This window comes from Alteromonas sp. H02 (assembly GCF_059682525.1).
Window position 1 is genome coordinate 1,613,284 of the sequence record NZ_CM185021.1, and the last position, 115,343, is coordinate 1,728,626.

The window sequence follows — 115,343 nt, forward strand, 5'->3', positions numbered from 1 at the left end:
CTGAAGCTGCAAGTCAATGCCGATAAAAGCGCGGTAGCCCGGCCATGGGAACGTAAGTTCTTAGGCTATAGTTTTACCTGGCACAAAGAGAGCCGGGTGAAAATAGCTGCGCAAAGTGTAAATCGTTTCAAGGATAAAATCCGCGAAATGACCACCGGGCATTGTTCACGCTCAGTCAGTGAAACGATTAAAGCATTAACCCCAGTGCTTCGAGGTTGGATAAGCTACTTCCGCCTGACAAAAGTCAAAGGCGTGCTGGAGGAACTGGACGGTTGGATACGACGAAAACTCCGCTGTTTGCTATGGCGGCAATGGAAACGCGTATACACCCGGGTCAGAAACTTAATGAAGGCAGGCATTGACGAGAATCGGGCATGGTGGTCATCGACCAACCAACGAGGCGCATGGTGGAATGCGGGGGCTAGCCACATGAACCAAGCCTTCAGGAAAGGGTGGTTCGATAAAATGGGGCTGGTGTCACTGCTGGATTGTCACCGACAGTTCCAGTGTTAATATGAACCGCCGTGGTACGGAACCGTATGCCCGGTGGTGTGAGAGGACGGGAGTTGTAAAACTCCCTCCTACTCGATCAGCCCTAAACCACCTACTTCAGTAGGTGGTTATCATGCATGGTAGGGCTTTGCCCGTATACCTACCCATGTTAAATCTCCCTTTGATTTTTAGCGAAGTCAAAAAGGAAATTAACATGAGTAGATACGAGCAAGCATCGCATGTGTTCTGGCGATGTCAATATCACATAGTTTGGACGCCGAAGTATCGGTTTAGGGTTTTGAAGAATAAATTAGGCAAAGATGTTTACAGGTGTATTCACGTGTATTGCCAGCAACTCGGCTGCATAGTAGTGGAGTTGAATGTACAGATTGACCATGTCCATCTGGTAGTAAAAATTCCTCCAAAGTTATCCATATCGAATTTAATGGGAGCTTTAAAAGGAAAAATAGCATTGAAGCTATTTAGCAAATATCCGCATTTGAGAAAGAATAAGATGTGGGGCAACCACTTTTGGCAAAGAGGCTACTTCGTTGACTCAGTTGGGATAAACGAAGAGATCATAAGACGGTATGTTCGTCACCAAGAGAAGGTTGAAAGACAAGAGCAAGCTCAGCTAGCCCTTGAATAGAAGGCCCCCTTTTAGGGGGTTAACGCAAAGCCACCTTCTTTAGAAGGTGGATTCTTTACCTGTAGAGGATTAATCGAGGTTAGGGGACAGGCCTTGTCCGAGGTAATTAATTCGCTGCGCGGCAACGTAACAGACGAGCTTAACGCCCATGGCATACAACAGCGTCAGAATAGAAACCGCAAATGCCGGCCCGATAATGGCTACGTCTTCAATGTGCGAACCCATGGCAACCCAGCCCAGCAGGGTCATCAGAGCACCCAGCCATAAGCAGGAAGTGCCCAGCACATCAAATACCATGACGCTGCTTTTCACCTGCCTTAGCGAGTCCACATGGCCAGAAAACAGGCACGAAAAAGCTTGTTTAACGTTACCAGGAGTGCTCACTGCCAGGGTAAACACCAATGCGGGGGGCAGGGTAAGAATAAGAGACGGCACGTCGAAAAACATGCTCGCTCCGCCAGATAGTTCCATAGCAAAAATGGTTAATGCGGCAAAAAATAACACGCTGAATGCAAACATAATAAGCGCCTTTTGGGTTTGATTAAAATAGTGGAATGAGGTTAACAATGCCTGGCGCCAGTACCATATCTGGCAGGCCTGTTTACTCTGATTAAATTGAATTTGCTGAAACTCCTCCTCGAGGTCGCCCAGCAAGGGTTCTTTAAGATCCGCAGGAAGCACTTTTTCCAGCAAGGCCTCAGCGATACGTGGTGGTGAGCATTTGTTCACTGCTTCACCCCAACAAAACTCAGTTTTACATCGCGCCACATGGCGTCGAGCGACTGGCGGGTTTCCTGTAGCGCCCGTTTACCTTCTGCTGTTATCTCAAAGTATTTTTTTGCGCGCCCGCCACGCTCTGCTGTGGCTTCACCCATCGCCGAACGGATCAGACCTTTATCCTCAAGCCGCGTCAGGGTGGTATAAAGTGCGCCGATACTGACATCCCGCTGAATCACATCGAGCAGTATCTGACGAATGGTAGTGCCATAAGCCTGTTCTCCCAGGCGTAAAATGGCGAGTAACACAAATTGTTCAAACTCACCTAAAAATCGAGATTTAGCCATACAGGCCCCTGATATAGTTTGTACTACAAAGTAAAAGAAACTGAGGGCATTGTAATTTATTCTACAAAGTAAAACTAATAAAGTTTTATACGCTCGTATTAACAGACAGTCAAAAAGGCGCTGATTTGGTTAAATCGGGTCGGGTTTAATCGTTAACGGGCCTGCAGGAATCTTTAAATCTCGCCGGAATTCCAAAAAATATCAGCAAACTACAGCAATTTGTCCTATCCTAGGAATAACTCTCTTTTGTATTTTCTTTAACCAGATCTGCCTCACCTGAGTGATGGCAGGCTAACGGTTAAATGACTTCGTTTTTTTGAAATAGGATTGTCTTGCGTAGTCAAAAAAGCCTTCAACAAAAACATCGCCCTGTCTGGCTATTTTTAGGCGTATTTACCGTGCTCGTCTCTGTTACCCTGGTAGCTGATTTTCTGGCCAGCAAGTGGCAACGGGAAGAGCAGGTTAACCGTGTTAGTCAAAAGCTTGGAATGCTTCGTTCCAATCTGGAATTTGAGCTCTACACCAATATCGAACTTATCCGCGGTGCTGCGGCGTATATCTCACTGAACCCTGAAATTGATCAGGCGGGTTTTAGCCGCTACATGAGCCGTTTGTTAGAGCAGCGCAACAATATCATTAATATCGCCGGGGCTCGTGGTTTTGTGGTGAACCTGATTTACCCGGTTGCCGGTAACGAAAAAGCGATAGGCCTCGATTACCGGGTTAACGAAGAGCAGCGGGAGTCGGCAATCACTGCCGCGGATACCGGTTCGCCGGTACTGGATGGACCGGTCAATCTGGTTCAGGGAGGTATAGGTTTTATTGCTCGTTTACCGGTCATCAATGATAACGGTGTGTGGGGGATCATTTCGGTAGTGCTGGATTATCGCGGTGTGCTGAGTGACGCTGGCTTTATCGGTGATACCGAGCTTGATCTGCTTATTAAAGGTCGTAATGAGTTTGGTAACCTGGCCGATATTTACGACAGCCATGATGGCACCTCAATGGTTAATCCGGTGCAGTTATCCATCCAGTTACCTTACGGTGAATTGCACCTTTTTGCGCAACCTGCTGAAGGCTGGGTCACATTTCATTTTCACCCTTTGTTCTGGGTTCTTGCGTTCATTATTAACGCGATTGCCTTTTATATCATTCAACTGAGATATAATAACCTATTGCTGGAAGAGGAAAAAATAGAGGCCTTAACCACTTCAGAAGAAAAATTTCGGCAATTTTTCTCAGCTCACGCCGTGGTCATGCTAATAGTCGATGATAACGGCAACATTGTTGATGCCAACGATGCTGCCCTCAAATACTATGGTTACAGTGCTCAGCAGTTCGCTAATATGACCGTGTTTGATTTACAGGCGCTGGAAAACACATCGGTTAAGTCGAAGGTTAAACAGGCATTGTTGCAGCGCTCGACTACTTTTAATGTAAAACATCGTCTGGCATCGGGAGAAGTGCGGGATGTGGAGGTCTTTAATACTCCGGTTGACAGTGCCGGCCAGCGCTTGCTGTATTCACTGGTCATTGATATCACCGAACAACTGGAATATCAAAAGCGCTGGGAATTGAGTCAGCAGGTCTTTAATCACAGTCTGGAAGGGATTGTGGTAACCGATGTTGAATACAAAATCGTCTCGGTTAACCCGGCATTTTCTGACATCACCGGTTACTCGGAGTCGGAGGTCCTTGGGCGTTCTCCTTTCTTCCTGGGGGAAGGCATAATGGAAGAAGAATTTAGATTATAAGAAATATTAACGCTATGTACTACCCAGATTATAAGAAATATTAACGCTATGTACTACCCACTGTGTCAGCTGTATTTAAGGCCAGTTGCACGTGTGTCAAATGGGTACTTTTCAGGAATCAGTGAAGTAGTTGTCATCAAGATAGACGCAATATAACTGGTCTTTGGTACTGAAATCCGCAATGAGATATGTGAAAGCCCTTACCTCAACATGTTGCATGTTCAAGTGATGGTCTGTTTTTTGTGCTTCATGCGCCAAAATCGAAGTCGCGTTGAATGATGTAGTCACTGAATGAGGCTGTGGCTGGTGGAGCTCGAAGTGGCGGCATTAGAGAATCGTTTTTTGCTTCAAGAAGAGTCTGCTTGTCAAGGTGCGCCAAAATCTTATGGATAACAGCCGGATCCGTAATACAAGTAATAATTTTGACGTTGGTTTTTTCACAAGCCTCACAGACTGTGATGTCAATATTGAATACTCTTTTTAACCTTTGTGCCCACGACATGCTTCGCGCATGGTATGGTTTATCTGAATCTTTCAGATGCTCTGCTAAGCGAGGGCTATTCTTACCGCGTTGTGAAGCCGTTACCTCGGCACGCACCTTAGCATTGGGAGCAAACACGCCATAAAACCTCGTAAGGTTTAGCCTCGGCACTGGCACCAGTGCCGCGAGCTTGCCTATGAAATCCAAGGGAGTAAAAAAGACATGTGTGGTACCGTCTTGATAGGGAGTTTTCAGTTGATATCTTACTTTTCCTGAATCGGTTAGACTCAATCGTTGCTCGCTTAACGCTGGCCTTGAGATATATCTGCATAGCCTTTCCAGTTTGTCAGTTTGATGGCTGTCTGCAAACACCCCAGCGTGTAAGCTAAAACCGTTTATTTGAGCTAATTGACCGTAATGTTGTTCGTCTTTGGCAGGTAAGGTTTGCAAGGCAAAGACTTTTTTGCCTGTATCTGGTCCTACAGCAATGCGGTAATTGACAGAGGCTGCTTGCAAGGGCAGTAAACTATCTTCGTCATCCATGGGTAAATCGAGAAATGTGTTGTCCATATCCCGTTGAACGAGCCCGGCCTTCTCCAAGTAGGTCGCGATGCGATGGCTAATGACATTCACGAGGGTTTCCATATCATTGTGGTTTGGTGCTTTAACGCACTTGAATTTGGACTGTCCACACTCCTGAGTGATAACGCCTTCCAAAAAGAGCATGTGAAAGTGAATATTGAGATTCAGTGCACTACCAAATCGCTGAATGTAAGTCACCGCTCCTGTGTTTGCTTGCTTCTTAAGATACCCAGCCCGATGCACAATATCGCAAGAAATAGCACGATGAATGATTTGCATGATTTTACTTAAGTGTTTGGGATACCTAGCTAGAAGTAGACGAAGCGGGATGGGTAAACACAATACCCATTGGCGTACAGGGTAACCGTGAAGAACATCTTCAACTAACAACTTGGCACTTTCTGCCATCCTTCTTGCACCGCAACTTGGGCAAAATCCCCTGCGTTTGCAGCTGAACGCCAGCAGTTTCTCATGCTTGCAGTCGTCACAAACTACACGCAAAAAACCATGCTCAAGCCGACCACACCTAAGAAACTCTTCAAACTCTTTTACCACATGAAGTGGTAACGACTTCCCTTTTTGTGAAAGCTGCTTCTGAAATTCTGGGTAGTGGCGTTCGACCAATTGATACAGTAACGTCTGCTCTGGACGATGTCGTTTATAGGTATGAGAGTGAGTTACTAGCAATGGCGCCTTTATCTTGAATTGGCATCACAGTGTGTATATGATTTTAATGTAAATCTACTGATCAATAGGGTGGGAAATTTATAGTCTCAAGGTCCGAAAAACGTACTTTGCCGCCCCTCCAGCTTTCTTGACTGGCACAAATAGACAAGAGGACTAAACCGCTCCGCGGTAGTTGTGCCGCCCCCACCTCATTAATTATATTCTGATCTCGTTCCCCGCTTCTAAGCTGAAGGAAGGGCAATGTCGCCCTGAATTCACTCAGGAGTGAAACTATGAGTTACTTTGAAGGATCCAACCCCATACGCCAACGCATGATTGAAGATATGACCATGCGTAGGCTCAGTCCTAAAACACAAATAGGCTACATCAGAGGCGTGAAGAAACTCGCTACCTTTTTGAAACGCTCGCCAGAGGATGCTACGGCTGAAGAATTGCGCCAATTCCAACTCGCATTGGCCGAGCAAGGTACATCTAACATCACCATCAATGCCACGTTATCGGGTTTAACGTTCTTATTTCATAAGTCCTTGAATCGACCTGATGTGATGCTCAAAGTCAGCACCGTGCCGGTGCCAAGGAAGTTGCCGACGGTATTGAGTAAAGAGGAAGTCAAGCAACTGATTGATGCCACACATAGCATCAAATACAAAGCTGCCTTCTCGGTCGCTTATGGGGCGGGGTTGCGGATTGGTGAAGTGGCGATGTTGAAAGTGACGGATATCGACAGTTCTCGCATGCTATTGCGCGTTGAGTAAGGTAAAGGGAAGAAAGACAGAATGGCAATGTTATCGCCGATGCTGTTGAGTACACTTCGCCAATGGTACAAACATGCCAAAGCGCATCACTTAATGCTACCGGGTGGGTGGTTGTTCCCAGGGCAAAATCCGTTAAACCCACTTGGCACCCGTCAACTCAGTCGTGCGTGTCAATCTGCGTGTCTGGATGCAGGACTGAATAAAAAAGTCTCCATGCACACCTTACGGCACAGTTTCGCCACGCACTTACTGGAAGATAAAGTCGATATTCGCATCATCCAAACGCTGTTGTGGCATAGTAAACTGGAAACCACTGCGCTGTATGCACAAGTCGCCAGTAAACTCTTGCGAGAGGTGGTGAGTCCGTTAGATACACTGGCATTGTGAGCGTGATGTTATGTCGAGTTGTTCACGGCCACCGCTTGAGGTGGCGGATGTGTTTCGTCTGTCTGGTACGCAGTATAAAAGCGCTCAGCATAGGCATTTAAGCTTAGCGCAACTGAAAGTGATGTCAGCCATTGAGCGTTGTCGAAGTGCCCAGTTAGGTGCTCATCACCTGCACTGTGAACACTGTCATACCGATGCCATCGCATATAACTCCTGCCGTAATCGTCACTGTCCGAAATGCCAGGGTTCAAGTGCCAAACGCTGGTTTGCAGCCAGAGAGCAGCAGTTGTTACCCGTAGAGTACTACCATGTGGTGTTTACCTTACCTGGTGAGGTAGCACAACTGGCCTTTTACAATAAAGCACAGATGTATCAGCTGTTGTTTAAAGCCGCATCACAAACGTTGCTGACCATTGCCGGTGATACGCGACACTTAGGCGCTGAGGTTGGCACCACTATGGTGTTGCATACGTGGGGCTCCTCGATGATGCATCATCCTCATGTGCATTGCATTGTGTCCGGTGGCGGGCTGGATAACGCTAAACAATGGAAAGCGTGTAAAAAGGGCTTCTTCTTGCCGGTCAGAGTGTTATCACGCTTGTTCCGCCGTTTGTATATGCAAGGCGTACGTGAGTTATACGAATCGACGCAGTTACTGTGCTTCGGGGAGTTGACGCAGACCAGTGGCTTTGAACACGCCGGGCACTTTATGGCATGGTGCAAACAGCAACAATCCATGGAATGGGTGGTGTATGCCAAACCGCCGTTTGCAGGACCACAAGCGGTGCTGAAGTACCTGTCGCGTTATACGCATCGTGTAGCGATTGCGAATCGCCGACTACAATCCGTTGATGAAACACATGTCTCGTTCACCTATAAGGATTACCGGCGCAAAGGAAACAACATGCACCGGACGATGCAACTGACGTGTGACGAGTTCATGCGTCGATTCTTATTGCATGTCTTACCAACCGGGTTTCATCGTATCCGGCATTATGGGTTACTGGCCAGTAAAGCCAAACTCAATATGGCCAGACAAGCCCTGCACGTAGCTCCGCCGCCAGACATCAAAAAGACGGCCAATGAATCGGAGACAGACTCAGCACCCTTCGTGTGCAGGCAATGTCAATCACCGATGAAGGTGTCGGCGCTCAGGCTACCTGCATACTTACCAAGAGCGCCCCCTAAATAGGCAGAGTGCTTAAGGAGATAAAAAAGCGCCTTTACTGGTGAGGATGATGCTTTACCTGAAACGCTATAAACCCCATGACAATGAATAGAATGAGACAACCGAGCTGAATAAAAACGTGAAAATCAGATGCAAATAGAAACAAAGCACCACTGGAAACACGTGATCTTGGCGATCATCCTCTACAGCAGACTCATATCCACCATCGAAATCCCCATAGCCAAACCACAGGGGTAACATCCCGCGGTTTCGTCCACCGAAGATTATCTGATATCTGCCCGAGCGTAGGACATCAAGGTGGATCTGAATGGAGGGCAGATAACTGATAACCTAAACAATTTGTGCCAGTCAAGAAAGCTGGAGGGGCGGCAAAGTACGTAAAGCGGAAGTTGAAACACTGGACATTGCGCGTCGCAATGAGCGGCTACTGAATTACGTCTATTTATTCTTCTGATATGTGCAATCACCCTTTCAAACATTTTTCATGGTATGGTCGAGCACCGTGAAATTTTAACGTTAATCACTACCAGGTTATTACACAGGATGTCGTAAATGAAGTTAGTTCATAGCTTAGTTGTTTTTGGCTTTGCTACATTATTGGTAGCCTGTTCTGATAGCCCTCAACAATCTGACCCTGACTTCAGACCTAAACATAGAGTTGCACACTTTTCCCCTGAGAGTAGTCCACTTGTTTTAATAGACGAAGCCCATAATAACTTTTTGACGTTGAGCGGCAGATATAAGCCATTCGCGCAAGTTCTAAAAAGTGACGGGTTCAGGGTCGATTCGAACGATAAACCAATTACAGAAAATCAGCTAAAGCAAGTGGATATTTTAGTAATTGCAAACGCGCTTGACAGAAAGCGACAGGACTGGCTTCCACCTTATGGAGATGCGTTTGATGACAATGAAGTTGAAGTGCTCAAGAGCTGGATATCGAACGGTGGTTCACTTTTTTTAGTTGCTGATCACACACCGTTTCCCAAAGCTATAGATAATCTGGCACTTGCACTTGGTTTTCAATTCATCAATGGACATGTTGGAAACGCAACCTTTAGCAAAGTGAATCATTCGCTCACCGAACACGCTACAACTTACAATAAAGAAATTTCGCAAAATATAGATGAAAAATCACAGCCTCTTTTTCTGCAAAGTATTAATAATGTATCACCAGATATACTACAGGTAAGATCGTTTGGTGGCTCAGCATTTAAAGCTCCCGAAAAAGCAATATCTCTACTGAAATTAGGGAACGGTATCACTGCTACAGAACCCAAAATACCGTTTCAAGTTAACGCGGATACACCAAAGCTTCCAATGTCAGGATGGAGTCAAGGTGCTGTTTTAGAGCTAGGCAAAGGACGTGTAGCAGTTTTTTCTGAAGGCATGATGTTCTCTTCGCAATTAGTTAAAAGTACAGGCAAAACTATGGGGTTACGCTCTGTTGGTGCGGAACAAAATGAAGAGTTTTTACTGAACATAATGCGCTGGCTAGCTGACTCGCAAGACTGATAATTGACTAGCTGTACGAAAGCTACCATCAATATAGTTGCGGTAGCTCTCATCAAGTCAATATAGTATTTCTTCATATCAGAGCCAGAACTTGATACCTGCAACAAAAGCAGTATCACGAGTACTTTGCCCATTTAACTTCGCAAAGTCGGCTGTATTACCAAATTTATTTGTCCACTCAACGCCAACATAGGGAGCAAACTGGCGGGTAAACTCATAACGAACCCGAAAACCAATAGCACTGCTAGACAAGCCACTACCAAGGTTATTTTGGACGTCATCCTTACCGTAAAGCGTCAACTCTGCTCGTGGTTGAACAATTAACTTTTGAGTAAGTAATAGCTCATACTCAGCTTCGATCGAAAATGCACTATTACCTTGCTCTCCTAAATACGCAGTCATATCAATTTCAAACCAGTAGGGGGCTAGACCTTGTAAACCAAAAGCTAGCCATTTGCGGTTTTCACCTTCGTTATTGTAATCAAGTCGAATACCGACTTGTGTATCCCAATAAGCAGATATTGCGTGGCCCCATAGAAAATCTGTTTGGTTCTCCTCTAAATTACCTTCGCTAAAATCTCCTTCAGTTTTGATGACTAATCTATCAAAAGTAGTGCCATACCATGCCTGAAAGTCAAAAACACCTGCGTTTGTTTGCTCATTATATTCAAGACGATTCCCTAGTAGCGCGTAAAATGAATGCTCATCTGCCAAAGTCAGTCGTTTGTCGCTACTGAGTGCATAAGGGCCTTCAGTCAAAGTTGTACCTGCTGCATAAGCATGGGGGTCTCTAGCATCTTTAGGTGCATCTCCACCTTGTGCTTGCATTTTAGAATCACCCATCTCAGTCATCTCATCTTTTGCAGATACAGATACGCTTATAAGGGGCAAACCTATTAATAATAGTCTTAACGTATTGGTTAGTATTAATTTTTTCATGATACAACTACCTCTCTAAACATACCTGCATCCATGTGGAATAATAAATGGCAATGCCATGCCCAGCGACCTACGTCATGAGGTGTTGTTAAAAAACTAATTCTTTGCGCTGGTTGTACAGGGATAGTATGGCGACGAACCTGTACATCACCTTTTTCATTCTCCAAATCGCTCCACATACCATGCAGGTGCATGGGATGTGTCATCATTGTATCGTTTTGTAAAATAACTCTTAAACGTTGATTATGCTTCATGTGAACTGGCGTGCTTTTTCCAAATTCCAAGCCATCAAATGACCAGCTATAACGCTCCATGTTTCCAGTTAAATGTAATTCAATTTCAGCCTCTGGCTCTTGCTGGTTTGTAATTCCCTCAAGAGAATGTAAATCTGCAAGTGTTAAAACACGGCGTCCATTTTTACGTAAACCTATACCGGGATCATCAAGGTTTGTTCTAGGCATATCAACACGCATATCAACAGAAGCTCCATACTCTGTTTTTGCATGACGCACTTTAGTGCTAGCAACAGCTAATGGGTTTTTAGTCATTCCATGTTTACTATGATCCATTGCCATCGCTCCATGACCCATTGCACTATGATCCATTTTATTAGAATTCATGCCCGACATACCTGCCGTATCAGCCATTGTAGAATGCACACTATCATGGGTCATATTGCCCATCATATCTGTCATCGTTAACCACTCAACGGGGTCTAAAGAAGGTACTGGTGCATCAACGTTAGGTGCCATTGATAAAGTACCTTTAGCATAACCTGAGCGATCCATGCTTTGTGCAAAAATCGTATATGCATCATTTTTTGGCTCGACAAGTACATCATAAGTTTCACCGGGACCAAATCTAAATTCATCTACTGTCACAGGTTCAACATTTTGTCCATCAGCTTGTACAACTGTTAACTTCAGCTCAGGTATTCTTACATCAAAAAACGTATTGCTAGAACCGTTAATAAATCTAAGCCTAACCTTTTCGCCAGCTTTAAACATTCCACGCCAGTTTGTCAAAGGCGCACAACCATTCATTAAAAAAGTCATTGCAGATGCTGATAAGTCTGCAAGATCTGTAGGGTTCATTCTCATTTTATTCCACATTTCCCGGCGTTGTAGCGCATTTGAAACGCTGCTATTTGAAATGTCATCAAAAAACTCTGGAACAGTAGGTTGATTAAAGTTAAATACATCGCTCTGTACTTTTAACTTGCGAAACAAATCCATTGGGTCATCATCAGTCCAATCAGACAATTGGATGACATGCTCATTGTCAGCACTAATAATATCCTTTTCTCTTGGCTCAATAATTAATGCGCCGTACATACCTGTCATTTCTTGAAAGCCACTGTGTGAGTGATACCAATATGTGCCGCTTTGTTGCAGCTTAAATTTATAAACAAAGGTTTCACCCGGCATTATACCTTTAAAGCTAATACCCGGTACGCCATCCATTTGATACGGAAGAATGATCCCATGCCAATGAATTGAACTCGGCACTGATAATTTATTAGTTACCCTGATAGTAACGTCATCACCTTCTCTGAGGCGCAAGGTAGGAGCTGGTATTGAGCCATTGATTGTTGTAGCCATTCTTACAACACCTGTGAAGTTTACGGGTGACTCATCTATCACTAAATCTATTACTTCTCCACTTAGTTCGGGCGCAGTACCTGTTGAAGTTCCAGCAATCAAAGATGAAGCTGCATGAAGAACACTTGGAAAAGCAGCTAATACACCGCCAGCAATTACACCTTGTACAAAGCGTCTACGTGGCGTAGAAACTTGATGTAATGGACTTTTAATTCTCATTTTGTACTCCGTTATTTAACCAATAAGTTAATGTGACCAATGAATGTGCTTAATCTTCCATTCACCATTTTGTTTTTCCAGCACCATCGTTTCCATGCCTTGATAATCGCGTTCAACACCTTTATGAGTACCTGTAGTTTGACTACGCGACGCAGAGATAGCGGTATTTCCAAGTATCGTCACTTGATGTTCAAGTGTGTCGCTCTTCATCGCTGCTAAATACTTCATATCCGACAACATATGATGATGAGCATATTCATCAGCGCTCCTTTCAACGCGGCCTCCCTCGAAAATGGTGACATCATCCGCTAACTGCGCTCTAGCCTGTTTTTGATTGCCAGTTTCAAGTGCTTGATGAAATGCCAAAACAACTTTTGCGGCAGGGGTATCTATACCTTTAAACAAACCTTTGTCTTTGTTCTTATCACCATGAGCGTTTGCTGCGAAACTAAACGTCATTAATAAAACGAGTAATATATTTATTGTTTTCATTTTCATTCTCTCTTTTAGGTTTTAATTTGCAGGGCCAACAACACTAGTAAGCCCAGCCGTTACAGATAAAATGGCAAAAGCTACTACCATTTCTATCGAGATAGATTTAGATAAAGCCTCTCTGCCTTGACTATTTTTAAGTTGTGGAACGAGTATTAGTTTATGTTTAGCAGCAAGTGCCAAAATAGACACTACAAGGGCCAATTTAAACAACAGTGTTTGTCCGTAACTTGAGCTTATTAGTGCATCAAGACTTCCGACCAATTGAATCACGAGCCAGAGGCCTGCTACCAACAATAGGCTCAATGTAAAACTTGCTTGTTTGCCAAAGCTTTCCATCAGCAAATGAAGTTCTGCATAACTTAGCTGATGGCAAGCCTGTTTTAGTGGCAATAACGCCCCAAACCACCATGCCATAACGAGCACATGCAAAATAAGCAAGCCTTTTTCAATTGTGCCTAACTCAGAAATATGACCCAGTAACGTGAATGAGTATGCAAGGATTAATAAACTCAACATTAAAGCGCTTTGTTTTAAGTACGAGTTCACAGCGAGTTTGAACCTTAAAGCTAAAGCGATTATTGCGGTAACTAGCCCAAGCGCTCGAAGCAAAGCTCCAGTGCCGACAGAGGAGTCCCACATAATAGCCAATATATCAGCGTCTATCGCCCCCTGAATTCCCTCTTCTGCCATTGCACCAGTACTGGCAAAGAACCAAGTAATATTAGCGATCAAAGCCATAACTATATAAGTTCTTGTCCACGTTAAATTCGCTATTACAGCATTAGTATGAGATTCATTATTCTCAAATATTTGCCTGAAAAATGTATAACCTGCAATACAGGCAAAGCCGACGTAAAATACAATTTTTGACAGTACAATGACTGTATTCCAGATATACATTTCCATATCAATCACACCGCCTATTTTAGTGAACCATAAAGCCGAAGCTATGTTTCATTTTATGACCATCGTTACCTAAGAAGGTTACATCCACAGCATAGTTTGCAGGAGCTAATTTAGGTAGTTTCCATGTAAATTTGCTAGTAGCGACTTTAGAAGGCTCGAATCCAAATTTAAATTCTTCGCCTTGTTTATTGGCCAATGAAACTTTTACAACCCGTACCTCTTTGGTGAACACCAAAGTTAACTCTTCTGGAGGATTCATTAGCATTGCATTATCAGCAGGCACACTTTTTTCAAGATGCACATGCGCAAATACCGCACTACTAAAAACGACACTGATTACGGTTAAAAATTTAATTAGTTTTTTCATATTTACCTCTATTTTAGTTTATTGAAATTGCTATTTATGGTTTCTTAACTTCGCTAAGCATTACTTTTTAGCTCCGCCTTAGAAAGCTCCTTGTTAAAGGCGTTTAATTCTGGCTTTTTAACGATTGAGTAAATTACTGGGAGCACAATAAGAGTGAGTAGCACAGCACTTGTCATTCCGCCTACCATAGGTGCAGCAATACGACTCATAATCTCCGAACCTGTTCCTGTACCATATAAAATGGGCATCAAGCCGATAATGATTGTTGCAACTGTCATCATTACTGGACGAACTCGTAAGCCTGCACCGTGCAATAATGCATCTTGATATGCATCATCAGAGATAGGTTCAGCTCGCTCTTCAGCTTTTTCCTTAAGCTCAGCAAGTGCCTGATTGAGATAGACCAACATTATCACACCAATCTCAACCGCTACCCCAGCTAGAGCAATAAAGCCCACGCCAACAGCCACAGAGAAGTTAAACCCTTCCAGATACATCAACCATAAGCCACCAATCATCGCTCTCGTAACAGTGGAAATTTCGTGGACTCAATTTGTAACTGGTCTTTCTTGATCTCTAGACTGTCGCCTCTCGGAAACATTTGAGAGACGCCAACCTTTAGCTGAGTCATTCCTTCCTGATCTAAATCCCAAGTATCTGTTGGTAAATTCATTATCCCTAGCGATACTTTCGGATCAGGCAAAGTACCTGAAGCAATACTTCTATTTTCAACTGCACTTTGTTTCAACCGGCTACCATGAAGCCAAGGATCATTTTGCTGAGCTAAGGTGATAGCTTATTCAAGCGACACTACTTTCTCAGCTTGAGCTGAGAATACAGATAAGCCGAGTATTAATGCAGTTGAAAGTGAAGTAAGGTTTGAAGAGTTCAATTTCATTAGAATTGCTCCTCGTATGTTTTAACTTTTGCATAGACTTTGCTCGTTCCATCTTTAAATAGAATTAACACGTTGTATGGCATAAAGCGGTCATCGACTTCCATACCGGGAGAGCCAACTGGCATTGCTGGAACTGAAAGCCCAATCGCATTGGGATGTTCTTCTGATAAGAACTGCTGAATAAATTTAGCAGGTATATGACCTTCAAAGGCAAATCCATTTCTACTCACTGCCGTGTGGCATGAACGGTAATTAGGTTTGATACCATACTTAGTTTTGATGTTGCCGATGTTTCGGAAATCTTTGGAATGCGCAACGATCCCTTTGTCTTCAATATGAGTTATCCATTTTTTACAACACCCACAAGTAGGGGTTTTATAAACGATTAACTCCAAAGATGTTACGTCGTTATTGTGTGCATGGTTATGTTCGTTGGCGTTTGCAAACGCAGGTGAAAGCAGCATTACTACTGCTATTTTTAAATACTTATTGATCATTTTTGCCCCCAGACATCGCTGGAAAATATCTATAGCGCTACGACGCTATATTGACTAACAGAAAAATTAATTACATGTGCGCGAAATTTGGACGCACTAATCCTGTATTAGGCAAAAATTGGTGGACGATAAAGGGAAGTGGAAATTGAATGAGGTTGTTTAGATTGCAGAGCAGCTACAGATTCACTGAATATTTGAATATCTGTCGAGTCAATACTGGAATTTAGGACTGTCGTAGATGAGCAAGCATTTGCAGGACAAATACATTCAACGTCACAACAATCTTCTGATTGACCATTACTGCTTTTATTCATATCACCATGATCCATGTTCATGTTCATGTTCATGTGTGATTCGTGAGAACCTGATGACATTTCGCAAGACATAGCAGAATACGCAAATGCTTGCCCTACAAAGGCAACCAGCATAAGCGTTATTACTAAGACTCTTGAAAATGCTTTAGACATAAAATTCTCATAAAAATATACATGGCCTATGCTAATACAAATTTTCGAATAAGTAAATTGATGTCATGTAAACATTTATGAGTATAAGAAATATTAGAGTATAAGAAATATTAACGCTATGTACTACCCACTGTGTCAGCTGTATTTAAGGCCAGTTGCACGTGTGTCAAATGGGTACTTTTCAGGAATCAGTGAAGTAGTTGTCATCAAGATAGACGCAATATAACTGGTCTTTGGTACTGAAATCCGCAATGAGATATGTGAAAGCCCTTACCTCAACATGTTGCATGTTCAAGTGATGGTCTGTTTTTTGTGCTTCATGCGCCAAAATCGAAGTCGCGTTGAATGATGTAGTCACTGAATGAGGCTGTGGCTGGTGGAGCTCGAAGTGGCGGCATTAGAGAATCGTTTTTTGCTTCAAGAAGAGTCTGCTTGTCAAGGTGCGCCAAAATCTTATGGATAACAGCCGGATCCGTAATACAAGTAATAATTTTGACGTTGGTTTTTTCACAAGCCTCACAGACTGTGATGTCAATATTGAATACTCTTTTTAACCTTTGTGCCCACGACATGCTTCGCGCATGGTATGGTTTATCTGAATCTTTCAGATGCTCTGCTAAGCGAGGGCTATTCTTACCGCGTTGTGAAGCCGTTACCTCGGCACGCACCTTAGCATTGGGAGCAAACACGCCATAAAACCTCGTAAGGTTTAGCCTCGGCACTGGCACCAGTGCCGCGAGCTTGCCTATGAAATCCAAGGGAGTAAAAAAGACATGTGTGGTACCGTCTTGATAGGGAGTTTTCAGTTGATATCTTACTTTTCCTGAATCGGTTAGACTCAATCGTTGCTCGCTTAACGCTGGCCTTGAGATATATCTGCATAGCCTTTCCAGTTTGTCAGTTTGATGGCTGTCTGCAAACACCCCAGCGTGTAAGCTAAAACCGTTTATTTGAGCTAATTGACCGTAATGTTGTTCGTCTTTGGCAGGTAAGGTTTGCAAGGCAAAGACTTTTTTGCCTGTATCTGGTCCTACAGCAATGCGGTAATTGACAGAGGCTGCTTGCAAGGGCAGTAAACTATCTTCGTCATCCATGGGTAAATCGAGAAATGTGTTGTCCATATCCCGTTGAACGAGCCCGGCCTTCTCCAAGTAGGTCGCGATGCGATGGCTAATGACATTCACGAGGGTTTCCATATCATTGTGGTTTGGTGCTTTAACGCACTTGAATTTGGACTGTCCACACTCCTGAGTGATAACGCCTTCCAAAAAGAGCATGTGAAAGTGAATATTGAGATTCAGTGCACTACCAAATCGCTGAATGTAAGTCACCGCTCCTGTGTTTGCTTGCTTCTTAAGATACCCAGCCCGATGCACAATATCGCAAGAAATAGCACGATGAATGATTTGCATGATTTTACTTAAGTGTTTGGGATACCTAGCTAGAAGTAGACGAAGCGGGATGGGTAAACTCAATACCCATTGGCGTACAGGGTAACCGTGAAGAACATCTTCAACTAACAACTTGGCACTTTCTGCCATCCTTCTTGCACCGCAACTTGGGCAAAATCCCCTGCGTTTGCAGCTGAACGCCAGCAGTTTCTCATGCTTGCAGTCGTCACAAACTACACGCAAAAAACCATGCTCAAGCCGACCACACCTAAGAAACTCTTCAAACTCTTTTACCACATGAAGTGGTAACGACTTCCCTTTTTGTGAAAGCTGCTTCTGAAATTCTGGGTAGTGGCGTTCGACCAATTGATACAGTAACGTCTGCTCTGGACGATGTCGTTTATAGGTATGAGAGTGAGTTACTAGCAATGGCGCCTTTATCTTGAATTGGCATCACAGTGTGTATATGATTTTAATGTAAATCTACTGATCAATAGGGTGGGAAATTTATAGTCTCAAGGTCCGAAAAACGTACAGAGCAGCCCGAGAGGCCTCATACCAGGATGTCCGGTTTTGACCAATACATGTACCGACATAGCCGTTCCAGTTTCTCAGATTCGTGGCTGTCAGCAAACTCCCTAACAAGTAAGCTAAAACCGCCTATTTGAGCTAAATGACCATAGTTATCATCGTCTTTTTCGGGCAAGGTTTGCAAGGCAAGTACTATTTTGTCCTTATCTGGCCCTACAGCAATACGGCAACTGATTGAAGCTGATTGCAAGGGCAATAAACAATCTTCATCATCCATGGGTAAATCGAGAAACGTGTTATCCATATCACCTGTCCTCTCTTGTTTACCGAAAACTGAATTGCGGATTAACCAAATTGCCCAAGCTTAGCCCCGTATTCCTGTATATAGATGTAAATAACCGGCATTGCTTGCCGGTTATACTCGTCCTTTTGTAAAGCTAGCACATACTTGTACTTCTTACCTTACAACCGCGCGCGGGTCATCCCTATAAGTGCACTTTCCAACGTTTTCATTTCTTCACTGTCGCAAGCATATCGTTGCATAGTCGTTGCGACGCCTCGCAGGTTGTCACTCATTGTGAATAAAGACTTTTGTGCGTCTGCGGAAATCATACCAGACGCGCCATAAATATTTGCCAGCGCATCAACGTTATTAGCATTGGTCCCTTCACCTAATTGCTTGAATATATCGGCATGTCGCCTGGCAATCGTATAGTGGTAGGTTTGAGTGTAGGTATTGCGGTATACCTCTTCCCCCATAACGGTTCGAGTTATATCATCCCATACTTCAGTACGCGTAAATTCGACGGGGTTGGGGCCTAAGCATTTGGCTGCCAGGTGCTCATATGACACGATAAAAAATCCGGTCATTGCCGTACTCATGCTAATACCCTTTAAACTATCCCGCATTTCTTGCTTTATGGCCTGTGGATCACTCTGCCTGCCCATAAAAAGTGATGTTAGTTCAATGACACCGGAATTAAGTAACGGCTCTGTTGCTTCAACCATCGCCCGCTCGAATTTTTTATCTTCCTCGGCAATAATTTGCATGTCATTTCGGTACAGTGCATTGATATACACGGCTCCATCATCGTCCGCTTCTAACGGGCCATCCCCTACCCGCTTTCGGTAGGCGATAAGTTCAAGTTCTGCCATGCGGCACTGCTTGGCACCGTTAACCACTTGCCAGGTAGAGGAGTGCTGTTTGTCTGGCCGGATAAGTTTGATACACCCTTGCCGCTGCTGTCTTGTTGTCCTGCTGTAGTAACATGAGTGCTTTTAATTTTAAGGCATCCGAGTGAAAAGGCGCATTTGCCAGTACGGTATCCAGCTGAATTAACGCTGCCTCGTCATTTTTATCAATTAACAATTGATAAACCAAGGTCAGGCTTTTGAATGGAGACGCAGTATTAAAAGTACGTATTTCTTTAATTAATGCCTGTGCTTTATCTTTTTTATCCAGACGCATATAGGCCTGTAATTTATAAAAGGCTATTTGAGTCGCCTGCTCGGTTGTCAGCCCTGCATGTTTATGGGATAAGTTAGTTAATGCCACATCGGCCCCGGTCTTTTGATAAGCCACGGATAGCAGAGGCACCACCTCATTCACAGGGTAGCCACTGTCCATGGCCCTGTGTAACTCTTTTTCCGCACTTTCAAATTTATTGTTGGCCAAATGGACTTTACCGAGTAAAAACCTGGCTTCGGCATTGTCCGGCGATGCCTTAATGGCATTCTTTAACGCTATACTTGCCGAAGCAAAATCATTTTGTGATAAATGCTGTTTTGCCGAGGATAAATAATCCTGGGTTGATTGCTGTGAGCACCCCATAAAGACCAGGATAAAAAAGACCAGGTAGCTTCTATTCATGATGTAGTTCCGTTAACCCCTGAAAAAAGTAAAAATAATTGGAAAAGGTACTGCGTTCAAGAACAAATATGTTAAATTCTATCATAGGCATCGGCCCATAATATGGCTTTTTGATAGTAACTAGCGAGTTGTTTATAATTTAAGCCTATTTTTTGCGCTTCATTTTCGGTTCGGTACCACTCTCCCGCCTCATACAAACGTATCGTGGCGATCAAAATTCCCAAAGCAGTATCAGAGCTTTCCGCCAGCGCATCGGCAATATCATCACTTAAGGCAAGAGACTCCAGAATAGAGCCCATGCTTTGATCCAAAATGGCATCAAGTAATGAAAACAGGCCGACCAGAAAGGCTTCATCCGCAAGGGCAGCAAAGGCCCTGCTGGCCGCCAGCTCACAAAATTTAGCCCGGATAATAGCAGTTCGTATAAGCTCCTTGGGTTTTTTGTCGGCCAGCATGGCGGTTGTGATCAGGGCAATAAACTTCCGGGTTTTTTCATCTCCCAAATAAACCAAAGCCTGTTTGATGGAACAAATTTCCTGGCTAATGGGAATAATGCCCGAATTAATAAAACGTAACAGCTTATAGGAAAGACCAACGTCATGCTCAAAATATGAGGTCAATGCCTTGACATTAAGGGGAATTTTCATCACTTCCTGATACAGTTCGATCAATACCAGTTTATTGCCCTCAACATCTCTCTTTTCCTGCATTTCGGGCTTGCAGAAAAAATACCCCTGGAAAAAATTAAAGCCCATTTCTTTGGCCTGCTCAAATTCTTCCTGTGTTTCCACCTTTTCGGCCAGCAATTTAATTTTTTTTCGCTTTTTCAAGGAAGCTATCAGAGGGGCCACCTTGGACAAGGGGGTTTCCATCAGATCTATTTTTATCAATCTGCACAGGTTAAAAAAACGCGCCCATTCCGGCTGATAAATAAAGTCGTCCAGTGCCAGATGATATCCCTGGTGATATAGCTTACGACAGGCATTAAAAACCTCATCCGAAGGCTCGACCGTTTCCAGAATTTCCACCATCACCTGCTTATTGGGTAATAATAACGGCAACTCCTGTAATAAAGATTGCTGGCAAAAATTGATCAATGCAGGTTTACCATAGGTAATGGGCATCAGGCCATCATTGAGGTGAGTACGCATGATCAACTTTGCAGTGGCCTCGTGGGGATCGACCTTGGGAAAAAAATTCTCGGCGCTGTCACGAAAAAGCAACTCATAAGCCACAACATGGCTTTTGCGGTTAAAGATGGCCTGGCGGGCGGTATAAACATTCATGATCTATTTAACAATCCATATTAATGAGAAGGTGACGAAATGGAACAGCGACTCTTTAAGCTAGAATGTTGGTTACTTCATACTATGTACTTAAGCATAGCTCAAAATATCAAAGCCAGGACGAGTTGAACTTTCGAGGGTAAATCTTGTTCGCAATAAAGCTGAAAGATAGGGTCTGCTCATCAAAAAGGGGGCATTGCCCATTTAAATTGGCAGCTGAATAGTGAACTGGCTGCCTTGTTCACTACTGTTCAACAATATGTCCCCGCCATGCGAGTGGGCGACAGCCCTGGAGTAGCTTAATCCCAGGCCGCAGCCATCAAGCGTGCGACTTTGATCACAACGAAAAAAACGGTCAAACACTCGCGCTTGATCCCCTTCAGGAATGCCAATGCCTGTGTCCGATACGCTAATTTCAATCTGCTGACAATCTCTGCTTAATTCCACAACCACCTTTCCTTCGGCCTGTGTATATTTTATGGCGTTATCTATCAGGTTTGCCAGCATGCGCTGTAAGCTTTGGGCCTCCCCCTGGATATAACAGTCTGTTGCCAGACGACAAAGCAGGCTGATGTCTTTTTGCTCGGCCATAATTTCAAAAAGTTCGCAGGCATCCTGTACCAGTCCTGAAACATTTACCTGTGTTTTAGGCGCTTGTAAAACACCGGCTTCAGCCTCTGCGACATCCAGGGAAGAGTTAATGATCTGCAATAGCCGGTCACATTCTTCAATGGTATCGGACGCTGCGGTTTTAAAAACCTGGGGAGTATTTTCATTGGATAAGACCGACTCTGATATCATTCGAATACGCGCCAAAGGGCTGCGTAAATCGTGGGCGATATTATCTGTCATTTCCTTCATTTCGGATATTAAAAGCCATATTCTGTCGAGCATGGCATTAAAGGTATCAACCAGCTGACTAATTTCACTGCCTTGTGAAAGAACGGATACCCGTCGCTGTAAATTGCCCTTTTCAATTGCACTGGCGATCCGGCTGACCTCTTTTATCCCTTTGACGGAACGCCCGGCTACCACCCAACTCACCATTGACGCAAACGGAATGGCCATTAACAACATGGCAATAAAAACCTGTGACAATAATTCCATAAGCTCTTGGGTATCTTCTGTCGACTCACCAAAATACAACACGAGTCCAGGCGCGATTAAGCCATAAGCCGCTTTAACCTCGACCTCCTCCTCAGGCATTACCATGGCCTGAAAAATAACTTGCTCGCTAGAAATGACTCGTTTAACCCAGTCACGGCTATCTGGCAGAAATGCCCAATAAGAGAGATCCGAGCTATACATTCGCTCACCCTGCTGATTAAACAACTGAAAAAAAATTCTTTCTTCTTCTCCTGACTTCATTAGGTCCCGGTTAATTTCCTGTTTAACCCCTGCCAGCCCGGCTTTTTGATATAGGGTGCGAAACTCTCCGATATCTTCGATCAGATCCTGCTCCATATCATGGTCAAGCGCTTTGCTGAGTAAAAAATAAGAAGCATTAAAGGTAATAGTTATCAAGATGATGACAACCAGGGTGTACCAAAAGGTCAGCCTGAATGCCAGTGTATTGGGTAATAGCTTCATTTTATTTTTTAACGGTCATTTTGCTTTTTTAAGGGTATAGCCCAGGCCACGTATGGTATGGATCAAGGGAAAGGCAAAGTTTTTATCTACTTTTTCTCTTAATTTGCTGATACGGGCTTCCACTATGTTGGTCTGGGGATCAAAATTGTAGTTCCACACACGCTCCATGATCATGGTTTTTGACACTATATTGCCGGCGTTGCGCATCAGGTATGCTAACAACGCAAACTCTTTGGGTTGAAGTTCAATGTCTTTGCCTTCACGGGTGACGGTTCGAGAAAGTAAATCGAGCGATAAATCATGCATGGTTAAGCTGCTGGCTTCAACTGAACTATTAGCACGCCGTAACTGTGCCTGAATGCGTGCCAGCAGTTCACTAAAGGAAAAAGGCTTGATCAAGTAATCGTCACCACCGCTTTGCAGGCCCCTTACGCGATCGTCAATGGAGCGTTTGGCGCTGAGGATAATGACAGGTGTCTCAATTTTATGCTGGCGCATCCTTTCTATAATCGATAAACCATCAAGGCCCGGCAACATGATATCGAGAATGGCCAAATCATATCCGTCATTCAGCGCCCGGTCCAACCCGTCTTGACCGTTTGCGACGTGATCGATACAAAAACCCGCTTCCCTTAATCCTTTAACAATAAAGTCCGCGATCATCTGGTCATCTTCAATCAGCAATATTCTCATTTAGTTTGTTTCCAACAAAACAGTTTATAACTCTATTGAAAGGATCAATGACATTCCGACAGCATCTTCAAAATTGAAATTGCTCTCAATGGTTCCTGTGCTATCGAGAAAAGCCATCTGCCTGTTAAAGTTCTTATGAATGGAAAGCGAGAGATAACCCTCATGGCCCCACTCATAGGCAAACCTTGCGCCAACCCTTTGATATTCATCTTCAAGATATCCTCCCTGCATACCCGTGACCGGGCTATCATCAGCCAGCCTGATAGTATTGGTGCCACTGTCATTGTAAAACAGGGTTGTCGAAAACGCATTGGAAAAATGATATGTCAGGCGAGACTCTGGAAATTCACTGCTTATTTCAAGTTCTCCAGACCAACCTTCCTTACTGTGATCATTCCAGGTAACTTCTAAATCCACGCCAAACTCACCACCATCTGCATCCAGGTATTCATAGTTAGTGTTTAATACAAAGCTCCAGCTATCAGACGGTTCATAACCAATATCCAGGCCGACTTCATATTCATTCGAGCCCGCCGTTTGTTTTTCATAAGATGATTCGGCTTCAACATAATAAACCAGCTCCCAGCGATCATTGATTTCCTGTTCGTATTCCAAGCCAAGTTGCAGGGTAGTAAAACTGCTCCAGGGGTCAGTGCCTATACCATTGATAAATGGCAGTGCTTCAGGCTTGGTCCATTGGTAGTTCCAACGCTCGAAACCAAAAGTAAAGCCCCAATTATTTTGCTCGTATTCTGCTTCTATCAGTACTCCCGATGTTTTTACTGAGCCGTCTCCGGTACTAGATAAGGAATCCCCGACACTGGTATATTCTATTTCAATATTTCTTTCAGGCACCGAGCTATCATGACGGCCGCGACGATCATTGGGATCGGCAAACGCAGTGATTGGTAATACAGCAATAGCGGGGAGCAAAAGCAAACTTTTTTCAAAAATTGGGCGCATCGTTCATGGTCTCCTGTTATACCTAAATGGCTTGACTCATTTTTTGAAATATCAGTGTATAACCCCTAGATAACCTGAATATCACCTGAAGATTACCAAATGGTGATGTAATGTTATTTGGCTTGGCACCAGGACAATACGCAATGAGGGGAAATGAGTATAAGAAATATTAACGCTATGTACTACCCACTGTGTCAGCTGTATTTAAGGCCAGTTGCACGTGTGTCAAATGGGTACTTTTCAGGAATCAGTGAAGTAGTTGTCATCAAGATAGACGCAATATAACTGGTCTTTGGTACTGAAATCCGCAATGAGATATGTGAAAGCCCTTACCTCAACATGTTGCATGTTCAAGTGATGGTCTGTTTTTTGTGCTTCATGCGCCAAAATCGAAGTCGCGTTGAATGATGTAGTCACTGAATGAGGCTGTGGCTGGTGGAGCTCGAAGTGGCGGCATTAGAGAATCGTTTTTTGCTTCAAGAAGAGTCTGCTTGTCAAGGTGCGCCAAAATCTTATGGATAACAGCCGGATCCGTAATACAAGTAATAATTTTGACGTTGGTTTTTTCACAAGCCTCACAGACTGTGATGTCAATATTGAATACTCTTTTTAACCTTTGTGCCCACGACATGCTTCGCGCATGGTATGGTTTATCTGAATCTTTCAGATGCTCTGCTAAGCGAGGGCTATTCTTACCGCGTTGTGAAGCCGTTACCTCGGCACGCACCTTAGCATTGGGAGCAAACACGCCATAAAACCTCGTAAGGTTTAGCCTCGGCACTGGCACCAGTGCCGCGAGCTTGCCTATGAAATCCAAGGGAGTAAAAAAGACATGTGTGGTACCGTCTTGATAGGGAGTTTTCAGTTGATATCTTACTTTTCCTGAATCGGTTAGACTCAATCGTTGCTCGCTTAACGCTGGCCTTGAGATATATCTGCATAGCCTTTCCAGTTTGTCAGTTTGATGGCTGTCTGCAAACACCCCAGCGTGTAAGCTAAAACCGTTTATTTGAGCTAATTGACCGTAATGTTGTTCGTCTTTGGCAGGTAAGGTTTGCAAGGCAAAGACTTTTTTGCCTGTATCTGGTCCTACAGCAATGCGGTAATTGACAGAGGCTGCTTGCAAGGGCAGTAAACTATCTTCGTCATCCATGGGTAAATCGAGAAATGTGTTGTCCATATCCCGTTGAACGAGCCCGGCCTTCTCCAAGTAGGTCGCGATGCGATGGCTAATGACATTCACGAGGGTTTCCATATCATTGTGGTTTGGTGCTTTAACGCACTTGAATTTGGACTGTCCACACTCCTGAGTGATAACGCCTTCCAAAAAGAGCATGTGAAAGTGAATATTGAGATTCAGTGCACTACCAAATCGCTGAATGTAAGTCACCGCTCCTGTGTTTGCTTGCTTCTTAAGATACCCAGCCCGATGCACAATATCGCAAGAAATAGCACGATGAATGATTTGCATGATTTTACTTAAGTGTTTGGGATACCTAGCTAGAAGTAGACGAAGCGGGATGGGTAAACTCAATACCCATTGGCGTACAGGGTAACCGTGAAGAACATCTTCAACTAACAACTTGGCACTTTCTGCCATCCTTCTTGCACCGCAACTTGGGCAAAATCCCCTGCGTTTGCAGCTGAACGCCAGCAGTTTCTCATGCTTGCAGTCGTCACAAACTACACGCAAAAAACCATGCTCAAGCCGACCACACCTAAGAAACTCTTCAAACTCTTTTACCACATGAAGTGGTAACGACTTCCCTTTTTGTGAAAGCTGCTTCTGAAATTCTGGGTAGTGGCGTTCGACCAATTGATACAGTAACGTCTGCTCTGGACGATGTCGTTTATAGGTATGAGAGTGAGTTACTAGCAATGGCGCCTTTATCTTGAATTGGCATCACAGTGTGTATATGATTTTAATGTAAATCTACTGATCAATAGGGTGGGAAATTTATAGTCTCAAGGTCCGAAAAACGTACAGAGCAGCCCGAGAGGCCTCATACCAGGATGTCCGGTTTTGACCAATACATGTACCGACATAGCCGTTCCAGTTTCTCAGATTCGTGGCTGTCAGCAAACTCCCTAACAAGTAAGCTAAAACCGCCTATTTGAGCTAAATGACCATAGTTATCATCGTCTTTTTCGGGCAAGGTTTGCAAAAGCATAGCAGTAATGGCGCAAGGGCAAACTAATTTCTATACAGCACGGTTTGCTCTGCTCGTTTTTGCTTTACTTATTTTATTTTGATTTGCCTATTCTACCTATTCACCAAACCTGCACTAGTAGGAAATGGCAGCGCCGTAGCGAAAAGCGTACAATACTGCCGCCGAAAAATCGGCTATAATGTGAAGTGCAAGCCATGAGAAAATAGTCTAAACCGCCGTGGTTGTCAGGCATTATTTGTAAATGAAATCCTTAATGAGTACAGAGTCATAATATGATGGATGGGCTTGGCATTATCCATATGAATGGTCGGATCTACGATCCAACCTTGGGTAGGTTTTTGCAGGCTGATCCGTTTATTCAGGCACCGTTAAACTCGCAGAATTATAATCGTTATTCATACGTGCTGAATAACCCGATGAGTTATACCGATCCGAGTGGGTATTTCTTTAAAAAACTTAAGAAGTTTGTGAAGAAATACTGGAAAGTAGCAGTTGCAATAGCCGTCTCAGTTGTAACTTATGGCGCAGCATCAGGTTGGGCCGCAGGTTGGGGAATGACTCAAGGGTTTACCATGAGCGTTTTAGGCACCACCCAAACCTTTGTAACAGGGCTTTCCGTTGGAGGGGCCATTACCGCAGGAGCCATAGCAGGAGCGGCAGGTGGTTTTGTTGCAGGAGCGCTTAATACAGGAAGCCTAACTGGAGCATTGCGTGGAGCATTTACAGGCTCAATTGCTGGTGCAGCGGGAGGCTACGCTAACTTCGGTAGCGTAAGTGGCTGGGGTGATGCAGCGAAACGAGTTGCTGTGGCTGCGGCAGGCGGTTGTGGAGCTGGTAAAGCTTCAGGTGGCTCTTGTAGTAAAGGTGCGAGAACTGCTGCAATGGTTCAAGCATTGACAATGGGTGCAAGTGAACTTTATAAGCGAGTTAGCACAAAAACTAGCAAAGTAACAGGACAGCCATACAATGAATCAGGTGAACCACATATGTGGCAGGAAGGTCGCCCAGATGTTGGTAAGCAACTTGATGAAGATACTATGAGACAGCTTGCAAATGGGACTTTAAAGAAAGCTCCATTAAGTTCAGATCAATCTGGTTTTATGCAGACTGCTGCAAAAGGCCCTTACATGGACGCGTTTGCTGAATTTCATGATGGCTTGCATGATTATAGTTTCATACCTGATGATCAGTTTTCACTAATTGCAACTATGCCACCTTCTTACGCTATAACAATTGCTGCGGCAGCTAGACCATACTCGCATTATTATTATCTAGATTTACTCAATGAGAGGAGAAAGTAATGAAAAGTTTCGCTTTAGTAATCTTAAGTGTCTTTTGGTTAACTTTTATGAGTGGGTGTGTTGCTACTTCAGGTCATGAGGATTTTGTGGGCTTGAAGGATAGTGTCGTTGGGTTAGAAATGAAGGATAGAAAAACTTATAAATATTCGAATTCAGGTCAACTAATCAGGGGGGATTATGTCAAGTCAGGCCAAGGACTTACAGAAATAACCAAAGATAATGAAGGGAATTATATTTACCATATTTTTGTGCAGGAAGTCTTGGAAAACACTAGAACTGAACGTGAGTGGATTGGTAAATGTTTAATCTATTACGTTGTAGACTCAAATACTTACATTATTAAAGGTTGGGGCTTTGATAAAGGTGGTAATCCTTTAAGCTGTAGAACTTGGCCTTAAATTTAGGTAGATTTTTTCCTTTTGGGAGCAACCTAAGCCAAGCAAAGAAAGCCAGCGGGAGCTGGTTTTCTTTTATCTGCTAATTCTGTTCGGAATGCCCTGCTAATATTATTTGGATCGGATGCTAAAGCTGGTTGGATTGACGGCTAAAAGTGAGTGGATTTTGCAACTGTAGAGTCCATTGAAATTAGCAGGTGATCCATTCTTTATTAGCGTTGATCCGATCTTTTTTAGCAACCCAAAAATCAAAAATAAACTTCACCAAATTTATGCTTTTTAGGACGGGATTTATTAAGCGCTTTGAGTAGCCACTTTAATCCTTGGTCGCTATCTGGTAGCTTCCATTTTTCGTGGTGAAAGGCTTCTGCTATTTCATGAATAATAAGTGGTTTGTTACCGCGATGTTTCCAATAAAAGAACTCTCTAGCTGTGGTATAACGATCAATTATCATCAAATCTTCAGCCATCATTTCATTCTTCTGCTCTATCCAGAGCATATGTGCAACAACTTCTACTGAATCAGGCCAAGGCGATTGCCTAGCTAAAATAGGTCGATGCTGGAAGATATTATCATAAATGTATGTGTAAAGTTCAGGTAAAAAGCTATTAGGGCAAAATCGCGACAAGAAATTAAAGAACACATTATATAAATGGGTTTCAATATCATCGTTTATTATTACAAGTTCAGTAAACTGCCGAAAAAGTGCTATTAAGGCAGCTACAGCGTGGTCATCCCCTATCCTGATGAGCTTATTTAATGGTTTGTTATCTTCAAGCATTCGCTCATCTAATAGTCTGGGGTTATCGATATAATCGAATGCTATTGCTGCAACCTTTTCATTTAAATTGTTATAAAACGTATGCCACTGGGTTTCATCTCGCTTGGTTAACGTTAACGCTTGCCAAAAAGGCGAATGGTATGCTTTAAGCCCACTAGGACAATGTTCGGCAATGCGGCTGATTGGAGTATAAGAAATATTAACGCTATGTACTACCCACTGTGTCAGCTGTATTTAAGGCCAGTTGCACGTGTGTCAAATGGGTACTTTTCAGGAATCAGTGAAGTAGTTGTCATCAAGATAGACGCAATATAACTGGTCTTTGGTACTGAAATCCGCAATGAGATATGTGAAAGCCCTTACCTCAACATGTTGCATGTTCAAGTGATGGTCTGTTTTTTGTGCTTCATGCGCCAAAATCGAAGTCGCGTTGAATGATGTAGTCACTGAATGAGGCTGTGGCTGGTGGAGCTCGAAGTGGCGGCATTAGAGAATCGTTTTTTGCTTCAAGAAGAGTCTGCTTGTCAAGGTGCGCCAAAATCTTATGGATAACAGCCGGATCCGTAATACAAGTAATAATTTTGACGTTGGTTTTTTCACAAGCCTCACAGACTGTGATGTCAATATTGAATACTCTTTTTAACCTTTGTGCCCACGACATGCTTCGCGCATGGTATGGTTTATCTGAATCTTTCAGATGCTCTGCTAAGCGAGGGCTATTCTTACCGCGTTGTGAAGCCGTTACCTCGGCACGCACCTTAGCATTGGGAGCAAACACGCCATAAAACCTCGTAAGGTTTAGCCTCGGCACTGGCACCAGTGCCGCGAGCTTGCCTATGAAATCCAAGGGAGTAAAAAAGACATGTGTGGTACCGTCTTGATAGGGAGTTTTCAGTTGATATCTTACTTTTCCTGAATCGGTTAGACTCAATCGTTGCTCGCTTAACGCTGGCCTTGAGATATATCTGCATAGCCTTTCCAGTTTGTCAGTTTGATGGCTGTCTGCAAACACCCCAGCGTGTAAGCTAAAACCGTTTATTTGAGCTAATTGACCGTAATGTTGTTCGTCTTTGGCAGGTAAGGTTTGCAAGGCAAAGACTTTTTTGCCTGTATCTGGTCCTACAGCAATGCGGTAATTGACAGAGGCTGCTTGCAAGGGCAGTAAACTATCTTCGTCATCCATGGGTAAATCGAGAAATGTGTTGTCCATATCCCGTTGAACGAGCCCGGCCTTCTCCAAGTAGGTCGCGATGCGATGGCTAATGACATTCACGAGGGTTTCCATATCATTGTGGTTTGGTGCTTTAACGCACTTGAATTTGGACTGTCCACACTCCTGAGTGATAACGCCTTCCAAAAAGAGCATGTGAAAGTGAATATTGAGATTCAGTGCACTACCAAATCGCTGAATGTAAGTCACCGCTCCTGTGTTTGCTTGCTTCTTAAGATACCCAGCCCGATGCACAATATCGCAAGAAATAGCACGATGAATGATTTGCATGATTTTACTTAAGTGTTTGGGATACCTAGCTAGAAGTAGACGAAGCGGGATGGGTAAACTCAATACCCATTGGCGTACAGGGTAACCGTGAAGAACATCTTCAACTAACAACTTGGCACTTTCTGCCATCCTTCTTGCACCGCAACTTGGGCAAAATCCCCTGCGTTTGCAGCTGAACGCCAGCAGTTTCTCATGCTTGCAGTCGTCACAAACTACACGCAAAAAACCATGCTCAAGCCGACCACACCTAAGAAACTCTTCAAACTCTTTTACCACATGAAGTGGTAACGACTTCCCTTTTTGTGAAAGCTGCTTCTGAAATTCTGGGTAGTGGCGTTCGACCAATTGATACAGTAACGTCTGCTCTGGACGATGTCGTTTATAGGTATGAGAGTGAGTTACTAGCAATGGCGCCTTTATCTTGAATTGGCATCACAGTGTGTATATGATTTTAATGTAAATCTACTGATCAATAGGGTGGGAAATTTATAGTCTCAAGGTCCGAAAAACGTACAATGCAGCCCCTCATACTTTAGCTTCCAACCAACTGAGCCTTTTCATTGCCTTGGCAGAAAAGCTGATTTCCAACCTTAGAATGCAAATAGCCAAATAAAGGACGACGGCACTACCCACGTCATCTTTGAGCCGCTGGATTTCATTGCCAAGCTGGCGGCACTGGTGCCGAAACCCCGAGTGAACCTGACCCGGTTCCATGGCGTATTTGCCCCCAACAGCAAACACCGTGTTGATGTGACGCCAGCCAAACGCGGCAAAGGATGCGCCCGTAAGAAAATCGAAGACAAAACCCCGGAACAGCACCACCAGGCCATGACCTGGGCACAGCGCCTGAAACGGGTATTCAACATTGATGTCTCGGTGTGCCCAAAGTGTGGCGGTAAGACTAAAGTGATCGCCAGCATTGAGGATCAGGCGGTCATCGACAGGATATTGGGTCACCTCATGAAGAAAGGCGCATTACCGTCACCCCCCGAGTTGCTGCCGGCAACGCGGGCCTCACCAGATACAGGTTGGTTTGCATAGCGCTGGGTTTTCACACTTCTCTCCACGGCACAGCAACAGAAGGACAGGCCGCCTGGCGGCCTGTTGCCTGAACCCGGCTGGAAGGCTGGGAAGGCAGTGGGAGAGGGCGGTTTCAGCCAGAAATCCAGGGGGTTGTATAGAAAGAGGCAGGAAGGACGAGTATTTCAGGCATATCCAGGCTCAAGTTTTCTGCCTTGATATACATGGGTGATAGCGGTTATTCTCCTTATACCTGATACACTGGGATTAATGTATCCGCAGAGCAATATCCAGATAGAACAGCGAATTGATGATAACGTGAATTGCCCGATAGATCGCGAGGACATGATGGAACTGCTGGGTAACCTGCTGGATAATGCCTGTAAATGGGCGCAGCATAAAGTGCGAATAACGGTGAGCAGTGATCAGCAGTTGAACATAAGCGTTGAGGACGATGGGCCGGGAATTGCTGCGGATCAGGTGCATGAATTGTCCCGCAGAGGCAGAAGGCTGGATGAAAGCGTGGAAGGCCATGGTTTCGGCCTGGCGATTGCCAGTGATACTGTTAGCGAATACCAGGGCCAGATGCGTTTTTCTAAATCGACTGAGCTGGGTGGTTTAAATGTTGATATTGTCCTGCCCTTAAGGCATAATTCATTAGAATCAGAAAAATAAAAATCACCTGTCGAGTAGATAGGCATACTATCAATTTAGCAAAAGGTCATAATGGATATACACAAGCGTCGTCAATATGTACAGAAAACTTTCGATACAGTCGCAGATGCCTATGATCATCCGGCGCTATCCTGGTTTGATAAAACCGCGAGAGTGATCAATGAAGCGGCGGATATTCAGCAAAACCAGAGGGTACTGGATATCGCCTGCGGAACAGGTAAAGTCACCACCGAACTTGCCAGGCATCAGCACCAGCCCAGGGTGACAGCGGTTGATCTATCCGCCGGCATGCTGGCACAGGCCAAAAAGAAAGCGGAGCAGTACCAGCTGGATAATATAGATTTTCAGCAGATGGCTTTTGAAGACATGGCCTTCGGCGAAACATTTGATACAGCGGTCTGCAGCTTTGGTATATTCTTTGTCAATGAAATGGAAGCGGCGCTGGCACAGTTTGCCAGGCAGGTAAAACCCGGCGGGCGAATTATTCTAAGCACCTTTGCCGAGGGTTCGTTTTCGCCTTTCAGCGATGCTTTTATGCGACTCTATGGCGAATTCGGTTTTGATGTGCCAATCCCCGGCTGGTTACGCCTGTGTTCAAATGCGCATATAAACCAGCTGTTTGCTGATGCCGGGCTGAACCAGCCGCAATGCAGGCAGTATGATTTCGGTTATGAAATCAGCAGCACAGATCAATGGTGGGATATTGTCTGGAATGGGGGCTATCGTGGAATGATTGAGTCGCTGGATGATGAGCAGAAAGAAGCATTCAGAAAACAGCACCTGGCTGAAGTGGCCGAGCTGATAGACAATAACCAGAACTACCTAAAGGTGGATGTGATTGTGTCGACAGGGCAGAAGGCATGAGGCTGGCTGTCGGATAGCGCTGCATTCGTTTCCCGTGTCGAATAATTACCGATCATTCACAAGAAGTTTTATGACCTGATTGGAGTATAAGAAATATTAACGCTATGTACTACCCACTGTGTCAGCTGTATTTAAGGCCAGTTGCACGTGTGTCAAATGGGTACTTTTCAGGAATCAGTGAAGTAGTTGTCATCAAGATAGACGCAATATAACTGGTCTTTGGTACTGAAATCCGCAATGAGATATGTGAAAGCCCTTACCTCAACATGTTGCATGTTCAAGTGATGGTCTGTTTTTTGTGCTTCATGCGCCAAAATCGAAGTCGCGTTGAATGATGTAGTCACTGAATGAGGCTGTGGCTGGTGGAGCTCGAAGTGGCGGCATTAGAGAATCGTTTTTTGCTTCAAGAAGAGTCTGCTTGTCAAGGTGCGCCAAAATCTTATGGATAACAGCCGGATCCGTAATACAAGTAATAATTTTGACGTTGGTTTTTTCACAAGCCTCACAGACTGTGATGTCAATATTGAATACTCTTTTTAACCTTTGTGCCCACGACATGCTTCGCGCATGGTATGGTTTATCTGAATCTTTCAGATGCTCTGCTAAGCGAGGGCTATTCTTACCGCGTTGTGAAGCCGTTACCTCGGCACGCACCTTAGCATTGGGAGCAAACACGCCATAAAACCTCGTAAGGTTTAGCCTCGGCACTGGCACCAGTGCCGCGAGCTTGCCTATGAAATCCAAGGGAGTAAAAAAGACATGTGTGGTACCGTCTTGATAGGGAGTTTTCAGTTGATATCTTACTTTTCCTGAATCGGTTAGACTCAATCGTTGCTCGCTTAACGCTGGCCTTGAGATATATCTGCATAGCCTTTCCAGTTTGTCAGTTTGATGGCTGTCTGCAAACACCCCAGCGTGTAAGCTAAAACCGTTTATTTGAGCTAATTGACCGTAATGTTGTTCGTCTTTGGCAGGTAAGGTTTGCAAGGCAAAGACTTTTTTGCCTGTATCTGGTCCTACAGCAATGCGGTAATTGACAGAGGCTGCTTGCAAGGGCAGTAAACTATCTTCGTCATCCATGGGTAAATCGAGAAATGTGTTGTCCATATCCCGTTGAACGAGCCCGGCCTTCTCCAAGTAGGTCGCGATGCGATGGCTAATGACATTCACGAGGGTTTCCATATCATTGTGGTTTGGTGCTTTAACGCACTTGAATTTGGACTGTCCACACTCCTGAGTGATAACGCCTTCCAAAAAGAGCATGTGAAAGTGAATATTGAGATTCAGTGCACTACCAAATCGCTGAATGTAAGTCACCGCTCCTGTGTTTGCTTGCTTCTTAAGATACCCAGCCCGATGCACAATATCGCAAGAAATAGCACGATGAATGATTTGCATGATTTTACTTAAGTGTTTGGGATACCTAGCTAGAAGTAGACGAAGCGGGATGGGTAAACTCAATACCCATTGGCGTACAGGGTAACCGTGAAGAACATCTTCAACTAACAACTTGGCACTTTCTGCCATCCTTCTTGCACCGCAACTTGGGCAAAATCCCCTGCGTTTGCAGCTGAACGCCAGCAGTTTCTCATGCTTGCAGTCGTCACAAACTACACGCAAAAAACCATGCTCAAGCCGACCACACCTAAGAAACTCTTCAAACTCTTTTACCACATGAAGTGGTAACGACTTCCCTTTTTGTGAAAGCTGCTTCTGAAATTCTGGGTAGTGGCGTTCGACCAATTGATACAGTAACGTCTGCTCTGGACGATGTCGTTTATAGGTATGAGATTGAGTTACTAGCAATGGCGCCTTTATCTTGAATTGGCATCACAGTGTGTATATGATTTTAATGTAAATCTACTGATCAATAGGGTGGGAAATTTATAGTCTCAAGGTCCGAAAAACGTACAATGCAGCCCCTCATACTTTAGCTTCCAACCAACTGAGCCTTTTCATTGCCTTGGCAGAAAAGCTGATTTCCAACCTTAGAATGCAAATAGCCAAATAAAGGCGCGGTTTTTATTGTCGCGGCTACCAATCGGCTGGATAAACTTGATGAAGCATTATTACGTTCAGGAAGGCTTGATCTTCATGTCCATGTTCCTTTCCTGGATAAAAATGCCCGGCGCTGGTTTATCGAAAAGTTCTTGCAGTACGACGTTTACGAAGAGGCTATAGATGTTGATTTAATCGTATCACTAACGGCTGGTATGAGCGGTGCAGATTTAGAGAAGGTTCATCGGGAGACAGTGCTTCAGGCTCTAAGTAAGAATACTGGCAAAATTGGTCAAAGTACGTTACTGGAAGAAATTAATATTCTTAAATATGGCGCTAAACGGACACTTGATAAGTGCGCAAAAATGCTGGCAGAAACCGCCTTTCATGAGGCTGGTCATGCGGTTATCTCAAAAGTTCTGGTCATGACTTAACCGGCGTCATTGCGGTATCGCAGGATGCCGCGAGTGCGTTACAAACCATTACAGGCTTACCCGACGCGCGGCATAGGCGGCATCAACATAGGCTTCTGCCTGACCCTTATCGTTAGCATAAAGCACTCCTACGTTCCAAGGTTCCACCTCCAAACTCTTAGGAAAGGCAAAAGGCACATCATAATGTGCAGCCCAGCGCTTTAAGTCGGCCAGCATAATTTTAATTTTAGCTGGCACATCCCTATTCGACGGGCCATAGTTACCAGCTGCTATTTTTGCCTGTGGAATATCCATCGGCAAATAGTTCACCGATAAACCGTACTTTCTGGCTAATTCTGGTAACTGTGTATGAGCCAAATAACTGAATGGACTCATCATGTCAAAGTAAAAATCTATGGAGTCTTGCACCTTAAGCCCCTACTTACTCGGCAGCGGGAATACAAACATTTCCGTCTTCTATGGTGACCGGATAGGTCTTAACGGGAATTTGGCATGGAAATGATGTTGGCTCACCTGTCTTAATGGAAAACGCACCACCATGGAAAGGACACTCAACCTCGTCACCATCCTGATATCCGTCTGTCAACATGGCCATACCATGCGTACATAGATTGTCGGTCACATAGTACTCACCCTCAAAAACATAGACAGCTAAAGCGGGAAAACCATCTGGCGTTACCGCAACAGGTGCCTCGTCTTTAACTTCGTCTGTTTTACATAATATTATCTTACTCATAATTTTGCTCTTTTATAAATGTTAAAAATAATGCTCTTAGCCTCGGGGGCTATCATACTCAATAATGATAGAAAACCGTAGACCGATTATCTGATATTAATAAAAACGGTCATAGTGAATTTGATCGAAAGGAACTTTATACTCCATCATTAGCATCCGCGTTAGGGCGTCTGTCATAGGAGGCGGGCCACAGAAATAAAATTCATGCTCGGGTAATTTATCACCCAACGTTTTTCCCAACAACTCATGAATAAAGCCAACGTCTCCAGTCCAACCCTCTGCTTCGGCGGCATCAACATCGGATACTGCATTGAAATTCTTTACTCGAGCTTTTAAATCGGCATCTGCCTCGATCAATGCAGGCGGGCAAATGTCTTTTGGCGTACGCCCCCCGTAGAACAAATAAATGTTTCTATCGCTCAATCTAGGATCTTTTGCAGCGGCTTTAATAATTGACATTTCAGGGGATAAACCTGAACCACCACCAACACAAACAATGTCTCTTGGAATTTCTGGTTTTAAATAAGCTAAACCGTATGGCCCATCAATCACTATTTCTGCACCCACCTGATAGTCATCGAATAAGGTCGTGGTCGCACTACCGCCAGGCATTTTTTTAATAATAAAACGCCATTCGCCTTCTTCATTGGGTAGATTACACATTGAATAACCACGTGACCCCCTAATGCCCGGAAAATCTAATAATGCAAATTGCCCTGCTAGGAAATGGGCCGGGTGTTCCGTTTTAAAACAGAACTCTGCCATATCATCCGTCAGTTTATTTATTTCAAATAAAACCGCTTTAGATTTGATTGGCTTATGAACAGGCGCTGCCTCAGGGTTTAAACGTACTTTTATTTCGCAATCTTCCGTAGGGATACATTGGCAGCTTAATTTCCGCCCTTTTTTAATATCGCGAGGCGATAGCCCTGGTGCATCTTCCCAAATGTTGTCTACATTACCCTCTAGCACTTCCACTTTACAGGCGCCGCAACCGCCCGAGTTACACTCATAGGGCATTCCAAGACCCGCGCGTAGCGCCGCACGCAAAATAGTATCCCCTTCTTCACATTCAAACTCAAATTCCTGATCACTGATTTTTACGTTAAAACTCGTCATGCGGCTCCTCTTACTTCAAATACGTTAATTTATGTTAAAAGGTTATTATATTACCCTCAAACAAACAAGTTGTGTTTAAAGTCAACTTTAAGGCGAGAAATTCAATGAGCACACCCTTTTATAGTCAACAAACGTTCGATTTTTTACAACAACTCTCTGAGAACAATAACAGAGTCTGGTTCAACGAACGAAAATCACAGTATGAAGAATTTGTGCGTCTCCCTTCACTTGATTTTATTGACGCCATGGAACCCAATATTAAAAACCTGTCCAGTCACTTTACTGCTGTTGCAAAAAAAACGGGTGGGTCGTTAATGCGCGTTTACCGAGATGCTCGCTTCAGTAATGATAAAACGCCCTATAAAACAAATATTGGTATTCAATTTAGGCATCTCGCTGGAAAAGACGTCCATGCGCCCGGGTTCTATCTACACATCTCCCCCAATGACTGTTTTGTGGGCGCTGGAATTTGGCGACCCGACGGCAAATCGCTGAATCAAATTAGAGAAATGATCAGTGACAGTCCAAATGCATGGAAAAGCATCACCCACCATAAAACGTTCCGACGCTATTACAAATTTACAGGGGATTCGCTAAAAACCTACCCAAGAGGCTACGCTAAAAACCACCCTATGATTCAGGACTTAAAGCGCAAAGACTTTATTGCCATCCACCCCCTGAGCCATGATCAGATTTTATCGCCAAACCTTGTGAAAACTATTCATCACCGTTTCAATGTAGCCAGTGAGCTGATGGATTACCTGTGCAACGCGCTTGAATTGCCTTATTAAATTTATAAACCTAATTTTTCAGCAACAAAATCCGCATCCTTATCACCTCGACCAGAAAGATTAACCAGAATACTTTTTGTTGACTCCATGGTTTTGGCTTTTTTCATGGCATACGCCACCGCATGTGCACTTTCTAATGCCGGGATAATACCCTCTACTCTCGACAACGTCATAAAAGCATCGAGGCAGTCTTCATCATCTATCGCAACGTATTCAGCTCGCCCTAAGTCTTTTAACAAGCAATGCTGAGGACCAACGCCTGGGTAATCTAATCCTGACGCAATGGAATAGACCGGCAAGGGCTCTCCAGACTCATCCTGCAAGTTATAACACTCAAAACCATGTAAAGCGCCTTTAACGCCCTGACTGATTATAAGAAATATTAACGCTATGTACTACCCACTGTGTCAGCTGTATTTAAGGCCAGTTGCACGTGTGTCAAATGGGTACTTTTCAGGAATCAGTGAAGTAGTTGTCATCAAGATAGACGCAATATAACTGGTCTTTGGTACTGAAATCCGCAATGAGATATGTGAAAGCCCTTACCTCAACATGTTGCATGTTCAAGTGATGGTCTGTTTTTTGTGCTTCATGCGCCAAAATCGAAGTCGCGTTGAATGATGTAGTCACTGAATGAGGCTGTGGCTGGTGGAGCTCGAAGTGGCGGCATTAGAGAATCGTTTTTTGCTTCAAGAAGAGTCTGCTTGTCAAGGTGCGCCAAAATCTTATGGATAACAGCCGGATCCGTAATACAAGTAATAATTTTGACGTTGGTTTTTTCACAAGCCTCACAGACTGTGATGTCAATATTGAATACTCTTTTTAACCTTTGTGCCCACGACATGCTTCGCGCATGGTATGGTTTATCTGAATCTTTCAGATGCTCTGCTAAGCGAGGGCTATTCTTACCGCGTTGTGAAGCCGTTACCTCGGCACGCACCTTAGCATTGGGAGCAAACACGCCATAAAACCTCGTAAGGTTTAGCCTCGGCACTGGCACCAGTGCCGCGAGCTTGCCTATGAAATCCAAGGGAGTAAAAAAGACATGTGTGGTACCGTCTTGATAGGGAGTTTTCAGTTGATATCTTACTTTTCCTGAATCGGTTAGACTCAATCGTTGCTCGCTTAACGCTGGCCTTGAGATATATCTGCATAGCCTTTCCAGTTTGTCAGTTTGATGGCTGTCTGCAAACACCCCAGCGTGTAAGCTAAAACCGTTTATTTGAGCTAATTGACCGTAATGTTGTTCGTCTTTGGCAGGTAAGGTTTGCAAGGCAAAGACTTTTTTGCCTGTATCTGGTCCTACAGCAATGCGGTAATTGACAGAGGCTGCTTGCAAGGGCAGTAAACTATCTTCGTCATCCATGGGTAAATCGAGAAATGTGTTGTCCATATCCCGTTGAACGAGCCCGGCCTTCTCCAAGTAGGTCGCGATGCGATGGCTAATGACATTCACGAGGGTTTCCATATCATTGTGGTTTGGTGCTTTAACGCACTTGAATTTGGACTGTCCACACTCCTGAGTGATAACGCCTTCCAAAAAGAGCATGTGAAAGTGAATATTGAGATTCAGTGCACTACCAAATCGCTGAATGTAAGTCACCGCTCCTGTGTTTGCTTGCTTCTTAAGATACCCAGCCCGATGCACAATATCGCAAGAAATAGCACGATGAATGATTTGCATGATTTTACTTAAGTGTTTGGGATACCTAGCTAGAAGTAGACGAAGCGGGATGGGTAAACACAATACCCATTGGCGTACAGGGTAACCGTGAAGAACATCTTCAACTAACAACTTGGCACTTTCTGCCATCCTTCTTGCACCGCAACTTGGGCAAAATCCCCTGCGTTTGCAGCTGAACGCCAGCAGTTTCTCATGCTTGCAGTCGTCACAAACTACACGCAAAAAACCATGCTCAAGCCGACCACACCTAAGAAACTCTTCAAACTCTTTTACCACATGAAGTGGTAACGACTTCCCTTTTTGTGAAAGCTGCTTCTGAAATTCTGGGTAGTGGCGTTCGACCAATTGATACAGTAACGTCTGCTCTGGACGATGTCGTTTATAGGTATGAGAGTGAGTTACTAGCAATGGCGCCTTTATCTTGAATTGGCATCACAGTGTGTATATGATTTTAATGTAAATCTACTGATCAATAGGGTGGGAAATTTATAGTCTCAAGGTCCGAAAAACGTACAATGCAGCCCCTCATACTTTAGCTTCCAACCAACTGAGCCTTTTCATTGCCTTGGCAGAAAAGCTGATTTCCAACCTTAGAATGCAAATAGCCAAATAAAGGCGCGGTTTTTATTGTCGCGGCTACCAATCGGCTGGATAAACTTGATGAAGCATTATTACGTTCAGGAAGGCTTGATCTTCATGTCCATGTTCCTTTCCTGGATAAAAATGCCCGGCGCTGGTTTATCGAAAAGTTCTTGCAGTACGACGTTTACGAAGAGGCTATAGATGTTGATTTAATCGTATCACTAACGGCTGGTATGAGCGGTGCAGATTTAGAGAAGGTTCATCGGGAGACAGTGCTTCAGGCTCTAAGTAAGAATACTGGCAAAATTGGTCAAAGTACGTTACTGGAAGAAATTAATATTCTTAAATATGGCGCTAAACGGACACTTGATAAGTGCGCAAAAATGCTGGCAGAAACCGCCTTTCATGAGGCTGGTCATGCGGTTATCTCAAAAGTTCTGATGCCAGAGAGAATAATTGAACAAATAAGTATTGTGCCCAGAGAACAAGCTTTAGGAATGGTGGCCTACAACAGGGAACAAGAAATTGATTACACGAAAGCTTTTTGGTTCTCGCAGACATGTGTAGCGTTAGCTGGTCGAGCGGCCCAGGTAAAACAGTTCGGAGATGAAGGATTAGATACCGGTGCCAGCAGTGATTTGAGGCAGGCCATGTGGTCTGCCTGGAATCCTGTTGCCAAATACGGAATGCATCCCGATAGTTACAACTTAGACACCACTGTGTTACATGAATGGAGCCGTGAAGTTCACTTCAAATCTCAGACTGAAAAGTTAGTCAAAGAGTGGCTGGAGGAAGCAACCCTGAAAACTGATCAATTAGTTGACCAATACTGGGAGCAAATAAGCAAAGTTGCACAAGCCTTACTGGAAAAAGAAGTCTTATCAGAAGAGCAGTTTACATCGTTAATAGACTAGAACAGTAAAAGTGGAACAAGTTCTATTTTTTGAGGCTTTGATAAACCGATATCCAATCATCAACGCTCACTTTGCTGACCAGATGCCATTACTAAAAACCGATGATTTCGACTTTTGGGAGTATTATAAAAAAGCCACCGCAGAAATGCTTACCGATGACCACGACACAATATCTACAAACGACACTCTCTCAATCACAGATAAGCGTCAAGAGCTGAAAGATTGGCAGTCTACCAAAGAAAACTTTGATGCACTGTTTGACCATGAAAAGTTCGAAAAGCTGCGCAAAGAAGATAAATTTAGGCTTAGCCACGAAGCCTTATTGTCAGCCTTATTTATAAAGCAATATTCTGAAGAGCCAGTATTCAATCTACCTTTTCAACTTATTACAGCATTAACTGAAATTGATGAACAGTTAACCATCTGGCGTTATCGGCACGCCATGATGGTACAACGAATGCTGGGTACCAAAATTGGTACCGGTGGGTCTTCTGGCCATCACTATTTAAAACGCACTACTGAGTCTAATCGCATATTTCTCGATTTTTTCAACATGGCTACTTTTTTGTTGCCAAAATCGGCCTTGCCCGAATTACCGAATGCCATAAAACGAAAGCTTGGATTTTATTTGAATACGATAAGCTAAGACTCGAGAGTCTACTTTTTTAACTGTATAAGGCTTTTTCTCTCTTTCGATGACGCTGCGATGTGGTTAATTTTTATGCTTTAGTATAAAAAACAGCCATACATTAAGAAAAATGTAATAAAAGAGTATTTTGTACGCAAGGCTTTACAATTCGTGACTTTATTCAAAAAAAAATTGAACTTTTCAGCAAACACTTGTACCACTGCGTATTGACCCCCAGTCGTTTTTTGTATTATATAGAGGCTGGGCGAAAGCCTTACAAAAATATTCGCAAAAGCGAAAAAAAAAGGCTATGTTCGGATTAACTGTTGTTGAATCGAAAAGAGCCTGTTTTCGTTAAGGTTTTCTGGATTATCCATAAACCTGAACCAACCCAGGTAGTGTTCCAAGTATTTTGTGGCTACTCCGTGAAACCGTTTTATCCACGCTTTCAGACGGCTGTGATAGGCGTTAACATTTTGAATGTGAAAGACTTTATCTATCACCTTAATTCCTCCTGCCACATCTAAGCGCTTGTGTATTAAATCATTTTTCTCAGAAAGAGCTATGTAGGGCTTATAGCCATCACTACACAACACACTGTCTTTCTCTAATTTTCCTGCTAGCTCCTGATGCAAAGCTTCCGATGTAACACTTGGCACAACGGCTTCATACGTACTCTTAGCTCGGTCTCTGACCGTTAAAACTGGCACCCAATCATCCTTTGAACGTCCTCGTTTTTTCGCTTTCACCCCTCTTTTACGGGGCTGACGAGTCATCCGTTTTGAGCCTTTCTCTGAGTAGGGAAAAAGTGTTTCGTCTGCCTCGATAATGCCTTCTAATTTGCTCGCTTTCAGTGCTGATGGTAGCGCCAAGAATCGGTGCCGCCACCTGAACGATGTTTCAAGGTGGAGGCCACATTCTTCGGCACATTTACGCAATGGCTTACTGTCCAGCATACAGCGAATATATTCTAACCAAAGCTCTTTGTACCTCAGTCGAGCTAGCGGTGTCGCCGTTGTCGCTACAAAGGTTTTGCCGCAGTTCTTGCAGCGATAACGCTGCATCTTGTTTACCTTGCCGTGCCGATTGATCAGTGAGCTATGGCAGTGCGGACATTCAGGGTTTTCAACCATCCGCTCCTCAAGCTCTGTTATCAACTGTGAGACGCTATCAGTGCCTTTCAGCAGCTTCTCAACATAACGGGTTTGACTATCTGTTAAGTGTTCTAACTCGGCTATAAGCTTTGTAAATTGTGCTGGGATCATGATCAACCCTCAATAACTGTATTCATATACAGTATAGCAACAATTTAGCAGAACATAGCCAAAAAAAAACACACAGACAAAAATACTAGGTCCAGGGAGACTTACATGTTTAAAAATTCTAAGTTGGCTACGTCAGTAAAGTTAGCTTGCGTATTTGGTTCTGCACTCGCGGTTTCAGCAAGTAATCTTGCATTGGCACAAGAGGCTACGGCGGACGCCAAGTCTGCAGAAGAAGCGGTAGAAAAAATTCAAGTTACGGGTTCTCGTATTGCACGTGCCGAGCTTTCAACACCGGCTCCGATCGTGTCGATAGGAGCTGAGCAGTTAGCAAGGTTTGATACGCCTGATTTAGGTAGTATTCTTGCAGAACTTCCAGCGGTGGGGGCAGGATCGACGCTAATTGGTAATAACAATAGTAATGCTAATGCCGGTCTAAGTTCACCAAACCTTAGAAACTTAGGTGTGAATAGAACACTGACTCTTGTTAATGGAAAGCGCCATGTAGCGGGCGCGCCAGGCTCATCTGCAGTCGATACAGGTACTATCCCCGTTTCACTTATTAAAAACGTAGAGGTAGTTACTGGTGGTGCTTCAGCAGTTTATGGTTCTGATGCAATTGCCGGCGTAATTAACTTGGTTTTGCGTGATGATTATGAAGGCTTTGAAGTCAATGCTCAGGGGAGCACAGACACAAACGGAATTGGCGCAGAGAGCTTCCGCTACAACTTCCTTGCCGGTGCAAATACTGACGACGGACGTGGTAACGTAACTTTCTTCGTAGAGAACCAGCGTATTTCAGAGGTTCTTCAGCCTGAACTACAACAATCTCGTGCTTTTGGCACTGTAATCAATCCAGATGACACCGCTGAAGACGATGGTATTGCCGATAGACTTACTGTCCCGTTTGTCGGTTCTGAATTTATAAATAACTTCACGGTATTGAACCCTTTCGGTGGTGGTCCTCGAATTACTTTCAATCCAGACGGTTCTCCAGTTGATCAGGTATCACGAGATCTTACCAATAGCTTTGCTTTTGGTAATTTTTCTGAACGTTTTGATACGGTGTTTTTCGGAGAAGATTTTGTTAACTTCACTCCAAAACAAGATCGAGTAACCGTAGCGTCAACGTTCAAATACGATATTAACGACAACCCCCCTGTGTCAGGATAGTTGTCGCCTCAGTTTTTCATAGCATTAAACAGGAGGCGGAAGTTAGGTATGAGTGAGACATTATCCAGAAGAACATAAAAAGGCAGTGGTTAGTAAGTTGATTGAAAGCGGTTTATCATTACGCCAGTTCGCACAAAGAGAAGGTGTTAGCCTGTCTACTTTGTATGGTTGGCGGGATAAGTATACAGAGGCCGATTTCAGTTTGACGAAAAGTAATACGCCAGAGAATTGGACAGCAGAGCAGAAGTTTTCTGCCGTGATAGAGACTGCTGCCATGTCGGAAGTTGAGGTAAGTGAATATTGCCGGAAAAAGGGTCTCTTCCCGGAGCAACTTCAGCAATGGAAACATAGCTGTATCTCTGGTAATCAATCCGAGACGGATAAGCGTAAACAGCAGGCCCAGGAACGTAAAGCGGATAAGAAGCGCATTAAAGAGCTGGAGAGAGAGCTAAAGCGAAAAGACGCAGCGTTAGCCGAAACTGCTGCGCTTCTGGTGCTCAGAAAAAAGTTAAATGCCTACTGGGGGGAAGACGAGGACAATTAACCACGTTCTCAGATAGGCAATACTATGTTTCACTGATTGATGAAGCCGTTAGCGCGGGGGCCAGAAAGCACAAAGCCTGTGACATCATCGGCTTATCCCTGCGCACGTTACAACGCTGGCGTGACGCGGATGGGATTTGTGCAGATATGCGCCAGGAGGCGGTCAGGCCGACGCCTGCTAATAAGTTAACTAAGGTAGAACAACAAGCCATTTTGGATATCTGCAATGAAGAGCGGTTTGCCAGTCTGCCGCCCAGTCAGATTGTGCCCATGTTGGCCGATGAGGGAGTTTATCTGGGTTCGGAATCGAGCTTTTACCGTATACTGAAAGCCAATAATCAGCTTACCCACAGAGGCAAAGCAAAACCCAAAGGTACACTGGCAAAACCTGATGGATTTACGGCTACGGGACCCTGTGAAGTGTGGACCTGGGATATATCGTACTGCCCCTCTACAGTTATTGGTCGGTTCTTTTATCTGTACATGATAATGGATATCTTTAGCCGTAAAGTCGTGGGATGGGAAGTGTATGATTGCGAGTCTGGTGAGCATGCCGCTAACCTATTAGAACGCACGCTATGGTCTGAGAAATGCGTGAATGAAGAGATAATCTTACATTCTGATAATGGCAGTCCGATGAAGAGCCTGACCATGCAAGCTAAGATGATTGAAATGGGCGTTATCGGCTCACGCAGCCGTCCCGGAGTCAGTAATGATAATCCCTATTCAGAATCTCTGTTCCGCACAGTCAAATACTGCCATAGATGGCCGAGTGAAGGCTTTAAGTCACTGGAAGAAGCGCGAGCCTGGGTGCGAGATTTTGTCCGCTGGTATAACACCGAACATCGCCACAGCCGCATAAAATTCGTTACCCCGGAGCAGCGACACAAAGGAGAAGACCAACAGATACTGGCAGAGCGCGCTGAGTTATATGCCAAGGCAAAAGTGAAGAATCCGAGTCGTTGGTCTGGTGAGGCCAGAAACTGGGATAAGATCGGAAGCGTGGAGTTAAATCCGGAGAATAAAAAAGAAGCAGCTTAACTGCTCAGGCGACAACTACCTTGAAAAACGCCGCAACGTTCGCGTTTATGGTGATATCAAATATGTAGATACGGACATCGAGCAACAATTCCAGCCTTCATTCAGATTTGGTAATATCACTATCGATGTAGAGGACAATGCGTTCCTGGATTCTGTAACTAGACAACGATTGCTTGATGGTGGTCAGACTGTCGTAAGCGCGGCTCGCTTCTTCACTGATATTGGTAACCGTTCAGCATCTAACGACCGTTCACTTTTTAGAGTGGTAACTGGTGTCGATGGCTTTTTTGATGTAGGTGAAACTACGTTCGATTACGATGTTTCTTACAACTATGGTCAAACAGACAATACTCGTCGCACTTTAAACGATTTAATTCCGTCTAACTTTGTGGCGGCTGTAGACTCTGTTATAGACCCTAACACTGGATTACCAGCATGTCGTAGTCAGGTTCCATCAGCGCAGGGAGAAGGTTATGAGGACCCAGCTCTAGTTAATGGTGGTAATTGTGCTCCGTTTAACCCATTTGGATTTAATCAAGGTTCTGACGCAGCGAAAGACTTCATTTCTGGCAATGTGACTCGTGAAGACAGTATTTCACAAGAAGTGTTCCTTGCTCAGTTCTCATTTGATACATCCGCGTTTCTCGAACTACAAGGCGGCGCAATTGGTGTTGCATTTGGTTATGAGAACAGAACGGAAACGTCTGAAACAACGACAGATGAATTCACTAAAGCAGGTTTCTTCTTAGGCGCAGCAACGCCAGATGAAGAAGGTAGTTTTGATGTTGACGAGTTCTTTATGGAAGTTCGTCTTCCAATTTTGGCCGACTTGGAATTTGCTAAAGAGTTGTCAATAGATGCTGCATTCAGAACAGCGGATTACTCTCATGCTGGATCGGCTGACGCTTGGCAGGTAGGTCTTGTTTATGCTCCGTTTGATGACATCAGAGTACGCGCTCAGTTGGGTGAAGCAGTAAGAGCGCCGAACGTGAGTGAAGCATTCAGTCCTCAGTCACCTGGTTTTGCTAATATAAATGATCCTTGTGATGCTGATAACATTTCAGAAGATCCAGATAGAGCTGCAAACTGTGCCGCATTGGGTATACCTGAGGGGTTCCAAGCTAACGATAACGTGAGCATAGATATCATTTCTGGTGGTAACCCAGACCTAGATTCTGAAACAGCGAAAAGCTTCACATATGGCGTAGTTTACACACCGACGTTCCTTGAGAATTTCTCAGTTACAGTTGATTACTATGACATAGAAGTTGAAGATGCCATTACCTTTATCCAGCCGCAAGACATTCTAGACCCACGGCTAGCGCATTTTAATCCCAGATTCTAAAAGGGTTGAGCGGTAATCATCATCCAGCGCAGCCATTTTCCTTTTGGCTTTCATACTCGCTGTTTTTGTTTCATCTTGTTTAAATAAGGCCATGGCTATTTTTCGCATGACATTGAAGACCAGTGCGCCGTGTCCTTTACGGATCCTTGACTCGTCTTCTCTGAACGTCATATCCAACACCCAATGCATACTCTCGACTTGCCAATGGCTGCGTACACAATTTAAAGCTTGCTCTGCATTTAAACCCAGAGAGCTCACGTACCAGCGTGTTTCAACGCTATCAGTGTTTGTCGATTTTTCATGTATTTTTGATGTCACTTGAATAACGCTTTTTAGGCCGCTCCATTGATACTGTTTAGTTAGCCAGTTTTTCTGGATGAGTAGTTGCTGACAGGTTCTGGTTTCAATGCGCCCATGGCCTGCATTGATTTCTGTATGCGTCGAGTACACCTCGTCTGATAAGCCCTCCCGCACACTTTTATGCCACCACGCCGCCAGCTCTGCCTGCATACCTGAGTGATTGCCTTTAAGTGCCAAAATGTAATCGGCTTTTTGCTTCACAATTTGCAAGGCTATTTCACGCTGACATCCCATGGCATCCAAGGTAATAATACTGTTTTCTATTTCCAACATGCTCAGCAATTCAGGAATGGCAGTGATTTCATTGGTTTTGTTATCGACGGCCACTTGCCCGAGCACGAGTTGATGCTGACAACTCCAGGCGCTGACCGCATGCAGCGCGTTGTTTCTCTCTTTGGTGGAAAACGAACGACGGGCGGTTTTACCGTCAATCGCAATCACACCACACCCTGTTTCTTCAATAAGCGAGGATATCCACGCTTGAAAGGCTTTCTCGATTTCAGCGGGTTTTAATCGGCAAATCACCCGTGCAATGGTATCGTGACGTGGGATCCCTGCTTCAAAGGGCCGGTATTTGCGTAGCCAGTCAAGTTTGATATGACCAAACTGCTCAATGTCTTCCCAGCCTTCACTGCCTGACATTACCGCACTTATCGCCAGTAACAAGATGTCGAGTAAGTTATGTTTTTTACAGCGTTCAATACGCGGATCAGAAATGGGGGCAAAATGTTTCAGGAAAGTCGGGCTCATCAAAGTGACCAAGTAAGTGATTAGACCTCGATCTGATCGTCACTTAGGCTAAAAGTTCAATTTATAATGATCTTGCCGTGATTCTAGACCTTTGTGTTGACGGTTCTGCAGGACTAGACGCTGCATTTTGCGGCCAGATTACTCGTGATCCAGCAACTAACGACGTAGATCTTGTGACGTCTGGTTTTGCAAACGCAGGTGCGAGAACTTCACGCGGTGTCGACTTCCAGGTTAGATATTTGACTGATCTAGCCGACTTAGGTCTGGACCTTCCAGGCGAAGTTAGATTCAACGTATTTGGTACAAGAAACCTTGAACTTAACTTGTTTGCTTTCCAAGACCGTCCAAATGAAGCAAATGCTGAAGCTGGCGAAGTAGGTGATTCACGTGACCAGCTAAACACAAGCGTTGACTACAACGTAGGGGATTGGAACTTCAACTGGTCTAGTCGTTTTCTTGAAAGAGCTGCACGCTTTGATGTAACACCTGAGGCATTGGGTGGGGCTGGTTCTACAGAAGATTTGGATATTCCTTTTGTGGGGTCAATTTGGACTCATGACCTCGGCGTTCGTTATAACGTAAGTGATGATACATCTGTGTTTGTTAACATGCGTAACGTGTTTGATAAGGTACCTCCTGGTTACACATTTAACCCACTTTATGATTTAGTAGGTCGTAGGGTTACTGCAAGTGTCCGTATGAGCTTCTAATAAACATAGTTAGTAACAAAGATAACTATCTGAACTAAAACGACAAAGCCTGCTTAAATGCAGGCTTTTTTATTGTGTGGTGCGCCGGGCATGGCGCGTAGTGCTTTAGCACTGTTCGACTCACTGTGGTGGTGAGTTGATGACTTGGAGGTGGAAGTCCTCTGCACACCCGGCAAGGGGAAGTGCTAGCCGAACGGCAAGGGTGTTCATCGTGAGGTGAAATCTGAAGGAAGCCGAAGGCAAAATGCTGGCCTGACGAACAGGAAGCGGTTTAGGCGTTGTTGCAGGGTGAGGTGGCCATTATCACTAAAGCCCAATACTTGCACGGAATGCAGCAACGTAGAGCCGACAGGCATAAGCAGGAAGGTCGCGCGAATTACCCCGGGAGGTCTGATATTCTGCTATAGAGCTACTGACATCGCGAGGTGTCGGGATGGAATATCAGAAGTCAGCAGACGCCGTAGTAGTGCTATGAAACCGATAGCACGAAGGGCTGAACCTGTCACGAGCGGCAAGTCACGCGTGCTCTCGCGTTATCGGGACACAAGGCAATGAAGAATCATTGCTCCGGGACAAATATACAAGAAGGGTCGGAAACCTGGGCGGTGTTTGCGGAGTTCTAAACGATAAAGCGGCGACACGATGAACGAAACAGACTCAGGTATTGACTATGGTCAATACAGACAGGAACCGCCGTGGTACGGAACCGTATGCCCGGTGGTGTGAGATGTATGGACTCCCTTCCCTGAAAGGGGTACGGTCTTAATTGTCAAATTAGCCAAAGGGGTCCATACATGATTAAGAATACAATTATTGCAATTGACCTTGCAAAGCATTCCTTTCAGGTTTGCAAGTTCAACAGTGACGGAAAAATTGATTATAACAAAGCAATGAGTCGTAAAGCATTGATAGCACTTCTGGGAAACCATGTGTCAGCGTTAGTGGCAATGGAAGCCTGTGGTGGCTCGAATTACTGGGCGCGTTTAGCGAGGCGGCATGGTCATCAAGTAAAAATCATTCAGCCTCGCGCAGTAAAAGGGCTGCAATTAAAGCAAAAAACAGATAAAAATGACGCCTACGCTATCGGTATTGCGGCTCAATTACCTCATATAAACTCTTGTGGCATCATGGAGGAAGATGAACAGGGTCTTCAGGCCCTGGAGCGGGTGCGAATGCTGCAGTTGGAGCAAAGGACGGCGTTGGCAAACCAGATACGAGGACTGTTGACGGAATTCGGGATTGTGATAGCAAAGGGGTTAAATCATTTAGTCACTGCGCTGCCTGACATTTTAGAAGATGCAGAAAACGGCTTGCCGATGAATTATCGTCAGGCTTTGGCTGCGCAGTCACAAATGTTACAACTCTATACGACTCAAATAGAAAGTTATGACAGGCTCATAGCAGAACACACGCGGCATAATCCTGTTTGCCAGAAATTAAGTAAACTCGAAGGCGTAGGCCCTTTGATTGCTTTGGGGTTAACCGTTCGATTGGGAAATGCGACAGAGTTCAATACAGGCCGGGATGCATCAGCATGCATAGGTTTGACACCGAAGCAGCATTCGACCGGCGGTAAAGAGCGATTGGGACATATTTCTAAAAACTGTGCAGATAAAAGATTGCGAAGTTTGCTCTATCAGGGAGCAATGTCGGTAGTGAATAAAGCAGTATCCAGAGAGCCTAAGACTGTGAAAGAGCAGTGGCTGAAGGCGTTAGTTGACCGAAGGGGAAAGAAGGTTGCTGCCATCGCGTTAGCAAATAAAACGGTGAGAACCGCTGTTGCTCTAATAAAGAATAATGACGATTACAATCCGATACTGTTAGCAGCCTAAGAGTTAGTAAATCAACAAATTGCGAAAATAAATGGTAAGACCAACCAGCAGAATTCAGCCAGTCCTCTCAAGTGACTAAACACTGTGTGTGAGAATTGAACTGTTGGTGCGTATACATCGAAGGGCAGGAGTAGCTCTCCATTTAAAGCCCGTATATAAGAGCGCATCTACTACTAATTTTTCAAAAGATGTTGATTACTTCAGGGAGTCCATATAAGAGGACGGGAGTTGCGAAACTCCCTCCTACTCGATCAGAAACTCGCTTCTACATCTTTTATTCTTGCAAGTGAGAAATTAAAGGTCTGTATGCTTCATTTGAGCCTTAGTTGATCTTAAGTGTGGCAAAACGCTAAGTTCTCGGAAATATAAGCTGTTGCGCAGAACAGAACAAGAAGGAAGAAAATTAGCTTACGTATTTAACTTGTCGCCAGAATGGCATCCAGACTGGGGCGGATTGGTGCAATTATTTAATGAAGATGGTACTACCACTGAAAGTTGGACTCCGAATTTTAATACCCTAAGCATATTCACAGTAGAAAATATTCACAGCGTAACTTATCTCATGCCGTTCGCTAAAAAACCACGATATGCTCTTACGGGCTGGTTTGGTAAACGATAACGCAACAATTTTAAAACAAAATACGCGTGAAACTTTAAATGGGTAAGTAACAAAACTAAAGTACGAGGTTGTACGTTCCGAGGTGTCTGTTTTTTGTTCAGGCAGCGCGCCATTTCCTTGCTAGCCGTGTAGTGTTGCTTGACTAACCCTTACATTCCATGTGAGTATAATAGGTTCGTGGTACTGGTTAGCGCCACAGGTACCACATTTTTGAAACAACATTGTAAAAATTTAATACGCCCCTTGCCCGAATATTTTCCTATCGGCGAGGATTCAAATAAGAAATTTGGTTGGGAACTATGTCCAAAATGAGCAAGAGAACTCTTATTGCTTCTACTGTTATGGGTGCATTCGCACTAACAGGTAGCGCAGTCTCTGCAGATACGCTTGAAGATCTTCACAGAGAAGAAGCGAAAATTCATGCGGCTGCGGCGAAATCGCAAGAAAAAATCAACACGTTGTTTGGCCAACGAGGCGATTCATCGGCCAATAGAGACTAAAAATATTGGCCGATGAAAGCGCCGCGGTTTCGCTTCGCTACCGCCTGCATAAATGCACTAAAGCGCTGTGCGTTTCCATTACTTCGGCTAAAGCCTACGCCGTGTATACGAATAACAGGCTGTCCATTGGCACCCTGGTTAGCTTGGGTAATCTGACTTACAATCTGATCTAAATTCGGCCTTTGATAATCATCACCAAACACGTAAAGACTCACGCGCCCCTTGGTGTTTTTATACAGCTTGATGGCTTTAAGGATCCCCGCTTCAGGCTGACTCGCCCCTCCTTTAAAGCTCTTCATTTGGCTCATTGCGGTATCTCTCATTGTTTGTCTGTCATCTAGCCATTGCCCAGCTCTACTGGAAAACATAAAGCTTCCGTCAGCAGACATAATCTGAAAACCTTTCATTTTAGGATGGTTTTTTAAAATGTCGTTTACGATGGTGATCACGCGATTCCAACCACTGCCAGAGGACATGGAACCCGAGTTATCGATAGCAAAAATAACGTATTCAGCATCGGTGGGAATTCCACCAACATCATCGTCAGGCGTATCTGTCGGATTCGGCGTATTTAACATAGCGGTCGCTTGGCGTATTTCGTTACGCAGCGACGAAGCTTTGTCTTTTAGTTGATTAATGGTTTGTTGTGCGCGTGGTATCGATGAGTCTAAATTGTCTTTCTGTTCCGTGACGGAAGCGGTTTTGCTTTGTGCTGCTTTCAGTTCTTGTAGCTTATCTGACAGTGCGCCTTTGAGCGTTTCCACATCAACTTGAGCCTGTAATACCTGATCAATAAGAACACTTACGTTACTAGGGCCACGCTCAGTGTCTTCAGTGCCGTTTTTCGCCAGAAGCACCAGCATGACTACGGCGCCGAAAGCACAGGAGATTATGTCGAGAAAGGCAATGTTGAATACCTCAACGGGGGCTCGTTGAATTTTGCGCATTAAGGCCACTCCGGAGCAGGTGATAGGAAAGTGCCGCTTGTTGCGCGGGTCCATTCCCAGTACATAGGTGAAGCAAAAGGATCGCCCTCAATGGGCAGCAAAATTACATTGTAATGCACGCCTTTCTTAGCGCGCTTAACGGTTTCAACAAATAAGGTCTTACGGCAATCTGATGAAATTGACTTTTTACTACTAATGAAGCTTTTGCAGCTCATAGGTAGTCCGTCACCCAAGGTAGGAAGGCCATCGGTGACAATATACACATCGGTGATGTTCGGATTGGCCTTAAATAAAATGCTTAAGCCTTCTTGAAGGTTTGTTCCTCCATTGGGGACGACGGCACCGAGGTCTTTAACTATGGCATTCATCGAGCCGCTGACTTTGGCACTATTTACATCACGAAGGCCTAATGTGGTAGCGGTGTCTGAAAAAGTCACTACGGTGACTTTTGACTCTAAAGGGACACGCGCGAGCATCCATTGAGCTACCCGTTTCGTGCGTATCCACTTTGGCGTAGAGACCTTCTGGCTATCACTCAACGCCAACTTGCCTAAAATATCCACCAAGTTGTCGCCCATCATTGACGCACTTTTGTCAATTAGCAGGCCTATTTCCGGGCCTTCTATTTTCATGCCAGTGATGTAGTTCTGTTCGCCGGTACCTTGCATTTGAATGTTGGCTGACTTTTCTACTTCTTTAGACAATGCGGCTAGCTGGTTTTCAAGATCAGCCACTACTGCCATTTCAGTAGACATATCTTGCAGTAGTTTTGACTGGTCTTGCGATGTATCTGCTTGCGCTTGTTGAGCATCGTCTTGCTTCGCTGACTCAAGGGCAATTTTATCGTTTAACTCGTCAATCGACTTTTTGAGTTTTTGTTGTTCTTGCTCTGCGGCGGCGAGTTCCAGCTCTAATTTTTCTTTCTCTTCAGTTGGTGTAGGTGTAAACGCTTTAAAGTCGACCAGAATGAAAATAAGAATAACCGCGCCAAGGCCACAGGCCATAACGTCTAAAAACGCCAGGTTAAATCCGTCTTCGGCTTTACGCACTTTAGGCATTACTGTCTCGCCTAATTAGTTGTGAAGGTGTGACAGAAGGTGGTGTTCACAAGACTCTTGTGTGCGAATTACCATAGTGTCTTGGCGACCATTTAACAGGTGCATTAACAACATTAGAATAAGCGATATAAAAAGGGCGACGAGCGTAGAGTTGAACGCAACGCCTAGCGAAGCCGTCATTCCCGCGATATCACCATCTAGGGCTGCGTCTGCTTGCGCAAGGGCTGCGCCAATACCGCGAACAGTGCCAACGAAACCAATCGAAGGGATAGCCCAAATAATGTAGCGAATCACGTTATTACCACTTTCAAGCTGAGCAGCAATATTTTCTACCGAAGCGTGGATTGCATCGGCAGCATGCTGCACGTTCTGGGTGTTTTTAAAGCGTCTAATGCAGTTTATCCACGTGCTGTATGCGGGGGTGTCGCTATAAGATGAAGACGAAAGCTCATCTAACGCTTTATCTACATTTAGTGGCGTATCTTTGTTGTGCTCAGGCAGTAAATCTCGTGAGTAAATCTCTTCTTCGTCCAGCAGCTTCCAAAGCTTGTAAACCATTAGGAAAATGCAAAACAGCATCAGCGAGATACAAACCTGTTGCTCGATATCTTTAAGAATAACCCAGAAAGAGGATAGGGACGCTGTGCCAGCCGTTGCCATGACTTTTTCGGCTGCGGGGCGAATGACACCGGCAAATAGGAAATGTACCAAGGCAAATATAAATAGAAAGACCCCGCCACTTACAAGAAAGCTGGGGTTCATTGACAACGTATTCTCTTTATTCATCATCATTCCTTGATAGTTAAATGTTAGTTGGAAAGTCTTGCGGCGAATCTAACGATACAAAGTACGCACTTGCCGTGCCCGCAATGGCCAACAATACTGCAGCAATGATCAGTTTCTTTTTCATATTAATTCTCGTATCTCGCTATGCGAAAGCCTATATCGTCAGCAGGTTCAGTCTCACCGCTGCGCGCGCTTGCGCGAACATTTTTAAGCCGACCCGTTTGAAACGACGCGCCTTTTACTACGTGTTTACCTTGTCCAACAGGGCCTAGGTAGTCGTCAAAAGTACCAGACTGGTTTGATGGTGAATTCTGGTAAACATCGTGGACCCACTCACGCACATTGCCATCTAAATCGTAGAATCCACCACGTTCAGCTTTGAACGAACCAACAGGGGCTTTGTCGGCAAATCCGTCATCGTAGTCTTTTAAAATGAAGGTCTGTTTCCCACTTAGCGACGCATCAGCGAAATTGCCTTGCTTATCGCGAAGCCTAAACTGATTACCCCAAACAAAGGTTGTTGGTGATGCTCGGCGATTCATTTTTGCAACGAATTCCCACTCGGCTTCCGTAGGTAAACGATAGCCGTTCGAGGTTTTATCAATACCAGTTACTCTGCCATTTTGAACAACATAAAACGGTGTTAAACCTTCCTTCTCGCTTAGCCAATTTGTAAACGCAACCGCATCACTCCACGAAACATTCGTGATCGGTAGCTTGCTGCTAGCGCCTTTCCCTGCGAACGCGGCGAACTGCGCCTGAGTAATCTCGTGATTAGACATCCAGAATTTACGCGAAAAAGATACGTCTCTTTGTGTTTCATTGCGCTGGCGATCCTTTTCGTTTGCAGGAGAGCCCATAGTGAAGGCTTTGGGTGTAACAAGCGAAAGTTGAATACCCAGTGTATTTGCAAAAAGCGGCTTACCTTCACGCCGTCTTGCTTCAAACTCTGTAAGCATATCAGCGTGTACTTTCACCGGCTTGTTTGCACTAGGTGTAATAGTCTTGGTAACACTGCGATATCCTTCACGTTCGAATGTTACTGTGTGCGGTAAAGCTTGAAGCGTTAAATTAAGCGGCGTTTGACCATTAGACGAACCGTCGATGAAAACTTTTGCACTTAACGACGCGCTTATATTCACTTGTCCTCGCTCTTCTTGAAGGTTGAAGGTAAGCGCTTTGTTCTCGCCGGGAGCTAGCGTGATCCGCTGGCTTTGTGAAATAAATCCGGTTTTTTCATACTTGACGATATGTGGCGTATTCGCATCCACACGAGATCTTGTATCAGTCGGTTTATTATTTACTGTAAGTACGCCGCCCTGAGGGTCTGTCGAAACTGTTATCTGTGCTTGAAGGGGTTGAAGGTTATAGTTTCTTGTCGGGTTAGGGCGTTGGCTAGTGACTTCAATAGTGTCTTCCAATGGCTCTAGCCCTGACTTCGTCACGACAATTTCGTACTTACCGCCATTCATATTAATAGAAAGTGGCGTGACACCCATATCTTTACCGTCAAGGGAGACATTGGCACCAGAAGGGCTTGAGTTTATGCTAATTGCGCCCTTAACTGGAGAAAGTGAAATAACTTGTTCAATTTCCTGCGCGATATCTGCATCAAATTGGATCTCACCCGTTTCATAATGCGGATGACTGGCGCTCGCTCTGTAGCTGCCCTTTTTTAATTCCGTTACGTAGGTTCTCGATACCGCTACTTTCTCAGCGTTTAAATGCCAGGTTATTTCACTCAACGAAGGGGAGGTTGATAGGGTGACTTTTGCCGGTAAAGGAACGAGCGTAACATTAATAGTGCTTGGCGAGTTGTCGTTAATAACAACCGTGGCATCTTGATATTTTGGGGCCGAAACCTGGACTTCAGCATGGCTACCAAACACGTAAAGCTTGTCACTAATGAACATCGCACTACCACTTAAAACAGCAAATTGCGGATTTTGTGCTGCACGTTCTGGAGAAACTGCAAAGGCATAACCTTTGGTAAGAAACAGCCAGCCAAAATAAACAACGAGAACGGCGGCCAGTCCTATTAATGAAGCTATAGCAACGCCCTTTCTTCGCTTCTTTCCTTTGGCAATGGCGTCATCAATACTGCTCACTAGATAGGTCCTTATACTTTTTCAGTACATACAACATGTACTGATAGGTTGGTGTCTGACGGTGAAACTACAATCTCTTGAATGGTTGAGCGATAACCCTCGCGGCTCCCTTCAATGCGATATGTACCAGGTTTCAGCTGAATGGTTTTTGTTTTTACTTCCCCCACGAGACCTACTCCAAGTACTTTAATATAGGTATCGTTATCCGACGTTATCGTTACGGAACGGGGCTGATTGATATTGTCGATCACTTGCTCAAGCGAAGATATTTGGGCACGCAGTTTTGCGCTTTTTTCTGCATGTGAACCTGCTCGCGCAATGTCTTTAAGGGCTAGATTTCTGACGTTGTTATCCGATAAACGTTCTGGCCGCCTTTGGTAAGCGCTCAAGCTTTTTTCTGCATCGAGTATAGCTTCGGCATTTTGTTTGGCCTCAAGTAAAGCAGGGCTGGCTGGAAAGTTAGCGAGGCCTTTATTAGCTAGCAGCTTTACGGTTTGCCATTCATCTGCGCTGACAAACAAGGCGACTTGATTTTCAATTTTCTGCTGCTCTTGTGAAGCAATTAAAGACGCGAGCTTTTTACTAATGGTGGCAAGCTCAGTGCTTGAAGCTTTTAGGCTTTTGGCGTCATTGAGGAATTCTGCCGCAGCAGGGTAGTCACCTTGCTCGATAGCTCGATTTGCCTGAGCTAGCAGCGTATCAAATCGGCTGTCTTGCAATTGCCGGTTAATAGCATCAAGTGCTTGCTGTGCGTCCTTACGGGCAGGATCTAACTGTACTATTTTTGCGTACGCTTCGCGCTGTTTGCTGATGTTGTTTTCGACCTTACCAATGCGTGCCTGCTCGTAGGCGTCTTGCACCTCGTCAAATACATCAATGCGTTGCTGCAAAATGTTGGCTTTTTCGAAATCAGGGTTTATCGTTAACGACGTTTTGTTTAGGTTAAACGCACTTGAAACATTTCCGTTATTGAAGGCAAGGAGGGCGTCTTCATAAGGTTGAGTGTAGGCGTTTTCGTAGTCAGTATTTATTGTGTTAACTGAGCTCTTTATATCATCCAGTGCATTCATAACTGCGCCGTAGTTGGATGCGCCATATTCATTAAACGCGGTATTCAACTTGCGCTCAACTTCACTCGCTTTTTCTAGGAACATCTGGGAGTGCGAAACGCGACTAACCAAGTCGTTTACACTTTGTTTTGACTCACTAAGCGCCATTTGAAGGGCTTTTCGTTCTTCTTCATTAACTTCCACAGCGGGTGTAGCTTTTGCGGTTTGGGGGACTGCTGTTGTGTCATCCGTGGCGTCCGTAACGTTCGATGTGACAGTAGGCATATATGAGATAAGGAGCACGCCTGCAACGCCTATCAACATGACCAGTGAAAAACCGAGCAGTGACTTTTTTATGAGTGCCTTTTTCTTTGCTCTGCTTTGCTCTATTTGTTGCTCAACGCTTGGCATGCATAACCCTTTACTCTCTAACTTAACAATAGAATAGATATCTTATTTAATGGTTTTGATAACACCAACGACTGGGCTTATAGCGCAGTCATTGGTGTGGATTCCATGTCATAGATATCTTTAAGGCGAGCGCGAAGCTGGTAGTATTGTTCGCTTGCTGTGCCTTGAAGCTCAATTCGTTGATTGTCTATTTCAACAATTTGATCGGCTACCTGAATATCAAGGTTTTGCCCCATTTCATCGAATAGATCCCGTTGGGCGTGAAGCTCTTTGTTAGTTTTGATTGCTTCACTCAGTGTGCCAATTGCGGCAATACCAGCACCTGCAGCGGCTACTTGACCAGCCGTTGAGCTAGAGTTAGAACCTAAAAGCACTGAAGCGACTGCGAATAACCCTGCCGTGACTTGTTGTGTGGTGCGCTCTGATTCGAGTTCTCTGATTTTCTTGGCTTCAGGAAGTGTCTCTTTCTGGTACTTACGGTATGGCTCTTCAGTGGTTACCCAAAAAGAATCATAGGTTTCTTGAAGGCTATCAATAAATTGTTCATCTTTTGCCTGTATGGCGCGCACGCGACGAAGCATTGGATCGCTATCTGAAGGCGCACTTACTAGCTCAATCTCACCTCTTCTGCCTTGAGTAAGGTATTGGCTAAACGACTCAGGGCTATACATTTGTGCGTAGCGCAGGTCTGACACCATTTGCACTTCTTGCTTGTAGGTATCGGATTTCTTTATAAGCAAATCATAAACGAATTTTGCAATTTGCTCGAAAACTGGGCCGTTAGGGTTTTCGCCGCGAGACATGGCATCGCGATACCAGCCTTCACTTACGCGGTATTCAAATTCTTCTTCCCCCCACACTGTGTTTTTAGCGTCCATCACTTTCACGCCAATTTCTACAGTTTCAGTATCTGAGTAATTAATTTTGCCCAGCACGTATACATCGGCAAGTGCAGAAGCATCTGGCGTTACGTTAATGCTGCCGAAAGATTTGGTTTCACCTAGGGCTTCTTTCGTCGCTATCGCAAAGCGGTTAGCTTCTAAGCGACGGACTTGAGGCCAAATCCCTTCCTCTTCTATTTCATCGTAATCGATAGTGCCATCTCGTTCTGTAGGAAAGCCCGGGTCAAATACAGGTATGGCAACATCCATGTAAATTTCGGAGTTGTAGTTGTAGGTATTTTTTTGTGCGCCTAATGCCTGACCGCCCCCTGGGCCTACCATAGATGGTCCTACACTGGTGACATTAGTCTGCGTTGAGCCACATCCGCCCAAGAGTATAAACGATGCTGTTGCGACCACGGTAAACAGGGCCTTGGGTTTAAATGATGACATATCCTTTCCTTCCTCTGATTTTTTAATTACAACCGTATTGCTCTTTTAATGCTTGGAAATGTGCCTTTTCAGACTCAGTTGTTGCTCCTTGCAAGCCGGCAATTACGGCGTCACATACCGCTGAACTTCCACCTTTCGCTTGTCCTCCAACAGACTGTTTTGAAGGATCTGAACTTGAAGTGGTTGTTTGTGTATTCGTCGATGATTCCTGAGACTCAGTGCTGCTTTGTGAGCTAGACTGCCCAGCGCCTGCCCCCGAAGATGATGTGCTCGAGGTATTACCCGCGCCAGCGCCTTGCCCTGTACCTTGACCCGCCGCGCTAGCTACGCTTTGTGCGCTCGATTGCGCCGCTGCGTTCATGCATTCTTCGCTTTGGTTTAGTGCGCCAAATAAGGAGTCGTCTAGCGCTTGTATTTTTTCCGCTTCTGTCATCGTAGATAGGTCTTGTTCGCCAAAATCGAGAACGGCGCAATCTTGATAATAGGTAGGGGCTTCGCTCGTTTGAGCGCCGGCTGAAGCAAAAATGAGAGCGTTAAGCAGTAATGCTAGTGGCAAATAATACTGCATGGCGAATAAGTCCTTTTAATCTGATTTGGGGTGGTTCATATATTACCCTCCATCCTTACAGCAGTTATACCACTCTTTTACTTAAGACTAAACTCAGTTTTAAACATGCACAGGTAAGTTTTCATATTCAGAAAATAAAAAGCCGACGAAACAGGAAGCTTTCGTCGGCTTTAGCGTTGGGTTAATTAAGGCCTACTAGTTTATGTTATTTATTACTACAGGCCTTTGGACGCAGAATTAATGCTCCCAATGATAGTGGTGCGCTTTCGCTTCCACATCATCTGCCGTTTGTTGCGGCATAAAGGTGGCATTGTCTTGCTCAAAGAAAAACGGTTTGCGTTTTTTCTTACTGCCCACTTCGTTCATGGTGGCCGACTCGTATACGCGTCCATTTAGTACAGTGTACTCTACGAATTCACTCTTTCTAATGTCGTTAAGCACGTCGCCATCAATCACTACAAGGTCAGCAAGTTTACCTTTTTCGATACTGCCAATATCTTTGCCCATACCTAGATGTTTCGCGCCATCAATAGTACCGCCGCGTAGCGCTTCCCAAGGCGTGAAGCCGCCTTGTTCCATGATCCACAGCTCCCAGTGAGCAGCTAAGCCTTCACGCTGTCCGTGAGCGCCAATATGTACACTGACCCCATTATCTCGAAGCTCTTTGGCGTAGCTTGCAACGTTTTGGTGGTTGTACTGATTTTCTGGCGCAGTAGGTCTGCGGATCGCACGGCTATCTAGAATAGTCGACGGGGTATAGCGAAGAAGACGCGGGTTCTTCCACACTTCAGTTTTGTCGTACCAGTACTCTTCACCCATCATGCCGCCGTAGGACACAACAAAGGTCGGCGTATAGCCAAACTCTGTGGCTTTCCATAGTTGAGTGACGTCGCTGTAGCCTTTTTCCACAGGAATGCTGTGCTCAAGACCCGTATGGCCATCTACCAACATAGTCAGATTCTGCTGAAGCTTACCGCCTCCGAGTATAAGAAATATTAACGCTATGTACTACCCACTGTGTCAGCTGTATTTAAGGCCAGTTGCACGTGTGTCAAATGGGTACTTTTCAGGAATCAGTGAAGTAGTTGTCATCAAGATAGACGCAATATAACTGGTCTTTGGTACTGAAATCCGCAATGAGATATGTGAAAGCCCTTACCTCAACATGTTGCATGTTCAAGTGATGGTCTGTTTTTTGTGCTTCATGCGCCAAAATCGAAGTCGCGTTGAATGATGTAGTCACTGAATGAGGCTGTGGCTGGTGGAGCTCGAAGTGGCGGCATTAGAGAATCGTTTTTTGCTTCAAGAAGAGTCTGCTTGTCAAGGTGCGCCAAAATCTTATGGATAACAGCCGGATCCGTAATACAAGTAATAATTTTGACGTTGGTTTTTTCACAAGCCTCACAGACTGTGATGTCAATATTGAATACTCTTTTTAACCTTTGTGCCCACGACATGCTTCGCGCATGGTATGGTTTATCTGAATCTTTCAGATGCTCTGCTAAGCGAGGGCTATTCTTACCGCGTTGTGAAGCCGTTACCTCGGCACGCACCTTAGCATTGGGAGCAAACACGCCATAAAACCTCGTAAGGTTTAGCCTCGGCACTGGCACCAGTGCCGCGAGCTTGCCTATGAAATCCAAGGGAGTAAAAAAGACATGTGTGGTACCGTCTTGATAGGGAGTTTTCAGTTGATATCTTACTTTTCCTGAATCGGTTAGACTCAATCGTTGCTCGCTTAACGCTGGCCTTGAGATATATCTGCATAGCCTTTCCAGTTTGTCAGTTTGATGGCTGTCTGCAAACACCCCAGCGTGTAAGCTAAAACCGTTTATTTGAGCTAATTGACCGTAATGTTGTTCGTCTTTGGCAGGTAAGGTTTGCAAGGCAAAGACTTTTTTGCCTGTATCTGGTCCTACAGCAATGCGGTAATTGACAGAGGCTGCTTGCAAGGGCAGTAAACTATCTTCGTCATCCATGGGTAAATCGAGAAATGTGTTGTCCATATCCCGTTGAACGAGCCCGGCCTTCTCCAAGTAGGTCGCGATGCGATGGCTAATGACATTCACGAGGGTTTCCATATCATTGTGGTTTGGTGCTTTAACGCACTTGAATTTGGACTGTCCACACTCCTGAGTGATAACGCCTTCCAAAAAGAGCATGTGAAAGTGAATATTGAGATTCAGTGCACTACCAAATCGCTGAATGTAAGTCACCGCTCCTGTGTTTGCTTGCTTCTTAAGATACCCAGCCCGATGCACAATATCGCAAGAAATAGCACGATGAATGATTTGCATGATTTTACTTAAGTGTTTGGGATACCTAGCTAGAAGTAGACGAAGCGGGATGGGTAAACACAATACCCATTGGCGTACAGGGTAACCGTGAAGAACATCTTCAACTAACAACTTGGCACTTTCTGCCATCCTTCTTGCACCGCAACTTGGGCAAAATCCCCTGCGTTTGCAGCTGAACGCCAGCAGTTTCTCATGCTTGCAGTCGTCACAAACTACACGCAAAAAACCATGCTCAAGCCGACCACACCTAAGAAACTCTTCAAACTCTTTTACCACATGAAGTGGTAACGACTTCCCTTTTTGTGAAAGCTGCTTCTGAAATTCTGGGTAGTGGCGTTCGACCAATTGATACAGTAACGTCTGCTCTGGACGATGTCGTTTATAGGTATGAGAGTGAGTTACTAGCAATGGCGCCTTTATCTTGAATTGGCATCACAGTGTGTATATGATTTTAATGTAAATCTACTGATCAATAGGGTGGGAAATTTATAGTCTCAAGGTCCGAAAAACGTACAATGCAGCCCCTCATACTTTAGCTTCCAACCAACTGAGCCTTTTCATTGCCTTGGTAGAAAAGCTGATTTCCAACCTTAGAATGCAAATAGCCAAATAAAGGCGCGGTTTTTATTGTCGCGGCTACCAATCGGCTGGATAAACTTGATGAAGCATTATTACGTTCAGGAAGGCTTGATCTTCATGTCCATGTTCCTTTCCTGGATAAAAATGCCCGGCGCTGGTTTATCGAAAAGTTCTTGCAGTACGACGTTTACGAAGAGGCTATAGATGTTGATTTAATCGTATCACTAACGGCTGGTATGAGCGGTGCAGATTTAGAGAAGGTTCATCGGGAGACAGTGCTTCAGGCTCTAAGTAAGAATACTGGCAAAATTGGTCAAAGTACGTTACTGGAAGAAATTAATATTCTTAAATATGGCGCTAAACGGACACTTGATAAGTGCGCAAAAATGCTGGCAGAAACCGCCTTTCATGAGGCTGGCCATGCTGTTATCTCAAAAGTTTTGATGCCAGAGAGAATAATTGAACAAATAAGTATTGTGCCCAGAGAACAAGCCTTAGGTATGGTGGCCTATAGTAGGGAACAAGATGTTGATTATACAAAAGCTTTTTGGTTCTCGCAGACATGTGTAGCCCTAGCTGGTCGAGCTGCCCAGGTAAAACAATTCGGGGATGAAGGCTTAGATACTGGTGCCATTAGTGATTTGAAGCAGGCCATGTGGTCTGCCTGGAATCCTATTGCAAGGTACGGAATGCATCCCGATAGTTACAACTTAGACACCACTGTGTTACATGAATGGAGCGGAGACGTTTACTTTCAATCTCAGACTGAAAAATTAATCAAAGAGTGGCTGGATGAAGCAACCCTGAAAACTGATCAATTAGTTGACCAATACTGGGAGCAAATAAGCAAGGTTGCACAAGCTTTACTGGAAGAAGAAGTGTTATCAGAAGCGCAATTTAAGTCGTTAATAGAGTAGAACAGTAAAAGTGGAACAAGTTCTATTTTTTGAGGCTTTGATAAACCGATATCCAATCATCAACGCTCACTTTGCTGACCAACTCGCCAATTAAGTTGTAGGGAATGTGTTTGGGGTTTTTAAAACGGATACAACTTTTACCCATATCCAGCTTAGTAGGTACCGCTTCGGCGTAACGGACCCGAAACCAGCTTTCGAGCTCAGGCATTGCATAAATGCCCATATGATAAAAGCCATAATGGCTTTTCTGTGCCGCCAGGTTCATAAAGGGTAATGGCAATTCTGGGTTGCAAAGTTGAATCAGGTGATTTTAGGCGGGACTTATTTTATCGCTTAAATGTGTACCCTATTACCATTCCCTGTTTAAAAGAAAGGCAGGGAGATATCCCTTTATTAATTGAGAGTTTCATTGATCAATATAAAGTTAAATATCATAAAGAAGTAAAGGGGGTCACTGATCATGCCATGGTCCAACTAGAGCGGTACGAATGGCCAGGAAATATTCGTGAGCTTGAAAATGTCATAGAGCGGGGTGTTTTGCTTTGCGAAAATGGGGGTTATATTGAGTTAGAACATTTGTTTGCGATGATGAATATTGATGAGAAATCTGAGGCAACAGTCAGTGAGCGTGGTCAGTTGAAACCATTAAAAAAAGGTATTCATAAGCAATTTGTTGATATGTTTTTTGAAACTCAAAATAATTTGTTTGAAATTGAAGAAACGATTCTTAAAGAGGCCGTTAAAAGGTCAAACGGTAATTTGTCTGCTGCGGCTAGAAAGTTAGGGGTGACTCGTCCTCAATTAGCGTACAGGCTTGGCAAAATTGAAGAAGACAAATAATGACTTGGCGGCTGGCGTTTTATTTTAGTGTTTTACTTGTTGATCTCGATATTGTTGAGGGGTCACGCCGAACCACCGCTTGAAACTACGCCTAAAGTTTGCTGGGTCACTGTACCTGGAACCCAGGTGCTTAATACTGTCAATACAAAACTTAGCATCAACAAGGGGCCTGAGGCCTTTTTTAAGGCGGACATTTACGCCTTAGGAGTTTCGACTGCTCTGCGCAATAAAGTAGAGATAGTTCGATTATAGGGCGCGTCTTTTCCTAACTTTTCACAACCTTTAATAACGACACCACAAATTTCTTCAATTTCTAAGGGTCGGCCTTTTTCACGATCCACCAACATAGAAGGTTTGATTGAATCAAAGGTCGAAATTAGTTCAAGCATTTCTTCTAAATCATCATTTGATAATTCAACGCCCTGTGATTTCGCAGCCAACACCGCTTCACTCATTGCGCCTCTGATCAAGGGCTGCAAATCTTCCCTGGGCGTCGCATCACCTGTTTCAATTTCTAACAAGGCACATAACGGGTTTAACCCATTGTTAATAATCAATTTCCGCCAGAGTTCTTTGTTGATATCTTTCGACATCTCCGTTGGAATTTTTGCCGCATTAAAACAACGAGCTATCGCCCCAATTTTTTCTTCCATTTCAGATGAAACAGTCTGATGATTGGGCCATTGGCCTAGAATAACCTGTGCAGGCCCTATTGATTCAACAACTCCTGGCTCAATGATATGGGCCCCTATCCGACGAGCAATCCCCCCTAATACTACATGACGGGGTAAGGCCTCACTTAATTGCTGTTCATTATCCACACCATTTTGCAATGACAACACAAGAGGAGCCTGACTTTTTGGAAACGACTGCAACCAATTTTTAAGTTGCTCTGCCAGGGCACCCGTTTGCATTCCTTTTAAACAAACAATCACCACATCGACCTGATCAGGGTTTGTCTCATTCAGCCAAGCCTCAAGGCTCAAGGCATCAACCGCTTGATGAAAGTCCAGCTCTGCATGCTTAACCTCTAAACCCTTCGTTTGCATGGCTTTTAGGTGAGCACCACGAGCTACCAGGGTGACGTCTTCCCCTGCCTGGATTAATCTGGCGGCGTAGTAACAGCCTATACCGCCAGCGCCAATGATCGCAAACTTCACGTCTTATGACCCAACATGACTATTCAGCTTCGGCGAAGAAATCTAAAACCAATTCATTAAAACGTGCGTTTTGTTCAATTTGCGTCCAGTGCCCACATTTGCCAAACATATGTAATTGAGAATTTGGCAACAAATCAAACAAAGTCTTTGATGTAATAGGCGGCACGATTATGTCTTCACGGCCATGAATCATCAAGGTTTCATGCTGAATGTTTTTAATATCTTCTGGCGCACTGGCTAATGCCTCAACCCAGCGTTGACGGGGCGCAGGAAACATTTTACTAAAGGACTCCTGAAACCCAGGTTGCACACTTGCTTTATAACGAAGTTCCGCTAACTCATCCGTCACCAAAGTGCGGTCATAGGCAAATAAATCCATCATTTTACGCATATTAGCCACTGAAGGTTCATAACCCCAAACCTCATCCAGCCCTTGAGTCAACTCAAAGCTCACGCCTGCCGCACCCATCAATACAAGGCGATTCACGCGCTCCGGATGTTTAATTGCAAGTGCTAGTGATAAACCACCACCAAACGAATTACCAATCAGGTGAGCCTTTTCGATGTCCAGCGCATCCATTAAATCAATCGCATGCTGAACCCAGTTTTCCATCGAATAATTGTAATCATCTAATCGTTCGGTAAAACCAAAACCAGCCATATCAGGTGCAATCACTCGATATTTTTCAGCTAATACCGGTATGACTAAACGCCAATTAGCCCAAGCAGTGACGCCAGGCCCTGACCCATGGATCATAAAGACAGGCGTCCCTTCACCTACATCATGATAATTGGTTTTAAAAGCGCCTGTTTGGATACTGTTTGCAATTTCAGGGTTCGCACTCATAACTTTCTCCTAAATACTATTTTGATAAACCGAATTGATGGGCCAGCATTTTACACGACTCTACCCGTGGCTTAAAGGCATGAGTCACATTCACAATCATTAACTCATCCACCTGGTACAACGCGGATATCTGTTCTAACCTTGACTGACATTCCTCAGGCGTGCCCGTTACCATCGTGGCTAAGGTTTCGTCATAATAAGCCTGATCAGATAACGATAACTGTTTTCTTTTAACCATGACTTCATCTGGAGAAAAAAAGGCATCCCTGGCACCGTGCCTAAAAGCCTGAACCTTCCAATACGTGTGACTACTAGCGATATATTCCGCTTCTTCTTTTGAATCCGCACAAATAGCAGCCACCGCGATGATGGCTTCCGGGTTTTCAAGGCTACCGCCTGTTTGAAAAGCCTTCTTGTAACGCTGAATAATTTCTGGCGGCCTATCATGAGTGCCAATAAAAAGAGCCAACACAAAACCAGCCCCTAAAACACCGGCAATTTCAGCACTACCATCACTTGAGCCCAGCATCCAGACAGGGGGGGCACCCACATCACTGGGGACCACAGTAGCGCTACTATAGGGGTGTTCTGAAGGCAAATTATTACTTAAAAAGCCGATTAAATCTTGTGCCTGACTCGGGTAATACTCAGCAGGAATGGTTTGCCTCGGCGCGGATATCGCGCTCGATGAAATAGGGTTACCCCCCGGAGCGCGCCCAATTCCCAAATCGATGCGACCGGGATGAAAAGCTTCTAACATTTTAAAAGTTTCAGCAACTTTAAATGCACTATAATGCGGCAACATCACCCCGCCACTGCCCACACGGATCCGTTTAGTCGCATGCGCTACATTACTCACCATCAATTCAGGGCAAGGGCTCGCATAACCAGGCGTATCGTGATGTTCTGCAACCCAATAGCGATGATAACCCGCTTCATCACAGGCCTTAGCGAGTTCAATGGTGGTAAATAAACCACTGGACTCAGGTTGATTATCATGGACGGGGGATTGGTCTAAAACACTTAATTTTAAATGGCTCATCATCTCACTAATTTGGTTTCAAAAAATATTTTTACTGCTAGTAAAAATATTAGACTTTAGTGATTTATTATATATTTTTATTAACTCGCATAAATAAAAAAACCGTGCAAATAGCTCATTGCACGGTTTTCATTGTCTAGCGTTTTATTTTAAACCCAGTGAATACCTAACAGAGGTCATATAAGCTTTTGCCTCTTGTGTTGCATCTGGTAAATCTGTCAGTTCATTACAATAAGCTTCAACAGCTTTATCGGCCAGGGGTAACCACTTGTCTATCCACCCTTGAATAATAGCCTCGTTAGCTTCATGATCAAGTGCAAATTCAATCAGTTTTTGTGTTTGGCGTTGATGCCGCTCTGCATCCCGCATTTGCGCATCATTCAATAAAGACAATAAAGTATCGCCATTTTCAGCCCCCGCTAGACCGAGTTGTTTCAATACCGCTGCCGAAACAGCTGGCTTTAAGATAACGTCTAGGACAATCGTTGCTTCTGCCCAATCCCAAGTCACTAACGCTTTTTCTGCCAACTCCCTAAACCCTTGCCATGCTGTTTCATTTTCCCAATATTCTCGCTCTTTTTCTCCAAAACCAACGTCCGCCCATGTTTTAGCCAGTTCGCAAGTGCGGTACGCAGTATGTGTCACCCAACGTAAATGATCAGCCGATTGGTATGTAGCCAAATTAGAGAGGGTACTAGCCGGTGACATCTGATGAAGGTAAGCAGAGATCATTTGCAAAGCATGAAATAAATAACGGCCTGGCGCATAAAGACGCGCTAAATCAGCCGCCCATTCTTTCGAAATCATCTGATCATTGCCGCGCTCGCTGAATTGGTTTAACAACCCGGTGACATAAGATTCTTGACCTTCCTGAAGGATGTTGTAGGTTCTATAAACTAATTGTTCTGGATCTCTAAAGGCATCCCAGTTTTCATGTACTAACGGGCTATTGTTTCGGTACTTTAAGTACCAATCATTCATTTTTGCATCCTGCCCTATTTCAAATGGTTTGCCTTTATTATTTGTATGAAAATGCAAATTTGAAGTCACTATTTCATACTCACTCGGCCTTTTCCTTTGCTTAGAAAGGTGTGACCAGGTTTTTAAAGGTTTCAATGTTTCTATTTGCTCATTGCTCATCATTAATCCCTTTATTTAAAGTGTCTTTTCAAAGTAAAAACGGATTTTTTCCGACGTTACCTCAATTTGCCCTGCCATAGAGCCTAAATGGATTTCTATTTCATTCATTTGGAAATCACGGCCTAGTGCTTCTTCCATGGATTCCCGAGTTATTACCAATTCTTGTTCGGCTGAAATCCTAACGTATGCGCCTTTATCATCAACGCTGATGTCTTTATCTGGGTTATCCCATTCGGCGGCTTCAATCGCAGCTTGCGCAACATCACCACCGTTAAAAATAGGGCCCACTTTATTTTGTTTATAGGCGTCTTTTAATTTTGTCGTTGTCATTATCTGTCTCTTCTTACGACTCTTAAGCCGTTAGCTATCGAATTTATGAATGCGCAGTAAACGGTTTAATGCCGTCAATATTAACTAACACATCCTCCCCCTCAATTTTCAGTGGATATTCCGCTATCATGCAGTCAGTTGGGTTCAACCCCTTCCCATTAGTGCTATCAAATTGCCATAGGTGGGCTTTACACGTCAGAACCTTCCCATCAAACTCACCTTCAACTAATTCGATTTCCTGATGAGGGCAAATAGCTTGAAATGCTTTTAAATCACCCCCTTCCACCCCTAAAACCAGTACTGAAGTCCCATTTTTTGTTTCAAAGGCCTCCATATCTCCTTCCCACACATCATCTAAAGTACAAATCTTTTCAAAAGCCATCTCTGTGATACCCCTTCTTTTAACTGTCGGCGAAGATAATATCAAGCGTCTCAGTCGGTCTCCAACCTGCATCAAATACTGTCATGTCACGAGGATAATTTTCAGTGGTATTGTGTAATCTCACACGCATCACTTTTTCAGGTTGTGCCGCAACTCGGCGACCCACGGAGTGATAAGCACACTTTTCTGCCACCTGATCCATCGTATCGTCTGTATCCACAGAGATTAACTGCATCACGAAGTCACCCTCAAAGTTTGAATTAATTGGAAATGCCGCCATTTTTTTCTCCCGTATAAAGCATTTTATTTTTTGTTTTTTTCGTCTTAATCAATGGACAAATCAGTTTGTATTAAGCTGCACTCACTTGTTTTTTAAATGCTGCTGCCCATGCATAATCATGTGCATCTTTGCCCATTTCACCAGGCCCTAAATTCATATAAGCCAGTGTGCCTGGAAGATCCGCCGGTTGAACTTGTCCAGACAGAAAACGATCAATTAAATTTTGATGCTCCTTATACCGCTCTGGATCTTGTTCAAAACACCAACGATCTGCCTCGGAGCCAAAATGATATAAACGCCCTTCATGCTCTAGGGGATAATCCCGTACATTCCATCCCTCTCCAGGCGTCCCCACAATAGGTAGCTGACACATGTTACAAACATATGGCAACGTTTCGGGTAAGGTTAAGTCCTCTCTACCATTATTTAGATTCTCAGTAATCACGTCCCAGCACTTACCCCAGGTTTTATTCCATCCTGGGTATTTTTCTTCTAACCACTCTCGATCCTCAGGAGAGGCGCCTGCTGCAGGATTCCACCAAACTGTCGGGCGCCAATACCATACCCCCAAGTGCATTCCATGATGAGTAACATCCAAGTCCTTCGTTAAATCTTCCCAAAACCAGGGCGCATCTAAGCCTAAGTCAGCTAATTGACGTTCAAATTGAACAATAATCCACTCAACCATAAACTCTTTGAATGACTGACTTCTATGTTCTAACGGCGTGTAATAATCCATAATCGGGCCGTTAACACTGAGAACAGTTTCCAAGCTCGCCATATAGAAACATCAACCAATTTTTGAGCTTCTTCTTTTTGTCCATTTTCTATTAAGATTTTTAATGATGGGCCACCTTGTTGCGCATGACGTGCTTCATCAGTTTGGACACTTGAAATTAAGCTTGCGAATGTATGGTCTCCCGCTTCAGATGCATCGGCAGCGAGACCTAAGAATTGCATATTGGTAAACCCTGTTTCAAAGCCGAACGTCAACATAATGGAAACTGCAATGGCGTCGCGGCTTAACATGATGTCATCGAAAAACGAACGAGCCGCTATGGCAGCCCAATCATTTGTATGCATCGCCTTATGCGCCCAATCCCATTGCCTGCTGCGTTTAATATTAGCGTGAGGGAAAAATAATTGAATTTGGCCATGGCGATTTTCATCCAATGTACCAAATGTCGCCATATTACGATTACCCGGTGCTTTTGAAAAACGGGCCATTCTTGCCTCAGCCAAACTGGCTGCATATTCATTTACAGCAATTGCACCATAATGCGCGATCATCGTTGAAATCCAACCCGGATCGGCCCTGTCAACATAGGCATCACGCTCTAAAGCGGCTTTGACAGAATAGGCACCGGAGTCTTTTTCCCGCTGAATGCTGACGTATTCGGGATATGTCACCTTATAGGGCTCGTCATAAGTTTCCCAGGCTTCGATAGGAATGCCTCGGCTTCCGCTCATTTCTTCAGGAAACATCTCCTCTTCAGAAACATAACTATATGTCCAATTGGTGCTACGTGTCAGGTCATACCACTCTTCTCGGGGTATTTGATACATGAGTTCCTCCTCTTGATATCATGCCAATCGTATATAAATATAATGGCTTTATAGTGTACCTAGGGAAGATGCGAATAAGTCCCCGATGTGAGATCATAGCTGCATAGTAAATCACAGCCATTACCGCCCATGAGCCAACAGTTAACTTTTGCCGATAGTGAGTTTTCCAGCAAGCGCCGCCAGACTCGTAAAGAGATATTCTTATCCAGAATGGATAAACTGCTGCCGTGGCCTCAACTGCTGGAAGTGATTGAACCCTTTTATCCTAAAGCTGGCAATGGTAGACGTCCGTACGCGCTTGAGACCATGTTTCGCATTCATTGTATGCAGCAATGGTATAGCCTCGGTGATGAAGCCATGGAAGATGCGTTATATGAAATTGCCTCGATGCGTCAGTTTGTGCAACTGTCATTGGATAAAGCCATTCCAGACCGCACTACCATTATGAACTTTCGGCACTTGCTGGAAAAGCACAAGCTGACTCGCAAATTATTCAAAACGGTCAACCAATGGCTGTCTGACTGCGGTGTGATGATGACGCAGGGTACACTGGTGGATGCGACGATTATTGAAGCACCCAGCTCCACTAAAAACAAAAAGAATGAACGAGACCCTGATATGCATCAGACCAAGAAAGGCAATGAATGGCACTTCGGTATGAAAGCCCATATTGGTGTGGATGCCAAGAGTGGCCTCACCCATACGCTGGTGACCACCGCCGCAAACGAGCATGACCTGAACCAGTTGAAGAACCTGTTGCATGGCGAAGAAGAATTCGTTTCCGGCGATGCCGGTTATCAGGGCGCTTCGATGCGGGAAGAGTTGCAAGATACGAATGTGGAATGGCTGATTGCTGAACGCCCCGGAAAAGTCCGGGCACTGAAAAAGCATCCTCGCAAAAACAAAACGGCCATTAACATCGAATACTTAAAAGCCAGCATCAGAGCAAAAGTGGAGCATCCGTTTCGGATCATCAAATGTCAGTTTGGCTTTATCAAAGCACGTTATAAAGGGCTGATGAAAAATGACTCACAGTTAGCCATGTTATTCACCTTAGCGAACCTGTTTAAAGTAGACCAGATGTTAAGGCGACAGCCAAGATCTATCTGAAATCCGGGAATAACCCGGAATAAGGCCGAAATCAGGCCTAAAACGGCAGTATATTTGCCGAAATTGAAATTTTAGCGTTCAAAAATTAGACGGTAAGTGCAAAGGCTGGTTCAAGAACTAAATTGCAGGACTTATTCGCAGTTTCCCTAGTGTTCAACTCTAGGTTATCCATCGATTATTAATATTAACAACAGCATATAGCATGCCAAATTTGAGTTGTTAGCGTTAATCACCCTCGTTAATAAAACACCTCTCTCTTTGGTAAAAACACCATTTACTTTTTACCATTTGGTAAATTTTTAGTGGCGAATATTTAATGTATGCCACGTCCAACGCATATTCAAAGGTTTAGAAATTTAAGACGTGACAAATTCAAATAACACGGAATGATTCCTTGAAACCGGGAAAATTTTTATTTAATTTTAAAGCTGAAAACAACCGCCTATTTTGCATAAGCATGTTATTTTTAGAGGAATAATTATTGCTATTTTCAAGCAACTTAGCCATAAGAGGCGACATGAAGAAGGGTTAATGACAACCCTTTTATTGGACAAAAACGGTAAAAACCATAGATAACTCGACACGTTACCTATGGTTTTAATTTGTATTTAACTCCCTAACGATTTTATGGTTTTTCCACCAATACCGTAGTGGGTATTAGACATTTCCATAATCATAACGCGAACGGCTTCGCGTGGCGCATCAACCGCTTCACATAAAGCATCGGTTACTTTTTCAATAACAGCCGCTTTTTGTTCTTCTGTGCGGCCTTCTAACATATGAATTTGTGCTGAGTATAAGAAATATTAACGCTATGTACTACCCACTGTGTCAGCTGTATTTAAGGCCAGTTGCACGTGTGTCAAATGGGTACTTTTCAGGAATCAGTGAAGTAGTTGTCATCAAGATAGACGCAATATAACTGGTCTTTGGTACTGAAATCCGCAATGAGATATGTGAAAGCCCTTACCTCAACATGTTGCATGTTCAAGTGATGGTCTGTTTTTTGTGCTTCATGCGCCAAAATCGAAGTCGCGTTGAATGATGTAGTCACTGAATGAGGCTGTGGCTGGTGGAGCTCGAAGTGGCGGCATTAGAGAATCGTTTTTTGCTTCAAGAAGAGTCTGCTTGTCAAGGTGCGCCAAAATCTTATGGATAACAGCCGGATCCGTAATACAAGTAATAATTTTGACGTTGGTTTTTTCACAAGCCTCACAGACTGTGATGTCAATATTGAATACTCTTTTTAACCTTTGTGCCCACGACATGCTTCGCGCATGGTATGGTTTATCTGAATCTTTCAGATGCTCTGCTAAGCGAGGGCTATTCTTACCGCGTTGTGAAGCCGTTACCTCGGCACGCACCTTAGCATTGGGAGCAAACACGCCATAAAACCTCGTAAGGTTTAGCCTCGGCACTGGCACCAGTGCCGCGAGCTTGCCTATGAAATCCAAGGGAGTAAAAAAGACATGTGTGGTACCGTCTTGATAGGGAGTTTTCAGTTGATATCTTACTTTTCCTGAATCGGTTAGACTCAATCGTTGCTCGCTTAACGCTGGCCTTGAGATATATCTGCATAGCCTTTCCAGTTTGTCAGTTTGATGGCTGTCTGCAAACACCCCAGCGTGTAAGCTAAAACCGTTTATTTGAGCTAATTGACCGTAATGTTGTTCGTCTTTGGCAGGTAAGGTTTGCAAGGCAAAGACTTTTTTGCCTGTATCTGGTCCTACAGCAATGCGGTAATTGACAGAGGCTGCTTGCAAGGGCAGTAAACTATCTTCGTCATCCATGGGTAAATCGAGAAATGTGTTGTCCATATCCCGTTGAACGAGCCCGGCCTTCTCCAAGTAGGTCGCGATGCGATGGCTAATGACATTCACGAGGGTTTCCATATCATTGTGGTTTGGTGCTTTAACGCACTTGAATTTGGACTGTCCACACTCCTGAGTGATAACGCCTTCCAAAAAGAGCATGTGAAAGTGAATATTGAGATTCAGTGCACTACCAAATCGCTGAATGTAAGTCACCGCTCCTGTGTTTGCTTGCTTCTTAAGATACCCAGCCCGATGCACAATATCGCAAGAAATAGCACGATGAATGATTTGCTCGGAACGGGTAGTAAAAGCACCATTGCGCCTTTACTAAAGCAATGGCGAAACAATTCTGAGTTAAACATAGAGGAGTCTGATACAGGCTTGCCTTCGGATCTTATTAGTGCCGTAAAATCCTTGCGCGACCGTATCCAGAAAGCATCAGACGAAGCGCTTGAGCAGGCGAAGCAGGATTATCAGTCTCGAATCCAACCGCTTGAGCATACACTCGCTGACACCCAAAAAAAGCTGTCTGAAGCCTTGGGTCGAGAACGGTCCTTAAAGCAACAAGTCGCTGAACTAGAAACTAATTCTAGTAAATTAAGTGGCGAGCTTAACGGCTTGAGATCCCGCTTCGCGGTAACCGAGTCCGAACGTGATACTTCGCAAGCCCGCGTGCAGGAGCTGAAGGAAACAGTTTCTGAGTTAAAGGATGAAAACAGAGTGGCGCGCGATCATTTTGAGCATTATCAGCAGAGAACGGCAGAAGACCGCCAGCTTGAAAGAGACCAATTTCAGTCTCAGCTAAGGCAGCTGCAATCTCAAGCAGAAAGCCTGACTAAGCAGTTGACACATTCTCAGGCTGAAAAGGCAGGCTATAGCGCCCGGTATGAGACTGCTCAGGGGCAAGCCGAGAAGGTCGCTTATGAAAACCAGGAGCTCAGACATAGGCTGGAGTCCTTCAGCTCAACGATAAAAAAACTCGAATCGGACTGTAACATTAAAAACAAAGAGATTGTCGAATCCGAACGAAATATCAGTCAATTAACAACTGAAGTGCAGGCTCTCAAAGAACAGCTAGCACGCAAAAGCGTATCTTTAGAAGGTTTTGAGACAGACCTTCACGAGATTCGCGAATATGCGGATCGCCTTGAAGCTGAAAATAAAGAGATTGCTGAGGAGAAAGCCGTACTTCAGGGGCGCTTAGTACAGTTGCAGGCTTCTGTCGGAGCCGGCAAATGAATTCATTTATACTAGCTCAGAGCTAAGCTGACAGATGCCTTTACGAAATGGGTAACTGTCAGATCAAGTCTGAGCTACTACAGTTCAAGTACGGAGTTAGTACAACTCACTTTGCAAGGATTAGTCCTCTCGCTCCCAATTTTGCTGTCTCTATGCGCCCTCAATATGATGAAGCTGACAGTCAAGTTGACTTGCGATCTGTTGTATTTGAGGTCGCCAGCCTTTTAGTTCCTTGAGGGACGCTAACCGTTTTAGACTTAGTTTGACTTGAGCAACGCTATTGTGAGATAGCTTGAAAGCTTGGAATAGATCGTCGTATGTCACCCAGCGCGGGTTGAGTGTGGTCAATGCTCTGAGTATTTTTCCACTGGGTTCATTAGGCCAAAAAAGCTTGTAGGAGGCGACCTTTCTTACATGAACGCAAGCCTTCTTAACTGAGATAGTTTTAGTTGGGCCATTCGTCCACAGAAGCTCTTGGACAGGCTGTTGTCTTTGAAACCCGAGGCGGTGTGCTTCTGTCTCTCCTTGAGGCACGAGTAAATACTCATTCTCTCGAGCCCATGTTTGAGCGAGCTCAAAAGGGCTTGGCAATACTTCAGCGCCCGGTATTGAAGGTATTAAACGAGGCCGAGCATAAAACCCTCGCATCAACCTAACCAGAACGCCATCATCAATTAATGTTTTAATTTCTCGATGTAAATCATTTTTTCCACCACCATATTTAGCCAAACAACGCAAGGGTATTGGCGTGCCTGTTTTAAATGACTTTAAATAATCTCGCAGTGAAGCATACTTATGTTCATGATTTTTCATTATTCGCTTTTTTGTTTTAGCTTTTTTTTAGAGGTACGTCGGAGCCACATTCTGCAATGTTGCTTGTCAATCTACACGAGGGCTTGCCACGCTAATCATCTCATTTTTCGTCCGCACCGCTATTCAGCGACGAAACTGCTCAAGCTGATCCAATAGATCTAAAGCCAGTGCGATACCTGCGACGTTTACACGAAGATCTCTTTGCAGCGTAACAGCTATGCGGGTGCGACGCAGGCAGGTTCCAGAAAAACGCCAATCTATGGTTCGACTGCCGCTAGGGTCCAGCGCACCTTCGGCGACAAGCTCCATGACATACTCCGCGTGCACATTACAAGCCTGACACAGTTCGGATAAGAGTATAAGAAATATTAACGCTATGTACTACCCACTGTGTCAGCTGTATTTAAGGCCAGTTGCACGTGTGTCAAATGGGTACTTTTCAGGAATCAGTGAAGTAGTTGTCATCAAGATAGACGCAATATAACTGGTCTTTGGTACTGAAATCCGCAATGAGATATGTGAAAGCCCTTACCTCAACATGTTGCATGTTCAAGTGATGGTCTGTTTTTTGTGCTTCATGCGCCAAAATCGAAGTCGCGTTGAATGATGTAGTCACTGAATGAGGCTGTGGCTGGTGGAGCTCGAAGTGGCGGCATTAGAGAATCGTTTTTTGCTTCAAGAAGAGTCTGCTTGTCAAGGTGCGCCAAAATCTTATGGATAACAGCCGGATCCGTAATACAAGTAATAATTTTGACGTTGGTTTTTTCACAAGCCTCACAGACTGTGATGTCAATATTGAATACTCTTTTTAACCTTTGTGCCCACGACATGCTTCGCGCATGGTATGGTTTATCTGAATCTTTCAGATGCTCTGCTAAGCGAGGGCTATTCTTACCGCGTTGTGAAGCCGTTACCTCGGCACGCACCTTAGCATTGGGAGCAAACACGCCATAAAACCTCGTAAGGTTTAGCCTCGGCACTGGCACCAGTGCCGCGAGCTTGCCTATGAAATCCAAGGGAGTAAAAAAGACATGTGTGGTACCGTCTTGATAGGGAGTTTTCAGTTGATATCTTACTTTTCCTGAATCGGTTAGACTCAATCGTTGCTCGCTTAACGCTGGCCTTGAGATATATCTGCATAGCCTTTCCAGTTTGTCAGTTTGATGGCTGTCTGCAAACACCCCAGCGTGTAAGCTAAAACCGTTTATTTGAGCTAATTGACCGTAATGTTGTTCGTCTTTGGCAGGTAAGGTTTGCAAGGCAAAGACTTTTTTGCCTGTATCTGGTCCTACAGCAATGCGGTAATTGACAGAGGCTGCTTGCAAGGGCAGTAAACTATCTTCGTCATCCATGGGTAAATCGAGAAATGTGTTGTCCATATCCCGTTGAACGAGCCCGGCCTTCTCCAAGTAGGTCGCGATGCGATGGCTAATGACATTCACGAGGGTTTCCATATCATTGTGGTTTGGTGCTTTAACGCACTTGAATTTGGACTGTCCACACTCCTGAGTGATAACGCCTTCCAAAAAGAGCATGTGAAAGTGAATATTGAGATTCAGTGCACTACCAAATCGCTGAATGTAAGTCACCGCTCCTGTGTTTGCTTGCTTCTTAAGATACCCAGCCCGATGCACAATATCGCAAGAAATAGCACGATGAATGATTTGCATGATTTTACTTAAGTGTTTGGGATACCTAGCTAGAAGTAGACGAAGCGGGATGGGTAAACACAATACCCATTGGCGTACAGGGTAACCGTGAAGAACATCTTCAACTAACAACTTGGCACTTTCTGCCATCCTTCTTGCACCGCAACTTGGGCAAAATCCCCTGCGTTTGCAGCTGAACGCCAGCAGTTTCTCATGCTTGCAGTCGTCACAAACTACACGCAAAAAACCATGCTCAAGCCGACCACACCTAAGAAACTCTTCAAACTCTTTTACCACATGAAGTGGTAACGACTTCCCTTTTTGTGAAAGCTGCTTCTGAAATTCTGGGTAGTGGCGTTCGACCAATTGATACAGTAACGTCTGCTCTGGACGATGTCGTTTATAGGTATGAGAGTGAGTTACTAGCAATGGCGCCTTTATCTTGAATTGGCATCACAGTGTGTATATGATTTTAATGTAAATCTACTGATCAATAGGGTGGGAAATTTATAGTCTCAAGGTCCGAGTTTTAGAAATGGCGAAAAAGCAACTGTCGTTCAAAAAAGCACTGCTCATAGCCTTGGCAGTAACTTGGTTAAATCCCCACTTTTACTTAGACACTTTATTATTGATGGGAAACTTAGCTAGTCAGTGGCAAGAAAATAAATGGTGGTTTGTGGGTGGAGCTATTGGTGCATCTGTAGTTTGGTTCGTAGGTTTGAGTACCTTAACCGCACGTTTTGCGCACCATATGCAGCGCCCTAATTTCTGGCGTTGGTTTAACCGTCTTAATGCTGCGGTATTAGGTATGGTAAGTATTCAGTTGGCGAGTTTGTAAGGCAAAAGCGCTAAATAGCAAAATATTACGACGCGTCGAGTACGCTTTATGATTTAAGACGGTACGCTACGCATCTGTGATAGTTGACGATGAGCGCGAAGAGAGGGATAGACTGGTGAGCTGGATTTATTTGATTGTGGCGGGCCTTCTGGAAATTGGTTGGCCTGTTGGGCTAAAAATGTCACAAGAGGCGGAAACCCGCGTAATGGGTATTTTACTTGCGGTTGGGTTTATGGCTGCCAGTGGTTTTTGTTTATGGATGGCGCAAAAACAAATTCCAATTGGAACGGCGTACGCTGTGTGGACAGGAATAGGCGCCGCGGGAACATTTTTAGTGGGTGTTATGTTTTATGGCGACCCCTCGTCATTGGCACGATATTTCGGCGTAGCACTTATTGTTGCAGGAGTCGTTGTCTTAAAGTTGGCCCACTAAAGTTAGGTCCAATTACAAAAAGGCCCGTTAGCTTAGTGACTTCACCGCCTTCATAAGCGATGGAGTTAGGCGCACCTTCGCATAGCGGTGTAATTGCAACGAATTCCGGCGGATTAGTGACATCGGTAGTAATGTTATGGATTGGAGGAACTGCGCTGGCTTTGCTCATCATGCTCACCGGCATACTGATAAAGGGGGCCGGGTAGAACAACATAAGAAACCCGACAATGCTGGAGAGGGCAATGAGTGCTTTCAAGTGGGCTCCAAAGTTATTATTTTATTTTTACTAAGCTACTTTAACCGTGAACGTTGCGTTTTGGATTACTTCCTAGCAATAAAGTCGGTACTAGGCCAATATTTAACATGTTTGTACACTAGGGCCTGCTGGTCTTTAACGTACATCAATGACCAGCGAGCCCTGGATGAACCCTATTTAAAGCAAGGTAATTGGTTTTGCAAAATCAGCCTGATGCCAGCGAAGTTTACGTGCTTCAAGCCGAACTACTTGTTGATACGTTATCGACACAAAAGCCGCTTTTTCAACGTGGTGTAAGCGAGTATGAGCTCATTGAAATTCTGAAAAAAGCGCCATATCAATTTTTTGATGACGCTTCGTTACGAGAGCCTTTAATGCTCTTTAAAACCCATTTCATTGTGTTTCACGCCCTTTATCAACTTAAACGTCGTTGGATAGCGCAGGGCGAAGGCGTGCTAGACATTCATACTCTTAATATTAAGCTAAACCAAGAAAGTGCCCACAGCGACAATAATAGTGCCCACAGCGACAAAAATAGTACCCACGGCGACAATTATAAAGATAAAGAAAGTCAGGATAAGGTTGGAGCAATAAGAGTATAAGAAATATTAACGCTATGTACTACCCACTGAGTATAAGAAATATTAACGCTATGTACTACCCAGAGTATAAGAAATATTAACGCTATGTACTACCCACTGTGTCAGCTGTATTTAAGGCCAGTTGCACGTGTGTCAAATGGGTACTTTTCAGGAATCAGTGAAGTAGTTGTCATCAAGATAGACGCAATATAACTGGTCTTTGGTACTGAAATCCGCAATGAGATATGTGAAAGCCCTTACCTCAACATGTTGCATGTTCAAGTGATGGTCTGTTTTTTGTGCTTCATGCGCCAAAATCGAAGTCGCGTTGAATGATGTAGTCACTGAATGAGGCTGTGGCTGGTGGAGCTCGAAGTGGCGGCATTAGAGAATCGTTTTTTGCTTCAAGAAGAGTCTGCTTGTCAAGGTGCGCCAAAATCTTATGGATAACAGCCGGATCCGTAATACAAGTAATAATTTTGACGTTGGTTTTTTCACAAGCCTCACAGACTGTGATGTCAATATTGAATACTCTTTTTAACCTTTGTGCCCACGACATGCTTCGCGCATGGTATGGTTTATCTGAATCTTTCAGATGCTCTGCTAAGCGAGGGCTATTCTTACCGCGTTGTGAAGCCGTTACCTCGGCACGCACCTTAGCATTGGGAGCAAACACGCCATAAAACCTCGTAAGGTTTAGCCTCGGCACTGGCACCAGTGCCGCGAGCTTGCCTATGAAATCCAAGGGAGTAAAAAAGACATGTGTGGTACCGTCTTGATAGGGAGTTTTCAGTTGATATCTTACTTTTCCTGAATCGGTTAGACTCAATCGTTGCTCGCTTAACGCTGGCCTTGAGATATATCTGCATAGCCTTTCCAGTTTGTCAGTTTGATGGCTGTCTGCAAACACCCCAGCGTGTAAGCTAAAACCGTTTATTTGAGCTAATTGACCGTAATGTTGTTCGTCTTTGGCAGGTAAGGTTTGCAAGGCAAAGACTTTTTTGCCTGTATCTGGTCCTACAGCAATGCGGTAATTGACAGAGGCTGCTTGCAAGGGCAGTAAACTATCTTCGTCATCCATGGGTAAATCGAGAAATGTGTTGTCCATATCCCGTTGAACGAGCCCGGCCTTCTCCAAGTAGGTCGCGATGCGATGGCTAATGACATTCACGAGGGTTTCCATATCATTGTGGTTTGGTGCTTTAACGCACTTGAATTTGGACTGTCCACACTCCTGAGTGATAACGCCTTCCAAAAAGAGCATGTGAAAGTGAATATTGAGATTCAGTGCACTACCAAATCGCTGAATGTAAGTCACCGCTCCTGTGTTTGCTTGCTTCTTAAGATACCCAGCCCGATGCACAATATCGCAAGAAATAGCACGATGAATGATTTGCATGATTTTACTTAAGTGTTTGGGATACCTAGCTAGAAGTAGACGAAGCGGGATGGGTAAACTCAATACCCATTGGCGTACAGGGTAACCGTGAAGAACATCTTCAACTAACAACTTGGCACTTTCTGCCATCCTTCTTGCACCGCAACTTGGGCAAAATCCCCTGCGTTTGCAGCTGAACGCCAGCAGTTTCTCATGCTTGCAGTCGTCACAAACTACACGCAAAAAACCATGCTCAAGCCGACCACACCTAAGAAACTCTTCAAACTCTTTTACCACATGAAGTGGTAACGACTTCCCTTTTTGTGAAAGCTGCTTCTGAAATTCTGGGTAGTGGCGTTCGACCAATTGATACAGTAACGTCTGCTCTGGACGATGTCGTTTATAGGTATGAGAGTGAGTTACTAGCAATGGCGCCTTTATCTTGAATTGGCATCACAGTGTGTATATGATTTTAATGTAAATCTACTGATCAATAGGGTGGGAAATTTATAGTCTCAAGGTCCGAAAAACGTACAATGCAGCCCCTCATACTTTAGCTTCCAACCAACTGAGCCTTTTCATTGCCTTGGCAGAAAAGCTGATTTCCAACCTTAGAATGCAAATAGCCAAATAAAGGCGCGGTTTTTATTGTCGCGGCTACCAATCGGCTGGATAAACTTGATGAAGCATTATTACGTTCAGGAAGGCTTGATCTTCATGTCCATGTTCCTTTCCTGGATAAAAATGCCCGGCGCTGGTTTATCGAAAAGTTCTTGCAGTACGACGTTTACGAAGAGGCTATAGATGTTGATTTAAGTGTTTTGATTTTTTTATTACCGTTTCTTTTCCTTGATCTTCTTTAATTAAGTGGGAGAAAAATGATATTGCAGACTGTTCTTTATGTAATTGACTGGAGTTACTCACTAAAATATTAAATAGTAATTTAAACTGATTGAATGTGTGTTGGTTTGTTAAATGGTGTTGATGAAAAGGCATAAACTCTTTTGTAGTATTATCTAACACCTCACTTTGTATCAATGCAACCATTGTGGGTCAACAAACAACATTTTATAATTCCATGTATAACCATTTTTAGGGTTACAAGAATGAACATCACTTGGGTTAATAATGACGGTTGAGCCATTTCCTATTTCTTCTTTTTTTCTTGTGTTAAAATATTCGCTAACGCCTTTCTCGACAATACCAACGGAAAATTCTTCATGGGTATGCTTTTTATAACAAGCTTCTGAATTATCAGCACTTCTAGCTTCTATCGGGAGTCCTATTGAATGATAAAACAAGGGTTTTCCGTTAGTAATTCATTGCTTGAGTGTCTGGTCTTCGCTCAGGCTGCGGCCAGCAGTATTCGCAAACAATGGCAAGAAGTACAGCAACCCAATCCCGCTGCTGCCTGGGATGAGAGTCGGGTGACTGATTCGGACGAAGAAGTCATTGTGTCGCACAACTGGCACGAATTACGCCATCTGATGTGGAACTACATGGGGATCGTTCGCACCACTAAGCGCCTCGAGCACGCAGCACGCCGTATCGAACTCCTGCAAACAGAGATTCAGGAGTACTATGCCAACTTCCGTGTCACCTCAAATCTCTTGGAATTGCGAAATCTGGTAATGGTTGCTGAATTAATGGTGCGGTGTGCGCGTGAGAGGAAAGAATCGCGAGGGTTACATTTCACAAAGGACTATCCTGAGGCCGATCCAACTCAGGCCGGCGTGGAAACAGTTATTAAGCGCGCGTCAATACCACTTGATATTTGCTCATAACAACCTGCCAACCTCGCTCAAGCAGGTAATCAATTACCAACCGGCCTTTACCACCACCCGGTAAATTGCAGTCATCGATTAATATGACGGATTTGTCATGTAAATTACTTTCCGCGGCTTTAACCTCATTCAAGTGATGCTCCTGACTCGCCTTGATCACTTCCGGATCACGTTTATCGTAGTCGTAACTATCGAGGTACAATAAATCAATCGTAGGTTCAAAAGCCTGCAAATAGGCCACTGAATCACTGACATTTAGGGTAATGTAATCATCTAACCCTTCAACACTTACGGTTTCCTGACAGGTGTCTACATTCTGCTGATTAATATCTACCGAATGGAGGCGTACAGCCTTATCAGCGCCCTGCTGCTTGGCCCACGTACCAAAGACTATGGTCGAGGCGCCATCTGATTTACTGTGCAAAAGTCCCATCCGAGCTACTCCGGTCTCAACCAGAACCCGACCGTCGTGCTTTTCGAGCCAGTCCAGCACGTAGCGAAACGTATCGCGGCGCTTACCGAAGTTGTATTTGTGAGGCAGTAACGGTTCAAGCGACTTATACTTGGACCATTTAACGAGTCGATAGACTATAAACAACAGGACGATCAGAGCAAGAATGTAATAGAAGGCTTCCATAAATGTGTCAGTGCAAGATTGAGAAAAGCCAGTATAGCAAAAAGTCACTGAAGTAGAAGACTGACACCTTCATAATTTAACCACGTCGGCTCTGGTTTCGTTTGCCTAAATAGAGTGAACAGGATAGATTACACAACAAAGACCTGTCCGGACATAAACGTGAGTAACGATTCTTCATTAAAGCCAGATTCCCATTTGGTCGCCGCTGGCCGACAATCCGATATCAGCGCCCCATTGAACATGCCCATAGTACCGGCCTCGAATTATATTCTTGGTGGCGAGTTAGGCTATTCACGTGATGACGCCACACCGACATGGCAAGCGCTGGAGACGATCGTCGGAGGCTTGGAGAATGCTCACTGTGTCAGTTTTGCCTCGGGTATGGCCGCTATCTCGGCTATTTTTGATCAACTGGCGGTCGACAGTGTCATCGTACTTCCCGATGATTGCTACCAAGGCGTTGTTGGGCTAGCTGATTATAAGAAATATTAACGCTATGTACTACCCACTGTGTCAGCTGTATTTAAGGCCAGTTGCACGTGTGTCAAATGGGTACTTTTCAGGAATCAGTGAAGTAGTTGTCATCAAGATAGACGCAATATAACTGGTCTTTGGTACTGAAATCCGCAATGAGATATGTGAAAGCCCTTACCTCAACATGTTGCATGTTCAAGTGATGGTCTGTTTTTTGTGCTTCATGCGCCAAAATCGAAGTCGCGTTGAATGATGTAGTCACTGAATGAGGCTGTGGCTGGTGGAGCTCGAAGTGGCGGCATTAGAGAATCGTTTTTTGCTTCAAGAAGAGTCTGCTTGTCAAGGTGCGCCAAAATCTTATGGATAACAGCCGGATCCGTAATACAAGTAATAATTTTGACGTTGGTTTTTTCACAAGCCTCACAGACTGTGATGTCAATATTGAATACTCTTTTTAACCTTTGTGCCCACGACATGCTTCGCGCATGGTATGGTTTATCTGAATCTTTCAGATGCTCTGCTAAGCGAGGGCTATTCTTACCGCGTTGTGAAGCCGTTACCTCGGCACGCACCTTAGCATTGGGAGCAAACACGCCATAAAACCTCGTAAGGTTTAGCCTCGGCACTGGCACCAGTGCCGCGAGCTTGCCTATGAAATCCAAGGGAGTAAAAAAGACATGTGTGGTACCGTCTTGATAGGGAGTTTTCAGTTGATATCTTACTTTTCCTGAATCGGTTAGACTCAATCGTTGCTCGCTTAACGCTGGCCTTGAGATATATCTGCATAGCCTTTCCAGTTTGTCAGTTTGATGGCTGTCTGCAAACACCCCAGCGTGTAAGCTAAAACCGTTTATTTGAGCTAATTGACCGTAATGTTGTTCGTCTTTGGCAGGTAAGGTTTGCAAGGCAAAGACTTTTTTGCCTGTATCTGGTCCTACAGCAATGCGGTAATTGACAGAGGCTGCTTGCAAGGGCAGTAAACTATCTTCGTCATCCATGGGTAAATCGAGAAATGTGTTGTCCATATCCCGTTGAACGAGCCCGGCCTTCTCCAAGTAGGTCGCGATGCGATGGCTAATGACATTCACGAGGGTTTCCATATCATTGTGGTTTGGTGCTTTAACGCACTTGAATTTGGACTGTCCACACTCCTGAGTGATAACGCCTTCCAAAAAGAGCATGTGAAAGTGAATATTGAGATTCAGTGCACTACCAAATCGCTGAATGTAAGTCACCGCTCCTGTGTTTGCTTGCTTCTTAAGATACCCAGCCCGATGCACAATATCGCAAGAAATAGCACGATGAATGATTTGCATGATTTTACTTAAGTGTTTGGGATACCTAGCTAGAAGTAGACGAAGCGGGATGGGTAAACTCAATACCCATTGGCGTACAGGGTAACCGTGAAGAACATCTTCAACTAACAACTTGGCACTTTCTGCCATCCTTCTTGCACCGCAACTTGGGCAAAATCCCCTGCGTTTGCAGCTGAACGCCAGCAGTTTCTCATGCTTGCAGTCGTCACAAACTACACGCAAAAAACCATGCTCAAGCCGACCACACCTAAGAAACTCTTCAAACTCTAAATCGGGTCGGGTTTAATCGTTAACGGGCCTGCAGGAATTCTAAATCTCTCCGGAATTCCAAAAAATATCAGCAAACTACAGCAATTTGTCCTATCCTAGGAATAACTCTCTATTGTATTTTCTTTAACCCGATTTGCCTCATCTGAGTGATGGCAGGTTAACGGTTAAATGACTTCGTTTTTTTCAAATAGGATTGTCTTGCGTAGTCAAAAAAGCCCTCAACAAAAACATCGCCCTGTCTGGCTATTTTTAGGCGTATTTACCGTGCTCGTCTCTGTTACCCTGGTAGCTGATTTTCTGGCCAGCAAGTGGCAACGGGAAGAGCAGATTAACCGTGTTAGTCAAAAGCTTGGAATGCTTCGTTCCAATCTGGAATTTGAGCTCTACACCAATATCGAACTTATCCGCGGTGCTGCGGCGTATATCTCACTGAACCCTGAAATTGATCAGGCGGGTTTTAGCCGCTACATGAGCCGTTTGTTAGAGCAGCGCAACAATATCATTAATATCGCCGGCGCGCGTGGCTTTGTGGTGAACCTGATTTACCCGGTAGCCGGTAACGAAAAAGCAATTGGACTCGATTACCGGGTTAACGAGGAGCAGCGGGAATCGGCAATCACTGCTGTGGATACCGGTTCGCCAGTACTGGATGGACCGGTAAATCTGGTTCAGGGAGGTATAGGTTTTATTGCTCGTTTACCGGTCATCAATGATAACGGTGTGTGGGGGATCATTTCGGTAGTGCTGGATTATCGCGGTGTGCTGAGTGACGCTGGCTTTATCGGTGATACCAAGCTTGATCTGCTTATTAAAGGTCGTAATGAGTTTGGTAACCTGGCCGATATTTACGACAGCCATGATGGCACCTCAATGGTTAATCCGGTGCAGTTATCCATCCAGTTACCTTACGGTGAATGGCACCTTTTTGCGCAACCTGCTGAAGGCTGGGTCACATTTCATTTTCACCCTTTGTTCTGGGTTCTTGCGTTCATTATTAACGCGATTGCCTTTTATATCATTCAACTGAGATATAATAACCTATTGCTGGAAGAGGAAAAAATAGAGGCCTTAACCACTTCAGAAGAAAAATTCCGGCAATTTTTCTCAGCTCACGCCGTGGTCATGCTAATAGTCGATGATAACGGCAACATTGTTGATGCCAACGATGCTGCCCTCAAATACTATGGTTACAGTGCTCAGCAGTTCGCTAATATGACCGTGTTTGATTTACAGGCGCTGGAAAACACATCGGTTAAGTCGAAGGTTAAACAGGCATTGTTGCAGCGCTCGACTACTTTTAATGTAAAACATCGTCTGGCATCGGGAGAAGTGCGGGATGTGGAGGTCTTTAATACTCCGGTTGACAGTGCCGGCCAGCGCTTACTGTACTCACTGGTCATCGATATCACCGAACAACTGGAATATCAAAAGCGCTGGGAGCTGAGTCAGCAGGTCTTCAATCACAGCCTGGAAGGAATTGTGGTGACCGACGTTGAATACCAAATCGTCTCGGTTAACCCGGCATTTTCTGACATCACCGGCTACTCAGAGTCGGAAGTACTCGGTCGCTCTCCTTTCTTCCTGGGGGAAGGTGTGATGGAGGACGAATTTATGGAAAACATGTTGAATACGGTGGTTAAAACCGGTTTCTGGCGAGGCGAAATAGTAAATCGGCGAAAGGACGGCTCGGTGTTTCCTGAGTTACTCAGCGTTTCGGTCGTAAAGAACGAGCAGGGTGAAGTCATTAATTACCTGGGTGTATTCTCTGATATTACTAATCTAAAACAGTCTGAAGAGAAACTTGAACACCTCGCGCATTACGATTCTTTAACCGGCTTACCCAACCGTGTTCAGTTTCAGTTGCATCTTCAGCATGCGGTGTCGCGCAGTGAACGTTCTAACCGGAAGTGCGCTTTGCTGTATCTTGACCTCGACCGCTTCAAGGTGGTGAATGACAGCCTTGGTCATGTGGCCGGGGATGACCTGCTAAAAATGGTTACTGAGCGTCTGCTTTCGCGGTTACGGGCGTCTGATATTCTGGCGCGTATGGGCGGCGATGAATTTGTTCTGTTGGTAGAGGAATACCAGCAGCGTGAAGAACTGGAAGTGCTGGCCCGCAAGCTGATTACAGAAATGAATCAGCCGTTTTATCTGGCGGGGGAGCAGGAGGTGAATGTTGGCGGCTCCGTGGGCATAGCCTGCTTCCCGGAAGACGCGCTTAATAGTGAAGACTTACTGGTACGGGCCGATGCAGCCATGTACAAAGCCAAACAAGCCGGCGGCGCCTCACTGGCTTTCTTTACTCAGGATATTCTGGTGGAGGCCAGCTCCCGGTTAACCATTGCCGCCGAGCTAAAACGGGCGATAGCAGATAATGAGCTTGAGTTATATTTGCAACCTCAGCTCGACAGCGCCAGTGGTGAGGTCGTTGGCGCAGAGGCATTGTTGCGCTGGAATCATCCGGTAAAAGGCTTTCTGACTCCGGCGGCGTTTATTGATGTCGCAGAACAAACCCGGGCTATCCGTTTGGTTACCGGCTGGCTGGTAAAAGAGTCCTTTGGCATCATTAAACGCTGGGAACGGGCAGGCAGGGACTTATTCCTGTCATTCAATATTTCGGCGCTGGATTTGGCCGATAATGAATTATTGTTGAGAATGACCGAAGAGCTTCAGCACCAGCAGATCAAACCGGCGAATATAGAGCTGGAAATCGTCGAAAGTGCGATCATTGAAAATTTTCAGTCGGCCAGTGCTATTTTGTCGAAACTGCGTGAATTAGGTTTTCACGTGGCCATTGATGATTTTGGTACCGGCTATTCTTCCCTGGCATATCTGGACAAACTGCCCGTGGATAAACTAAAAATCGACCGCGAATTCACCTCCAAACTTGAGCTTGGCGAGGGAGCCGGAATAGTAAAATCGATTGTCGATCTGGCGTCAAACTTCGACCTGCGGGTGCTGGCCGAAGGCGTTGAAACCCTCGAACAGGAACAGTTACTCAAACAGCTCGGTTGTCACCGGGTTCAGGGTTTCTATTACAGTAAACCCATACCGCTGGCGGAGTTTGAGAAAAAGTATCTGCTGCCTCAGGCGTAAGTATCGATATTTCGACCTACTGAGCCGGTGGTAGCTGTAGGTTGAGAGCTTGATTGCGTAGTTGGCGCCGGAGCATCGCTCTGATTGCTTTCAAGGCGTTCCTGACGCGGCGCGTCATTGCGCTCTGCGGGCGTTGGTGTCGGTCGCGAGTACGCACTGTCTATGGGTGACTGTCCAATTTCCATCATTTCCCCCTTAAAGTGTCAACACAGGTTAATACCAGATTATAGGATCAATTAGCCAAAATGCGACTATTCGCCCGTTTCGGCAAAGATGATAGGTGAAAGTTGCTGATACATAAAGTCGGCGATAAGCGGCTGACCGTCAGCATTCGGATGAATACCGTCGCGCTGCATCAACTCTTCATTAAGAGCAATGTCCTGCAAAAAAAACGGGATCAGCGGGATAGCTTCGGCATTCGCTACCTGCTCAAAGGTGTTGCTGAACATCTGATTATAACGCCGGCCATAGTTGGTTGGGATTTCCATATCCTGCAGGTAAACTTTGGCCCCGTAGTCCTTCACCAGTTGCACCATTTGCGTGAGGTTGTTATGCAACTTACTTACGTTGTGACCCTGCAAGCCATCGTTGCCACCCAGCTCTATTAATACGTGGGTTGGCTGATGCTGCTCAAGCAAACGGGGCAGCCTGGCCAGCCCGCCATCGGTGGTTTCGCCGCTAATCGCAGCATTTATCACATCAATCCCGCGCTGCTCGTCGTGCCAGATATTTTGTAACAAACTAACCCAACTTTGTGCTTGCAATAGTCCATAGCCGGCACTTAGGCTATCACCTAGGATAAGCAAGCGGGTATCTGATGCCGCAGAACTGCTTTGCTGGCTAACCGGTTGAGAGGCAGCCGATTGGGCCAGAAGGTGATCTGAAAACAGCATAAAAGGTATTAATAATACCAGTGTTTTTATCCACTTGAGGGTGGGTCCACGACGGAATAAAGAATGACAAATCAAAACGACAATAGCTCCCATATGATTCAAACCAAAGACATCACTAAGACAGTCACTACGAGTGAAGGTTCGCTTCAGATCCTTCAGCCTATTTCCTTTGAAGTCAAGGCCGGAGAGTCTATCGCTATTGTCGGCGCGTCGGGTTCCGGTAAATCCACACTGCTTAGCTTGCTGGCCGGACTGGATGAAGTCAGCAGTGGCGAAATATTTCTCGACGCGGCACCGCTACACTCAATGGACGAAGAGCAGCGAGCCCGCTTACGTGGCGAAAAAGTGGGCTTTATCTTCCAGAGCTTCATGCTGGTACAAAGTCTTACAGCGATTGAAAATGTGATGTTACCGGCAGAGATTGCAGGACTACCAGATGCCCACAAACGTGCCCAGGCCATCTTAGAGCAGGTGGGATTAAGTCATCGTGCCCATCATTATCCCAATCAGTTGTCTGGCGGTGAGCAACAGCGGGTGGCGATTGCCCGGGCTTTTATCGGCCAGCCTAAAATACTGTTTGCCGATGAGCCTACCGGCAACCTGGATGCCGCCAATAGCGTGAGAGTGGAGGATTTGTTGTTTAATCTCAACCGCGAAATCGGCACCACCCTGGTGCTGGTGACTCACGATAACGAGCTGGCCAAAAAATGTGAACGACAGTTACAAATGCAGGCTGGCGAACTAACCGAAATCACCGTATCTCCGGCGACCGCCGAGAATAAGGATCTCGCATATGGTAGCTAATCTTGCCTGGCGGTTATTCAAGCATGAGGCCCGGCGGGGCGAACTTACCATCATACTGTTTGCGATCATACTGTCGGTGGCGGCAGTCCTGTCTTTGTCGTTATTCAGTGAGCGGCTTCAGGGCGCCCTGGTAGAGCGCTCATCACAGTTTATTGCTGCCGACAGCCAACTGCGTTCACGTAAGCCCATAAGTGACGAGTGGATGCGGCAAGCGAAGGCGGAAGGGCTGGCCACCGCCGAGCAGGTCAGCACCCGGTCAATGGCTTTTGGCGAACAGAAAATGTCACTGGTGGACTTACGAGCCGTGAGCTCCCAGTACCCGCTAAAGGGTGAGATCCAGCTTGCCGACAAGCCTTTTGGTACAACAGCCGCCACCGATAAATCGCCCGCAGCGGGAGAAATCTGGATCGACTCAAGACTGTTTCAGCTCCTCGATGTAAAGATTGGTGAGACGGTTTATATCGGCGATGGTGAATTTACCGTAGGCCAGGTGCTGGCAGAAATCCCCGATCAGGGCTTTAGTGTGTTTAATACCGATCCTATGGTACTTATGGCGCTTGAGGACCTGGCACAAACCAACATTACCGGTCCCGGTAGTCGGGTGACTTACAAGGCTTATTTCACTGGTGAAGACTCGCTGATTGAAGCCTATTACGACTGGCTGAGACCGAACCTTGACGATGAATTACACCGCTGGCAACGGGTGGGTGATGATGAGTCGGCCATAGGTCGTTCCATAGCCCGTGCTGAACGATACTTTTTGCTGGCCAGCCTGTTAGCCATCGTGCTGGCGGCGGTGGCCATTGCCGTGGCGGCGCAACGTTACAGCCAGCGCCACTTCGATCCGGTCGCCATCTTTAAAACCCTGGGTGCTACTAAACAAATGATCCGCCGGGTTTACGTACTGCAAATCCTGTTTATCACGGTACTGGGTATCATCATTGGCATTATTGCCGGCGTGATTATTCAGCAACTGGTGGTTACGGCTCTGGCCGGGCAGGTAGATGTGTCGCTGGATGTGTGGCACTGGCGGCCATTGTTTATAGCCGTACTGACCGGCTCTATCTGTGCCATCCTGTTTTCACTGTATCCGTTGTTGCGACTGTTTTCGGTGCCGCCTCTGCGGGTATTACGCCGGGATATGGACGCTGGTTTAAGCTCTCGCGGGTTGCAGTTTGGCGCCTCAGGCGGCGCAATATTCCTGCTAATGTGGGTGTACAGCCGGGATCTGGAAATCAGTGCGATTTTGTTTGGTTCTGGCGTGCTGCTGGTGGTTGCCTTGTTGGGTGTAACCTTTGGCCTGATTGCCGTAGGCCGACGGCTGGGTCAAGGCGCAATGGGTGCCTGGCAATTAGCCTGGGCGCGAATTCGCCGGCGCGCCATGGACAACAGCGTGCAACTCATTAGTTTCTCGGTAACCATTATGTTGTTGCTTGTAGTACTGGTTATGCGCAACGATATGATAGCCCAGTGGCGGGCGCAGTTGCCGGTGGATACGCCTAACTATTTCATGGCCAATATTACCGAGGCGCAAAAAAAACCGCTGGATAACCACTTCGCCGAAAATCAGGTCACGGTAGATGAGTTTTATCCGGTAGTGCGCGGCCGTTTTGTGGCAGTCAACGATGAGCGGGTAAATACCGAAGTGACCAAAGAAGAGGAGCCGGAGCAAAGCGAAGGACGCCGGGGGCTTGGCCGGGAAGCTAACCTGAGCTGGAGCGACAAGCTACAGCGCGAAAACACTGTTGTTCAGGGCCAATGGCATGAGAACTGGGAGCCTGCAGGTAACGACATCACTGCAGAGGGGCAGCAGGTTTATCCGGTATCGGTAGAAGAGGGCGTTGCTCAGCGTCTCAATATCACGCTGGATGATTTGCTCACTTTCAACGTTGGCAGTGAAATTGTTGTCACCCGGGTTACCAGTATTCGTGAAGTGAATTGGCAAACCATGCAGCCTAACTTCTTCTTTGTGTTACACCCGGCAGCAATGCAGGAGTTTAGCGCCACCTACATTACCAGCTTCCACCTGGATGGCGCGCGTAAAGCAGATATTACTGCCTTGATGCAGCCTTTCAGTTCGGTGACGTTGTTTGACGTGGATGCCAGAATTAATCAGGTCCGGGAAATTATCGATCAGGTATCACTGGCGGTCGAGTTTATCCTGGTACTGGTATTAATTGCCGGCTCACTGGTATTGTTCGCCCAGGTGCAGGCGAGCATGGATGAGCGTCAGCAGGAACTGGCTATTCTGCGTACTCTCGGCGCCAGAGGGAGTCTGATCCGCTTTAGCGTGATCAATGAGTTTCTGATTATCGGTACGGTAGCGGGACTAATGGCGGCGATGGCCAATGAAGTCAGTTTATATTTATTGCAAAGCCGTATATTCGATATGCAGGGCTCCATGCACTTTGAATACTGGATTATTGCACCGTTGGTTGGCGCGCTGGTTGTGGGCGTGTTAGGCGGCATAGGTTGTTATCGCCTGTTACGGCTCAACACCGGGCAACTGTTACGTAAGATGGTGTAAAACAGGATTAGCCCGAAGCCACGGCTTCGGGCATTTGATAAGGAATCATTGGTTGTTAAGTTTTACCCAGGTCAGTCACCACTTTGGTACCAGAACCCTATTCAGCGAGTTAACCCTTTCATTGCCTGAATCCCGTGTTGTGCTTACCGGCGCGAATGGTTCGGGGAAAACTACGTTATTATTAATTGCCGCCGGCATTCTGGCCCCTAGTCAGGGCGTGGTGAGTTTTAATCAGCAAAATGTTGCTGACATTGCCCTACGCAACCAGATTGGCATCAGCGCCAGCAAAGTAAACTTACCAGGCTTTTTTACGGTAACTGACATGCTTGCCTTTCACGGACGTCAGTTTAACTGCGAACCGGATTGCCACTGGGCGGACTACCGTTTGGTGAATGCTTTTGGCTTAACCCCATTCCTCAACACCAGGGTGGAAGACCTTTCACTCGGCAATTACAAAAAGCTCAGCCTGATCCTGGCCCTGATGCACTCGCCTGAGTTGCTGTTACTGGATGAGCCGACTAACGGGCTCGACGACAAAACCCGCAGTGCGCTTGAAGATTGCTTCGACACCTATGCCGGGCAGTTGATCATTGCCAGCCATGAGCCGCAGGTATTTGCCTGCAATAGCCATGTCCGCCATTTGCATCTGGATGCCAGCGGAGTGCATGACAGGTGAATTACTGGCAGTTTCGACGCCAGCTTTATCAGCATGCCCTGAAGCAATGGCTGGAAAGTCTGACCCAGGTAAGTACGGGGATTGTCGCGCTGTTTCCTATGGCGCTTTATGCTTTGTTACTTTTGCCATTACTCGCTTTGGGCGTGCTGGCAGATAAGGACTCCCAGGGAGAAAGTTTCTTTTATACGTTGTGGGGGTATCTGTTACTGGCTTATTGCTGGATCGCCATGCAGAAAGAAGCTCTGCGAGCGGCAGATTATGCCCTGTATGACAGCTCGCTACCTGTGTCAGTATGGCAGCGAGGTGCTACTGAGCTGGGATTACTGCTTTATGCCGCTAACGTATTTGTTATCGGACCTGCCGCAGTACTGGTGGCCATGGTCTATGGTCATTTTGCCGAGTTAGTCAGCGGCGAGCTGTGGGAGTCGGTCACGCGGCTTTATCCGGTAAGTGGCTTGCTGGTGCTAACCCTTTACTATTGCCAGAGTGCTATGGGGCGCGTAAAACCCTGGCTGAGCCTCGGCTTATTGCCATTGGTTGCTATGCCATGGGCCAACCAGATACATTCTCCCTGGCTTTGTTTGCTGGGACTGGCAGGATCCATTTTTATTGAACGGACGGTCCGCTTGCCAACACTCCCCCTTGCCGGGTTGCCGCAAGGATTCTGGCGCCTGTTTTTACAGCAGGACATAAACCATACCAAACCCACGTTACTCAGAGCCGTGGTGGTTTTACTTGTCCTGGTAATTGGCGCCACTTTTGTAAGGCAAATAGATAGTAGCGCGAAAGTGCCAGCCAGTTTATTTCTGGCCTTTGTACTGGGAGTGGTTGCAGCGACAAAACTGCTGGAGTTACAAAAGTTAAGAGAACGATATACCTGTTATATCGCGTCTTTACCACAAGGGCACCACCAAATAACGTTACAGGCAATGCGTTATTGCCTGGTGTTCTCGCTGCCATATGTTGTGCTTATTATCCTTTTCAACCTATTTGGGTTATCGCAATGGGCACTGTTCACTGTAACTTATGCAGTAACACAGGCGGGAATAATACTGAGGCCTGGTTACTATCTGTTTTTTCCGCTATTAACCGGCGTGCTGATTTTAGCCATTAGCATGCTTGTTTAACTTTCTGTCGCTGCGAACGCTTTATCAACGCTGTCGAATTTAAATTTAAAGCCGGCTTCGAGTAGCTTTTGCGGAATAACCCGTTGCCCGGTGAGTAACATATCAGCTGCTTCACCCATAATTACTTTTAAAGCAAACCCTGGCATAGGCATGACCGCAGGCCGGTTCAGGGCGCTGGCAAAAGCACTGACAAATGCCTTATTGGTGACTGGCTGGGGCGCGGTTAAGTTGAACGGACCGCTGCACTGATCGTTAGTCATTAAAAAACATATGCCTGCCACCATATCGTCGAGGTGGATCCACGACATATACTGCTCGCCTCTGCCAATCGGGCCGCCAAGGCCAAGCTTAAATGGCAGTCGCATCTTTTCCAGCGCGCCGCCCTCAGCCGCGAGTACCACACCAGTGCGAAGCAGGCATACCCGGCAGTGCTGCTTAACGGTTTCGGCTATCTGTTCCCAGCGCTGGCAGACTTCATGAGTAAACTCCTGGTGTGGCTGTGTATTATTTTCCGTTACTTGTTTATCGCCCTGCCGTCCATAGTAGCCGATTGCAGAGCCCGATATAAACGTATGCGGTGGGGTAGAGGATGCATTGATTTTGGTGACCAAAGCGGTAGTGAGTTGCCAGCGGCTTTGGCAAATCTGATGCTTTTGCTGACTGGTCCAGCGTTTATCTGCAATGGGTTCGCCAGCAAGGTTAATAATCACATCATAGTCATCAAAGTTTGCTATGGAGTCCAGGTTGTCTAAAACTGCTACTTCCGCAGGCAACGCGGCACGCGCTTTTGACTCTGAACGGCTGAGTACCGTGATGTGGTGTTCAGGGGCCAATCTGGCTATCAGTCGCTGGCCGATCAGCCCTGTGCCGCCGGTAATAAAAATTTGCATACACGCTCCGTTACACTAATTACACCTGGCCTTTGCTCCCAGGGCTACCTAATTCGGGTTAAATCTGGTAGCGTGACATTTTGCCTGCGAAACCAGTATTTTATGTCAACTCTGTCGCCAACCGCTAAAGCTTTGCTGATTTTTGCCAGCCTGATAGTCATTCTGGCCGGTATCAAAGCCGCCAGTACCATTATGGTGCCGTTCTTTTTGTCCGGCTTTATCGCTATTGCCTGTGGCCCTTTGATTCTGTGGATGTCGAAATACCGCATCCCGCGTTGGCTGTCTATTACTCTGGTTATACTGTTAATTGTGGTATTTGGTTTTATGCTGGCGGGGTTAGTGGGGCAATCACTGGCAGAATTCCGCGAAAATATGCCGCAGTACCGCGAAAAGCTCTCCGGTGAATTCACCTGGGTGGTCAATCAGCTCGCGCGATTTAACATCCACGTGGATAAAGATTTAATTGTGTCATATCTCGATCCCGGGATGGCCATGTCAATGGTGACCAACTTTTTAAGCGGCATGGGTGGCGTGCTCTCTAATCTGTTTTTGATTTTATTAACCGTTATTTTCATGCTGTTCGAGGCTGAGGGTATTCCAAGAAGATTGCATATAGCGCTATCCGATCCGCAAATGAAAATGCACCACATTGACCGCTTTATCCAGTCGGTTAACAGCTACCTGGCGATTAAAACCGTGGTGAGCCTGGTCACAGGCCTGCTTGCCGGTACCTGGCTGTATATTCTGGGCGTTGATCATTTCCTGCTATGGGGCGTTTTGGCCTTCCTGTTTAACTATATCCCCAATATCGGTTCTATCATTGCTGCGGTGCCTGCTGTATTGATGGCGCTGGTGCAGTTCGGCGGCGGAGAAGCCGGGCTGGTGGCGTTAGGTTTTGTTGTCATAAACACAGTGATGGGCAATGTGGTGGAACCGCGGTTTATGGGCCGTGGCTTAGGGCTTTCAACACTGGTTGTGTTCCTGTCGTTAATTTTCTGGGGGTGGTTGCTGGGTAGTGTGGGCATGCTGCTATCTGTGCCGCTGACCATGATTGTGAAGATTGCACTGGAGTCACGGGAAGAGAGTCGCTGGCTGGCTATTTTACTTTCCAGTGACGGCGAAGCGGTACTCGACGAGGCTAACGGTCAATCTGCTAGCGAGGAGCCGGAAAGGTAACCTTAATACCAGCGCCGCCCAGAGTAGAACGGGTAATGGTCAGTTTTCCCTCATAGGCAGTCAGTAAGTCGGTCACTACGGCCATCCCTATACCTTGCCCATCGGTGTAGGCATCAAGTCGTTGCCCGCGGTTAAGCAGTCGCTCGACTTGCTCTGCGGGGATCCCCGGGCCATCGTCATCGATGTGAAGTTCTGTTTGTCGGGATAGTTGCCTGACAGAAACCACGACCTCACTGCGCGCTGCTTTGCAGGCGTTATCCATCAGGTTACCGAGAATTTCCATCAAATCGGTTTTATCACCAAAAAACAGTCCGTCATCGCCAGTGGCACCCAGCTCTAGGTTTTTGTCGCGATAGACCTTATTAAGCGCGGCGATTAACTGCTGGACTATCGGCATTACCGGCTCGCCCTGACTCCATGCAGAGGCACCCGCAGAGGCGCGCTTAAGCTGGCGCTTTATTAACGTATCAATTTGCTGCAGAGGCTCTCTGGCAGCGCCGGGCAGGGCTGGCGTACCAAGGGCAACTGCCAGTGGTGTTTTCAGGCTGTGAGCCAAATCGCCCAGACTGTTCTTGTAACGCTCACGCTGTTCAGCTTCGCCGGCCAGTAACTGGTTAATACTTTGCTTGAGCGGGGTAAACTCCGGTGGATAATCTTCGGTTAGCCGGGGCTGATTGCCGCCACTGGCCTGTTGTATTTCGCCAATGAGTAAGCGTACTGGCTTGAGCAAGGTGTTCATACCAATTATCAGCACCACCAGCAGGCCAGCGCCAAGCGCGCCAAGATATTGCCAGACCGAACGCAGGAAGGCATCACGTTCGTGCAGAAAATCGCGCCGGTCGTTAAACACATAAAAACTTACCGGCATGTACTGGTCGCCATTATCAAATTCGGCGGTAAAGGCGTAGGCGAAATACTCACTGTCAGAGTCGTCCAGGGCATACTGAGGAATAAATACCTCGTCGCCGATAGCCGGTGTTGTCATCAGTGAGTCAAAAACGGTGTAAACGCTGGATGCGGATTGCCATACCAGTTGATTATTAACGCTGATAGCACCCACATAGCCTGAGTCAGGGAGGTTAAGCTGCTCATCGTAGAGCATTTGCGGCATCTGGCTCTCACCGCCCTCAAACTCAAACACCGAAATCATTGCCAGGTTCATCAGCTTCAGTTCGTTGTACTTGGCTTGCAACAAACTGGAGGTATACGCTTTGGATAGCGTTAAAACGGTAACGGGTATAAAAATGCCCAGGGCGAGAATGGCAATGAGCAAACTGCGTAGCCGCAGCGACAAATTAGGCATCGGTTAGCTGCCACTGGCATCCTGAGCCAGTTCGCGGCTGATTCGGTAGCCTCTGCCTCTGAGCGTTTCGATAGGCTTGAGTGTGCCTTCAGGATCGAGTTTGCGTCGTAAGCGACCGACAAAGACTTCAATCACATTACTGTCCAGATCAAAGTCCTGATCGTAAATGTGCTCGGTGAGTTCGGTTTTGGAAATCACTTTCTGTGGATGGAGCATAAGGTACTCCATTACTTTGTATTCATAGGCAGTGAGATCCAAAGCGCGGGCATTCACGCGAATTTCTTTTGCCTGCATATCCAGTACCACGGGACCAAATTCAATGGTCGAGCTGGCCTGGCCGGAAGCTCTGCGAATGAGGGCTTTAACCCGGGCAAGTAATTCTTCATTATGAAAGGGCTTGGTCAGGTAATCGTCGGCGCCGGCATCCAGGCCTTCAACCTTTTCCTGCCAGCGGTCGCGGGCGGTAAGGATCAGCACCGGGGTGCTGACATCACTGCCACGAGCCTGACGAATAACATCGAATCCATCGAGTTTAGGCAGGCCAATATCAATAACGGCCAAATCGTAATTGACTTCTTTTAGCTGGAATAACGCTTTTTCACCATCATCGGCTAAATCAACGCTAAACCCCTGTTGCTGGAACAAACTATCTAACTGCATCAGAAGACGGCTATCGTCTTCTGCAACTAATATTCTCACTAATTATCATCCTTGCGCTTGCTGGGTTTAACCTTACCAGACCGTTTGTCGACATCGAGCGAGACCACCCGGCCTGATTTTTTTAGCATTTTTACCCGGTAGGAGCTTTTTTGAGGATCGACTTTCAACACCCGCCCCTCAACATGACGTTTGGCCTGTTGTGCCGCCTGAGTTGAATTTTTCACGGGTTTTTGTTTGTCTTGCCGGGCCATTGCGCCAGGAGCACAGAGGGTCAGCATCACAAGCAATACACCGGTAACAACGCTTTTGAACATGTCACTCCACTCGTTGGGTACTACCCAATCACTAGTCATTATCAGCAGGATAACCCGGTCAGGCTGAATATTGTCTGAATTGTGCTGCGGCTCATCCCGAGCGCCAGGGCACAACTTAAGGTCGGGCTACGCTAATTATAGTACCACCGGGCGAGAAGAGCGCAAAGCCTGTGCTTGCTTTGCGCAACAGAGAGGAGATTTAAGGTAATACTTTCTTGTAGGGTTTAACGATAACGTCCTGATAAACACCGGCATCGATATACGGATCGGCATCCGCCCAGGCCTGAGCATCTTCCAGACTGGCAAATTCGGCAACTACCAGTGAGCCGGTGAAGCCGGCGCTGCCAGGATCTTCACTGTCGATGGCCGGAAAAGGACCAGCTATCAGCAGACGACCGTTATCCTTTAATTCATTCAGGCGGGCCAGATGCGCCGGGCGGGCGGCTAAGCGCTCGGCCAGGGTATCCGGCTTATCGGTGGCACAAATCATATAATACATGGCTTATTTCCCTGTAGCGGCTTTCATTGCTGTCACAAACTGACCGAGTGCAGACAGCATGGCCGGCACGTCATCGAGGTTTTGCGCGATAATATTAACGGTTGCGGAGCCTGAAATTGCCCCGGCAGCACCGCTCTCAATAGCGTGTTTTACCTGGTCTGGATTCGAGATCCCAAAACCGAGCAGGGGCGGCGCAGCATTAACGCTGGTGAGACGCTCTATCAATGATGCAGCCGGCATTGTGGCAGCGGTTTCTGCCCCGGTCACACCAGCCCTGCCCAGCAGATAGGTATAGCCAGCTGATAAGTCACCAATAGCTTTAAAGGTAGCATCGGTGGCGTTTGGTGGTGCGATAAGAATTTGCTTGATGCCGTTGGCGTTTGCCGTATCGATAAACCGTTTGGCTTCACGAATAGGCACATCAGCAATCAGAATCGAGTCAACACCGGCATCGGCGGCCTGGGCATAAAAACTTTCAACACCTTTGGCCAGTACCAGGTTACTGTAGAGCAATAAACCAATGGGGACATCCGGGTACTTAGCCCGAATGCGTTTGAGTAATTCAAAACACGCTGTGGGTGTAACGCCGCTTTCCAGCGCACGAATACTGGCCTTCTGAATAGTTGGGCCGTCGGCTACCGGATCAGAAAACGGGATGCCCAGTTCTAACGCATCGGCGCCGCTTTCAATCAACTGAGTGATGATTTGCTCAGAGGTTTCAAGGTCCGGATCGCCAACCATGACAAAAGGTACAAAAGCGCCCTGATTTTGCTCATCTAAATGAGCAAACATCGCTGCATATCTATCCATTAACCTGATCTCCTAAAATACTGATTACGTGACCCAGGTCTTTATCGCCCCGGCCAGACAGGTTCACCACAATGACGGTCTCTTCTTCGGCTTCATCGGCCATATTTAAGGCATAGGCCAGTGCATGAGACGACTCAAGGGCCGGAATAATACCTTCTTTACGGGCCAGTAACTGGAAGGCGTTAAGTGCTTCTTCGTCGGTGACCGATACATATTCAGCGCGGCCGATGTCAGAGAGGTGCGCGTGCTGTGGGCCAACCGCCGGATAATCCAGACCGGCAGATACCGAGTAGCTTTCTTCAATCTGGCCATCCGGGTTTTGCATAATGTAGGTATAGGCACCGTGCAGTATACCCTTAGTGCCTTTACCAATCGCAGCGCCATGATCCTTGGTATGAACCCCTTTACCGGCCGGCTCTACACCGACTAAGCGAACCGATGGCTCGTCGATAAAGTCAGCAAACATGCCAATGGCATTGGAGCCACCGCCTACACACGCCACTACGGCGTCTGGCAGACGACCTTCTTTCTCAAGGATCTGTGCACGGGTTTCTTCACCAATCATACGGTGGTATTCGCGTACGATGGTTGGGAACGGGTGAGGGCCCGCTGCTGTGCCGAGCAGATAATGGGCTTTGTCGTAATTGGCAGACCAGTCACGCAGCGCTTCGTTTACCGCGTCTTTTAAGGTGCCTGAACCTGAATCCACCGGGATAACTTCAGCGCCCATTAAGCGCATTCTGAACACGTTAGGCGACTGACGCTCAACATCTTTCGCGCCCATGTAAATACGCGCTTTAAGGCCCAGTAACGCGCATGCCAGCGCTGTTGCCACGCCGTGCTGACCAGCACCGGTTTCGGCGATAACTTCGGTTTTACCCATGCGTTTGGTGAGTAGCGCCTGACCCAATACCTGATTGGTTTTATGTGCGCCGCCGTGAAGTAAATCTTCACGCTTTAAATACAGTTTAACGTTAGGGTTAGACACCAGATTACGGGTCAGGAACATCGATGTTGGACGCCCTGCGTAATCTTTTAAGAGTGACATAAACTCAGCATTAAATTCCGGATCGTCTTTCGCTTCCAGGAACGCCTGTTCAAGCTGATCCAGCGCTGGGATAAGTAGCTCAGGCACATACATGCCGCCGTATTCCCCAAATTTTGTATCTAATTGATTCATGAAATGTCCTGTTGTATATATCGGCCGCTTAATACTGGCGACAAAGAGTAAAGAGTTCGCTGACCTGCTGTGCAGATTTGTTGCCCGGGCTGTCTTCTACCCCCGAGTTTACATCAACAATGGCAACACCGGTTGCCTGTGCCGCAGCAATATTCTGTGGATTGATACCACCTGCTATAACGAGTTTTTCGAGATCAAGCTCATTGTGGATCACTGACCAGTCAAATTGCTGGCCGGTACCACCGGTTTGTTTGCCAACCTGACAATCCAGCAGCACCTTATCCAGTGTGTCGTCATCCAGCAACGCATGAGTCAGGTAAGGTAACTCACCGGCAACGCCAATGGCCTGCCAGATTTCGCAGCCCTCGGGCAGGTTGGCCCGTAAATGCTGACGGTACATGGTGTCTTCATCACCATGCAGCTGCACGGCTTTTAAGCCCAGTTTGTTTGCGATGTCCAGCACCATTTCGATAGGCTGGTTGACAAACACACCTACGTAGCTGCCGGGCGTGGCAGCGACGATGTCACGTGCCTGATCAGATGTCACGCAACGTTTGGAGTGAGCAGCAAAAATTAATCCGCAATAACTGGCACCGCTTGCAAAGGCATGACGTACCTGTTCCGGTTGGGTCATGCCGCATACTTTAACCGTACCGTAAACCAGTTGTTTGACGGCCTGTGGCAGGTCCTGTTGTGCCATTAAGGCGCTGCCTACTAAGAAGCCCTGACACAGCGGCGCCAGACGCAGCACGTCCTGGTGGGTGTAAATACCGGACTCGCTGATCACTACGTGTTCATGGGTTGCACCTTTTAGCATCGGGACCAGTTTTTCAGTCGTCGCCAAATCAGTAGACAGGTCGCGCAGGTCGCGGTTGTTAATACCAATAATTTTGGCTTTTAACGTAATCGCACGATGCATTTCTTCTTCGTTGCTGACTTCAGTAAGGATATCCAGACCCAACGAGTCAGCCACCGCCGCAAGCTGTTGGTAAGTTTCATCATCAAGTACCGACAGCATTAATAATATGGCATCGGCATGGTAATAACGGGCCAGATAAACCTGATACTCACAAACAAAGAAGTCTTTGTTAAGCACCGGTTGGCTCACGCGCTCGGTAACATAGGCCAGGTATTCAAACTTGCCCTGAAAATATTTCTCGTCAGTCAGTACCGAAATGCCTGCCGCAAAAGGGGTATAAGCCGCGAGAATTTCATCCAGATCGAAGTTTTCACGGATCAACCCTTTTGAGGGGGAGGCTTTTTTACACTCTAAAATATACCCGGCGTTCGGGGCATTCAGGGCATCAAACAGACTTTTGGTTGATGGCGTTAACCCCTGCTTTATTTGCTCAAGAGGCGTCTCGGCCATGCGTGCTTCAATTTCGACACGTTTGTCTTCAACTATTTTCTCGAGGACGTTGCTCATGCATTTTCTTCCAATTGGCTGTGTTCAGCGACTTGTCTGATTAAATTGATGGGGGCGGCGTTCGCCATGGCATTGAGCGCCTGCTCTGCGCCATCTTTAAAAGTATTGGCGTGCCCGCTGATTTTTAACAGTGCACCGGCATTCATCGCGATGGCTTCACGGTGAGCCTGTTCACCTTCACCGCGCAGGGCGGCTTCAATCAACTGGCGGTTTTCAACTGGCTCACCGCCGGCAATAGCGCTGATAGGCGCGTGGTTCAGGCCAAAGTCGGTAGCGGTAACTGAATAGTGGGTAGTGCTGCCATGATCAATTTCTACTACCTGAGTGGGGCCGTGTAATGATAGCTCATCCAGTCCGTCACCGTGGACAATTAACGCTTTACGCTGTCCCATTAGCGTGAGGGTTTGTGCATAGATATCCAGTAACTCCGGAGTATATACGCCGTACACGCCAAAAGTCGGGCCAGCAGGGTTGGCCAACGGACCAAGGATGTTAAACAATGTGCGGGTTTTCATCTCAGCACGCACCGGTGCTGCAAAGCGCATACCGGCATGATAGACCGGCGCAAACAGGAAGCAGAAATTCACCTCATCCAGGCACTTGCGTGCTACTTCGGGGGTAATATCAAGCTTGATACCGCATTCACGGAAGAAGTCAGCTGAGCCGGACTTGCTCGATACGCTGCGGTTACCATGTTTAGCGACCTTAACACCACAACTGGCAGCTACCAGCGCCGCGGCGCTGGAAATATTGATAGTATGATGGCCATCACCACCGGTGCCGACGATATCACCAAATTCGTAATCCGGTGTTGGAAAAGGGCGGGCATTAGACACCATTGCACTGGCTGCCCCGGCAATTTCATTGGGGGACTCGCCGTTAATTTTAAGTGCGGTCAGTAAGGTGGCGAGCTTTACTTCGGAAAATTCACCGTGCATCACCTGATTAAATACCGAAAAAGACTCGGCCTGGGTCAGATGCTGACCGTCGAAGAGTTTTTCAATTACCTTGCTGTAGTCAGCCATGAGTTAATCCTCTTTGGTCAGGTAATGAATGCTTTGTAGCAGCAGGCGACTGCCCTCTGCCGTTAGAATGGACTCCGGATGAAACTGGAATCCAAGCATTTTATCGTCGGACTGGTAGACCGCCATAACCGTTGTACCTACTTTGGCCAGTGGTGTTAAGCCTTCAGGCAACTCCAGCGCCATTAGCGAGTGGTAGCGGGCTACATGGAGTGGCTGCGGCATACCCGCAAACATGGCCTCACCGGTATGGGTAATAGCCGATGACTTACCGTGCATCACATCTTCAGCGCGGCCGACAGTGCCGCCGTAATGGGCTACTATGGCCTGATGGCCAAGACAAATCCCGAGTACCGGAAAATGGCCCTGCACCATGCTTAACAGCTGTGGCATACATCCGGCTTCATGGGGCGCACCCGGCCCCGGGGATAATAGCAATAAAACCGGCCCGCTTTCAGCCTGCATTTGCATTTTTTCGAATAACATTCTGGCGTCGACATTATTGCGGTACACCACAATATTCAATTCCATGGTGCGAAGCTCATCGACCAGGTTGTAGGTGAAAGAGTCGACGTTATCTAACAGAAAAACGGTGGTGGGCTGGCTCATTATACTTCTCCCTGAACGCTAACTGAGGATTTCACCGCGTTGATGACGGCCTGTGCCTTATTCCGGGTTTCATCCGCTTCTGCCTGTGGGTCGGAATCATACACTACGCCAGCGCCTGCCTGTATATATGCTCGACCGTTTTTAACAAAAGCAGAGCGGATAACAATACAGGTATCCATATCGCCATCGTTATTCAGGTAGCCAACAGCGCCACCGTAGCTGCCGCGACGCTTGTGCTCGACCTTGCGAATTAACGAGGCTGCACTCACTTTAGGCGCGCCTACCAGGGTGCCCATATTCATGCAGGCCTGATAGGCATGCAGTGCATCCAGATCATGGCGTAACTGGCCGACCACGCGTGAAACCAGGTGCATTACGTGGGAGTAACGGTCAACTTTAAGTAAGTCTTTCACATAGCGGGTGCCAGGCTCAGATACTTTGGCTACGTCATTACGGGCCAGGTCTACCAGCATCAGATGTTCGGCTTTTTCTTTCTGATCTTCGCGCAGGTTTAGCTCAATGCGGCTATCCATATCATGGTCTATCTCGCCATTAGCGCGTTTGCCGCGGGGGCGGGTGCCGGCAATAGGGTAGATTTCCACCACATTGCTTTGTGCGGTGTATTTAAGGGCTGACTCCGGCGATGCACCAAAAATAGTAAACTCAGCATCCTGCATGTAAAACATATAAGGGCTGGGATTTTGTTTTTTCAGAGCGGCGTAGGCAGTAAGTGGGGCGGGGCAGGGCAGAGAAAACGTTCGGGACGGCACAACCTGAAAAATATCGCCGGCCAGAATATGTTCTTTTAAGGTCAGCACGTCGTTGCAGTATTCTTCGTCTGATTTATCCACTTGTAAGGACGTGGGTTCACTAACGGCTCTCGGCGATAAATCATGTGGCGCCAGACTTTGTAACTCGGCGCTAAGGGTCTCAAGGCGCTGAGCAATGGCAAAATAACTGGTGGCCACTTCGCTGCCGCTGAACACGCTGCCAAGCAACCGTGCCTGGCGGGTTTGATGGTCGAAAGTGATCAGGGTTTCTGCCAGATAAAACACATAATCGGCGCAGTCATTATCGCCTTCTTCTACGTTAGGCAGATCTTCGAAGGTCGCCAGCAAATCATACGCAAATACCCCACCTAAGAATACTGCATGCTGGTGGTCACGTAGCGGCGTGATTTGTTTAACCACCATCCGCAGTACGTCGAACACGCTGGTGGATTTCAAGCGACTGTCTTCGTCGAGGTTGGCCGTTTGGGAATGGCACTCAAGGACTATTTCAGTCTCGCTGATGATCTGACATTTTAAATCTGCCGGACAGCTTTCCATAAATAGTGGTAGCAGCCCTTTGCCGTTGGTACTCAGTGCCTGAATGGCGACTTTTTGCCCGCGACATTCAAAGCGCAGGGCGCCATCCACCATCAGCAGACTTTGCAGGTTATCCTTACTGTCTATCTCGGCTGATTCGAGTAGTAACGCATGGGGTTTTTCGCCACACAGCTGAGCAAATGCCGCCAAGGGATCATTGACGTAGGTTGCTGTTCTCTCAATGGTTTCCACTTTTCCCGGGACCATGCCTAATTCGGCCAAACTCATCTTTTTTCTCCGGTTAAAAATTAAAAAAAAGGCCCGTAACATTACGGGCCTTTTTTGTTTGTTCTGCGCACTAACGCTCACACCGCCCGTTATCGAAGGGAGTGCCACCACCAGATAGTTGCCATTACGGCGCTGTGTTGTGGTTGTTTTAGCATTAGTTTCCTGTCTCGTTGTTTTAATTTGATAACTTCGATAGGCATCGAAGCATTCAATCCGTATACTGTGCTATAGAAGAAAACAAAAACCTATTTGTGTCAACCATAAATTTGAAATTACATGAAAATTGACTTGCACAGTCACACCACTTTCTCGGATGGCCGCTTAACGCCAGCCGAACTTATTCAACGTGCGCAAACGATGCAGGTTGATGTACTGGCTATTACCGATCATGACAGTACTTATGGGCTGTCGGACGCCCACGCTGCGGCTAAGGCGCATTACCCGGGACTAAGAATTATTGACGGCGTTGAAATCTCCACGCGCTGGCACAGTTTTGAAATCCATATTGTCGGTCTGAATATCGATACCGGGCACCCGGCACTGCAGGCATTCTTGGCAGACCAGCAGCAGAAACGTGAAGAACGTGCGGCTAAAATCGCCGATAAGCTGGCAAAATGCGGTTTTGCAGGTACGCTGGAAAGAGCGCGCCGTTATGCCGGCGTAGGCCAGATCACCCGGGCGCACTTTGCCCGTGTGTTGGTGGATAGTTTCCAGGTCGCGACCCTGGAAAAAGCATTTAAGCTGTATTTGGGCAAAGGAAAGCGTGCGGCAGTGAAGGCGGAGTGGCCGGATATCGCTGCGGCGGTAAAGGTGATTCAGCAGGCAGGAGGCCGGGCGGTACTGGCGCATCCCATTCATTACGATATGACCACTAAATGGCTGCGCAGGCTAATCGCAGAGTTTGCTGAGGCGGGTGGTGATGCGGCAGAAGTAGTGTTTCCTGGTATGAGTGCCGAGAAGCAAGCCCTGTTACAGTCTATCGTGGCTGAATATGATCTGCTGGCATCGGCCGGCTCTGATTTTCATTTCCCCGGACGTTGGACTGAGCTGGGGCGTTGTCAGTTAAAGACAGACACACTCACGCCGGTTTGGCATGACTGGAATTTAGCTGTGAGTCAATCCTCACTAAAGGACCCTGTATGAGTCAGTTTTTTTACGTACACCCTGATAATCCGCAGTCACGCCTGATCAAACAGGCCGCTGAGCTCATTCGCCAGGGGGAGGTGGTGGTTTATCCCACTGATTCGGGTTATGCCATTGGCTGTCAGATGGACGACAAACGTGCATTGGACCAGCTCTGTCGCATCCGGCAGATTGCTAATGAACACAATTTTTCACTGATGTGCCGGGATATGTCTGAGCTGTCGGTGTATGCCAAGGTAGATAATGTTGCTTTTCGAATGCTTAAAAATAACACTCCCGGGCCTTATACTTTTGTATTGAAAGCGACCCGCGAAGTGCCTAAGCGGTTACAGAATCCAAAGCGCCGTACCATAGGGATCCGGGTGCCGGATAACATTATTGCGCTGGCGTTGCTCGAAGAGCTTAATGAACCACTTATGTCCACCTCGTTAATTCTGCCCGGGCAATCGCTGGCAGAGTCAGACCCTGATGAAATTCGCGATAAGCTGGAAAAACAGGTAGGCCTGATTATTCATGGCGGCTATCTGGGTGAGCAGCCCACTACAGTGATTGATTTAAGTGAAGGCGAACCCGTGGTGGTACGTGAAGGCAGTGGCGATGTGACGCCGTTTTTATAACAGCATGAATCAGATCTGATATGAGCAATAGCGACGAGCCAGCCTCAACCCTCGCCATACCGGTACAGCAACCGCTGCCACTGGCCTTTGTGAATGGCGAGGCGGTGATTGAAAAACCGGAGGATTTATATATTCCGCCGGAAGCGCTGGAGGTGATCCTGGAGTCTTTTGAAGGCCCGCTGGACTTATTGCTGTATCTAATCCGTAAGCAGAAATTCGATATTACCACTATGCCGGTGGCGGAAATTACCCGGCAGTACATGGAATATGTCGAGGTCATGCAAACCCTTAAGCTTGAACTCGCGGCCGAATACCTTTTGATGGCTGCCATTCTGGCCGAGATCAAGTCTCGATTACTACTGCCAAGTCGCAGTGATGAAGATGACGATGAGGAAGACCCGAGAGCGGCACTAATAAGACGTTTGCAAGAGTATGAGCTCATAAAGCAAGCGGCGGAAGACCTCGATTTGCAGCCGCGCATGGAACGCGATTTGTTCAGCGTCAGCGTTGAGCCATCGGCCGATATCCAGCCGGTGATAATTCAGCCGGACGTGTCGCTACAGGAACTGGTACTGGCCTTTTCAGCCGCCATGCAGCGTGCTGCCGCATTTGAGCATCACCACATCGCTCCTGAAGCCCTGAGTACCCGGGAGCGTATGAGTAAAATTTTGCAGTTACTCAATGCCGAAGAATACACCCCGATGGAAGCGCTGTTTACTGCCGAAGAGGGGCGGGCCGGCGCGGTTGTAACCTTTCTGGCCATTTTAGAACTGGTTAAAGCTCAGAGTATTAACCTGGTACAGGCCGGGCCGTTTGCCCGTATTCATGTGAAGTTAGGTAGTTTTGAAGCACCATGAAAAAAATCAACAGTGAGCAGCTTAAACAGCTTATCGAGGCAACTATCTTTGTTTCGGATCAACCGGTTTCCGTAGATAAATTAAAAAATACTGTACTGGCCGATTTCACCGTCAGTGATAAAGCGATACAATCAGCGCTGAACGCCCTGCAGCTGGACTATCGCCCGCGCGGTATTCAACTGGTTGAGGTGGCCAGTGGTTATCGGTTTCAGTCACTGGATAGCCTTAGCCCCTGGCTGAGTCGTCTGTGGCAGGAAACCAGTCCCAAATATTCCCGGGCAATGTTAGAAACGCTGGCACTGATTGCCTATCGACAACCCATAACCCGGGGAGAGATAGAGCAGGTGCGTGGTGTGGCGGTTAGCAGCAACATTATTAAAACGCTTACTGAACGTGAGTGGATAAAAGTGATAGGCCACAAGGAAGTACCCGGTCGGCCAGCGCTGTATGCTACGACTAAACAATTTTTAGATTATTTTTCGCTGAAGTCACTCAGTGACTTACCCAATGCCGAGGAGTTTATGGCCTCGCTTGATGCCACTCAAAACGTGACGCATGTATTGCATGACGACACAGGGTCGCAGGCTGAAGGTGATAGCGACAACCAAAAAGAGTCAATACACTAATGACAGAGAAATTACAGAAGGTACTCGCCAACCATGGCATAGGTTCACGCCGTGAAATGGAGCGCTGGATTGAGCAGGGCCGTATATCGGTGGATGGCACCGTGGCAAAGCTTGGCGATCGGGTTGATGCAACAGCGCAAATTCGCGTAGACGGCCACATTTTGTCGCGCAGTAATGAAGAGCCAGTATGCCGCGTACTGATGTACAATAAGCCGGAAGGCGAGCTGTGCACCAGAATTGATCCAGAAGGCCGAAGTACCGTTTTCGATCGACTGCCAGCAATAAGCCAGGGACGCTGGATTGCCGTGGGCCGACTGGATATAAACACCAGCGGTTTACTGCTGTTTACCAACGATGGTGAAATGGCCAATCGCCTTATGCACCCACGCTGCAAAGTTGAACGTGAGTATGCCGTTCGTATCTTTGGCGATGTGTCAGCGAAATCGCTCCAGATCCTGAAAAAAGGCGTAATGCTGGAAGATGGTATGGCCAAGTTTAATACCATTAAACCTCGGCCATCCACTGATGATGAAAGCATGAATAACTGGTTTAACGTTACCCTCGAAGAAGGGCGTAACCGTGAAGTTCGACGTTTATGGGAATCTCAGGATTGTCAGGTGAGCCGGTTGATTCGCGTTCGTTACGGGCCAGTTGAACTGCAGAAACGCTTACCCCAGGGAGCATGGGTTGAGTTACCCCTGAGTGAAGTGAATGCGTTGCGCCATATCGTTCAGCTACCGGCTGAAGATGAAAGCATGGTTGATGAACGTCAGACCAAGCTTGACCATGCTCGCCTGAGTCGCATGCGTCGTTCAGTTAAAAAACACAAGATCCGTAAAGAGCGGGTTCACCAACGCCGTCAGTTTTAATCATTAGGTCAGGCTAACCCTGTGTGCAATACATGCAGCGGTTAGCCTTATTGCGCCAGTAATCTTTCTATTTCCTGCTGAATTGATTCCGGACTGGTTTGCGGACCAAACCGTGAGATCGTGGCACGGTCTTTACTGATCAGGAATTTAGTGAAATTCCATTTTATAGCCTTGGTGCCAAACAGGCCTGGTGCCTGGGCTTTCAGGTATTTATATAACGGACTGGCTGCGGAGCCATTCACCTCAATTTTCTTCATTACCGGAAAAGTAACGCTGTAATTGAGGCTGCAAAAAGACTGGATGCTGGCATCGTCGCCGGGCTCCTGCTGACCGAACTGATTGCAGGGAAAGCCTAATACGACCAGCCCGTTATCTGCATATTGCTGATGTAACGCTTCCAGCCCTTTGTACTGAGGCGTAAAGCCGCATTTACTGGCTGTGTTGACGATAAGCAGTACTTTGTTGTCAAAGGCCTGCATGGCAATATCGTCACCATGACTATTCTGAACGGTTAAATCTGAGAATTGTTGCATTACATTGCCGAGCTCTTGTAGCGGACTTTTGATGTCATAGTGTCCGGAATTTCAAGCTTAACATCACGTTCTAAAATAATCTCACCGTTTAACCGGACGGTATCAGCAATCGATAATGTCGGAGTTGAAGGGTTGTCATTATTTTCCGGATCGTCATAAATGATATCGCCGTCGATAACACTATTACCACTAATACGGATGTCACCGTTAACCGTTTCGATGTTGTCTGTGAGAGTGAGGTCGGCGGCTTCAATGTCTCCATTTACGGTAATCAGGCTGCCGTCAACTTTAGCACCGAAACCCAGGATGATATCACCATTAACCGACTCGATACTGTCACCTGAAACCAGTTGCTGACCGGCTTCAATATCACCGTTCACCACGGTAATCCCGTCAATTTCACAAAAATTGCCTACGGTAACACCACCATTGACGGTGGTTAGTTCATCCGCTTTAACATTATCGCTGAGGGTAATGCCACCATTTACCGTAGTCAGTGAACCTACCTGTCGATTTTCCGACACACTGATGCTGCCAAATACCCGGTTTACATTGCCATCATAGTCGGAAGAGCTGTGACCGCCGACATTGATAACACAACCAGAAAGCGCCGTACCCATCACGAAACACAAGGGAGCCAGGCGAAGCTTGTTCATTAAACGATTTTTCATAATGCACTTGATCAGAATAAATTAAAGACCGGCCAACCTTAGCACGAGGGGGGTAATGGGCGTACTTTAAAATAATTTCAAAATATGTCTGAAGCGGTAAAAGGCAAGCAAAGTGGGGGAGGGATTATTTGACAAAACAAGAAGCGGATAATGGCTTGCTCAGTATTTCGGGAAGCAAGCCATACTGAATGGCGTTACTGCTCAAGCGGCGTATTGAAATCTTCCGACAGTTCAAAGTCGCTGTCTACGGTTTCTACACGGTCGTCTTTAAAAGTAATAATCAGGCTTTTTTCGAAGTCTTCGCCGCGTTTTTCCATACCACGCTTCATTTCATAGTAGTAATACCAGGTGTCTTTATCGAAGGCGTCTTTGAGGATTGGGCGGCCCAGAACAAACTCAACCTGTTCTTTTGTCATTCCGATGCGCAGTTTTTTTACGTCCTGCTCGTCCAAAAAGTTACCCTGAGGAATATCTATCCGGTAAATCCAGTTAGAACATGCAGTTGATAAAAAAGTAAGTGAAAGCACAACAATCAGGTGAGACAGCTTCATTAACAGATAAATCCAATTATTACAGTAAGTATTCGTTATTATTTGGTCTGCATGCCAGGCTGTTAGGCGCGTTGGACAGTCATTGCAGACGCTATCGGTGCCGAGCATGCTAATCGCTCAACACCGGCACGTCAACTTTGACCAATGAATTGCAATTTAGTTCGCTAGAGCATTATCAAGTAATTCTTTGGCATTAGCCAGCGCATTGGGGGTAATTTTATCACCCGCCAGTAAACGTGCCAGCTCATCAATTCTGGCTTGTTCAGTAAGCGCTAAAATATGGGTTTGGGTTTCGCTGTTTTCGGTTGTTTTGGTCACAAACAGCTGATTATGCGCCTGCGCCGCTACCTGCGGCAGGTGGGTAACACACATGACCTGATTTTCCTTACCGAGACGGCGTAATAATTGACCTACTATCGAAGCCGTGGGGCCGCTGATACCGGTATCCACTTCGTCAAAAATCATCGTGGGGGTCAGACTGGTATCACGGCTGATCACCTGTAAAGCCAGGCCAATTCTGGATAATTCCCCGCCAGATACCACTTTATCCAGTCGATCCTGCGGTTGCCCCGGGTTCGTCGCTACTTTCATGACCACGGTATCCATACCCACTGCAGAGGGACGTGCCTGTTCGCCGTAGATCACATCAATGAAGAATTCTGCGTGGGGCATATTTAAGGTGCGGATCTGTGTCTGAACCATTTCGGCTAACTTTCCTGCAGCGTTATAGCGGCTTTGTGAGAGTTTTTCACTGGCTGCGATATACTTAGCGTGGCTGTTGTCCAGTTCTTCCTGCAACGATGTCAGTCTTTGTGTATTGGCACTAAGACCGGCCAGCTCTTCAGCCAGTTGCTGATGATGATCGTACAGTGTTTCGGGCATTACCTGGTGCTTTCTGGCCAGTTCCATGGCCTGGGCAAAGCGCTTTTCAACCTGCTGCAAACGCATTGGATCGATTTCCAGCTGATCGCAATAACTGCGTAGCTCATTCGCTGACTCTTCCACCTGTATGGCGGCTTCGTTTAGCATTGCTACAATGGGGGTTAATGCTGGGTCGTGATCTTCCAGATTACTGAGTTTATCAATGCTGGTCTGGATAGCTGACAAGGCGTTAAATTCGTCGGCTTCATATAAATGGTAAAAGCTCTTTTGTGCTTCCTCGAGCAGGGTCTGGCCATTGCTCAGGCGCTTGTGTTCAGCTTCAAGCTCACTGAATTCGCCTTCTGCTAAGGCAAACTCGTCCAGTTCAGCTACCTGATAGCTTAACAACTGCTCTCTGTCGGCACGTTGCTGGGCAGCCTGTTCAAGGGCGCTTAGCTCCTTTGCCAGTTGTTGCCAATGCTTATATGCCGATGCCGTTGCAGAGAGTAACGAGCCGTGTTCGGCAAAATCATCCAGCAGTTTGCGTTGTACATCGTCTTTTAATAACTGCAGGTGTGTATTTTGCCCGTGGATCGCCAGTAAAAACTGCCCCAGCTGCTTTAACTGCTGAAGCGCCACCGGCACGCCATTGATAAACGCCTTTGATCGGCCTTCTTTTGAGATCAGTCGCCGAATAAAGCAGGTGTTGGGATCGTCATCCAGTACCACGTCATTTTCATCCAGCCAGTTCCTCGCCAGAGGCGCATCAAGCAACGAAAAATAGGCAATGATTTCCGCCTTATCAGCGCCTTTTCTTACTGCCGATGCATCGGCACGCTCACCAAGGCATAAGCTTAGTGCGTCGATAGCAATGGATTTACCAGCACCGGTTTCACCGGTCATCGCTGTCATGCCGGTCTCAAAGGCAATGTTGATTTCTTTCACTACAGCGAAGTTTTTAACCGATAAATGCGATAACATAAATGCCTCACAGATTGACTAGATGAATATACAGTATGTGTAAATATATACAGTATTCCTGTAGAGATAAATGCTGCTTAGCGTAATTCACGCAATTAATCAGGCAAGATACTGATAATCCAACAAAAAAAGTTTTTCAGAAGCTGTGACAGGTTAGCATTTCTGGTGTAGTTAAATAAACCAGGCTAAAGCCATGTTATTTATACCTATCTTTGCCGGGTAAATGTCAGGTGACTGAAAATACACGGCTTAATATTTTTCACGTATACAAATTTAAACGTTTTTAAATAATCCTACATAGCAACTTTATAAATCTGACGTATAGTTTAATTTTTACCCTAATCACGTTGTCGAATGTAGATTATGAGCGCTTGTAGCCAGAGAAATTATCTTCAGAACAAGGGATTGTTACTGCTCAGTGCTGTGGCACCCAATGTTTATGCTTTCCCGTCTTCCTTGCAGGCGTTATCGCCGGGCCAGTTTAATCTGCTGGCCTATGCTGCTATTGCCTGCGCAGGCTTGTTGTTACTGGTAATTTTATTTGGCGCTTTCAAGCGTAGCCGACTCAACGCAAAGCTTAATAAAACCAATTCGCTGCTCACTGTGCAGCAGGAGCGCTTAAATGCAGTGAGTGTAGGGGTTATCCTGGTTGATGAAGCACTGACGGTGACTTATGCGAACCGCACGGGGGCATACTTACTTGGCCAGAACGCCGATACCGTGAAAGGCAAAGGGCTGGCAGACTTGCTGCCGGTCGAAGCACAACAATTAATTAGTCAGGCCAGCGGTGCCAGCCGGG

Annotated in this window: 114 protein-coding genes, 12 pseudogenes and 1 other annotated feature (2 of these 127 only partly in view); of the genes and pseudogenes, 48 read left to right on the top strand and 78 right to left on the bottom strand. The window is 45.8% G+C overall.

The annotated features are described in order from the left end of the window. Both ltrA and tnpA read left to right on the top strand, forming a co-directional pair. Window positions 1-513, top strand: the end of a protein-coding gene (ltrA, locus tag AC566Q_RS07370) for a group II intron reverse transcriptase/maturase (protein ID WP_499615359.1). It extends 876 nt beyond the left edge of the window; the window shows 513 of its 1,389 coding nt (coding positions 877-1,389); its start codon lies beyond the left edge, outside the window; the stop codon is at window positions 511-513. A 193-nt stretch (window positions 514-706) separates the two neighbouring features. Continuing rightward, window positions 707-1,141, top strand: coding sequence for an IS200/IS605 family transposase (gene tnpA / locus AC566Q_RS07375; RefSeq protein ID WP_105933925.1), 435 nt, complete (start codon window positions 707-709; stop codon window positions 1,139-1,141). A 69-nt stretch (window positions 1,142-1,210) separates the two neighbouring features. On the opposite strand, the gene AC566Q_RS07380 is transcribed toward tnpA, so the two are convergent. After that, entirely contained in the window at window positions 1,211-1,870 is a 660-nt protein-coding gene (locus AC566Q_RS07380; protein ID WP_499615362.1) for a permease prefix domain 2-containing transporter, read from the bottom strand. Then, window positions 1,867-2,205: a PadR family transcriptional regulator gene (locus AC566Q_RS07385; protein WP_105934412.1), complete on the bottom strand. Its 339-nt coding sequence runs from the start codon at window positions 2,203-2,205 to the stop codon at window positions 1,867-1,869. Before AC566Q_RS07385 ends, AC566Q_RS07380 begins: the two co-directional genes overlap by 4 nt. Window positions 2,206-2,537: 332 nt before the next feature. On the opposite strand from AC566Q_RS07385, the gene AC566Q_RS07390 reads away from it, so the two are divergent. After that, the gene (locus AC566Q_RS07390; protein WP_499615366.1) at window positions 2,538-3,959 is read left to right on the top strand and encodes a PAS domain S-box protein; all 1,422 of its coding nucleotides are present in this window, start codon (window positions 2,538-2,540) and stop codon (window positions 3,957-3,959) included. Window positions 3,960-4,206: 247 nt separating this feature from the next. Here the strand turns inward: AC566Q_RS07390 and AC566Q_RS07395 are convergent, their stop codons facing one another. Then, entirely contained in the window at window positions 4,207-5,721 is a 1,515-nt protein-coding gene (locus AC566Q_RS07395) for a transposase (protein WP_492225539.1), read from the bottom strand. Between the two features lie 299 nt (window positions 5,722-6,020). Between AC566Q_RS07395 and AC566Q_RS07400 the strand changes: the two are divergent. The 3 genes and pseudogenes from AC566Q_RS07400 (at window position 6,021) to AC566Q_RS07410 (ending at window position 9,552) form a co-directional block, all read left to right on the top strand. Continuing rightward, a pseudogene (locus AC566Q_RS07400) lies at window positions 6,021-6,851 on the top strand (tyrosine-type recombinase/integrase). Window positions 6,852-6,861: 10 nt separating this feature from the next. Continuing rightward, window positions 6,862-8,043, top strand: coding sequence for an IS91 family transposase (locus tag AC566Q_RS07405; RefSeq protein ID WP_499615369.1), 1,182 nt, complete (start codon window positions 6,862-6,864; stop codon window positions 8,041-8,043). Between the two features lie 549 nt (window positions 8,044-8,592). Beyond that, a complete protein-coding gene (locus tag AC566Q_RS07410; RefSeq protein ID WP_489806279.1) occupies window positions 8,593-9,552 on the top strand; it encodes a DUF4350 domain-containing protein in 960 nt (319 codons plus the stop codon). Window positions 9,553-9,630: 78 nt separating this feature from the next. Here the strand turns inward: AC566Q_RS07410 and AC566Q_RS07415 are convergent, their stop codons facing one another. The 14 genes and pseudogenes from AC566Q_RS07415 to AC566Q_RS07480 form a co-directional block, all read right to left on the bottom strand. Continuing rightward, on the bottom strand, window positions 9,631-10,491 hold the full coding sequence (locus AC566Q_RS07415) for a copper resistance protein B (RefSeq protein WP_499615373.1): 861 nt from the start codon (window positions 10,489-10,491) through the stop codon (window positions 9,631-9,633). Beyond that, a complete protein-coding gene (locus tag AC566Q_RS07420; RefSeq protein ID WP_058405792.1) occupies window positions 10,488-12,311 on the bottom strand; it encodes a copper resistance system multicopper oxidase in 1,824 nt (607 codons plus the stop codon). Before AC566Q_RS07420 ends, AC566Q_RS07415 begins: the two co-directional genes overlap by 4 nt. Before the next feature lie 27 nt (window positions 12,312-12,338). Then, a complete protein-coding gene (locus AC566Q_RS07425; protein WP_008467847.1) occupies window positions 12,339-12,809 on the bottom strand; it encodes a YybH family protein in 471 nt (156 codons plus the stop codon). A 15-nt stretch (window positions 12,810-12,824) separates the two neighbouring features. After that, window positions 12,825-13,712, bottom strand: a complete 888-nt coding sequence (locus tag AC566Q_RS07430; RefSeq protein ID WP_024596191.1) for a CopD family protein — start codon at window positions 13,710-13,712, stop codon at window positions 12,825-12,827. A 19-nt stretch (window positions 13,713-13,731) separates the two neighbouring features. After that, the gene (locus AC566Q_RS07435) at window positions 13,732-14,079 is read right to left on the bottom strand and encodes a copper resistance CopC family protein (RefSeq protein ID WP_010558032.1); all 348 of its coding nucleotides are present in this window, start codon (window positions 14,077-14,079) and stop codon (window positions 13,732-13,734) included. Between the two features lie 53 nt (window positions 14,080-14,132). After that, window positions 14,133-14,618: pseudogene (locus AC566Q_RS07440) on the bottom strand (efflux RND transporter permease subunit); the annotation flags it as partial. Beyond that, window positions 14,600-14,977: pseudogene (locus AC566Q_RS07445) on the bottom strand (TolC family protein); the annotation flags it as partial. The pseudogenes AC566Q_RS07445 and AC566Q_RS07440, both read right to left, overlap by 19 nt. Further along, entirely contained in the window at window positions 14,977-15,474 is a 498-nt protein-coding gene (locus AC566Q_RS07450; protein ID WP_462585824.1) for a DUF411 domain-containing protein, read from the bottom strand. The gene AC566Q_RS07450 and the pseudogene AC566Q_RS07445, both read right to left, overlap by 1 nt. Before the next feature lie 107 nt (window positions 15,475-15,581). Beyond that, entirely contained in the window at window positions 15,582-15,941 is a 360-nt protein-coding gene (locus AC566Q_RS07455) for a hypothetical protein (protein ID WP_499615382.1), read from the bottom strand. Window positions 15,942-16,258: 317 nt separating this feature from the next. Further along, window positions 16,259-17,773, bottom strand: coding sequence for a transposase (locus tag AC566Q_RS07460; RefSeq protein WP_069945706.1), 1,515 nt, complete (start codon window positions 17,771-17,773; stop codon window positions 16,259-16,261). Window positions 17,774-17,885: 112 nt separating this feature from the next. Continuing rightward, complete coding sequence (locus AC566Q_RS07465; protein ID WP_020745568.1) at window positions 17,886-18,167, bottom strand: hypothetical protein; 282 nt, start codon at window positions 18,165-18,167, stop codon at window positions 17,886-17,888. A 158-nt stretch (window positions 18,168-18,325) separates the two neighbouring features. Beyond that, a complete protein-coding gene (locus AC566Q_RS07470; protein WP_138686915.1) occupies window positions 18,326-19,018 on the bottom strand; it encodes a hypothetical protein in 693 nt (230 codons plus the stop codon). Between the two features lie 19 nt (window positions 19,019-19,037). Next, window positions 19,038-19,733 carry a tetratricopeptide repeat protein gene (locus tag AC566Q_RS07475; RefSeq protein ID WP_499607876.1) on the bottom strand — a complete coding sequence of 232 codons (696 nt, stop codon included), beginning with the start codon at window positions 19,731-19,733 and terminating at the stop codon, window positions 19,038-19,040. A 71-nt stretch (window positions 19,734-19,804) separates the two neighbouring features. Continuing rightward, complete coding sequence (locus AC566Q_RS07480) at window positions 19,805-20,764, bottom strand: EAL and HDOD domain-containing protein (protein WP_499615385.1); 960 nt, start codon at window positions 20,762-20,764, stop codon at window positions 19,805-19,807. A gap of 45 nt (window positions 20,765-20,809) precedes the next feature. Here AC566Q_RS07480 and AC566Q_RS07485 point away from each other — a divergent pair, with 45 nt between their 5' ends. Next, on the top strand, window positions 20,810-21,043 hold the full coding sequence (locus tag AC566Q_RS07485) for a hypothetical protein (protein ID WP_499615388.1): 234 nt from the start codon (window positions 20,810-20,812) through the stop codon (window positions 21,041-21,043). 180 nt (window positions 21,044-21,223) lie between these two features. Here AC566Q_RS07485 and AC566Q_RS07490 read toward each other — a convergent pair whose 3' ends face one another. The 4 genes from AC566Q_RS07490 to AC566Q_RS07505 all read right to left on the bottom strand — a co-directional run bounded on the left by AC566Q_RS07490 (window position 21,224) and on the right by AC566Q_RS07505 (window position 26,156). Then, window positions 21,224-22,609, bottom strand: coding sequence for a sensor histidine kinase (locus AC566Q_RS07490; protein ID WP_499615390.1), 1,386 nt, complete (start codon window positions 22,607-22,609; stop codon window positions 21,224-21,226). A 15-nt stretch (window positions 22,610-22,624) separates the two neighbouring features. After that, a complete protein-coding gene (locus AC566Q_RS07495; RefSeq protein ID WP_499615392.1) occupies window positions 22,625-23,302 on the bottom strand; it encodes a response regulator in 678 nt (225 codons plus the stop codon). 24 nt (window positions 23,303-23,326) lie between these two features. Continuing rightward, window positions 23,327-24,265 carry a hypothetical protein gene (locus AC566Q_RS07500; RefSeq protein WP_499615394.1) on the bottom strand — a complete coding sequence of 313 codons (939 nt, stop codon included), beginning with the start codon at window positions 24,263-24,265 and terminating at the stop codon, window positions 23,327-23,329. A 376-nt stretch (window positions 24,266-24,641) separates the two neighbouring features. Next, a complete protein-coding gene (locus AC566Q_RS07505) occupies window positions 24,642-26,156 on the bottom strand; it encodes a transposase (protein WP_069945706.1) in 1,515 nt (504 codons plus the stop codon). Between the two features lie 552 nt (window positions 26,157-26,708). Between AC566Q_RS07505 and AC566Q_RS07510 the strand changes: the two genes are divergently transcribed. Beyond that, window positions 26,709-27,737 carry an RHS repeat protein gene (locus AC566Q_RS07510; protein ID WP_499615396.1) on the top strand — a complete coding sequence of 343 codons (1,029 nt, stop codon included), beginning with the start codon at window positions 26,709-26,711 and terminating at the stop codon, window positions 27,735-27,737. Further along, on the top strand, window positions 27,737-28,135 hold the full coding sequence (locus AC566Q_RS07515) for a hypothetical protein (RefSeq protein ID WP_499615398.1): 399 nt from the start codon (window positions 27,737-27,739) through the stop codon (window positions 28,133-28,135). The genes AC566Q_RS07510 and AC566Q_RS07515 overlap by 1 nt, the downstream gene beginning before the upstream one ends. A gap of 245 nt (window positions 28,136-28,380) precedes the next feature. Here AC566Q_RS07515 and AC566Q_RS07520 read toward each other — a convergent pair whose 3' ends face one another. Further along, a complete protein-coding gene (locus AC566Q_RS07520) occupies window positions 28,381-28,914 on the bottom strand; it encodes a hypothetical protein (protein ID WP_499615399.1) in 534 nt (177 codons plus the stop codon). A gap of 406 nt (window positions 28,915-29,320) precedes the next feature. Then, the gene (locus AC566Q_RS07525) at window positions 29,321-30,835 is read right to left on the bottom strand and encodes a transposase (protein ID WP_069945706.1); all 1,515 of its coding nucleotides are present in this window, start codon (window positions 30,833-30,835) and stop codon (window positions 29,321-29,323) included. 198 nt (window positions 30,836-31,033) lie between these two features. Between AC566Q_RS07525 and AC566Q_RS07530 the strand changes: the two are divergent. The 3 genes and pseudogenes from AC566Q_RS07530 to AC566Q_RS07540 form a co-directional block, all read left to right on the top strand. Next, window positions 31,034-31,456: pseudogene (locus AC566Q_RS07530) on the top strand (transposase); the annotation flags it as partial. A gap of 249 nt (window positions 31,457-31,705) precedes the next feature. Beyond that, window positions 31,706-32,110, top strand: coding sequence for an ATP-binding protein (locus AC566Q_RS07535; RefSeq protein ID WP_499615402.1), 405 nt, complete (start codon window positions 31,706-31,708; stop codon window positions 32,108-32,110). A 51-nt stretch (window positions 32,111-32,161) separates the two neighbouring features. Further along, a complete protein-coding gene (locus AC566Q_RS07540; RefSeq protein ID WP_499615405.1) occupies window positions 32,162-32,974 on the top strand; it encodes a class I SAM-dependent methyltransferase in 813 nt (270 codons plus the stop codon). Between the two features lie 303 nt (window positions 32,975-33,277). On the opposite strand, the gene AC566Q_RS07545 is transcribed toward AC566Q_RS07540, so the two are convergent. Further along, window positions 33,278-34,792 (bottom strand): transposase, encoded by a 1,515-nt coding sequence (locus AC566Q_RS07545; protein WP_499617400.1) that lies wholly within the window; start codon window positions 34,790-34,792, stop codon window positions 33,278-33,280. 206 nt (window positions 34,793-34,998) lie between these two features. On the opposite strand from AC566Q_RS07545, the pseudogene AC566Q_RS07550 reads away from it, so the two are divergent. Then, window positions 34,999-35,070, top strand: a pseudogene (locus AC566Q_RS07550) (AAA family ATPase); the annotation flags it as partial. Window positions 35,071-35,124: 54 nt separating this feature from the next. Next, complete coding sequence (locus AC566Q_RS07555; RefSeq protein WP_499607920.1) at window positions 35,125-35,406, top strand: hypothetical protein; 282 nt, start codon at window positions 35,125-35,127, stop codon at window positions 35,404-35,406. Between the two features lie 48 nt (window positions 35,407-35,454). On the opposite strand, the gene AC566Q_RS07560 is transcribed toward AC566Q_RS07555, so the two are convergent. The 3 genes from AC566Q_RS07560 to AC566Q_RS07570 all read right to left on the bottom strand — a co-directional run bounded on the left by AC566Q_RS07560 (window position 35,455) and on the right by AC566Q_RS07570 (window position 37,261). Continuing rightward, window positions 35,455-35,814, bottom strand: a complete 360-nt coding sequence (locus AC566Q_RS07560) for a DsbA family protein (protein ID WP_499607923.1) — start codon at window positions 35,812-35,814, stop codon at window positions 35,455-35,457. 13 nt (window positions 35,815-35,827) lie between these two features. Beyond that, window positions 35,828-36,142, bottom strand: coding sequence for a non-heme iron oxygenase ferredoxin subunit (locus AC566Q_RS07565; protein WP_499607926.1), 315 nt, complete (start codon window positions 36,140-36,142; stop codon window positions 35,828-35,830). Window positions 36,143-36,238: 96 nt separating this feature from the next. After that, entirely contained in the window at window positions 36,239-37,261 is a 1,023-nt protein-coding gene (locus tag AC566Q_RS07570) for a 2Fe-2S iron-sulfur cluster-binding protein (protein ID WP_499607929.1), read from the bottom strand. A gap of 104 nt (window positions 37,262-37,365) precedes the next feature. On the opposite strand from AC566Q_RS07570, the gene AC566Q_RS07575 reads away from it, so the two are divergent. Then, window positions 37,366-38,052, top strand: coding sequence for a DUF2461 domain-containing protein (locus AC566Q_RS07575; protein WP_499615409.1), 687 nt, complete (start codon window positions 37,366-37,368; stop codon window positions 38,050-38,052). A 2-nt stretch (window positions 38,053-38,054) separates the two neighbouring features. Here the strand turns inward: AC566Q_RS07575 and AC566Q_RS07580 are convergent, their stop codons facing one another. Continuing rightward, window positions 38,055-38,351 carry a hypothetical protein gene (locus AC566Q_RS07580; RefSeq protein ID WP_499615412.1) on the bottom strand — a complete coding sequence of 99 codons (297 nt, stop codon included), beginning with the start codon at window positions 38,349-38,351 and terminating at the stop codon, window positions 38,055-38,057. Window positions 38,352-38,641: 290 nt separating this feature from the next. Next, a complete protein-coding gene (locus tag AC566Q_RS07585) occupies window positions 38,642-40,156 on the bottom strand; it encodes a transposase (protein ID WP_492225539.1) in 1,515 nt (504 codons plus the stop codon). Between the two features lie 206 nt (window positions 40,157-40,362). Between AC566Q_RS07585 and AC566Q_RS07590 the strand changes: the two are divergent. From AC566Q_RS07590 to AC566Q_RS07600, 3 genes and pseudogenes are all read left to right on the top strand, one after another. Further along, window positions 40,363-40,434, top strand: a pseudogene (locus tag AC566Q_RS07590) (AAA family ATPase); the annotation flags it as partial. Window positions 40,435-40,488: 54 nt separating this feature from the next. After that, entirely contained in the window at window positions 40,489-41,232 is a 744-nt protein-coding gene (locus tag AC566Q_RS07595) for an FtsH/Yme1/Tma family ATP-dependent metallopeptidase (RefSeq protein ID WP_499615415.1), read from the top strand. 79 nt (window positions 41,233-41,311) lie between these two features. After that, a pseudogene (locus AC566Q_RS07600) lies at window positions 41,312-41,878 on the top strand (tryptophan 2,3-dioxygenase family protein); the annotation flags it as partial. A 290-nt stretch (window positions 41,879-42,168) separates the two neighbouring features. On the opposite strand, the gene AC566Q_RS07605 reads toward AC566Q_RS07600, so the two are convergent. Further along, complete coding sequence (locus AC566Q_RS07605; RefSeq protein ID WP_139336491.1) at window positions 42,169-43,125, bottom strand: IS1595 family transposase; 957 nt, start codon at window positions 43,123-43,125, stop codon at window positions 42,169-42,171. Window positions 43,126-43,230: 105 nt separating this feature from the next. Between AC566Q_RS07605 and AC566Q_RS07610 the strand changes: the two genes are divergently transcribed. The 3 genes from AC566Q_RS07610 (at window position 43,231) to AC566Q_RS07620 (ending at window position 47,224) form a co-directional block, all read left to right on the top strand. Continuing rightward, window positions 43,231-44,295 carry a TonB-dependent receptor plug domain-containing protein gene (locus AC566Q_RS07610; RefSeq protein ID WP_499615418.1) on the top strand — a complete coding sequence of 355 codons (1,065 nt, stop codon included), beginning with the start codon at window positions 43,231-43,233 and terminating at the stop codon, window positions 44,293-44,295. Window positions 44,296-44,347: 52 nt separating this feature from the next. Then, window positions 44,348-45,879, top strand: a protein-coding gene (locus tag AC566Q_RS07615; RefSeq protein ID WP_499615422.1) for an IS3 family transposase whose coding sequence is annotated in 2 segments (ribosomal slippage) — window positions 44,348-44,810 and window positions 44,810-45,879 — 1,533 coding nt in all. Because the reading frame shifts where the segments join, the coding sequence is not laid out codon by codon here. Window positions 45,880-46,048: 169 nt separating this feature from the next. Next, window positions 46,049-47,224 carry a TonB-dependent receptor gene (locus AC566Q_RS07620; protein ID WP_499615425.1) on the top strand — a complete coding sequence of 392 codons (1,176 nt, stop codon included), beginning with the start codon at window positions 46,049-46,051 and terminating at the stop codon, window positions 47,222-47,224. On the opposite strand, the gene AC566Q_RS07625 is transcribed toward AC566Q_RS07620, so the two are convergent. After that, a complete protein-coding gene (locus tag AC566Q_RS07625; protein ID WP_112403874.1) occupies window positions 47,198-48,334 on the bottom strand; it encodes an ISAs1 family transposase in 1,137 nt (378 codons plus the stop codon). The genes AC566Q_RS07620 and AC566Q_RS07625 overlap by 27 nt on opposite strands. 77 nt (window positions 48,335-48,411) lie before the next feature. Here AC566Q_RS07625 and AC566Q_RS07630 point away from each other — a divergent pair, with 77 nt between their 5' ends. From AC566Q_RS07630 to AC566Q_RS07645, 4 genes are all read left to right on the top strand, one after another. Continuing rightward, window positions 48,412-49,044 carry a TonB-dependent receptor domain-containing protein gene (locus AC566Q_RS07630; protein ID WP_499615428.1) on the top strand — a complete coding sequence of 211 codons (633 nt, stop codon included), beginning with the start codon at window positions 48,412-48,414 and terminating at the stop codon, window positions 49,042-49,044. Window positions 49,045-49,838: 794 nt separating this feature from the next. Then, a complete protein-coding gene (locus tag AC566Q_RS07635; RefSeq protein WP_105933382.1) occupies window positions 49,839-50,876 on the top strand; it encodes an IS110 family RNA-guided transposase in 1,038 nt (345 codons plus the stop codon). Window positions 50,877-51,249: 373 nt separating this feature from the next. After that, window positions 51,250-51,495, top strand: a complete 246-nt coding sequence (locus AC566Q_RS07640) for a 2OG-Fe(II) oxygenase (RefSeq protein WP_499615431.1) — start codon at window positions 51,250-51,252, stop codon at window positions 51,493-51,495. Between the two features lie 308 nt (window positions 51,496-51,803). Next, window positions 51,804-51,995: a hypothetical protein gene (locus AC566Q_RS07645; RefSeq protein ID WP_499617642.1), complete on the top strand. Its 192-nt coding sequence runs from the start codon at window positions 51,804-51,806 to the stop codon at window positions 51,993-51,995. On the opposite strand, the gene AC566Q_RS07650 is transcribed toward AC566Q_RS07645, so the two are convergent. The 9 genes and pseudogenes from AC566Q_RS07650 to AC566Q_RS07690 all read right to left on the bottom strand — a co-directional run bounded on the left by AC566Q_RS07650 (window position 51,992) and on the right by AC566Q_RS07690 (window position 62,973). Further along, the gene (locus tag AC566Q_RS07650; protein ID WP_075177842.1) at window positions 51,992-52,942 is read right to left on the bottom strand and encodes a VWA domain-containing protein; all 951 of its coding nucleotides are present in this window, start codon (window positions 52,940-52,942) and stop codon (window positions 51,992-51,994) included. The genes AC566Q_RS07645 and AC566Q_RS07650 overlap by 4 nt on opposite strands. Continuing rightward, window positions 52,942-54,000, bottom strand: coding sequence for a VWA domain-containing protein (locus AC566Q_RS07655; RefSeq protein WP_321824894.1), 1,059 nt, complete (start codon window positions 53,998-54,000; stop codon window positions 52,942-52,944). Before AC566Q_RS07655 ends, AC566Q_RS07650 begins: the two co-directional genes overlap by 1 nt. Before the next feature lie 15 nt (window positions 54,001-54,015). Then, on the bottom strand, window positions 54,016-54,786 hold the full coding sequence (locus AC566Q_RS07660) for a MotA/TolQ/ExbB proton channel family protein (protein WP_014977564.1): 771 nt from the start codon (window positions 54,784-54,786) through the stop codon (window positions 54,016-54,018). Window positions 54,787-54,911: 125 nt separating this feature from the next. After that, complete coding sequence (locus AC566Q_RS07665; protein WP_061486673.1) at window positions 54,912-56,894, bottom strand: SUMF1/EgtB/PvdO family nonheme iron enzyme; 1,983 nt, start codon at window positions 56,892-56,894, stop codon at window positions 54,912-54,914. 11 nt (window positions 56,895-56,905) lie between these two features. Further along, window positions 56,906-58,354 (bottom strand): tetratricopeptide repeat protein, encoded by a 1,449-nt coding sequence (locus tag AC566Q_RS07670; protein WP_321824892.1) that lies wholly within the window; start codon window positions 58,352-58,354, stop codon window positions 56,906-56,908. 77 nt (window positions 58,355-58,431) lie between these two features. Further along, window positions 58,432-59,688 (bottom strand): hypothetical protein, encoded by a 1,257-nt coding sequence (locus tag AC566Q_RS07675; RefSeq protein WP_061096000.1) that lies wholly within the window; start codon window positions 59,686-59,688, stop codon window positions 58,432-58,434. 22 nt (window positions 59,689-59,710) lie between these two features. After that, entirely contained in the window at window positions 59,711-60,256 is a 546-nt protein-coding gene (locus tag AC566Q_RS07680) for a hypothetical protein (protein ID WP_321824891.1), read from the bottom strand. Between the two features lie 237 nt (window positions 60,257-60,493). After that, window positions 60,494-61,237 (bottom strand): annotated as a pseudogene (locus tag AC566Q_RS07685) (amidohydrolase family protein); the annotation flags it as partial. Window positions 61,238-61,458: 221 nt separating this feature from the next. Further along, window positions 61,459-62,973 (bottom strand): transposase, encoded by a 1,515-nt coding sequence (locus AC566Q_RS07690; protein ID WP_492225539.1) that lies wholly within the window; start codon window positions 62,971-62,973, stop codon window positions 61,459-61,461. 206 nt (window positions 62,974-63,179) lie between these two features. Here AC566Q_RS07690 and AC566Q_RS07695 point away from each other — a divergent pair. Together AC566Q_RS07695 and AC566Q_RS07700 are read left to right on the top strand one after the other, a co-directional pair. After that, window positions 63,180-63,251: pseudogene (locus AC566Q_RS07695) on the top strand (AAA family ATPase); the annotation flags it as partial. Between the two features lie 54 nt (window positions 63,252-63,305). Further along, window positions 63,306-64,049: an ATP-dependent metallopeptidase FtsH/Yme1/Tma family protein gene (locus tag AC566Q_RS07700; RefSeq protein WP_499615439.1), complete on the top strand. Its 744-nt coding sequence runs from the start codon at window positions 63,306-63,308 to the stop codon at window positions 64,047-64,049. 22 nt (window positions 64,050-64,071) lie between these two features. Here the strand turns inward: AC566Q_RS07700 and AC566Q_RS07705 are convergent, their stop codons facing one another. Beyond that, a complete protein-coding gene (locus tag AC566Q_RS07705) occupies window positions 64,072-64,329 on the bottom strand; it encodes a DUF1801 domain-containing protein (protein WP_499612751.1) in 258 nt (85 codons plus the stop codon). Between AC566Q_RS07705 and AC566Q_RS07710 the strand changes: the two genes are divergently transcribed. After that, window positions 64,323-64,889 (top strand): AAA-type ATPase lid domain-containing protein, encoded by a 567-nt coding sequence (locus AC566Q_RS07710; RefSeq protein WP_499612753.1) that lies wholly within the window; start codon window positions 64,323-64,325, stop codon window positions 64,887-64,889. The two genes, AC566Q_RS07705 and AC566Q_RS07710, sit on opposite strands and share 7 nt — an antisense overlap. A gap of 24 nt (window positions 64,890-64,913) precedes the next feature. On the opposite strand, the gene AC566Q_RS07715 is transcribed toward AC566Q_RS07710, so the two are convergent. The 10 genes from AC566Q_RS07715 to AC566Q_RS07760 form a co-directional block, all read right to left on the bottom strand. Next, the gene (locus AC566Q_RS07715; RefSeq protein WP_499617403.1) at window positions 64,914-65,033 is read right to left on the bottom strand and encodes an AraC family transcriptional regulator; all 120 of its coding nucleotides are present in this window, start codon (window positions 65,031-65,033) and stop codon (window positions 64,914-64,916) included. A gap of 50 nt (window positions 65,034-65,083) precedes the next feature. Beyond that, window positions 65,084-66,049, bottom strand: a complete 966-nt coding sequence (locus tag AC566Q_RS07720; protein ID WP_499615440.1) for a ketopantoate reductase family protein — start codon at window positions 66,047-66,049, stop codon at window positions 65,084-65,086. A 19-nt stretch (window positions 66,050-66,068) separates the two neighbouring features. Then, window positions 66,069-66,896 (bottom strand): alpha/beta fold hydrolase, encoded by an 828-nt coding sequence (locus AC566Q_RS07725; RefSeq protein WP_499615443.1) that lies wholly within the window; start codon window positions 66,894-66,896, stop codon window positions 66,069-66,071. A 16-nt stretch (window positions 66,897-66,912) separates the two neighbouring features. Next, window positions 66,913-67,938, bottom strand: a complete 1,026-nt coding sequence (locus tag AC566Q_RS07730) for an MsnO8 family LLM class oxidoreductase (RefSeq protein ID WP_499615445.1) — start codon at window positions 67,936-67,938, stop codon at window positions 66,913-66,915. Window positions 67,939-68,082: 144 nt separating this feature from the next. Continuing rightward, window positions 68,083-69,078, bottom strand: a complete 996-nt coding sequence (locus tag AC566Q_RS07735; protein ID WP_499615448.1) for an aromatic/alkene monooxygenase hydroxylase subunit beta — start codon at window positions 69,076-69,078, stop codon at window positions 68,083-68,085. A 15-nt stretch (window positions 69,079-69,093) separates the two neighbouring features. Next, a complete protein-coding gene (locus tag AC566Q_RS07740; RefSeq protein WP_499615451.1) occupies window positions 69,094-69,408 on the bottom strand; it encodes an MmoB/DmpM family protein in 315 nt (104 codons plus the stop codon). 43 nt (window positions 69,409-69,451) lie between these two features. Then, the gene (locus AC566Q_RS07745) at window positions 69,452-69,790 is read right to left on the bottom strand and encodes a monooxygenase system ferredoxin subunit (protein WP_499615454.1); all 339 of its coding nucleotides are present in this window, start codon (window positions 69,788-69,790) and stop codon (window positions 69,452-69,454) included. A gap of 19 nt (window positions 69,791-69,809) precedes the next feature. Further along, window positions 69,810-70,070, bottom strand: a complete 261-nt coding sequence (locus AC566Q_RS07750; protein ID WP_499615457.1) for a toluene-4-monooxygenase system B family protein — start codon at window positions 70,068-70,070, stop codon at window positions 69,810-69,812. A 70-nt stretch (window positions 70,071-70,140) separates the two neighbouring features. After that, window positions 70,141-70,809 (bottom strand): YHS domain-containing protein, encoded by a 669-nt coding sequence (locus AC566Q_RS07755; RefSeq protein WP_499615460.1) that lies wholly within the window; start codon window positions 70,807-70,809, stop codon window positions 70,141-70,143. Then, window positions 70,788-71,636 carry a ferritin family protein gene (locus AC566Q_RS07760; RefSeq protein ID WP_499615463.1) on the bottom strand — a complete coding sequence of 283 codons (849 nt, stop codon included), beginning with the start codon at window positions 71,634-71,636 and terminating at the stop codon, window positions 70,788-70,790. The genes AC566Q_RS07755 and AC566Q_RS07760 overlap by 22 nt, the downstream gene beginning before the upstream one ends. A gap of 129 nt (window positions 71,637-71,765) precedes the next feature. Here AC566Q_RS07760 and AC566Q_RS07765 point away from each other — a divergent pair, with 129 nt between their 5' ends. Further along, the gene (locus tag AC566Q_RS07765) at window positions 71,766-72,746 is read left to right on the top strand and encodes an IS5 family transposase (protein ID WP_230237739.1); all 981 of its coding nucleotides are present in this window, start codon (window positions 71,766-71,768) and stop codon (window positions 72,744-72,746) included. A 608-nt stretch (window positions 72,747-73,354) separates the two neighbouring features. On the opposite strand, the gene thmT is transcribed toward AC566Q_RS07765, so the two are convergent. Continuing rightward, window positions 73,355-73,525, bottom strand: a complete 171-nt coding sequence (thmT, locus tag AC566Q_RS07770; RefSeq protein WP_499615466.1) for a 2-hydroxymuconate tautomerase — start codon at window positions 73,523-73,525, stop codon at window positions 73,355-73,357. A 234-nt stretch (window positions 73,526-73,759) separates the two neighbouring features. Then, window positions 73,760-74,773: an IS91 family transposase gene (locus tag AC566Q_RS07775; RefSeq protein ID WP_036149411.1), complete on the bottom strand. Its 1,014-nt coding sequence runs from the start codon at window positions 74,771-74,773 to the stop codon at window positions 73,760-73,762. A 66-nt stretch (window positions 74,774-74,839) separates the two neighbouring features. Here AC566Q_RS07775 and AC566Q_RS07780 point away from each other — a divergent pair, with 66 nt between their 5' ends. Further along, on the top strand, window positions 74,840-75,799 hold the full coding sequence (locus AC566Q_RS07780; RefSeq protein WP_499615469.1) for a DNA-binding protein: 960 nt from the start codon (window positions 74,840-74,842) through the stop codon (window positions 75,797-75,799). Window positions 75,800-75,949: 150 nt separating this feature from the next. Here AC566Q_RS07780 and AC566Q_RS07785 read toward each other — a convergent pair whose 3' ends face one another. The 3 genes from AC566Q_RS07785 to AC566Q_RS07795 all read right to left on the bottom strand — a co-directional run bounded on the left by AC566Q_RS07785 (window position 75,950) and on the right by AC566Q_RS07795 (window position 78,702). Beyond that, window positions 75,950-76,612 carry a DUF6088 family protein gene (locus AC566Q_RS07785; protein WP_499615472.1) on the bottom strand — a complete coding sequence of 221 codons (663 nt, stop codon included), beginning with the start codon at window positions 76,610-76,612 and terminating at the stop codon, window positions 75,950-75,952. Between the two features lie 123 nt (window positions 76,613-76,735). Next, window positions 76,736-76,990 carry a chaperone modulator CbpM gene (locus AC566Q_RS07790; RefSeq protein ID WP_499617405.1) on the bottom strand — a complete coding sequence of 85 codons (255 nt, stop codon included), beginning with the start codon at window positions 76,988-76,990 and terminating at the stop codon, window positions 76,736-76,738. 197 nt (window positions 76,991-77,187) lie between these two features. Continuing rightward, a complete protein-coding gene (locus tag AC566Q_RS07795; RefSeq protein WP_492225539.1) occupies window positions 77,188-78,702 on the bottom strand; it encodes a transposase in 1,515 nt (504 codons plus the stop codon). 85 nt (window positions 78,703-78,787) lie between these two features. Between AC566Q_RS07795 and AC566Q_RS07800 the strand changes: the two are divergent. Together AC566Q_RS07800 and AC566Q_RS07805 are read left to right on the top strand one after the other, a co-directional pair. Then, window positions 78,788-79,099 (top strand): annotated as a pseudogene (locus AC566Q_RS07800) (LysE/ArgO family amino acid transporter); the annotation flags it as partial. Between the two features lie 115 nt (window positions 79,100-79,214). Continuing rightward, window positions 79,215-79,532 (top strand): DMT family transporter, encoded by a 318-nt coding sequence (locus tag AC566Q_RS07805; RefSeq protein WP_014947823.1) that lies wholly within the window; start codon window positions 79,215-79,217, stop codon window positions 79,530-79,532. 31 nt (window positions 79,533-79,563) lie between these two features. On the opposite strand, the pseudogene AC566Q_RS07810 reads toward AC566Q_RS07805, so the two are convergent. Beyond that, a pseudogene (locus AC566Q_RS07810) lies at window positions 79,564-79,788 on the bottom strand (DUF1499 domain-containing protein); the annotation flags it as partial. A gap of 197 nt (window positions 79,789-79,985) precedes the next feature. Here AC566Q_RS07810 and AC566Q_RS07815 point away from each other — a divergent pair. Further along, entirely contained in the window at window positions 79,986-80,390 is a 405-nt protein-coding gene (locus tag AC566Q_RS07815) for a DNA-J related domain-containing protein (protein WP_499615476.1), read from the top strand. 283 nt (window positions 80,391-80,673) lie between these two features. Here AC566Q_RS07815 and AC566Q_RS07820 read toward each other — a convergent pair whose 3' ends face one another. Beyond that, window positions 80,674-82,188, bottom strand: coding sequence for a transposase (locus AC566Q_RS07820; RefSeq protein ID WP_069945706.1), 1,515 nt, complete (start codon window positions 82,186-82,188; stop codon window positions 80,674-80,676). A gap of 206 nt (window positions 82,189-82,394) precedes the next feature. Here AC566Q_RS07820 and AC566Q_RS07825 point away from each other — a divergent pair, with 206 nt between their 5' ends. Next, entirely contained in the window at window positions 82,395-82,610 is a 216-nt protein-coding gene (locus tag AC566Q_RS07825) for an AAA family ATPase (protein ID WP_499617409.1), read from the top strand. A 171-nt stretch (window positions 82,611-82,781) separates the two neighbouring features. On the opposite strand, the gene AC566Q_RS07830 is transcribed toward AC566Q_RS07825, so the two are convergent. Next, entirely contained in the window at window positions 82,782-83,048 is a 267-nt protein-coding gene (locus AC566Q_RS07830) for an AraC family ligand binding domain-containing protein (protein WP_499615478.1), read from the bottom strand. 12 nt (window positions 83,049-83,060) lie between these two features. Between AC566Q_RS07830 and AC566Q_RS07835 the strand changes: the two are divergent. Next, a pseudogene (locus AC566Q_RS07835) lies at window positions 83,061-83,531 on the top strand (hypothetical protein); the annotation flags it as partial. On the opposite strand, the gene AC566Q_RS07840 reads toward AC566Q_RS07835, so the two are convergent. Beyond that, complete coding sequence (locus AC566Q_RS07840) at window positions 83,494-84,168, bottom strand: class I SAM-dependent methyltransferase (RefSeq protein ID WP_499615481.1); 675 nt, start codon at window positions 84,166-84,168, stop codon at window positions 83,494-83,496. The pseudogene AC566Q_RS07835 and the gene AC566Q_RS07840 overlap by 38 nt on opposite strands. Window positions 84,169-84,327: 159 nt before the next feature. On the opposite strand from AC566Q_RS07840, the gene AC566Q_RS07845 reads away from it, so the two are divergent. Next, entirely contained in the window at window positions 84,328-84,660 is a 333-nt protein-coding gene (locus tag AC566Q_RS07845) for a PLP-dependent transferase (RefSeq protein ID WP_499615483.1), read from the top strand. A 203-nt stretch (window positions 84,661-84,863) separates the two neighbouring features. Here AC566Q_RS07845 and AC566Q_RS07850 read toward each other — a convergent pair whose 3' ends face one another. After that, the gene (locus tag AC566Q_RS07850) at window positions 84,864-86,180 is read right to left on the bottom strand and encodes a transposase (protein ID WP_499615486.1); all 1,317 of its coding nucleotides are present in this window, start codon (window positions 86,178-86,180) and stop codon (window positions 84,864-84,866) included. Window positions 86,181-86,426: 246 nt separating this feature from the next. On the opposite strand from AC566Q_RS07850, the gene AC566Q_RS07855 reads away from it, so the two are divergent. Next, window positions 86,427-89,324, top strand: a complete 2,898-nt coding sequence (locus AC566Q_RS07855; RefSeq protein WP_499615489.1) for an EAL domain-containing protein — start codon at window positions 86,427-86,429, stop codon at window positions 89,322-89,324. Here the strand turns inward: AC566Q_RS07855 and AC566Q_RS07860 are convergent. Together AC566Q_RS07860 and AC566Q_RS07865 are read right to left on the bottom strand one after the other, a co-directional pair. Next, window positions 89,315-89,512: a hypothetical protein gene (locus AC566Q_RS07860; RefSeq protein WP_499615491.1), complete on the bottom strand. Its 198-nt coding sequence runs from the start codon at window positions 89,510-89,512 to the stop codon at window positions 89,315-89,317. The genes AC566Q_RS07855 and AC566Q_RS07860 overlap by 10 nt on opposite strands. A gap of 63 nt (window positions 89,513-89,575) precedes the next feature. Next, on the bottom strand, window positions 89,576-90,217 hold the full coding sequence (locus AC566Q_RS07865) for an arylesterase (RefSeq protein ID WP_499615494.1): 642 nt from the start codon (window positions 90,215-90,217) through the stop codon (window positions 89,576-89,578). Between the two features lie 93 nt (window positions 90,218-90,310). On the opposite strand from AC566Q_RS07865, the gene AC566Q_RS07870 reads away from it, so the two are divergent. The 4 genes from AC566Q_RS07870 to AC566Q_RS07885 are packed head-to-tail and all read left to right on the top strand — an operon-like array spanning window position 90,311 to window position 95,351. Then, the gene (locus AC566Q_RS07870) at window positions 90,311-91,021 is read left to right on the top strand and encodes an ABC transporter ATP-binding protein (protein ID WP_105934523.1); all 711 of its coding nucleotides are present in this window, start codon (window positions 90,311-90,313) and stop codon (window positions 91,019-91,021) included. Then, window positions 91,011-93,548 (top strand): ABC transporter permease, encoded by a 2,538-nt coding sequence (locus tag AC566Q_RS07875; protein WP_499615497.1) that lies wholly within the window; start codon window positions 91,011-91,013, stop codon window positions 93,546-93,548. The genes AC566Q_RS07870 and AC566Q_RS07875 overlap by 11 nt, the downstream gene beginning before the upstream one ends. A 52-nt stretch (window positions 93,549-93,600) precedes the next feature. Beyond that, window positions 93,601-94,224: an ABC transporter ATP-binding protein gene (locus tag AC566Q_RS07880; protein WP_499615500.1), complete on the top strand. Its 624-nt coding sequence runs from the start codon at window positions 93,601-93,603 to the stop codon at window positions 94,222-94,224. Beyond that, on the top strand, window positions 94,221-95,351 hold the full coding sequence (locus tag AC566Q_RS07885; protein ID WP_105934418.1) for a DUF6136 family protein: 1,131 nt from the start codon (window positions 94,221-94,223) through the stop codon (window positions 95,349-95,351). The genes AC566Q_RS07880 and AC566Q_RS07885 overlap by 4 nt, the downstream gene beginning before the upstream one ends. Here the strand turns inward: AC566Q_RS07885 and AC566Q_RS07890 are convergent. Further along, window positions 95,348-96,241 carry a TIGR01777 family oxidoreductase gene (locus AC566Q_RS07890; protein WP_499615503.1) on the bottom strand — a complete coding sequence of 298 codons (894 nt, stop codon included), beginning with the start codon at window positions 96,239-96,241 and terminating at the stop codon, window positions 95,348-95,350. The two genes, AC566Q_RS07885 and AC566Q_RS07890, sit on opposite strands and share 4 nt — an antisense overlap. 102 nt (window positions 96,242-96,343) lie before the next feature. Between AC566Q_RS07890 and AC566Q_RS07895 the strand changes: the two genes are divergently transcribed. After that, window positions 96,344-97,417, top strand: coding sequence for an AI-2E family transporter (locus tag AC566Q_RS07895; RefSeq protein ID WP_499615506.1), 1,074 nt, complete (start codon window positions 96,344-96,346; stop codon window positions 97,415-97,417). On the opposite strand, the gene AC566Q_RS07900 is transcribed toward AC566Q_RS07895, so the two are convergent. The 10 genes from AC566Q_RS07900 to AC566Q_RS07945 form a co-directional block, all read right to left on the bottom strand. Then, window positions 97,395-98,720, bottom strand: a complete 1,326-nt coding sequence (locus tag AC566Q_RS07900; RefSeq protein ID WP_499615509.1) for an ATP-binding protein — start codon at window positions 98,718-98,720, stop codon at window positions 97,395-97,397. The genes AC566Q_RS07895 and AC566Q_RS07900 overlap by 23 nt on opposite strands. 3 nt (window positions 98,721-98,723) lie before the next feature. Then, the gene (locus AC566Q_RS07905) at window positions 98,724-99,419 is read right to left on the bottom strand and encodes a response regulator transcription factor (RefSeq protein ID WP_105934422.1); all 696 of its coding nucleotides are present in this window, start codon (window positions 99,417-99,419) and stop codon (window positions 98,724-98,726) included. Beyond that, window positions 99,419-99,694, bottom strand: coding sequence for a PepSY domain-containing protein (locus tag AC566Q_RS07910; protein ID WP_499615514.1), 276 nt, complete (start codon window positions 99,692-99,694; stop codon window positions 99,419-99,421). Before AC566Q_RS07910 ends, AC566Q_RS07905 begins: the two co-directional genes overlap by 1 nt. 199 nt (window positions 99,695-99,893) lie before the next feature. Beyond that, window positions 99,894-100,193, bottom strand: a complete 300-nt coding sequence (locus tag AC566Q_RS07915; protein WP_105934423.1) for a YciI family protein — start codon at window positions 100,191-100,193, stop codon at window positions 99,894-99,896. A gap of 3 nt (window positions 100,194-100,196) precedes the next feature. Then, on the bottom strand, window positions 100,197-101,003 hold the full coding sequence (trpA, locus tag AC566Q_RS07920) for a tryptophan synthase subunit alpha (protein ID WP_499615517.1): 807 nt from the start codon (window positions 101,001-101,003) through the stop codon (window positions 100,197-100,199). After that, on the bottom strand, window positions 100,996-102,183 hold the full coding sequence (trpB, locus tag AC566Q_RS07925; protein ID WP_499615519.1) for a tryptophan synthase subunit beta: 1,188 nt from the start codon (window positions 102,181-102,183) through the stop codon (window positions 100,996-100,998). Before trpB ends, trpA begins: the two co-directional genes overlap by 8 nt. Window positions 102,184-102,211: 28 nt before the next feature. Further along, on the bottom strand, window positions 102,212-103,609 hold the full coding sequence (trpCF, locus tag AC566Q_RS07930) for a bifunctional indole-3-glycerol-phosphate synthase TrpC/phosphoribosylanthranilate isomerase TrpF (RefSeq protein ID WP_105934426.1): 1,398 nt from the start codon (window positions 103,607-103,609) through the stop codon (window positions 102,212-102,214). Continuing rightward, window positions 103,606-104,634 (bottom strand): anthranilate phosphoribosyltransferase, encoded by a 1,029-nt coding sequence (gene trpD / locus AC566Q_RS07935; protein ID WP_499615522.1) that lies wholly within the window; start codon window positions 104,632-104,634, stop codon window positions 103,606-103,608. Before trpD ends, trpCF begins: the two co-directional genes overlap by 4 nt. 3 nt (window positions 104,635-104,637) lie before the next feature. Next, on the bottom strand, window positions 104,638-105,243 hold the full coding sequence (locus AC566Q_RS07940; RefSeq protein WP_499617411.1) for an aminodeoxychorismate/anthranilate synthase component II: 606 nt from the start codon (window positions 105,241-105,243) through the stop codon (window positions 104,638-104,640). Next, window positions 105,240-106,835: an anthranilate synthase component 1 gene (locus tag AC566Q_RS07945; protein WP_499615525.1), complete on the bottom strand. Its 1,596-nt coding sequence runs from the start codon at window positions 106,833-106,835 to the stop codon at window positions 105,240-105,242. Before AC566Q_RS07945 ends, AC566Q_RS07940 begins: the two co-directional genes overlap by 4 nt. Before the next feature lie 23 nt (window positions 106,836-106,858). After that, window positions 106,859-106,951 (bottom strand) — a sequence feature (Trp leader region). A gap of 160 nt (window positions 106,952-107,111) precedes the next feature. Here AC566Q_RS07945 and AC566Q_RS07950 point away from each other — a divergent pair. From AC566Q_RS07950 to rluB, 5 genes are read left to right on the top strand one after another with little or no spacing between them, the layout of a single operon-like run. Further along, complete coding sequence (locus AC566Q_RS07950) at window positions 107,112-107,978, top strand: PHP domain-containing protein (protein ID WP_499615528.1); 867 nt, start codon at window positions 107,112-107,114, stop codon at window positions 107,976-107,978. Beyond that, the gene (locus tag AC566Q_RS07955; RefSeq protein WP_105934431.1) at window positions 107,975-108,595 is read left to right on the top strand and encodes an L-threonylcarbamoyladenylate synthase; all 621 of its coding nucleotides are present in this window, start codon (window positions 107,975-107,977) and stop codon (window positions 108,593-108,595) included. Before AC566Q_RS07950 ends, AC566Q_RS07955 begins: the two co-directional genes overlap by 4 nt. A 20-nt stretch (window positions 108,596-108,615) precedes the next feature. Further along, entirely contained in the window at window positions 108,616-109,452 is an 837-nt protein-coding gene (locus AC566Q_RS07960) for a segregation and condensation protein A (RefSeq protein WP_105934432.1), read from the top strand. After that, entirely contained in the window at window positions 109,449-110,078 is a 630-nt protein-coding gene (gene scpB, locus AC566Q_RS07965; RefSeq protein ID WP_105934433.1) for an SMC-Scp complex subunit ScpB, read from the top strand. The genes AC566Q_RS07960 and scpB overlap by 4 nt, the downstream gene beginning before the upstream one ends. Beyond that, complete coding sequence (gene rluB / locus AC566Q_RS07970; protein ID WP_105934434.1) at window positions 110,078-110,947, top strand: 23S rRNA pseudouridine(2605) synthase RluB; 870 nt, start codon at window positions 110,078-110,080, stop codon at window positions 110,945-110,947. The genes scpB and rluB overlap by 1 nt, the downstream gene beginning before the upstream one ends. 47 nt (window positions 110,948-110,994) lie before the next feature. Here rluB and AC566Q_RS07975 read toward each other — a convergent pair whose 3' ends face one another. The 4 genes from AC566Q_RS07975 to recN all read right to left on the bottom strand — a co-directional run bounded on the left by AC566Q_RS07975 (window position 110,995) and on the right by recN (window position 114,544). Continuing rightward, on the bottom strand, window positions 110,995-111,480 hold the full coding sequence (locus AC566Q_RS07975) for a glutathione peroxidase (RefSeq protein WP_123325807.1): 486 nt from the start codon (window positions 111,478-111,480) through the stop codon (window positions 110,995-110,997). Beyond that, complete coding sequence (locus AC566Q_RS07980; RefSeq protein WP_105934436.1) at window positions 111,480-112,151, bottom strand: DUF4097 family beta strand repeat-containing protein; 672 nt, start codon at window positions 112,149-112,151, stop codon at window positions 111,480-111,482. The genes AC566Q_RS07975 and AC566Q_RS07980 overlap by 1 nt, the downstream gene beginning before the upstream one ends. A gap of 194 nt (window positions 112,152-112,345) precedes the next feature. Continuing rightward, entirely contained in the window at window positions 112,346-112,702 is a 357-nt protein-coding gene (locus AC566Q_RS07985; RefSeq protein ID WP_105934437.1) for an outer membrane protein assembly factor BamE, read from the bottom strand. A gap of 156 nt (window positions 112,703-112,858) precedes the next feature. Next, window positions 112,859-114,544 carry a DNA repair protein RecN gene (recN, locus tag AC566Q_RS07990; RefSeq protein ID WP_105934438.1) on the bottom strand — a complete coding sequence of 562 codons (1,686 nt, stop codon included), beginning with the start codon at window positions 114,542-114,544 and terminating at the stop codon, window positions 112,859-112,861. 405 nt (window positions 114,545-114,949) lie between these two features. Between recN and AC566Q_RS07995 the strand changes: the two genes are divergently transcribed. After that, window positions 114,950-115,343: the 5' end (the start) of a PAS domain-containing protein gene (locus AC566Q_RS07995; RefSeq protein ID WP_499615535.1), read on the top strand. 4,064 nt of this gene lie beyond the right edge of the window; the window shows 394 of its 4,458 coding nt (coding positions 1-394); its start codon is at window positions 114,950-114,952; its stop codon lies beyond the right edge, outside the window.

What these genes read in the sequence shown, in the direction of transcription:
- tnpA (WP_105933925.1), top strand. Translation starts at nt 707, where the DNA reads ATGAGTAGATACGAGCAAGCATCGCATGTGTTCTGGCGATGTCAATAT.
- AC566Q_RS07385 (WP_105934412.1), bottom strand. Translation starts at nt 2,205, where the DNA reads ATGGCTAAATCTCGATTTTTAGGTGAGTTTGAACAATTTGTGTTACTC.
- AC566Q_RS07405 (WP_499615369.1), top strand. Translation starts at nt 6,862, where the DNA reads ATGTCGAGTTGTTCACGGCCACCGCTTGAGGTGGCGGATGTGTTTCGT.
- AC566Q_RS07410 (WP_489806279.1), top strand. Translation starts at nt 8,593, where the DNA reads ATGAAGTTAGTTCATAGCTTAGTTGTTTTTGGCTTTGCTACATTATTG.
- AC566Q_RS07415 (WP_499615373.1), bottom strand. Translation starts at nt 10,491, where the DNA reads ATGAAAAAATTAATACTAACCAATACGTTAAGACTATTATTAATAGGT.
- AC566Q_RS07420 (WP_058405792.1), bottom strand. Translation starts at nt 12,311, where the DNA reads ATGAGAATTAAAAGTCCATTACATCAAGTTTCTACGCCACGTAGACGC.
- AC566Q_RS07425 (WP_008467847.1), bottom strand. Translation starts at nt 12,809, where the DNA reads ATGAAAATGAAAACAATAAATATATTACTCGTTTTATTAATGACGTTT.
- AC566Q_RS07430 (WP_024596191.1), bottom strand. Translation starts at nt 13,712, where the DNA reads ATGGAAATGTATATCTGGAATACAGTCATTGTACTGTCAAAAATTGTA.
- AC566Q_RS07435 (WP_010558032.1), bottom strand. Translation starts at nt 14,079, where the DNA reads ATGAAAAAACTAATTAAATTTTTAACCGTAATCAGTGTCGTTTTTAGT.
- AC566Q_RS07450 (WP_462585824.1), bottom strand. Translation starts at nt 15,474, where the DNA reads ATGATCAATAAGTATTTAAAAATAGCAGTAGTAATGCTGCTTTCACCT.
- AC566Q_RS07455 (WP_499615382.1), bottom strand. Translation starts at nt 15,941, where the DNA reads ATGTCTAAAGCATTTTCAAGAGTCTTAGTAATAACGCTTATGCTGGTT.
- AC566Q_RS07465 (WP_020745568.1), bottom strand. Translation starts at nt 18,167, where the DNA reads ATGGATAACACGTTTCTCGATTTACCCATGGATGATGAAGATTGTTTA.
- AC566Q_RS07470 (WP_138686915.1), bottom strand. Translation starts at nt 19,018, where the DNA reads ATGGCAGAACTTGAACTTATCGCCTACCGAAAGCGGGTAGGGGATGGC.
- AC566Q_RS07475 (WP_499607876.1), bottom strand. Translation starts at nt 19,733, where the DNA reads ATGAATAGAAGCTACCTGGTCTTTTTTATCCTGGTCTTTATGGGGTGC.
- AC566Q_RS07480 (WP_499615385.1), bottom strand. Translation starts at nt 20,764, where the DNA reads ATGGTGGAAATTCTGGAAACGGTCGAGCCTTCGGATGAGGTTTTTAAT.
- AC566Q_RS07490 (WP_499615390.1), bottom strand. Translation starts at nt 22,609, where the DNA reads ATGAAGCTATTACCCAATACACTGGCATTCAGGCTGACCTTTTGGTAC.
- AC566Q_RS07495 (WP_499615392.1), bottom strand. Translation starts at nt 23,302, where the DNA reads ATGAGAATATTGCTGATTGAAGATGACCAGATGATCGCGGACTTTATT.
- AC566Q_RS07500 (WP_499615394.1), bottom strand. Translation starts at nt 24,265, where the DNA reads ATGCGCCCAATTTTTGAAAAAAGTTTGCTTTTGCTCCCCGCTATTGCT.
- AC566Q_RS07510 (WP_499615396.1), top strand. Translation starts at nt 26,709, where the DNA reads ATGATGGATGGGCTTGGCATTATCCATATGAATGGTCGGATCTACGAT.
- AC566Q_RS07515 (WP_499615398.1), top strand. Translation starts at nt 27,737, where the DNA reads ATGAAAAGTTTCGCTTTAGTAATCTTAAGTGTCTTTTGGTTAACTTTT.
- AC566Q_RS07520 (WP_499615399.1), bottom strand. Translation starts at nt 28,914, where the DNA reads ATGCTTGAAGATAACAAACCATTAAATAAGCTCATCAGGATAGGGGAT.
- AC566Q_RS07535 (WP_499615402.1), top strand. Translation starts at nt 31,706, where the DNA reads ATGTATCCGCAGAGCAATATCCAGATAGAACAGCGAATTGATGATAAC.
- AC566Q_RS07540 (WP_499615405.1), top strand. Translation starts at nt 32,162, where the DNA reads ATGGATATACACAAGCGTCGTCAATATGTACAGAAAACTTTCGATACA.
- AC566Q_RS07565 (WP_499607926.1), bottom strand. Translation starts at nt 36,142, where the DNA reads ATGAGTAAGATAATATTATGTAAAACAGACGAAGTTAAAGACGAGGCA.
- AC566Q_RS07570 (WP_499607929.1), bottom strand. Translation starts at nt 37,261, where the DNA reads ATGACGAGTTTTAACGTAAAAATCAGTGATCAGGAATTTGAGTTTGAA.
- AC566Q_RS07575 (WP_499615409.1), top strand. Translation starts at nt 37,366, where the DNA reads ATGAGCACACCCTTTTATAGTCAACAAACGTTCGATTTTTTACAACAA.
- AC566Q_RS07605 (WP_139336491.1), bottom strand. Translation starts at nt 43,125, where the DNA reads ATGATCCCAGCACAATTTACAAAGCTTATAGCCGAGTTAGAACACTTA.
- AC566Q_RS07610 (WP_499615418.1), top strand. Translation starts at nt 43,231, where the DNA reads ATGTTTAAAAATTCTAAGTTGGCTACGTCAGTAAAGTTAGCTTGCGTA.
- AC566Q_RS07625 (WP_112403874.1), bottom strand. Translation starts at nt 48,334, where the DNA reads ATGAGCCCGACTTTCCTGAAACATTTTGCCCCCATTTCTGATCCGCGT.
- AC566Q_RS07635 (WP_105933382.1), top strand. Translation starts at nt 49,839, where the DNA reads ATGATTAAGAATACAATTATTGCAATTGACCTTGCAAAGCATTCCTTT.
- AC566Q_RS07645 (WP_499617642.1), top strand. Translation starts at nt 51,804, where the DNA reads ATGAGCAAGAGAACTCTTATTGCTTCTACTGTTATGGGTGCATTCGCA.
- AC566Q_RS07650 (WP_075177842.1), bottom strand. Translation starts at nt 52,942, where the DNA reads ATGCGCAAAATTCAACGAGCCCCCGTTGAGGTATTCAACATTGCCTTT.
- AC566Q_RS07655 (WP_321824894.1), bottom strand. Translation starts at nt 54,000, where the DNA reads ATGCCTAAAGTGCGTAAAGCCGAAGACGGATTTAACCTGGCGTTTTTA.
- AC566Q_RS07660 (WP_014977564.1), bottom strand. Translation starts at nt 54,786, where the DNA reads ATGAATAAAGAGAATACGTTGTCAATGAACCCCAGCTTTCTTGTAAGT.
- AC566Q_RS07670 (WP_321824892.1), bottom strand. Translation starts at nt 58,354, where the DNA reads ATGCCAAGCGTTGAGCAACAAATAGAGCAAAGCAGAGCAAAGAAAAAG.
- AC566Q_RS07675 (WP_061096000.1), bottom strand. Translation starts at nt 59,688, where the DNA reads ATGTCATCATTTAAACCCAAGGCCCTGTTTACCGTGGTCGCAACAGCA.
- AC566Q_RS07680 (WP_321824891.1), bottom strand. Translation starts at nt 60,256, where the DNA reads ATGCAGTATTATTTGCCACTAGCATTACTGCTTAACGCTCTCATTTTT.
- AC566Q_RS07710 (WP_499612753.1), top strand. Translation starts at nt 64,323, where the DNA reads ATGGCAATTCTGGGTTGCAAAGTTGAATCAGGTGATTTTAGGCGGGAC.
- AC566Q_RS07725 (WP_499615443.1), bottom strand. Translation starts at nt 66,896, where the DNA reads ATGAGTGCGAACCCTGAAATTGCAAACAGTATCCAAACAGGCGCTTTT.
- AC566Q_RS07730 (WP_499615445.1), bottom strand. Translation starts at nt 67,938, where the DNA reads ATGAGCCATTTAAAATTAAGTGTTTTAGACCAATCCCCCGTCCATGAT.
- AC566Q_RS07735 (WP_499615448.1), bottom strand. Translation starts at nt 69,078, where the DNA reads ATGAGCAATGAGCAAATAGAAACATTGAAACCTTTAAAAACCTGGTCA.
- AC566Q_RS07740 (WP_499615451.1), bottom strand. Translation starts at nt 69,408, where the DNA reads ATGACAACGACAAAATTAAAAGACGCCTATAAACAAAATAAAGTGGGC.
- AC566Q_RS07745 (WP_499615454.1), bottom strand. Translation starts at nt 69,790, where the DNA reads ATGGCTTTTGAAAAGATTTGTACTTTAGATGATGTGTGGGAAGGAGAT.
- AC566Q_RS07750 (WP_499615457.1), bottom strand. Translation starts at nt 70,070, where the DNA reads ATGGCGGCATTTCCAATTAATTCAAACTTTGAGGGTGACTTCGTGATG.
- AC566Q_RS07755 (WP_499615460.1), bottom strand. Translation starts at nt 70,809, where the DNA reads ATGGATTATTACACGCCGTTAGAACATAGAAGTCAGTCATTCAAAGAG.
- AC566Q_RS07760 (WP_499615463.1), bottom strand. Translation starts at nt 71,636, where the DNA reads ATGTATCAAATACCCCGAGAAGAGTGGTATGACCTGACACGTAGCACC.
- AC566Q_RS07765 (WP_230237739.1), top strand. Translation starts at nt 71,766, where the DNA reads ATGAGCCAACAGTTAACTTTTGCCGATAGTGAGTTTTCCAGCAAGCGC.
- thmT (WP_499615466.1), bottom strand. Translation starts at nt 73,525, where the DNA reads ATGTTAGAAGGCCGCACAGAAGAACAAAAAGCGGCTGTTATTGAAAAA.
- AC566Q_RS07780 (WP_499615469.1), top strand. Translation starts at nt 74,840, where the DNA reads ATGAATGATTTGCTCGGAACGGGTAGTAAAAGCACCATTGCGCCTTTA.
- AC566Q_RS07785 (WP_499615472.1), bottom strand. Translation starts at nt 76,612, where the DNA reads ATGAAAAATCATGAACATAAGTATGCTTCACTGCGAGATTATTTAAAG.
- AC566Q_RS07840 (WP_499615481.1), bottom strand. Translation starts at nt 84,168, where the DNA reads ATGGAAGCCTTCTATTACATTCTTGCTCTGATCGTCCTGTTGTTTATA.
- AC566Q_RS07860 (WP_499615491.1), bottom strand. Translation starts at nt 89,512, where the DNA reads ATGATGGAAATTGGACAGTCACCCATAGACAGTGCGTACTCGCGACCG.
- AC566Q_RS07865 (WP_499615494.1), bottom strand. Translation starts at nt 90,217, where the DNA reads ATGCTGTTTTCAGATCACCTTCTGGCCCAATCGGCTGCCTCTCAACCG.
- AC566Q_RS07870 (WP_105934523.1), top strand. Translation starts at nt 90,311, where the DNA reads ATGATTCAAACCAAAGACATCACTAAGACAGTCACTACGAGTGAAGGT.
- AC566Q_RS07875 (WP_499615497.1), top strand. Translation starts at nt 91,011, where the DNA reads ATGGTAGCTAATCTTGCCTGGCGGTTATTCAAGCATGAGGCCCGGCGG.
- AC566Q_RS07890 (WP_499615503.1), bottom strand. Translation starts at nt 96,241, where the DNA reads ATGCAAATTTTTATTACCGGCGGCACAGGGCTGATCGGCCAGCGACTG.
- AC566Q_RS07895 (WP_499615506.1), top strand. Translation starts at nt 96,344, where the DNA reads ATGTCAACTCTGTCGCCAACCGCTAAAGCTTTGCTGATTTTTGCCAGC.
- AC566Q_RS07900 (WP_499615509.1), bottom strand. Translation starts at nt 98,720, where the DNA reads ATGCCTAATTTGTCGCTGCGGCTACGCAGTTTGCTCATTGCCATTCTC.
- AC566Q_RS07910 (WP_499615514.1), bottom strand. Translation starts at nt 99,694, where the DNA reads ATGTTCAAAAGCGTTGTTACCGGTGTATTGCTTGTGATGCTGACCCTC.
- AC566Q_RS07915 (WP_105934423.1), bottom strand. Translation starts at nt 100,193, where the DNA reads ATGTATTATATGATTTGTGCCACCGATAAGCCGGATACCCTGGCCGAG.
- trpA (WP_499615517.1), bottom strand. Translation starts at nt 101,003, where the DNA reads ATGGATAGATATGCAGCGATGTTTGCTCATTTAGATGAGCAAAATCAG.
- trpB (WP_499615519.1), bottom strand. Translation starts at nt 102,183, where the DNA reads ATGAATCAATTAGATACAAAATTTGGGGAATACGGCGGCATGTATGTG.
- trpCF (WP_105934426.1), bottom strand. Translation starts at nt 103,609, where the DNA reads ATGAGCAACGTCCTCGAGAAAATAGTTGAAGACAAACGTGTCGAAATT.
- trpD (WP_499615522.1), bottom strand. Translation starts at nt 104,634, where the DNA reads ATGGCTGACTACAGCAAGGTAATTGAAAAACTCTTCGACGGTCAGCAT.
- AC566Q_RS07945 (WP_499615525.1), bottom strand. Translation starts at nt 106,835, where the DNA reads ATGAGTTTGGCCGAATTAGGCATGGTCCCGGGAAAAGTGGAAACCATT.
- AC566Q_RS07950 (WP_499615528.1), top strand. Translation starts at nt 107,112, where the DNA reads ATGAAAATTGACTTGCACAGTCACACCACTTTCTCGGATGGCCGCTTA.
- AC566Q_RS07955 (WP_105934431.1), top strand. Translation starts at nt 107,975, where the DNA reads ATGAGTCAGTTTTTTTACGTACACCCTGATAATCCGCAGTCACGCCTG.
- AC566Q_RS07960 (WP_105934432.1), top strand. Translation starts at nt 108,616, where the DNA reads ATGAGCAATAGCGACGAGCCAGCCTCAACCCTCGCCATACCGGTACAG.
- scpB (WP_105934433.1), top strand. Translation starts at nt 109,449, where the DNA reads ATGAAAAAAATCAACAGTGAGCAGCTTAAACAGCTTATCGAGGCAACT.
- rluB (WP_105934434.1), top strand. Translation starts at nt 110,078, where the DNA reads ATGACAGAGAAATTACAGAAGGTACTCGCCAACCATGGCATAGGTTCA.
- AC566Q_RS07975 (WP_123325807.1), bottom strand. Translation starts at nt 111,480, where the DNA reads ATGCAACAATTCTCAGATTTAACCGTTCAGAATAGTCATGGTGACGAT.
- AC566Q_RS07980 (WP_105934436.1), bottom strand. Translation starts at nt 112,151, where the DNA reads ATGAAAAATCGTTTAATGAACAAGCTTCGCCTGGCTCCCTTGTGTTTC.
- AC566Q_RS07985 (WP_105934437.1), bottom strand. Translation starts at nt 112,702, where the DNA reads ATGAAGCTGTCTCACCTGATTGTTGTGCTTTCACTTACTTTTTTATCA.
- recN (WP_105934438.1), bottom strand. Translation starts at nt 114,544, where the DNA reads ATGTTATCGCATTTATCGGTTAAAAACTTCGCTGTAGTGAAAGAAATC.